Here is a 113119-nt window from a genome sequence, read left to right on the forward strand (position 1 = left end):
GAATGAATCCGTTTGACGCACCCACGAGGCGCATAATGCCAATCTCACGTCGACGCGAGAACGCAGAGAGCCTAATGGTCGTTGAGATGAGCAACACCGCAGCAACAAGCATGAGGCCTGCGATGCCAATGGCCGTGTAGCTCGCAACGCCAAGGAACAAGAAGATCCGGTCGAGCAGGCTGCGCTGGTCAGAAACGCTTTGTACGCCTGGAATATCGGCAAACGCTTCCTGAATGATGTCAGATTTTGACGGGTCGGTGAGGCGAAGCCAATACGTCTGGTTCAGCTGTTCAGGAGACGTGATGTCGACGATGGGATTTCCCTCGAATTGCTTCGTGAACTCCGCATACGCGTCATCATGGTCAACGAAGAAGAACTCTTCAATGTGCGGCGCGAGAATCTCTGACTCGAGCGCGTCCTCAACTGCAGCGATCGTTTCTTCGTTTGCGTCGTTGCCGTCACACGTCGAGCTCTGATCAAACGAGGTACACAGGTAGATGGCAACCTGCGCACGGTCGTACCAGAAGGTCTTCATCTGCTGCACCTGCAACTGCATGAGCACCGCAGCGCCCACGAATGTCAACGATACGAACGTCACCAGGACGACAGAAATCGCAACAGAAAGGTTTCGGCGAAGTCCACTCCAGACTTCACCCATTACGAGTCTGAATCTCATCGAACCGGCCCCACATCCCGCTGATCGTCTTCGTCTCGGAGCCCCAGGTGCTCAGCGAGGTTTCCGGTTTCTGCCATCTGCACGGGGTCAATCGAACTGTCTTCTGGCTCGAGGAACGCCGGGATACGGCGTCTCGGCGCCGGTGGTGCTCCTGGCGCTCCCGCTCGTATCGTGTCATCAAGCGGATCCGAGTCAGGAAGCGTCAGCGGCTGCGCGACAGCGGGAGGGTCCGCAGGGCCAGCTACTGGAGCTGCTGGCGGGGTCGCGGCCGTTGGCGCAGGCACGATTGGCTGCATCGACAGATCAGTGTCTGCGTCAGCGTCGTTGAACGGGACTCCCACCTCTGTTTGACCAGCCTCAGGAGTAAGCGGAGTATCGTTCACGCCGGGCGCAGATGTCGCAAGCGATGCAAGATCTAGATCAGCTTCAGGGCCGAGGGCGGCACGAACGACTTCCTCTGGTGCACGCAGAGCCTGCGCAGTTGCAGTGGAAAGATCCGCGATAGGAATCGAAGCGGTTTCACCGTAGCCGCCGCCTACCTCGTCACGGACGAGGACGCCCTGCGAAAGCTCAATAACGCGCTGACGCATGATGTCAACGAAAGCCGCCTCGTGGGTCGCCATGACGACCGTCGTGCCCGCCGCATTGATGGCTTTCAGAAGCTGCATAATGCCGAGGCTCGTCGCCGGGTCAAGGTTACCCGTAGGCTCATCAGCGAGCAGAATTGCTGGCTTGTTCACAATTGCGCGCGCAATCGCCACACGCTGCTGCTCACCGCCAGACAACTCATGCGGGTAACGCTTTGCCTTGCCAGCAAGCCCAACCATCTCGAGCGTGTCAGGCACAGCTTCTTGGATGAAGCCACGTGACTTACCGATGACCTGCAGCGAGAAGGCGACGTTGTCGTAGACCGTCTTGTTGGCGAGGAGCTGGAAGTCTTGGAAGACCATACCGAGGCCTCGACGGAAGTACGGAACCTTCCGGGAAGAGATACGGCGCAGGTCTTGACCAGCGACATGAATGGAGCCCGAAGTCGGCTGGTCCTCACAGAGGATGAGTCGCAAGCAGGACGATTTTCCAGAGCCCGATGCGCCCACAATGAACACGAATTCGCCGCGCCCGATATTGATACTCAAGTTATCGAGCGCGGGCTTCTGTGTTCCGCGGTACTTTTTGGTGACGTTCTCAAAGAGGATCATGACGTTCCTGACGATACGCGGAGCTGGCTGGAGGTGGGCTGAGGCGCGCTGAAACTCAGTCGTTTTTTGTCAACGAGCGCCAGCGAATGCCAGCGGCGATAAATCCGTCAAGATCACCGTCGAAGACTGCATCCGGCTGGGATGACTCGTGGCCCGTGCGCAAGTCTTTCACGAGCTGCTGGCCGTACAGGAAGTATGAGCGAATCTGATCGCCCCAGCTTGCGGTCACCGAGCCAGCGAGTTCCTTCTTCTTCGCCGCTTCCTGTTCTTTCTGCAAAAGAAGCAAACGAGTCTGCAGCAGACGCATGGCTGCAGCGCGGTTTTGAATCTGCGACTTTTCGTTCTGCATCGAAATAACAATGCCGCTCGGAATGTGGGTGATGCGCACAGCCGAGTCAGTCGTGTTGACGGACTGACCACCTGGTCCAGATGAACGGTACACATCAACGCGAATGTCCGTCTCAGGAATATCGACCTCGGTCGCTTCTTCAAGCAGCGGAATCACTTCCACTCCGGCAAAACTTGTCTGACGCTTGTCAGCAGAGCCGAATGGGCTGATGCGAGCGAGGCGGTGCGTACCCGCCTCGACCGAAAGCTTGCCAAATGCGTAGGGCGCGTCAACTTCGAAGGTCGCCGACTTAATCCCGGCACCCTCAGCGTACGAAGTATCAAGCACCTTCGTCGGGAAGTCGTTGTCCTCTGCCCAACGCAAGTACATGCGCAAGAGGATTTCTGCGAAGTCAGTGGCGTCATCGCCGCCAGCGCCCGAGCGAATGGTCACGACGGCGGATCGCTCATCGTACTCACCCGAAAGCATCGTCTGCACCTCGAGATCCTGCATCGCGGCCTCAAGCGCAGCAAGCTCCTTCATGGCTTCCTGCTCGGAGTCTGCGTCTTCCATCTCGACCGCGAGCTGTGCAAGTACCTCAAGGTCATCGATCCGCGACTCTACGGCGCGGAGCTTCTTCACTCGCGCCTGACGATGCGAAAGACCGCTGGTGACCTTCTGCGCGGCCGCCGGATCGTCCCAGAGGCCTGGCGCAGCAGCCTGCTCCTCGAGGTCAGCGATCTCGCGATCAAGCTTCTCGAGGTCAGTGACCTCAGCGATGTCTGCATAGGTCGAGCGGATCGCGCGGACGCGTGCGTTGAAGTCAATGTCGAGCATGATTGTTCTAGCTTACCTGCAGCTGTGCCCCGCACTCCCCTCGATTTGGCGAGGAGCACGGGGCACAGCTAGCGCGGTCAGTCGACTTAGTCGTCGATGGGAACCTTGTTGAAGCCGGTCACGGGCTGAATCTCGTCGAAGGCCTGAACCTTGCGCTTGAATCCGCGAGTGAGCCACAGCAGGTAGATGAAGCCGATTGCGGCCCAGGCAAGACCACCGATGAGCGCATCAACGTGGAGGTTTGCCCAGAGGATGCCGGTCAGCAGCATACCGATGCCTGGCATGACAACGAACTTGAAGAAGTCGCCGGGGGTCTTGTAACGCTTCTGACGAATCGCGAACCATGCGATGACGGAGATATTCACGAACGAGAAGGCGATCAGTGCGCCGAAGTTAATGAACGCAGCGATCATCTCGAGCGTGAACGCAATCGCGAGCATGCAGACGAGACCGGTCAGGATGATGTTGAAGGTCGGGGTGCTGGTCTTCGGGTTGATGTAGCCAAAGACCTTCTTCGGGAGCACGTTGTTGCGGCCCATGACGAGGAGCATACGTGAGACCGATGCGTGCGAGGCGAGGCCCGACGCGAAGGATGCTGCAAAACCTGCCGCAGTCAGGACTGCCTGCAGCGTACCGCCACCAACTTCCTTACCCATCAGAGGAAGCGTCGAATCTTCGATGTACTGCATGTCGCCACCGGGCGCGAAGAGTTCCCACTCGGGGAACCGCAGCTGCGAGAAGTAGCCAGCGATAAGGAAGATCGCGCCGCCGATGAGTACGGTAAGCAGAATCGCGCGCGGAACAATCTTCGGGCTCTTGGCTTCCTCGACATACATGGTGACAGCGTCAAAACCGATGAAGGAGAAGCAGACGATGGTTGCGCCGGTAAGTACCGCAGCCATCTGTACGTCTGAGTGGAAGAACGGATCCATCGAAGCAACGGTGCCTGCGCCTTCGCCTGCTGCGAGCTGACCCCAGACCATCGCAACGAACACAGCCATGACCACAATCGAGAACACGAGGAGGATCATGTTGAGGTTTGAAGTACCGCGCATCGTGAAGTAGATAACAGCAGTCGTGATGATGCAGTACGCGACCACCCAGATCCAGCCGGGAACACTTGGGAAGACCGCCTCTAGGTAGCTGCGCACGATCAGGCAGTTCACCATCGGAAGAAGCATGTAGTCAATGAGCGCGGTCCAGCCGACCATGAAGCCGACATTCGGGTGGATCGATTCGCGCACGTACGTGTATGCGGATCCGGCACTCGGAATTGCGCGAGACATCTTGCCGTAGCTCGACGCGGTGAAGAGCATCACGACAAGTGCCACGAGGTACGCCATCGGCACCACGTTGTTGGTGTCACGTGCGACCATGCCGAACGTGTCGAAGACCACCGTCGGCGTCATGTAGCCAAGGCCGAGACCCACAATGGCCCAGAGGCCAAGGTTCCGCTTCAGGTTTGCTCGCTGCGTCACTGCAGGAGCCAGTCCTTTCGCCATAGTTCTCTCCTTTAAGAACGTGTGCGACAAACGTCGCTCAATATGGGAACAGAAAAACCTTACCGTCAAAAATGAACAGGGCTAGTCGTATCCGATGGATACGCTAGCCCTGCCGAAGAATATTCAGCGACCCGCCGAATGGATCATGCCATTCTTGCGAGTTTCTTCTTCTTATTAATGCCAACCATCTGCACGATAACGACGAGGAGCAACGCGCCTACGAAGACGATCGATGCCAGCACGTTCGCTTGGGCGGGAACACCCTTGAGCGCAGAGATGTAGATGAACTTCGGGAAGGTCGTAGCGGTACCTGAGTTGAAGTTCGTGATGATGAAGTCATCGAATGACAGTGCGAACGACAACAGTGCTGCACCAATGATGCCTGGCATGAGCATTGGCAAGGTGATCCGCCAGAATACCTGCGTCGGTGAGCCATACAGGTCCCGACCTGCCTCCTCAATAGCCGGATCAAGACTCGCAACTCGAGCTTTGACCGCGACAACGACGTAGGAAATGCAGAACATCGTGTGCGCGAGGATGATCGTGCCGATCCCCTTCTGGACACCAGCGAGCAGGAACTGCGCCGCAAGACCTGCACCGAGCACCACCTCAGGTGTCGCCATGGGGGTGAAGAGCAACAGGCTCACGGTCGATCGTCCCTTGAAGCGATAGCGAACGAGCGCAATCGCAATCATCGTGCCGAGGATCGTCGCAACGACGGTCGCGACGATGCCAATGAGGATGCTGTTTCCGAACGCGGTACACACTTGCGGTGCGCCACACGGGTTCTGCCAGTTCTTGAGTGTGAACCCGCGCCACAAGATGTTATTGCGGCCGGCATCGTTGAACGAGAACACGATGACGTGCACGATCGGTGTGAGCAAGTACACGAGCGTGATGGTTGCAATAACCGGGACAAACGCCTTACCCAGCGTGAAGTTTTTCACAGGAGATCCTCCGCCCCGCTCTTACGCACGTAAGTCGCAACAAAGATGAGAATGATCACCATCAGAATGATCGACAACGTCGCAGCCATCGGATAGTTCTGCGTCTGGAGGAAGTTCGACTCGATGACGTTACCGACCATGGTGGTCGATGTCCCACCCAAGAACTCACGCGATGCGTTCACGTAGTCACCAGACATCGGGATGAAGCTCAATAGCGTGCCAGAGACAATGCCAGGCATCGAGAGCGGCAACGTTACCTTGCGGAACGTCGTCGCAGGTGACGCGTACAAGTCAGAGCCAGCCTCGAGCAGACGCAGATCAAGCGCCTGCAGGGAGGAGAACATCGGCAACACCATGAACGGAATGAAGTTATACACGAGACCGAAGATCACCGAGAAGTGGGTCCCGATGAGTTCACTCGGCAAGATCGACTTCCACGCGAGGGTTCGCAGCAGGAAGCTGATGAAGAATGGCGCCACGACAAGGATCAGAAGAATACCCTGCAGCATCGGCTTCGAGCGCACCTTCACACCAATGAGGTATGCGAGGGGGTAGCTAATGATGAGTCCGATAATCGTCGCCACGATCGCATATACGAACGAGCGAAGCAGCTGCGGCCAGTACTCCTGAAGCGCCGCCCAATAGTTCGAGAACTGCAGCGCGGCAACATACTGTCCGATACCTCCACTGTCAGCGGGGGCTTGGAGTGACGTGATCGCCAGTTGAATAAACGGTGCGACGAAAAAAAGCAGCATATAAGCAATGCCAGGCGCGAGAAGGATCAGCGCGATCCACCCCCGCTTCCTTGGGGCCTGCTCAACTGCCTTCGTGTCGCCCGAGAACGCGGTAAAGGCCATGATGAGTGCTCCTACTCAGCGAGTGCTGCCTGCGTCGCGATTGCTCGCGTCGAGAACTCTGTGGTCAGCGCACCGGTATCGAGCCGATCATCAAGCAGACCAAAGGTGTGCTCGACAAGCCAGCTCAGCCACACAGTGTCGCCAAGTGCCGCCGCGGGTCCGGCTTCAACGTTCTGCGCGAATACTTGCACCGATCCGTACACGCTGGACTCGACTGTGTACTGCGTGCTCACGCCGATAAATGAGACATCAGTGATCACGCCAGGGCCAAGAACGTTGATTGACGCGTCATGACCGGCAGGCTGTTGACGGTGCAGTCGAAGCTTCTCTGGCCGGACGCCAACCGTAATCTCGCCGGCGTCGCGCTCACTTCGGCTACGCGGAACCGAGATGCGACTGCCCCCAAGATCCGTATGGATCACCTGGTCAGTACTTCCCGCGACTTTCACACTGAACAGATTTGACTGGCCAAGGAAGTTGGCAACAAACACCGTCTTCGGGAGCTCGTACAGCTCTTCAGGTGCACCCATCTGTTCGATGCGGCCCTTATTCATGACGGCGACGGTATCGGCCATCGTCATTGCTTCTTCTTGGTCGTGAGTCACGTGCAAGAACGTGAGCCCGACCTCCTGCTGAATCGCTTTGAGTTCTTGCTGCATCTGACGTCGCAACTTGAGATCTAGTGCGCCGAGTGGCTCGTCCAGCAGCAACAGGGCTGGACGGTTCACCACCGCACGCGCCAGTGCAACTCGCTGTTGCTGGCCGCCCGAAAGCTGTGCAGGCTTGCGGTCCTGCACGTGATCAAGTTCGACGAGTCGCAGTGCATCCTGCGCCTTGGCGACCGGATCACCAATCTTGCGTCGACGCAGTCCGAACGCGACGTTCTCAAGGATCGTCATGTGCGGGAACAGCGCGTACGACTGGAACACGGTGTTCACCGGGCGTTTGAACGGCTTCAGATCAGTGACGTCCTTGCCACCAAGCAGAATCCGCCCTTCTGTCGGATCTTCGAGTCCCGCAACCAGTCTGAGCGTTGTCGTCTTGCCACAGCCAGACGGGCCGAGCAGTGCAAAGAACGATCCGGCTGGAATCGTCAAATCAAGGTTTTCAATCGCAGTGAATCCGGGAAAACGCTTCTGGATCCCGACGAGTTCGAGATCCGCGCCCTTGTCAGCGAAGGTAGTGATGTTTGCCATTATGTATGCAGCCCTTACAGCCCCAGAACGTTCTGGAACGCAGTCGAGTACTTCTTGTCTTCTTCAGCTGACAGCGTGCGGAACGAGTGCAGGTGCTTCCAGTCTGTTTCTGTGGGGAAGATCAGTGGGTTCTCGGCGTTCTCAGGGTGCAGCTTGCGCATCGCTTCCTGGGTGCCTTCGACAGGCGGAACGAACGTCACGTAGTTCGCGACGTCGGCCATGATCTCTGGCTGGTAGTAGAAGTTGATGAGCTCTTCGACTCGCGCCTTTGCTTCAGGCCCGGTCCCGTTCGGGACTGTGAACGAGTCCGCGGCAATCATGCCTCCCGACTCGGGAATCTCCATCGTCCACTTTGGACCGTCTGGCTCCTCAGTATTCATCATGATGACGTCACCCGTCCACGCCATTGCAACGAGGGTGTCACCGGTCTGAAGATCCTGCGTATAGGAGTTGCCCTTCACGTTCTTAATCTGGCCGCTCTGCAAACCGTCGTCGAGCCAGGCAAGCGCCTCGTCATACTCTTTGTCGCCCCAGTCACCTGAGGGGTCATATCCGAGACCGGCAAGAATCATGCCCATGGTGTCGCGCATCTCGGTGAGTACGCCAACCTTGCCCTTGAGCTCGGGCCGCATGAAATCGTTGAGTTCTTTCACTCCGTTCGGGACAGCCTCGGTGTTCCACACCCATCCCGAGGCGGGCAGCTGCCACGGGATCGTGAACTGACGTCCAGGATCAACGTCGAGTGCGTCCACCTGTGCTTTCACCATGTTCTTCTCAACATTCGGAAGATTTGCGTAGTCAAACTCTTGCACCTGATCCGCCTGGATCAAGCGGGCATTCATCCAGTCTGTAAACGTGATCGTGTCATATCCCGTGTACTGGTCTTGCTTCAGCTGGTCTTTGATCTTGCCGTAGAACGTGTTGTTGTCATCAATGTCTTCGATGTAGGTCACCTTGATGCCGGTTTCCTTCTCGAAACGATCCAAGGATGCAAAGCCACCGGTTTCATCGTCGAAATCGAGGTAGTAGGTCCAGTTTCCCCAGACGACAGCATTATCTTCACCAGCGCCACCTGCGCACGCTGATAATCCGAGAGTGCCGAGTCCGGCAGCGCCGACCATTGCCCCCTTCAGCAAACGACGACGATCCATTTGTGCGCCACGGATCATGTTCACGATGTTTTGTACCATCGGATCTTCGGGCATACGACTCACCATTTGGGTCTCCTTTGACTCAATATGTTGTGCACGTGTGTTTCAAGCATTCAACAACGCGAGAAACCGCAATTTTCATTGCCTGGTCACGATAGTTGAATATTCCATAGTTCCCCCTCCAGCGCCAGACTGGAGGACAGGTGTTGTCAATTTAGACACTAAACAGTTATCAAACGCTCAATCATGTGATCGACACCTGCAGTTCGCCGCAAGTTCTACGAATTCACTTGCCTCTCGCAGAAAAAGACCGAGGCTAGAAGGAGTGGTTCGACACCACAGATTCAGCCTGCCCTTTGGCCGGGAACTTCGTAAATTGCCTGAAAATATCGGCACATGCTTCGGATTCCTTTGCTTTTTTGCTATCGGACTGACAGAATCAGTCGTGTGGGTACTAAACGAGCCACTCTGGCACTCGATTCGACGTCGAAAGCGATCATTGAGCAACTTCAGCTCGACGGTCGACGTTCGTATGCCGAAATCGGAAAGGCAGTCGGCCTCAGCGAGGCGGCTGTTCGTCAGCGTGTGCAGAAACTCACCGATGCCGGCGTCATGCAGATCGTTGCAGTGACAGACCCCATGCGAATCGGCTTCCACCGACAAGCAATGCTCGGCATTCGGGTCTCAGGCGATACCAGGGTCGTCGCCGATCGACTCGCAGAAGTGCCAGAAGTCAGTTACGTCGTGCTCAGCGCGGGTTCCTTTGATCTTCTTGCCGAGGTAGTCTGCGAAGACGATGATGCGCTTATTGAGTTGCTGAATGACACCATTCGTCAGCTTGAGGGCGTTTCATCGACCGAGACTTTCGTCTATCTCAAACTCAACAAACAGAAATACGACTGGGGAACACGATAACCATGTCTTTCGATCCAACTGCAGCGGTCGACACTGCAGCTCTCCAGGCTTCGGCCCGGAAGCACATGTGGCCGCACTTCACTAACCGTAAGGTGCTCAACGACGGTATCCCCGTCATCACCCGCGCCGAAGGCCACCACATCTACGACGCAGCAGGCAAGGGCTACATCGATGGCCTTGCTGGTCTCTTCGTTGTGAACGCAGGCCACGGCCGCGATCGCATCGTTCAGGCTGCTGCAAAGCAGATGAAGCAGCTCGACTTCATGCCGATCTGGTCGTACGGTCACCCCGCAGCAATTGAGCTGTCGGAGCGTCTCGCATCGTACGCACCCGGCGAAATGAACAAGGTCTTCTTCACCACCGGCGGTGGCGAAGCTGTTGAGTCGGCATTCAAGCTGGCTAAGCACTTCTGGAAGATCAAGGGCCAGCCGATGAAGCACAAGGTCATCTCGCGTTCGGTTGCCTACCACGGCACGCCGCAGGGTGCTCTTGCTATCACCGGTATCCCCGACATGAAGAAGTTCTACGAGCCGCTGACCCCTGGTGGTCACCGCGTTCCGAACACCAACTTCTACCGTGCTGATGAGATGGGCGCTCCGTCCAACGACATCGAAGCATTCGGTCAGTGGGCTGCAAACCGCATCGAAGAGGCAATCCTCTTCGAGGGCCCCGAGACTGTTGCTGCAGTCTTCCTCGAGCCCGTACAGAACTCGGGTGGCTGCTTCCCGCCTCCCCCCGGTTACTTCAAGCGCGTTCGCGAGATCTGCGACCAGTACGATGTTCTCCTCGTTTCGGATGAGGTCATCTGTGCATACGGTCGTATCGGCGACTTCTTCGCTTCGAAGGCACTCGGCTACGAGCCTGACATCATCACCTCGGCAAAGGGCATCACCTCGGGCTACGTGCCCCTCGGTGCAATGATCGTTGCTGACAAGGTGTCGGAGGTCTTCAACAACGAAGACAACACCTTCTACCACGGCTTCACCTTCGCAGGTCACCCTGCAGCAGCTGCAGCAGCACTCGAGAACCTCGACATCTTCGAGGAAGAGGATCTCAACGGCCGCGTGCGCGAGAACAGCCCGCTGTTCCGTGCAGAGCTCGAGAAGCTTCTCGACATCGACATCGTCGGTGACGTTCGCGGTGAGGGCTACTTCTTCGGTATTGAGCTTGTCAAGGACAAGGCAACCAAGGAGACCTTCAACGAGGCAGAGTCGAACCGCCTGCTCCGTGACTACCTGTCGCCCGCTCTCTGGGACGCAGGCCTGTACTGCCGCGCAGACGACCGTGGAGACCCCGTTATCCAGCTCGCTCCGCCGCTGACCATTGGTCCGGCTGAGTTCGCTGAGATCGGCGGCATCCTCCGCAGCGTTCTGAAGGACGCTTCGTCGAAGATCTAATGATCTGAAGCTCGACTGGAGCAATCCAGTTCTGCTCAGCGAGTGCCCTCATCACTTCGGTGGTGGGGGCACTTTGCTATCCCTGCGCGCCTGCACCTACGCGCACGTCTTCATCGGAGCCAGTCTCACTGTCGCGACGACCATGGGTTGCTGGCTGCCCGCTGTTCTGGACGATGTGCATAATGCCAACTCCCGACGACAAGAAGAGCCAGGCTGGGTACTGCAGACGCGACGACAATGCCTAACACTGGCAAATACACGAGGGACTCCGTCCCGCTGCGTGACCCGAGCAACACAACGGCGATCTGCGACTTCCAGGAACCCGCCAAAACAAAGAGCCAAAGCGGGATGATCGCAAATCCGACGCCAAGTCCCCACAATGACTTCCAACGACCTGTAACAGCCGCCCAGACTGAGAAAACAAAGGTTGGAAGAAAGGTAACTCCCCAGAGCCCCGTGACGATCTATCCGCTCCAAGAAGTGCCCACCCCAGCGGTTACTGCATCCCAAAATGCGGTGACCACAATGCTCATCACAACCCCGGCAATACCTACTGCTATGACTCTCCATTCAGAGCGGTGGCCACTCATCTTCTGCATACTGATGATCTTCCTCAGGAGAGTTGTTGGTCCACGCAAGCTCAAAAAGCTTCTCGTGGTCTCCCCACCAGCTTTGAGATGTGTATTCCACTCGAGTGATGTCCCCCTCGCGGGGAGAGACCGTCACGCGTTCACCATCTGCGAGAACAGCAGTAAATCCAGCTGAGCCGACGCTGACTTCCCAGCCCTGCTTTTCCAGACTTTGGTGAAGCATTTTCATTTCGGCCTGAGTAACTTGGCGATTGAGGGCGAACGCTACTTGGAATCGATAGCATTCCGCTCCGTACGAGGAACAACTCGTATCACCATCAAGTGGCTGCATGTCCCATGCTTTCCAGTCAGCACTTGGCTGAATGGCTGCACGCACGACAGCGAGTGCGCTCTGTGCCTCGTCATAACGTGTGCGGAAAATCTCGGCTTGTTCTTCTATAGGCCGGTTCATGGCCACAGCCAAGGTTTCGCCCGTGGAGTCCTTTCGTTGATCCACAACCAGCGGTGTGACGAACACAGCCGTAACGAGCAACATGATCGGCGCCACGAGCGACACCACGATCACCGTCCATTGCCGTCGGGGCGACCCACCCCGCTGAGGTCTGACGAACAATGAAAATATCAAGCTCATGAGCCAGGTGCCCACTCCAACAATGAACGCACACTGACCGAAGAGCAAGTTCAGTCCTGGCGTCAGCTTCCCCGCTGTCAGGGTGTCCAGCAGTGAGGGAGTAGAAATATCACCGCTGCTATCAAGGGTAAGGAGCACGATCACCCAGCACCACCAATGCAGCACCAGCAGCGGGGCAACCACGATCGGCACGACTTGGTGGCCGCGTTTGCGAAGCACCCACCTGGGCAAAACGCCAAGGATTCCAAAGCACGGCACAAGAACTACACCGAGGACGTAGACGATCCCTTGCTCGTAACTGCGCGGATAGCAAAGGACGACCAATAGCGGAAGCAGACAAGCAGCCCACGGCCAAATACGCCAGAGTGAGGCGGCAGGCATCAGGTCGCTGCGTGGTTCATCCATCTGTCAGAGTCTAGCCCTTGGGTCGTAACTCATCTCGTTACCTGCCGCGTGCAAATGCGGTACACGCGCAGATCGCACGGATGCGGCCGCCGGTATGCATTCGAGCAGAAACACAACAACGCCCCGGGCTCGAAAGCCACGGGGCGTTGTTTCAGACAGTCCGGCGATCACCGGAAGTCAGAAGCTACTTATCGGCGAAGGCCGAGGCGCTCGATGAGCGAACGGTAGCGGGTGATGTCGGTCTTCTGGAGGTAACCCAGGAGACGACGGCGCTGACCAACGAGGAGAAGGAGGCCACGGCGCGAGTGGTGATCGTGCTTGTGGTCCTTGAGGTGCTCGGTGAGATCCTTGATGCGCTTGGTGAGAAGTGCAACCTGGACCTCGGGGGAACCCGTGTCGCCCGGAGTGGTTGCGTATTCTTCCATGATCGCCTTCTTGACGTCTGCTGCGAGTGCCATGGAGATCCCCTTTCGATTGCTGCGCGGCGCTAGTAGCGGGATGCCCTAGCTCTCTTAATCCGCGGCCGTTATTACGGCAACCTGACAACCTTACCACTATTCTCCTGCCCGGTCATCTCAGTAGGCTCGGAGCATGATCACTCTCACTTCTGCAGAGCTCAGTTCGCTCGAAGACCTTGCCGCCGGTCTCGCACGTGAGGCCGGCGTAGCCGCCATGCGTATGCGCGCTGAGGGTGTCAGCGTTGCCGCGACCAAGTCGAGCGAGATCGACATTGTGACATTTGCGGATCGCGAGACCGAGCGGTTCATTACAGAGAGAATCCGTGCTGCCCGCCCAGATGACGGAATCCTTGGTGAAGAGGGCGCCGAGGCCTCAGGCACAAGCGGAATCACCTGGGTGATCGACCCCATCGACGGGACGGTGAACTACTTGTATGACCAACCAGCGTATGCAGTGAGTATCGCTGCGACGGTCGTTGACGTGCAGGCTTTTGCCGACGAGCGCCGCGCAGTTGCAGGAGCGGTCTACGCTCCGCGCTTCGATGAGCTCTTTTCAGCGCACGTCGGTGGCGGATCACGCATGAATGGCGCTCCGCTCACAGTAAGTGAAGTATCGTCGCCAGCGCAGGCGCTTGTCGCAACGGGCTTCGGGTACACCGTCGATCGCAAGCGCGAACAGCTGGAGTTGTTGACCCGGTTGCTTCCCAATGTGCGCGATATTCGTCGTCTGGGTGCTGCAGCGTACGACCTCTGCGCACTCGCGGCGGGACGGGTCGACGCGTTTTATGAGCAGGGCTTGCAGCCCTGGGACTACGCTGCCGGAGCACTGATCGCAAGCGAAGCCGGAGCAACGCTGCTTGGCGCTGATACACAGACAGCGCCTGGAGAGCCACTGCTCTTTGCAGGGAACCAGAGACTCATCACCCAAATACGGGACATCGCGCGCGGTCTCTGACAGACTGCTGACGCAGTACAAAGTATCTCCAAAGGAGGAGACATGCGCAATGTGCCAAACGACCCCATCGTCGCGAGCATTGTTCGGGCGATCCAGTCACGACAGATAAGCCGTCGCCAGCTCTTCACCGGTCTCGGTGTTGGCGCAGCAGCATTGGGAGCAACGTCGCTCACTGGCTGCGCAGAGGCAAGCGGCAAAGAAGGGGTCATTCGCTGGGCGAGCTGGACCTATTACCTCGATTTCGACGAAGACACTCAGGACTACCCAACGCTCAACAGATTCATGGAAGAGACCGGCATTTCGGTCGACTATTTCGAGGACGTTGACGACAACAAAACCTTTATCGGCAAGATCAAGGATCAACTCAAGCTGAAGCAAGACACCGGCTACGACCTGTTCACGCTGACCGACTCATCGCTCGTGCGTATCTTCGAGCAAGATCAGCTCATGCCGTTTGATCGTTCACTCATGCCAAACGTGAATGACCAGTTGATCGATATTTTCAAGCACGCAACGTTTGACCCTGACCGTGAGTACGCAATCCCCTATCAGGGCGGAATGACGGGCCTCTGCTATAACACCAAGCTCTACCCAAAGGGAGTCAAGGAAGTCTCTGACCTCTGGGCACCTGATCTCAAGGGCAAAGTGAGCTTGCTTTCTGAGCAGGACGACACCCTCGGCCTCATCATGCTTGAGCAGGGCGTCGACATTGCAGGTGAGTGGGGCGATGAGCAGTTCAACGCAGCGCTCGCAGTCGTCGAAGAGCAGATCAAGCGCCAGCAGGTCTTTAACGTCAAGGGGAACTCATACACCCAGGATCTGCAGAATGGCAGCGTCCTCGCAGGCATGTGCTGGTCCGGCGACATTGCGATGCTCAACGAAGAGGAAGGTGAGGAGGTCTGGAAGTTTGTCGTTCCCGAAGCTGGCTCACCGCTCTTCATCGACTCGTTCTGCATGCCTGAGACTTCGGTCCCTGTTGACGACATCCATAAGCTCGTTGACTACTACTACGAGCCCGAGGTCGCAGCGCAGGTTGCCGAGTATGTGCAATACGTCACACCGGTCAAAGGCGCACGCGATGCGATGGCGAAGCTGAACCCCGAGATGGCGGACAACCCGTTGATCTTCCCTGATGAGGAAATGTCAAAGCGCATCTACGACATGCGATCGCTCTCTTCGCAGGAAGATAACAAGTACGCCCAGGCTTACCAGAAGGTCCTCGGCAACTAGCCGTTCATCCCTCGTTCTGTGGTTGGGAAGTCTCGTTGCTGGACGGTTCCGCACGAGCTTCCCAACCCAGCGCGAGTGTGCCGAGCTGGTCTGCAAGCGCTTTCAAGGCCTGCGGATCCCCCGCACTCCCCACGGCAACCCCCAACAGAAATGTACTCAGTGGCGCCGCTGGCCGCGCTACATTTCGCGCAACGAGTTTTGCCGCGTGCAAGACGATACGTGTGGTCTCTGTGGTGACCTCAACGTCGTCGTCAGTGACTCCAATTTCGGCAGCTGCTGCGGCAAGCCATGCGTCGAGCGCTGCTGGCGGGAGATGCTGATTATCTGACATGGTTCACTCCTCAGAACGGTGTTGCGATGTCGAAGCATGTAATTCACGAGCCGCCGCGAGGTCAGCCGGGGTATCGATGTCAGCGGTCGTTGCGGTGTCTGAGTCGAGCCACTGAATGTCGAGTTCGGCTGTCACCGCACGGATCGGTCGGTCAGCCGTTTCACCGACGAGCCCGGCAAATGCGCCGCGGAGCGCCGCAACTTCGTAGTTACCCGCAAGCCACTGCGCTCGCCCGTTCGGGTCTCTTAGCACGAGCGCCTCCTCCGTTGCCGCACTCACTGCAGTGAGCAGCTCAACAACTGCTGCAGGGCGAACGAGATCACAGGCCAAGACGAGCACGCGATCCGCGGTCACGTGCGGCAACGCCGCTTCAAGCGCGGCGAGCGGCCCAGAGAACGCTGGCTCTTCCCGCACCCCGATACAACCGATGGGCACAGCCGATGCTGGGCCTGCAACGATGATCTCGCTGGTGACTGCGCGCGCCGCAGTGACGGCGGCGTTGACTAGCGTGGATCCGCCAACCACGGCAGTTGCCTTGTCGGTGCCGAGGCGCGACCCGCGCCCACCCGCGAGCACAATCGCGCTGAGCGATGGCGCAACGGAGGCAGCCACCACAGGCTCGGTCGCGTTGACTGCATCCTCGCCCCGCTTCACACCGCACCGCCGGTCAGGATGACCTGCACGGTCTCGCCCGCACGCACGTCGCCGCGCTCGGGCGGGACGAGCGCATACCCCACAGCACCGCCACCGCTCCCGACCGCGTGCGAGACCCGTCGCTCATGCACCGCGGGCGTACAGACCAGGCCGTCATCGTCGCTCGAGACGCTTACGGGGAGCACCTGCAAGCGGCCTGCGGACCCGCGCCAGTCCGTTCCTGCACGCACAGGTATCTGGGTGCGTTCCACGACCGTACGTCCCTGCATTCGCAGCAGCGCTGGTCGAACAAACAGCTCGAACGAGGTCGCCGCACTTCCCGGATTTCCAGGCAACGCGAAGATCCACGCACCGCCGGAGAGCACCCCTGCACACTGCGGCTGCCCCGGCTTCACCGCAACCCGCAGGGCACGCACTCCAGGCTCTGCGGCGAGCGCGATGCGCACAATGTCGTGTGCGCCAGGACCGACACCACCGGTCGTAATGATGGCGTCCACCTGGGTGGCAAGCTCTGCGATCCGCGCCCCGAATGATGACGCGTCATCTGCGCTTACGGCGTGCACAGTTGCCGTGATCCCCGCTTCGGCGAGCAGGCTCGTGATGAGCAATGAATTCGATTCAGAAATCTGGCCGCGTGCGAGCGGTTCGCCCGGGGCAAGCAGTTCAGACCCTGTCGCGATGACTGCCACCCGCGGCGTTCGGTGCACCGCAACTGCGCTCACGCCTGCTGCAGCGAGCGCTGCAATTCGCACGGCGGTGAGCAGGTCCCCAGGGCGGGCAATTTCAACGCCAGCTGTTACATCCTCGCCCTGGCGACGAATGTGCGCACCCGCACGCGCGGGGGCTGCCACGAACACGCGCGTCGCTGCCCATTCCCCTGGACCGGATTCACCCTCGCCAGCTTCGACAGTGACGATCGCATCTGCGTCACTCGGCAGCGGGGCCCCGGTCATGATCCGCACGCACTCCCCCGCTCCAAGCGCAGGATCATGCGCACTCCCGGCTGCGACCTCACCGATCACACGCAGCGCGACAGGCAGATCCGCGCTCGCCGCAGCGAGATCCGCGGATCGCACGGCATACCCGTCCATCGCAGAGTTATCCCACAGCGGAAGGTCGTGCTGGGCGGTCACTGTCTCTGCAAGCGTGTGTCCGTGAGCATCACGAAGTTGCAGCGTCGCAAGTGGCGTTCGTGGCACCTCGGCAAGCAACCAGTTCACGTGCTCAGCCGCCGGTATCAGGGGACTCGTACCCGCCATTGCGTTCCTCCACCCGTTTGAGCGCTTGCAGCTGCTCGCGCGCCGTTGCTGTCCGCGCGCCACGCGGCACTGGACTCATTTCGATGCTATCCAAGAACTGTGTCACGAATCACTGCCCGTCGCCAGATCACCCGGATCACTGTGGGTGAACTCCCCAAGCGCCGCAAGGACTTCCTCACTGTCGAGGAACCGCTTGAAATTCGCGTGGCGAACAAGCCACTCGCCGTCACCATGCGCACACCAGGTCACGACGTTGAGTTGGCTGCCGGATTCCTCGTTTCTGAGGGGGTCATTTGGGCCCCCCATCATTTCTTCACCGCGCAGTTCTGCGGGGGCGCGGATCAGCCACCCACCGATGGCCCCGCACCGAACCGAGTGAACCTCCTCGGCGATGCCGGGCTTGCAAACCCGTTCGCAGCTCCCCCATCATTGGGAGACGCAGCGAACACCTACAACGTGCTCGATGTCACGCTCGGGCCAGGAGTTGCTCCTCCTGCCCCCTCGCTCGAACGAAACTTCACGACCACGAGTTCGTGTGGTCTGTGCGGTAAGGCGACCATCGATGCCGTGCACACGCAGTCCCAGTTTGCTGTGGCGGAGGATCCGCTGACGATCGCTGCCGCAGATCTTGTTGAGTTTCCTAATCGGCTCCGTGCCGAGCAGGCGGTGTTTGACCGCACAGGGGGAATTCACGCTGCGGGCCTCTTCGATAGTCGCACCGGTGAACTGCTGGTGCTGCGCGAAGACGTCGGCCGCCACAATGCCGTCGATAAGGTCATCGGTTGGGCACTCCTCAACAACCAGTTGCCCGCACGTTCCTGCGTACTCATGGTTTCTGGGCGCGCGAGCTTCGAGCTCACCCAGAAGGCAATCATGGCTGGCATTCCGATGCTCGCAGCCGTATCGGCACCGTCATCACTCGCAATGGATCTCGCGCAGGCCGAAGGACTCACGTTGGTTGGCTTCCTTCGAGGTGAATCGATGGTGGTCTATAGCCGCGCGGACCGTATTACGAACGAAGCTCCCCCGGTCACCGAGTAATCGGATCGCGAGGGAGCTTCGCTGCAGGTACTGCGCGTTATGCGTTCGCGCGAGGTGCTCCGATACCTGGGTCGATCTGAACCGGACCGGAAGCAGACGGGCGAATATCGAAGTCGAAGATCCCCGTTGGCAGGTACACCGTCGAACACGAGTTTGGAATATCGACGACGCCCGAAAGGCGGCCCTCAATCGGTGCGGCACCAAGCAGGAGATATGCCTGCTCTGGGCTGTAACCGAACTTCGTGAGGTAGTCGATCGCGTGCAGGCAGGCGCGCTGATACGAGAGGTGCGAGTCGAGGTACCGCTGCTCGCCGTCGAGCGTCACCGAGGTGCCCGAGAAGGCAAGCCACTCGCTGTACTGTGGCTCAACGTTGCCCGGCATGAAGATCGCATTTTCTTTCACGCCATACGTCTCCATGCCGTCGCGAATGATGTCGACCCGGAGATCGATAAAGCCACCCATCTCAATCGCACCACAGAACGTAATCTCACCGTCGCCCTGCGAGAAGTGCAGGTCGCCAACTGAGAAGTTCGCACCGTCGACAAAGACCGGGTAGAACACTCGCGCACCCTTGCTGAGGTTCTTGATGTCTTGGTTACCACCATTCTCACGCGGAGGCGCAGTGCGGGCAGCTTCAGCACCGACTCGCGCCCACTGGTCACGGTCGAGACCGCCAAGAATCGCGTGTTCTGCCTCGGGTGGCAGCGCCAAGGGCGGCACGCGGAGCGGATCAGTTGCGATCAGGTCACCCTCACGTTTGTTCCATTTCTGGAGCAACTGTGCGGAGGGCGCGGTACCCATCAAACCGGGGTGAATGATCCCGGTAAAGGACACCCCAGGAATATGGCGGGAGGTCGCAGTCTGGCCAGCAAAGTCCCACACTGCCTTGTACGCGTCAGGGAACTGGTCGGTCAAGAAGCTACCGCCGTTTCGCTTCGCGAAGATTCCGGTGTAGCCCCAGCCCTGACCAGCGAGTGGGCCTTCCTCCTGTGGGATCGGTCCAACATCAAGAATGTCGACGACGAGCAGGTCGCCCGGCTTTGCGCCCTCAACGCGGAAGGGCCCACTGAGTGTGTGCACGGTGAGCAGCGGAGCATCGAGGATGTCCTGTGCGGAGTCGTCATTCTTGATCGCACCATCGAACCACTCACGGCAGTCGACGCGGAAGCTGTCACCTGGCTTCACCGTCGCAACAGGCGGAATCTCAGGGTGCCAGCGGTTGTGTCCCAGCTTGTCCTGGTCTACAAACTTCTTATTGGAGTCCAGCTGAAATACATGTTCGGGCATTGCGCTAACCTTCTTCCTCATTCCCGTGAGCTTCGTTGCGCACGGAGGTCTCAATGAATGAAACTGTCGCCTGTCTTATGGACGCGGCAGCTTCGCGTGCAGCGGGTTGTAGGTCACCGGCTGCCGTTTGGGTGGACCCTGCGATGCAGACGGGAGACCCGTCACCACCTGGGGCTCGTGCGCGCTCTGCGCGGCACGATCGATGAGCCCGTATGCCGAGCTGCCAGCACCGGAGAGATGCGGTGCCGTGACGAGCCGCGTTGCGGTGCCATCGCATGATCGGCACTGCGTCTCGCGTGGCACATCTGCCATTGCGTAGAGCGCATCAAACTCGCACCCCGCCTGACAACGAAATCTGTAATTCGGCATTCTCACGCCTTTCTGCGTGACGGTTCGTCACGCTGTTGCGGGGCCGGCTACTGTGCCGAGGTTCTCACCTGCCTCGAAACTATCGAGGGTAGCCAGCCAAGTCAATGGTGTGACGAGCGTAGATATACTGCGAATATGACTCAACGACGCTTCATCACTCGCGGGCTACGGCGCTCGCTCACCATTGCGGCCGCGCTCACCATTACGGTTGGTTCGCTCACTGCCTGTGCAAACAACGATCAGGCAACGGATAAGCCTGCTCCCGAAGCTTCTGAGACGCTCTCAGGCGAACTCAACGTCGCCGCAGCTGCATCGTTACAGCCAGCGTTCGAAGAACTCAGCGATCGCTTTACGACAGAACACCCCGACGTGAAGATCACGCTCTCGTTCGATGGCTCGTCGGTGCTCGCAACTCAGATTCTTGAGGGCGCACCCATCGACGTGTTTGCCTCGGCCGACGAAGCGAACATGCTGAAGGTCACTGACAAGAAGCTCACCGCGACAGACCCCATCACCTTTGCAACCAGCAGCCTCGAGATCGCTGTTGCCCCTGGCAACCCGCTCGGGATCACCGACCTTGCCTCGCTCGCACAGCCGACCGCATCGGGCGAGACACCAGTCGTCGTGCTGTGCGCAGCAGAGGTTCCGTGCGGTGCAGCGTCGCACAAACTTCTCGACCGTGATGGCGTTGCTATCACTCCGGCAAGTGAAGAGCAGAGCGTCACAGCCGTACTCACGAAGGTCGCGGCGGGAGAGGCTGACGCCGGACTCATCTATCGTTCAGATGTGCTCCGCTCAGAGGGCGGTGTTGACGGCATCGAAATCGCTGGATCAAACGAAGCAGCAGGAAGCTACCTCATCGCACCGCTCAGCGGATCCGCATCGCCAGAGGCAGCGCTCGCATTTGCCGAGCTCATGAACAGCACCGAAGCGCAGCAGCTCTTCGAAAAGCTCGGGTTCGGCCCAGCAGCGTGACCCACCAGCACAGCCGCGCCCGCAAGGACCTGCCAGCGATTGTCATCGCACCGGCGGCCCTTGCGGGCGCGCTCCTGCTGCTGCCCTTTATTGCGCTCCTCACGCGGATCGACTGGGCGGCACTTCCTGCTGTCCTTGCACAGCCAGAGACGCTCAGTGCACTTCGGATCTCCGTCACCACAGCGCTGACCGCAACGGCGTGCTGTCTTGTGCTCGGCGTTCCCCTCGCAATCGTGCTTGCGCGTACCTCTGGCTTTGTGGCTGCTGCGCTCCGCGCCATCGTCACACTCCCGCTTGTGCTCCCACCCCTCGTCGGCGGCCTGGCCTTGCTCTCGCTGCTTGGGCGCAACGGCATGATCGGAAGTTGGCTCGCTGAGGTCGGGATCCGCATCCCTTTCACCACCACTGCGGTCGTGATTGCGCAGACGTTTGTTGCGCTCCCATTCCTCGTCATCTCGGTCGAGGGTGCGCTGCGCTCACTCGATCCTGCCTACGAGGAAGCAGCGTCAACCCTTGGCGCATCGCCAACGGCGGTGCTGTGGCATGTGACGCTGCCGCTCATTGCTCCGGGGCTCATCGCGGGAACCATTATGTCTTTCACTCGCGCCCTCGGTGAGTTTGGTGCGACTGCCCTCTTTGCTGGCAATGCGGAAGGCACGACGCGTACGATCCCGCTCGCGATCTACACCGCGTTCAACGGCGCTGGCGTCACCCAAGACATTGCGCTCGCGCTCTCTCTCATCCTGGTATCAGTGTCTGTGATTGCGCTTGTCGTGCTGCGCGGGCGCACCGCCCCTGACAGGATGGCAACGTGACCTCCCAACGCCGCATCGCACAGCTCCCCTCGACGGGGCTTGTCGATGCGCGTGGCCGAGGACTCCGAGATCTACGAATATCGGTGACCGACCGCTGCAACTTCCGCTGCGTCTACTGCATGCCGAAAGAAATCTTCGGTCGCGACTACCAGTTCATGGAGCGCTCAGAGCTCCTTACGTTTGAAGAGATCGAGCTTGTCGCTCGCGCCGCCGTCTCGCTCGGCGTTGACAAGTTGCGCATCACCGGAGGTGAGCCTTTGCTGCGCCGCGGCATCGAGGATCTCATTGAACGACTTGCCGCGATCCGCACCCCCGATGGACGCAAGCCAGACCTCGCGCTCACGACAAACGGGGCCGCCCTTCCGGTGAAGGCCGCTGCACTCAAAGCGGCTGGGCTTGACCGGGTAACTATCTCGGTCGACTCGCTTGACGATACGAAGTTTCGCGAGATCAATGACGTTGGCTTCCCCCTGTCACGAGTGTTTGACGGGATCGCCTCCGCTGCCGACGCTGGCCTCGGGCCGATCAAGATCAACGCCGTGATCAAACGTGGCGTCAATGAGTCCGAAGTCGTGCCGCTCGCAGAGCGTTTCAGAGGCACCGGTCACACCCTGCGCTTCATTGAGTACATGGACGTTGGCGCATCAAACGGGTGGCGTCTTGATGATGTGGTCCCGTCTGCCGAGATCATACGCACCATTCACGCGGTCCACCCGCTCGAACGCGCCAGCGCTGCGCGCGCAGGGGAAACCGCCGTGCGTTGGAAGTACCGCGACGGCGCAGGAGAAATCGGCGTGATCTCGAGCGTGACAGGCGCGTTCTGCGGCACCTGCACCCGCGCCCGTATCTCAGCCGACGGTCAGATCTTCACGTGCCTCTTCGCCTATCGCGGATTCGACCTGCGCGCGCTCGTCAGAGATGGCGCGGATCACCAGACCATCGTTGATGCGCTCGCCAAGCTGTGGGCGGTGCGAGATGACCGCTACTCAGAGCAACGCGCTGAGCTCTCTGGAAGCCGCGAGCGCATCGAAATGTCGTACATCGGCGGCTAGAGCCCGACCCACTCTGAGACACCGTCAGCGAAGTGCTGACGCTTCCAGATTGGCACCTCTGCTTTGATGCGCTCGACAAGCTCTTCAATTGCCGCAAATGCTTCGGCTCTGTGCGGCGCTGAAACCGCAGCAACGAGCGCAGCGTCACCAATCTGCAATGCGCCAACGCGATGTGCTGCCGCCATGCGTAGCCCGGTACGTTCCGATGCTTCGGCGACACACTCACGCAAGAACCGGTCAGCATCGGGGTGTGCCTGATAGTCCAGCGCCGCGACCCCTTTTCCGCCGTCGTGGTTGCGCACAATGCCGTGAAACATCACGAGTGCGCCACACTCATCCGCGTCGACCGCGTCACGGATCGCCACCTCGTCAAGCGGCGCATCCGTCACGAGGGCGTACAGGTGTGCCGCTGCAGAAGAAATTGACATGTCAGCCTTTCACGTCGCGGCTGATCCGCGCACAATGAGGTCAGGGAGGACTCGCGCACACGCATCAATGCCGCCGCGAAGGTACATCACATCGGTCCAGCCAGCTGCGGCGAGCGCATGCACTGCCCTGACCGAACGCGGATCGCGCTCGCAATACACGACGACCCGGCTTTCAGAACGGTGCGGCGGGGCAGGGAGATCGCCAGCGTCGATGCGGGCGATGTCGTGATGGATCGCGCCACGGATCCGTCTGCCCGTGAACTCGGCACCACTGCGGACATCAAGCAGCAGTACCCCTGCTTCCCGATGCAAGAACTCAGCCAGGTCAGCAGTCTCGAGAACGCCTACAGCTCCGTCACCGATCTCAGCCGCTGCCGCCGCGTCACCTGACTCAGTGACGCCAATACCTGCAAGTCCGCAAAACAGTTCGTAGTCCACCAGCTCTGTGACAGGCGCAGCCTGTGGATCGCGAGCAAAAGGAATCTCACGCGTGCGGGCACGCAACGCGTCATAGGTCAACACCCGTCCGATGAGCAGATCACCAATACCAGCAATCACCTTCATCGCTTCCGTCGCGAGCAACGAACCAATCGTGCCGCACAGCCCGGGGAGCACACCACCTTCTGCGCAGTTCATCACCAGCTCCGGCCCAGGTGGCGCAGGGAACAGATCGCGATACCCCGGACCATGCTCGTGCCAGGCAACGCTCACCTGGCCCGAATACTGCAGAATCGCGCCCCACACGAGGGGAATACGGGCAAGCTGAGCCGCATCATTCGTGAGGTACCGCGTCGGGAAGTTATCACTCCCATCGATGACCAGATCATACGCAGCAAAGATCTCAGCGGCATTCCCCGAGCTGAGACGCAACCGGTGCTCATCGACCACAACCCCAGGATTCAGCGCGCGCACACTCTCAGCAAGTGACGTCACCTTCGCGCGCCCCACATCCGCAACACCGTGCGCGATCTGCCGGTGCAGATTCGACAGCTCAACGATGTCATCGTCGATGATGCCGATCCGCCCAACGCCAGCACCGGCAAGATACGGTACGACCGCGCTCCCCAGCCCGCCAGCACCCACCACCAGCACGCGAGCTGCCGCAAGCCTTCGTTGCCCGATCTCCCCAAACCCAGGAAGCAGCATCTGTCGATGCGCGCGAGCACTCGCCTCAGACGACAGGGCAGGAATCGGCTCAACGAGCGGCGCGATCCTTGCGGTGTTCATGCTCCCCATCTTAGGTGCGCGGCGAGCGCTCCCACTCATGCAGCAGCGCAGTACGATGGCAGCATGTCGAAGATCACCGTCAGATACTTCGCCGCCGCAGCAGAAGCGGCAGGCCGCGACGAAGAGGTCTGGGAGTACCCAGGTACCCCTCCCAAACTCGATGACCTGCGTGCAGACCTCATCGCCAAGTACGGCGATGCCATTGCCACAGTACTTCGTTCAGGTTCGTTCCTGGTCAACGGGACCGTTCGACGCGACGGAGGTGCGCTCGCCGCAGGAGACGCACCGTCAGATCACACCGTTGATGTGCTTCCCGCGTTTGCTGGCGGGTGATTGAGACGATGACGCATTCCCCACGCACGCTCACCGAGCACGCGGCGATCGTTCGGGAGCTTCTCGCCCCCGTACTCGATCGTTGCGCGCTCGAGAACGCCGATGTGCTCTCACTGTATGACCCCGATCTCCCTGGCCGCGTGATCTCGCGAACGCTGACCAGCACAATCCCGCTGCCACCGTTCGACAATTCTCAGATGGACGGGTATGCCGTCCGCACCTCGGATTTCATCGGTCCAGGCCCCTATGAACTCCGCATCGGTCACACGACGGCCGCTGGCGATCCGCCACAACCACACGAACCCGCAACGGCTGCACCGGTGATGACGGGGGCACCGGTACCCCTCGGGGCCGATGCCATCATTCCGATTGAAGCAGCGGTGCCACCGCAATTCACGGAGCTTCGCCGCGCTGGTGACCTTGCGCCGACAGGGTCAGTTGGCTTCGCTGAGGCGCCACCTGCCGTGCAGTTCGTGCGACGGGCCGGTTCTGACCTCCCGCTTGGCGGTGAGCTTGTTGCTGCTGGCACGCGGCTCACCCCTGCCGTCATCGGCCTACTCGGCAATGCTGGCGTGCAGCACGTCCCAGTGCGACGGCAACCTCGAGTGCTCCTCGTGTCAACCGGTGACGAGGTCGCAGACACGACTGATGCAGCGCTCACTCACGGACGAATCTTTGACGCGAACACTCCGATGCTCAGCGCGCTTCTTCGGGAAGCAGGCGCATCAGTCACTCACATGCGTGTGGCAGATGATGCCACCGCGCTGCAGCAGCTTGTCACGACCTACGCTTCTGACTTCGATCTGCTGCTCACCTCTGGCGGCATCAGCGCGGGCGCATATGAAGTGGTTCGCGAGACCTTCACAGGCCACGGTGTCACGTTCACGGGCGTTGCTATGCAGCCGGGCGGGCCACAGGGTGTAGGCCTGCTGACGTTTGCCACACCGACCGGACAACCGGTGACGATTGCCGCCCTGTGTTTCCCAGGCAACCCCGTGAGTTGTGCGCTCTCTGCTGAATGCTTCTTGCTCCCGCTGCTGCGCGAATATGCCAGACGACCAGGTCGCCGTGATGCCGAAACCCGGCCACTTGCTCATGATGTGGTGTCACCATCACACAAACATCAGCTGCGCAGGGGGCGGATCCTGGCGGACGGCAGCGTGCGGGTCACGCCGCCGAGCTCACATTTGCTTGCAGACCTTGCTTCGGCAGAGGTCATTGCTCACATTCCGGTCGGTGTCACCGATCTTCCCGCCGGATCGCCCGTAGAAGTTTGGAGACTCCATGACTGAACCAGATCAGCAGCATCTCACCCACATCCGAGAAGATGGCAGCGCCCACATGGTCGACGTCACCGAGAAATCGGTAACGAAGCGCACCGCGCAGGCAGAGGCGATCCTTGAGACCCGCGCAGACGTCATCGCACAACTCGTTTCGGGCAATCTCCCGAAGGGCGAAGCACTCGGTACCGCGCGCATCGCCGGCATCATGGCGGCAAAGCGTACCTGGGAGCTCATCCCGCTCTGTCACCCACTTCCCATCACGAAGCTCGCGATTGACTTTGAGCCGGGTGAGACCAGCGTGCGGATCATCGCTTCTGCAACGGTGCGCGGTGTCACAGGCGTCGAGATGGAGGCCCTCACCGCAGCAAGTGTCGCAGCCCTCACCCTCTACGACATGATCAAGGCTGTCGACCACCAGGCAGTGATTACTACGACCCGCGTGCTCGCAAAGTCAGGCGGGAAGAGCGGCGACTGGTCAGTCGAATGAGGGTTGCGCACGTTATTGTCGCGTCAACCAGCGCAGCTGCAGGAACCGCTGAAGACCGCACCGGTCCGGTGATCGTGCAATGGCTTGCCGCACGCGGGTTCGCCGTCGAGGAGCCGATTGTCGTCGCTGATGGTGCACCCACTGGTGAAGCGGTCAAAGCAGCAATTGCGGCCGGTGTGGACCTCGTACTGACAACGGGCGGGACCGGCGTCTCCCCTACCGATCGCACCCCTGAGGAGGTTGCACCACTCCTCGAAGTACAGCTTCCAGGGCTCATCGATGCGCTCCGACTTCGCGGCGCAGCTGCGACGCCGACTGCTTTGCTCACCCGGGGCGTCGCTGGGTTCGCAGGGCGTACGTTCGTCATGACGATGCCAGGCTCACCTGGTGGAGTGCGTGACGGCCTCGACATTCTTGATGAGGTACTCGATCATATGCTTGGCCAGCGCACCGGCACCCCGCGTGGGGACCACGGACCACGCTAGCCAAGTTAGCGCTCTGGTCTGAGGTCGAATTCATCAAGCGCCCGACGCAACGAAACACCTGACCCGAATCCTGCCGAATGAGCGACCAGGCTACGGCTCCAGCTGGGATATTGTTCGAGCCGCGACTTCGCGTACTCTGCTCTCGCACGACGTATCTCCTGCGCGATGCGGCATCCTCGCATCGCATACGCACGATCAAGCGTGCTGCGGGAAACCCCCAGACGCTGTGCAAGCTGACCCGCGTTGAACCCAGGGTTCGTAAATTCGGCTTGAAGCACCCACTGTGCAGATTCAAACAGGCATTCGTTTGCAGGGTCGGTGGCTGATGCGGTTCGCACGATTCCTCGGGCAACCTCTCGTATGAGCGTCCGTAGGGTTGTCGTGTCGTCTCCGATGGTGTTGCCTTCGCTGTCAAGAATGCCCTTCAGGTACCCAAATGACGCACGACCGAGTGGCGCTTTCAACGTTTCTTCGCGCAGTCGTGCGGCCTCAGGCCGAAGCGGCTCAACCTCACCACGGTGAAATGAAAAGAGCATGCCTTCGCAGTACTCCGGCACTTTAAAGGTCAAGCGTTCACGCCCTGGGGGAACCACGTAAAACTGCTCACTGAACGCGGCGAGGGGCTTACCTGCGATAGAGACGTCAAGGTGGCCCTTTGTGCAGAGAATCAACCAGAATCGCTGCCCGCTGCCTTCTGCCCGGCGTTCGCGCATAATTGACACAGGCCCGCACTTAAACTGAGCGATCGAAAATGCGTCGAGCAATAAGGCGTTTACTGCGATTCGCCCCGGGTCGCCATCGCGCGGGAAGAGCTGAAACATACGATGAAAATCGATCGGGGTCTGAGTTGGGGTTCGCGTCCCCCAGTTCAGACGATGCCGACTGTGCTGCCGTGGGGATGCTTCGTCGGTGTCAAGAGCGGTGTTCATCTTACTTGGGGCCTTCCCGTGCCTGTTGGGTGAAATACAGATAGGTGAAAACCTACTTTTCACACGCCTCAATCAGAAGCAGGTCCCAAGAAGTGCAGTAGAGATGACCGTAGTTTCCGTGCATAGGGAAAAACTTCCCGAGTGACTGCGCGTTATTCTGTGCCACACTACGGCGCAGCATCAGTGCTGCCCGACAGACGCAGAACGCCTCGGACTCCATACAGAGTCCGAGGCGTTCTGCGTTCTCCCCGCAGGGAGAGCAATCAACCGCTAGATCCCGATCATTGCTTCGAACGGTGCACGTGCGAAGAAGATGATGAAACCAGCGGCAACAATCCACAGGAGCCAGTGAATCTTCTTTGCGCGACCGCTGAATGCGTTCACGAGAACGTACGAGACGAAGCCTGCACCAATGCCGTTTGCAATCGAGTAGGTCATCGGCATGACTGCGGCAGTCAAGAAGACGGGCAGCAGGATACGGAAGTCAGTGAGGTCAATGTTCTTGACCTGCGCCATCATCATCGCACCGACAATGACGAGTGCAGCGGCTGCAACCTCAGTCGGGACGATTCCGGTCAGCGGGGTGAAGAACATCGCAACGAAGAAGAGCAGACCGGTCACGATGTTCGCAAAACCGGTGCGTGCACCCTCACCAATACCTGCGCCAGACTCAACGAACACCGTGTTCGAAGACGACGACGTCAGGCCGCCGGCAATCGCACCAACACCTTCGACGACCAGTGCCGACTTCAGACGGGGGAAGTTACCCTTTTCGTCAGCGAGATCCGCTTCACGCGAGAGACCAGTCATCGTGCCCATTGCATCAAAGAAGTTGGTGAAGAGGAGCGTGAAGACCAGCATAATGACGGTGATTGTGCCAACCTTGCTGAAGTCGAAGCTAACTGCGCCGACAAGGCTGAGATCGGGAACGCTGAAGGGAGCGGAACCGAGTTCAGGAACCGTCAGTCCCCAACCACCAGCGTTGAACTCACCGTCTGCACCGATCTGCGGGCCGAGATGCGCAACTGCCTCAACGATCACTGCAATAACCGTGCCGGTGACGAGGCCAATAAGCAGGCCGCCCTTCACCTTCGCAGCGACGAGGACGCCAGTGAGAACAAGAGTAATCACGAAGAGCAGCGTCGGAATAGTAGCGATTGATCCCCCCTGGCCGAGACCAACAGGGGGTGAGTTCTGGCCGGTTGCAGTCACAAAGCCTGAGTTAACAAAGCCAATGAATGCGATGAAGAAGCCAATACCAACGGTGATCGCAAGCTTGAGTTCGACAGGAACGGCGTCGAAGATCATGCGGCGCAGGCCAGTCGCAGCAAGCAGCACAATGAGCACACCGTTGATGACAACGATCGCCATTGCCTCAGGCCAGGTGACTTCCTGGACAACCGAGAACGCAAGGAATGCGTTGATACCGAGGCCAGCAGCGAAGCCGAAGGGCAAACGCGAAACGAGGCCAAAGAGAATCGTCATGACGCCAGCGGTGAGAGCGGTAACCGCACTGACCTGGCCGAAGTCGAGCATGTTGCCTGCAACGTCAGGCTTCCCCGAGAGGATGATCGGGTTGAGGATCACGATGTAGGCCATCGTGACGAACGTCACGAGACCGCCGCGCACCTCTGTGCCGATGGTGGATCCACGCTCGGAAATTTTGAAGAAGCGGTCGAGCGCGCCCTTCGGTTCAGTCTGCTGAGCGGAGGCTTGAGCCACTGCGTACTCCTTGAGTTACTTGATCAGAACGCTGTTGAGGTGCAAATTCGGTATATGAATTCGCAACTAATTAACAGACACACGCTATCAGGTAAAACTCAGAATCAACGATCTCTGCTATCGTTCGCCGATTTCAATGCCATAACAAAGCGCCCCATCTACTCCGAACAGAGCAGGTGGGGTGCTTCAGCAAACGACAGAGTGTTTAGCTCACGCCGAGCAGATCAATCACAAAGATCAGGGTCTTGCCAGAGAGCGGGTGGCCACCGCGGGTGCCGTACGCCTGAGCAGGAGGGACGATGAGCTTACGACGGCCACCGACCTTCATGCCCGGAATACCTACCTGCCATCCCTCGATGAGCGCGCGAAGTGGGAAGTTGATCGACTCACCACGACCCCACGAAGAGTCAAACTCTTCACCCGAGTCGTATTCAACGCCCATGTAGTGAACATCGACAGTCGAGCTAGCAAGCGCCTCAGCGCCGTCACCCTCAACGAGATCAACAATCTCGAGCGTTGCGGGAGCCGGACCCTCAGGTGCGTCAATTTCAGGCTTGTTGAGCGAATTCGTCATGTCACTATTCTTACCGGATTCATCACTCAGTGCCATTGATTTCGCTGAGAGGGAAGCACCGCGCTCACGAGTTTGTCTCGATTTGCCGGTCCTTCCAGCATGCAATGCAAACGTCCGATAACCTGGGTTGGTGAGATTCGCGCATATAGCTATGACCCCAGACGCTCCGGCCGTGCTTGTTGTCCAGCACGGCGACCGCTATGTACGTGTCGCTGACCTTGGCTTCGAGACGAACACCTTGCAGGAGTTCATCGAGCTCGGCGCAGACGCACAGGCACGCCTTGCAGAGGCGATTGCGAAGGCTCCAGACGACGCTGGCATTGCTGTAGATGACGCGGTCTACGCGCCAGCAACGGTGAATCCGCCAAGCATCCTTGCGGTTGGTCTCAATTACGACGAGCACGCGAGCGAGCTCAGTCTGGACAATGACTCTGGTCCAGTTCTCTTTTCGCTGTTCCCGAATTCGCTCAACTCGCACAACGCTGAGGTCAAGCTCCCTGCACGCATCAGCCGCGAGGTCGATTACGAGGCAGAGCTCGGCGTCATTATCGGCAAGCCAGCGAAGAACGTCACGCCAGAAGAAGCGCTCGACTATGTCTTCGGCTACACCGCTGTCAATGACATTACGGCTCGCAACATCCAGTTCCAGGAGCCCCAGTGGGCACGTTGCAAGTCATTCGACACGTTTACCCCTGTCGGCCCTGTGGTGGTGACCGCAGATGAGATTCCTGATCCTCAGGCGCTCGCAATTACGACAGACGTCGATGACCTGCGCGTGCAGGACTCAACGACTGGGTTCATGATCCGCACCGTCGCACAGCTGATCTCTTCCCTGTCAGAGGAGCTCACGCTGCTTCCGGGCACGCTCATCTCGACCGGTTCACCCGGCGGTGCAGGTCGCTCGCGCAAACCACCGCTGTACCTCACGCCGGGCTCGACGGTGACGGTCACGATTGAGAAGATTGGCGAGCTTCGCTCGTACTGTGTAGCGGCAGACTAGTCCGCTCGCTCACGGGCTTCCGTTTGACGGTGGTCTGCGTTGACGATGGCTCTCGGCATGTTGCCGGGGGCCATTTTCGTTGCCCTGTGCGCTGACGACGCGGGGCCCGTACAGACGCCCCGGAGAAACAGCGATGGGCCCGGGACATGTGTCCCGGGCCCATCGCATTCAGCGGCGCAGTGCGCACCACTGCTGTTTCAGATGATTAGTCTTCGTCGCTCAGACCGGCAAGCTTCGCGGGCTGCAGTAGATCATCGAGCTGCGCCTGGTCAAGCAGACCAGCTTCAAGCACGAGATCCGACACCTTCGCGTTCGTTGCCAGCGCTTCCTTTGCGAGCTTTGCAGCCGACGCGTAGCCGATGACCGGTGCGAGTGCCGTGATGACGGTGACCGAACGGCCAACGATGTCTTCAAGGCGGTCCTCGTTCGCGGTGATGCCGTCAACACAGTTCACACGGAGGGTCTGGCACGCGCGCTCAAGCCACACGATCGACTGGAAGAGCGAGTGAGCAATGATGGGCTCGAATGCGTTGAGCTGGAGCTGGCCAGCCTCTACCGCCATCGAAACCGTGACGTCGCAGCCAGCAACCGAGTACGCCACCTGGGTGACCGACTCAGGAATAACAGGGTTGACCTTACCTGGCATGATCGATGAGCCTGCCTGGCGTGCGGGGAGGTTGATCTCGCCGAGGCCAGCCTGCGGGCCCGATGACAGCAGTCGAAGGTCGTTCGATATCTTCGAGAGCTTCATAGCGGTGCGCTTGAGCGCACCAGAGAACGTAATGAATACGCCGGTGTCGCTGGTCGACTCAATGAGATCGCCTGCAGTGACCAGGTCGAGTTCGGTGATCTCGCGCAGGTGCTTGATGACCGATTCCTTGTAGCCCTTGGGAGCGTTGATGCCCGTACCGATTGCGGTAGCACCCATGTTGACCTCGCCAAGCAGCGAGACAGCTTCCTTGAGGCGGTCAACATCTTCACGCAGGGTTACGCCGAAAGCGTTGAACTCCTGACCAAGGGTCATCGGAACAGCGTCCTGTAGCTGTGTGCGGCCGACCTTTACGATGTGAGAGAACTCACGGCCCTTGTTCTGGAACGAATCCGCAAGAAGCGTGAGCTCCTCAAGCAGCGACTTCAGCGAGAACGCAAGGGCAACCTTGATTGCCGTTGGGTACGTGTCGTTAGTCGACTGGCTGTGGTTCGTGTGGTCGTTCGGGTTAATGAACGAGTAATCACCCTTGGTGTGACCTGCGAGCTCAAGCGCGCGGTTGGTGATGACCTCGTTCGCGTTCATGTTCGTTGAGGTGCCAGCACCACCCTGGACAACACCCACCACGAACTGATCGTGGAACATACCACTCTTGATCTCTTCACAGGCCTGATCGATGAGCTTCGTGCGCTCATCATCCAGTGCGCCAATCTCGTTGTTCGCACGAGCTGCTGCCTGCTTCACGCAAGCGAATGCACGTACGAAGTCGGGGTAAACCGAGATCGGTCGTCGAGCAATCGGGAAATTCTCGTTTGCACGCGCGGTATGCACACCCCAGTAGGCCTGTGCGGGAATTTCGACGCTGCCGAGAGAATCGGTCTCGGTACGCGTCTCAGATGCGAGGAAATCGCTCACTTGTATCGCTCCGGTGTATTCGAAGAAACAGACGGCGGAGGCCCGCCGAAGTACCACGGTTAACCTTACTCCCGTCGCAGTCAAAAGCAGTCATAAATCTAAGGAATCATCTCCGAATCGCAAGAACCTCATGTTTATTCACGAAAGTCACTGCTTTTTGTCGGGCGCGCCCGGCTCTTCGGGTCGATGTTCGGATCGCTGAGGAAGCGGAATGGGGCCGGTCATTCCGTCTGAAAGTGGTCCATTCTGCGGAACTGAGTCAACCTCCCCAACTGGAATAGGCTGCCGCCTCAAGACGTCAATCGGCGCAGTGAGCGTCTCATCCTGAGTGCCCGTCGGCTCTCCACCCTCGGGACGACCTGCGTGCGATACCACGAGGTGTGGCGCGGATCCGATCCGCACCCGCACCCGCAGGTCTCGCCCGATGAACCACCACAGCACGCCAACTAGGCACGCGAGCAGACCCGCGATTGCCGCGACTCCCAGTGCCCACCGCGGACCGAAGCGGTCAGCCACCGCACCGGCGACCGGTGCGCCAATCGGCGTACCGCCCATGAGCACCGCAAAGTAAAGGGAAAGCACACGTCCCCGTACTGCGGGGTCGCTCGTCGTTTGCACGAAACCGTTCGCGGTCGACAGTAGCGTCGCGGTGCAATAGCCAAGCAACACTAACGAGATCGCGAATGTCCAGAACGAGGGCATCAGTGCTGAGATCAGTGCAGCAGCTCCCAGACCGCCAGCAGCAAGCACCACGACGCGCATGCGCGCGGCAGGGCGTCGTGCGACGAGGAGTGCACCAGACAACGATCCGATCGCGAGTATCGAGGACAGCACCCCATACTCCCCCGCGCCACGGCCAAATTCAACGGCCATGGTCGACGAGTACACCGGGAAGTTCATCGCGAACGCGCCAACGAGGAACACAATGATGAAGATGACAAGCAAATCCTTGCGCATCCACACGTATTTAAACCCAGCAACGAGCTGATTTCCCTGGACCCCACGCGCGCCAACCGCCGCACGCGACTCTGGCTGTATGCGGATCGCGGAAAGCGCGAGGAGCATTGCAACGAACGAGGCCGAGTTGATGATGAACACCCACCCAGATCCGACACCTGCAATGAGCAGACCTGCGACCGCTGGGCCAACCAAGCGCGCTGAGTTGAAGGATGCAGAGTTCAGCGCCACCGCGTTCGAGAGCTCAGACTGGTCAACGAGGTCCGAGACGAAAGCTTGACGCGACGGCGTATCAAACGCGTTCACAATGCCGAGTCCGAGCGCGAAAAGGTAGAGGTGCCAGAGCTCAGCGGTCCCGAGCACGAGCAGTAGTCCTAGTGCGCACGCAAGTGTCATCAGGAGCGACTGCGTGATGAAGAGTACCTTGCGGCGGTCAAAGCGATCCGCGACCGCCCCACTCAAAGGAACAAGTAACAGCTGCGGGCCGAATTGTAAGGCCATCGTGATGCCAACTGCAGTGGCGTCGTTGTCGGTGAGCTCGGTCAGCACCACCCAGTTTTGCGCGGTTGCCTGCATCCAGGCCCCGATGTTTGAGACAAGCGCTCCGAAGAACCAGATCCGATAGTTCCGAATTGACAGGGATCTGAACATCGTTGACACGTTTCGGGGCTCCTTTGGTTGCCCCTACCCTACGCCCGTACGATGCTCCACGGCCAGGCCTCAGCAAATGTTAGAACTTGTCACCCATGTCGAGCAGGCGACGAATACGATCGGGGATCGGCGGGTGGGTCGCGAAAAGACGCTGCGTGAGGCCGGGCTTCAGCGGATCCGCGATCCATAGATGCGCCATGCTCGAGTTCTGCTTCTGCATCGGCTGCCCGTATGTCGAAAGCTTGTGCAGCGCGCTCGCCAGCGCCTCTGGATGCCGTGTGGTGAGGGCCCCAGTCGCATCAGCAAGGTATTCACGCTGACGCGAAACAGCGAGCTGCACGATGCTTGCAACCAGTGGCGCAACGAGCATCGCAAGAATACCGAAGATCATGACCACCGGATTGTTGTTGTTATTGTTGCGGCTGAAGAACACCATGCGAACGAGCATGTCGCTGATCATGCCGACGGCGACCACAAGCCCGTACACGATCATCGACACTCGAATGTCATAGTTGCGCACGTGACCGAGCTCATGAGCCATGACGCCCTCAAGCTCAGAATCCGTCATCATATCGAGCAGACCGGTCGTTGCCGCCACCATCGCGTGGGCAGGGTCGCGACCCGTTGCAAACGCATTCGGCGCAGGGTCATTCACGATGTACACCTCAGGCATCGGGGTTCCCGTTGTGATCGCAAGGTTTTCAACGATGCGATACAGGCGGGGATTGTCAGCCTGCGTGATCCGCTGCGCACCACTCATCATGATGGCCTGCTTGCCAGCGGCAAAGTACTGAATGAGCGCGAAACCGCACGCAAACACCATCACCCAGATAACGATGGTCCAGGAGTTGTAGATGTAGGAGGCAAGCCAGCCCAGGCCGCCAATGACTGCCAGGAACAACAGAATGATGAGCACACTGTTGATCTTGTTCTTTCGGATTGCGCTGTACACGCGAGAGCTCTCTTAAACCTTCAGCGTGCGGAGACTAGAACTGGATGCGTGGTGGCTCCGAGATCGCAGCGACGTCTTCAACCTCAAAGAAGTCGCGCTGCTTGAAGCCCATGCCACCAGCAAAGATATTGTTCGGGAACACCTGAATCTTGGTGTTGTACTCACGAACGCCGCCGTTGTAGAAGCGGCGCGATGCCTGAATCTTGTTCTCGGTGTCGACGAGCTCCGACTGGAGCTGCAGGAAGTTCTGGCTCGCCTGAAGCTGCGGGTACGCCTCAGCAACGGCGAAGATGCTCTTCAGGGCGTTCTGCATGTGACCCTCTGCCACTGAGGCTTCAGCAGGCCCCTGAGCAGAGATCGTCTCGGCACGCGCCTTCGTGACTGCCGAGAAGACGCCTTCTTCGTGAGCCGCATAGCCCTTCACGCTCTCAACAAGCGAAGGAATCAGGTCTGCACGACGCTTGAGCTGCACCGTGATGTCGCTCCACGCCTCATCGACGCGAACCTTGAGCGTGACGAGCGAGTTGTAGGTCGCCCACACGTAGATACCAAGAATCAGCACCAAGCCAAGTGCAATCAGGAGTGCAATCAATCCGCCGTTCATGCGGCAAGTCTATCCGCCGTGCCCATGAATCCGCTGTGTCATTCTGGCGAAAGCTGGGTACTCGCAACATTCTTTTCGTTAGAGCTCGCGCAAATCCCGCTCAAGCTCAGCCTGAAACGCCGCACGAACCCGTGCTCGCTCTCTGAGAGATGCGCGGATCCGTAAGAACAGACCGAGGCCAGCCGCAACGAGCAGAGCGACAATCAACACCAACTTTGCAAACGCCACGCTGCCACAGTACACCTCGGCTCTAAAGGCACTATGCTTTGGTGGTCGCGGGCTTTCCTCGCGTTCCCCCTATAGCCCAATTGGCAGAGGCAGCTGACTTAAAATCAGCCAAGTCTGGGTTCGAGTCCCAGTGGGGGGACTTTTCATGTGATGGCCCCAGATCGACTGTTCTGCTGTTCGGCTGAAGCCAGGTTTCATCCCTTCTCGTGCGGGGTTACTTTTTGCACACGCTCCCTCATCGCAGAACACCGTGTGCTCGAGTACTTTTCGCTGGTGTTTCTACCCCACACTCGATACTGTTTTCTCAGCTAGCACATCGATGTCGCCTAGCAAATCGTCAGTAGGCAACGGGTTGCCACAAACGTTGGGAAAGCTATGCCAAAGAAGTACGCCAAGATGCTCGCCACAGGCTCTCTCCTCGCATTGAGCGGGGCCGCATTCATTGCCCCTGCCGCCCAGGCAGTAGAGTCGGCAGATGCGCCTGTTGGTTGCTCGTATTGGCATAAGGGAACCAACTACTACGTTTCTGTACAACCCACCACGGACCGCACGTACGCAGTGACCGTTGTGGACCTGAAGTCATTTGCCTCTGAATCCACGAAGGAAGACGCCTTCCTGCAGATGCCGCTGGATCTACGCATGAGCGAGAATGTTGTGACGGTAAATCCAGCAGTACACATCTCTGGTGTTTCCATCTCACAGTCAATCTCCACAGCAGAGTCATCGGACCCATCCGGCATCGCAATTAGCGACTACATTCGCCAAGCGCCTGCACCTTGGGAGAGTGTGTCCGTGACGGGAAATGTGATCTCTTGGCGCCAGGACATGGACGCACGCTCCGATGAAAATGGGGTGCAGGTGCTCCCCAGCGACTATTTCTTCCCAGGCATGTCGATTGACGATTCAGCCGGAGTTCTCGAGTTCACGCTGACTGTCCCGGAGAGCGTCTCAGGCCAAGTGCAACTCTTCGAAGGCGTAGGTTCGAACTACATGAGTTCGGCAATCATCGTTGATACGGGCGTGTGGGAAGCAGATGTGGCGATGCGCGATGACATCCCGGGCTGCTCCGTGAACATTAAGGCGCCCGTCGACCCCGAGCCAGAACCCAAGCCGGAGCCAGAACCAGAGCCTAAGCCAGAGCCCAAGCCGGAACCCAAGCCAAAGCCAGAACCCAAGCCGGAGCCAGAACCAGAGCCTAAGCCAGAGCCCAAGCCGGAACCCAAGCCAAAGCCAGAACCCGTCGCACCCCAGCCAGGCACCACCAAGCCGGCAACAAAGCCCGCCGCTCTTGCGAATACTGGAGCACATGACGCGACGCTTCTCATGCTGCTTGGTACGGCCACTGCAGCCGCCGGAGTCGGACTCGTTGTCCGCGGTCGCCGCGTACGCCGATAACGGAGCGACCCTAGAACGTGTCGCGTTGAATATCTGGTGTCGGCATTCTTCACCTTGAAATAGCAGAAGCCCCTCCCATATCTGGGAGGGGCTTCTGCTATTTCAGCCTGCGTCCGGCAGGCTAGTTGCTCAGGCGATCACGAAGACCGGTGAGCTGGTCGTTCAGCGCTGCTGGGACACGATCACCGAACTGACCGAAGAATTCTTCGGTGAGGTCAGCCTCTGCGAGCCACGACTTGGGATCAATCGCGAAGAGCTCTTCGAGATCAGCTGCGGGCACCTCGATGCCAGAGAGGTTCAACTCGCCTTCAGCGGGAACAGTGCCAATCGCGGTCTTGCGGCCGGTGTGCTCACCCTCGACACGACGGATGATCCAGTCAATGACGCGTGAGTTGTCACCGAAGCCAGGCCACAGGAATCGTCCGTCGTCGCCCTTGCGGAACCAGTTCACCTGGAAGATCTTGGGAGCATTCTCACCAAGAATCTCGCCCATCTCGAGCCAGTGACCCCAGTAGTCGGCCATGTTGTAGCCACAGAAAGGAAGCATCGCGAAGGGGTCGCGGCGGAGTTCACCAACGGTGCCCTCCTGTGCCGCGGTCTTCTCAGACGAGATGGTTGCGCCGACGAATACGCCATGCTCCCACGAAAGTGACTGAGCTACGAGCGGGACGTTGGTCGCACGGCGGCCACCGAAGAGGATTGCGTCGAGCGGAACGCCGTCCTGCTCGTACCAGTCCTGAGCAAGCGTCGGCGTCTGCTGGATGGGCACGGTGAAACGTGAGTTCGGGTGCGCAGCGACACGACCCGACTCGGGAGTCCAGTCGTTGCCGAGCCAGTCGATAAGGTGCGAGGGAACCTCGTCAGTCTTACCCTCCCACCAGACATCGCCGTCATCGGTCAGCGCAACGTTCGTGTAGATGGTGTGGCCCCAGAGGGTCTCCATCGCAACAGGGTTCGTCGACTCACCGGTACCGGGAGCAACACCGAAGAATCCAGCTTCAGGGTTGATCGCGTACAAACGACCGTCTTTGCCGGGGCGAAGCCACGCAATGTCATCACCAATGGTCTCGACCTTCCAGCCGGGAATGGTGGGCTGCAGCATTGCAAGGTTGGTCTTGCCACATGCCGAGGGGAACGCGGCAGACAGGTGGTATGCCTTGTTGGTCTCAGTGTTCGTGAGCTTCAGGAGCAACATGTGCTCTGCAAGCCAGCCCTCGTTCTTGCCCATGACCGAAGCAATACGGAGCGCGAAGCACTTCTTCGAAAGCAAGGCGTTTCCGCCGTAGCCGGATCCGTATGACCACACCTCAAGGGTTTCGGGGAAGTGGGTGATGTACTTCGTGTCATTGCTTGGCCACGCGATGTCTTCTTCACCCTCTGCGAGAGGTGCGCCAACCGAGTGAACGGTGCGTACCCACTCAGAACCAGGGGTGATGCCGTCGAGCGCTGCCTGGCCCATACGGGTCATGATCCGCATGTTGAGAACTGCGTACGGTGAATCGGTGATCTCGATACCGAGCTGCGTAATCGCGCCGCCAACGGGACCCATCGAGAAGGGTACGACGTACATGGTACGTCCACGCATCGAGCCAGCAAAGAGCGGCATAAGCTCAGCCTTCATGGCCTCCGGTGCTGCCCAGTTGTTTGTGGGACCAGCGTCTGCCTCGTTCTCGGAGCAGATGAACGTGCGATCCTCGACACGAGCAACGTCGTTCGGGTTCGAGCGTGCGAGGAAGCTTCCGGGACGGATGTCCTTATTCAGCGCAATGAGGCTGCCAGCCTCAACCATCTCCGAAGTGATGCGGTTCCATTCGTCCTGCGAACCATCGCACCACAGCACAGCGTCAGGCTGCGTCAGCTCAGCGACTTCAGTCACCCAACTCAGCACCTCTTCATTGCCGGTCTTTGCTTCAGCGCGCACAAGCGCTGCGTAGTTCAGGCTTGTTGCCGTCTGGTCATTACCCATGAGTATGTGTCTCCTTGGAGTGAAACCGCACCCTTTTCAGGTGTGTACAACCATCTTCCCCCACAAATTCACCTACTATTTTCCAAATGAGCTGTAAAAATTCAGCTTTTTTGACATAGAGTCAAATGCATGGTCCCTCAGGATACTCCCACTATTTCTGGTGCAGACATGGATCGCATGATCCTTGGCAAACGACTTCGGCACTACCGTACGCATGCTGGGCTCACCCTCGAACAATTGGGCGAGCGCGTTGGTGTTGTCGCGAGCCAAATTTCACACATCGAAAACGGCCGCCGTGAGCCCAAGCTTGTATTGATTCAGGCTCTTGCACGGGAACTCGAGATTGAACCAGGCGACCTCCTCTCCCCCGAAGCGCCCGACGAACGTAGCCGACTTGAAATCGAGCTCGAGCGCGCGCAATCTACTCCGTCATACCAACGGCTTGGCTTGCCCCACATTCGTGCTCCGCGCAGTTTGAGTGATGACACGCTCGCAACCCTCGTTGGCATGCACCAAGAACTTGCACGGCGTAGCCGCGCTGCGGCTTCCACCTCAGAAGAAGCACGGCGTGCAAACACTGTGATCCGCACCCAGATGCAAGAACGCAACAATTACCTGCCCGACATCGAACTGCTGGCCTCAGACCTCATGCGTCGAATCGGGCACGGCAACGGCGCAGTCACCCACCGTGAAGTCGCGATGCTTGGTGAACTGCTCGGGTTCACCCTGATCTTTGTTGATGATCTGCCAGAGAACACTCGCAGCATGACCGACCTCGAGAACGGTCGTATTTACTTGCCGCCGGCCTCAATTCCTGGGGGCCACGGCCTGCGTTCGCTCGCACTGCAGGCGATGGGCCATCGTGTGCTCGGCCACGACAAGCCAGCGAGCTACGCAGAATTCTTGCAACAGCGGCTGCAAATCAACTACTTCGCCTCCGCCTGCCTTATCCCGGAGGCACGCGCAGTGGAATTCTTGCAGAACGCTAAGCGCAATCGGAACCTCGCGATTGAGGACTTCCGCGATGCGTTTGGCGTGACCCACGAGGCTGCAGCGCACCGGTTCACCAACCTCGCGACCAGGCACCTCGACCTTCGGGTACATCACTACCGAACTGACGCCGTGGGTTCGCTGCTGCGCGGGTATGCGAATGACGGTCTCCCCTTCCCCACTGACGAAGACGGTTCGATTGAGGGCGAGCTGCTCTGCGCAAAGTGGGGTGGCCGAACCGCTTTTCACCGCACTGACCGCACGAGTGAGTTCTACCAATACACCGACACCCCGAACGGAACCTACTGGACCAGTGTGCAGACCGGGCAGGCAGACGCTGGAAACTTCGCGATTGCGTGTGGAGTTTCCTTCGATGACTCCCGCTGGTTCCGGGGCCGCGATACGAGCATGCGCGAAGTGTCCACATGCCCTGATCCGGCATGCTGCCGCACGGCGCCTCGCGATCTGCGCTCGCGCTGGGAAGGTAAGGCCTGGCCCAGCGCCCGCATGCACGCACACGTGCTATCCCCGCTTCCCACCGGCACCTTCCCCGGCGTCGATGACACTGCGATGTTTGAGTTCCTCTCGCGGCACTCTCCTTCGCAGCCATAGTTCACACAGTGGGCGCGGATCAGCAGCGCACAGCATTACCCCAAGCTGAGGGCGAAAATTCAGCTCAGACAAAGCCCCACTTCGCTACGCTAGTGAAGTAGTACAAGCCCTGGAAAGGACTCGACCACCACAATGAGCAATCCCGCCTTCTCGAAGAACCCGGCGCTGAACGGCAAGCAGAACCTCACCGCTGATGAGCTGCGCCGTATTTACGATCAGCCTGCAGCCGAGGTGAACCGTCCTGGCGTCGACGCACCTGCTGGTGCAGCGCCTGGCGCCGGTGTGCCCGCTGGCACTCCGACGATGCCAGCATCGTCCTCCCCTATGACCTATGAGAACACCATCTCGAAGACGGTGTTCCTCTTCATCCTCACCGTCGCCTGTGCCGCGGTTGGCTGGATGGCAACGCCTTCCATGCCGTTCATCCCGTTTGTCGGCGCGATCGTGGGCCTCGTGCTTGGTCTCGTGAACTCGTTCAAGAAGCAGCCAAGTGTTCCCCTCATCATCGGGTACGCCGCGTTCCAGGGTCTTTTCCTTGGCGGCATCTCAATGATCTTTGAGGCACAGTGGGCCGGCATCGTTTCGCAGGCCGTCATTGGCACCTTCGCGGTCTTCGGCGTCACCCTCCTGCTCTTCCGCAGCGGCAAGGTTCGCACGAGTCCCCGCATGACCAAGATCGTGCTGATCGCTATGGTCGGCTACGGTGTCTTCTCGCTCATCAACTTCATCCTGATGATGACCGGCATCAACGACAACCCATGGGGTCTGCGCGGTGCAACCATCTTTGGTTTCCCCCTCGGTGTGGTCATCGGTCTGCTCGCAGTCGCCCTCGCCGCTTACTCGCTTGTCATGGACTTCGAGATGATTCAGAACGGCGTGCAGAACCGCGTCCCCGAGAAGTGGGGCTGGAGCGCAGCGTTCGGCATCATGGTGACCCTTATCTGGCTGTACGTTGAGATCCTCCGCATCATCGCGATCTTGCGAGGCAACGACTAATTGTCGCCCGCGTCGCAAGACGCTGACGCTCTCAAGAGCGCGGATCAGGGGTGGAGCACTTTCGAGTGCTCCACCCCTTTTCTCATGCCCGCGGCCTGGTCGTCCGTCGTATCCGGCGCAACTCCGTGAGAACGCGCCTTCCCTGCGAGATCACCCCTTTCTGCCGCATGAAGGCGCCCTTCTCGGCAACAACCCCAGATCTCGCGCCAGTGGCCCGTGGGCGACCGCCGTCAGCTCGCCTCAAGGAAACGCTCAGGGGAAAAGAAATGAGGGGCCGCACCTCAAAGGTGCGGCCCCTCATTCGTTCAGCTCAGCTGAGACCAGGGTGTGGGCTTACTCCCACTCGATGGTCCCAGGGGGCTTTGAGGTCACGTCGAGCACAACTCGGTTGACCTCAGGCACCTGGTTGGTGATCTTGTTCGAAATGCGCGCGAGCACGTCATACGGGACACGAGTCCAGTCTGCAGTCATCGCGTCCTCTGAGGAGACGGGACGCAGCACAATCGGGTGACCGTACGTACGGTGATCGCCCTGGACGCCAACTGAACGGACGTCTGCGAGCAGCACGACCGGGCACTGCCAAATCGTCTGATCGAGGCCTGCTGCGGTCAGCTCTTCACGGGCGATCGCGTCGGCCTCGCGCAGAACCTCGAGTCGGTCACGGGTGACCTCGCCGACGATGCGGATACCGAGACCCGGACCAGGGAACGGCTGACGACCAACGATTTCCTCGGGAATGCCGAGTTCGCGACCGATCTCACGAACCTCATCCTTGAACAGCGCACGAAGCGGCTCGATGAGCTCAAAGTCGAGGTCCTCAGGAAGACCACCAACGTTGTGGTGAGACTTGATGTTTGCGGTACCTGACCCGCCGCCCGACTCAACAACGTCGGGGTAGAGCGTGCCCTGAACCAGGAACTTCACCTTCTCGCCCGAAGCCTTCGCTTCTGCAACAAGGTCAAGCTGCACCTTCTCGAACGCGCGAATGAACTCACGTCCGATAATCTTGCGCTTGGTCTCGGGGTCAGTAACGCCCTCAAGGTGGCCGAGGAAGGTGTCTGCAGCGTCAACGGTGATGAGCTTCACACCGGTCGATGCGACGTAGTCGCGCTCAACCTGCTCACGCTCGCCCTTGCGGAGGAGGCCGTGATCGACGAACACAGCGGTGAGCTGATCACCGATCGCCTTGTGTACGAGCGCGGTCGAAACTGCCGAGTCAACGCCGCCCGAGAGTGCCGAGATGACGCGTGCGTCACCAACCTGTGCGCGGATCGACTCGATCTGCTCAGCGATGACATTGCCTGCGGTCCAATCAGCAGGAATTCCCGCGATCTCGTGCAAGAACTTCTCGATCATTGCCTGACCGTGTTCCGAATGCTTTACCTCGGGGTGCCACTGCACGCCGTACATACGCTTTTCAGGCGAGCCGAAAGCCGCAACCGGGGTAAGCGCAGTGCTTGCTAGTACTTCAAAGCCCTCGGGAGCCTGCGAAACGGAATCACCGTGGCTCATCCACACGTTCTGGCTTTCAGGCAGACCGCCAAGCAGTGCGCCGCCGCCAGCAACGAGGTCGGCTTCAATTCGGCCGTACTCGCGGTCACCGGTCTCGCTCACCACGCCACCGAGCGTGTGCGCCATAACCTGGAAGCCGTAGCACATACCGAACATCGGGATACCGAGGTCGAAGATTGCGGGATCAAACTGCGGAGCACCATCTTCGTATACCGAAGAAGGACCGCCCGACATCATGATCGCGAGGGGCTGCTTCTCAGCAACTTCTGCCGCCGTGATCGAGTGCGGGACGAGCTCGGAGTAAACCCCTGCTTCGCGCACGCGGCGGGCGATCAGCTGCGCGTACTGCGCGCCGAAGTCAACCACGAGCACCGGGCGGTGCGCGGTGCCTGTCTGTTCTGCCATGCTGGCCTTTCGATTAGTGAGAGAAAAGTCTAGCTCGCACAGTGTGCGTGCGGGAGGGGACATAAGCCCCGCGGGACTACGCGCCAGAGCTGCTTGTTGCAGTACTCGTGACGTCTGTCACTTCAGCCTCTTTTGCTTCGAGGAAGCCAGTCACCTGGCGAACCACGCGTGCTTCGAGGAAGAAGGACATGAAGGGAATCACACCGCCGAGCGCAATCAACAGGAACTTGCTGAAGCCCCAGCGCATCGGGCTCCAAAGCATGAAGTCCGAAATGAGGTAGATCACGTAGAACCAACCGTGAGCGATAAGAATCGCCTTGAAGAGATCAAACCCTGGCTGTACAAAGTCAGCTTCAACGCCCTCAGGTGCAATTTCACGGAACACCGCGAATCCATCTGGCGTGAAGAGGTACAGCTGTACTCCGACCGCGTACTTCATCACCATCACTGCGCACAGCAGGAGGAGCATGAGGCCCGTGATCACCGACGTCACCTTATAGATTGACAGCGCACGCTTGATACGCGGGTAATCTTCGGGCTTCGGCTGCAGTTGCATGATGTCCATTCTATTCTGCGTCGACGCGCGCTTGTTCTGCGAGCGCCTTGAGTTCGTGTTCTTTCTCCCACGCGTCGCGGGTGAGACGGAACCAGAAGAACACTGCGAAGCCGGCAAACACCACCCATTCAACCGCGTAGAAGAGGTTCAACCAGTTCACCTGCTCGGGTTCAGATGGCGGGACTGAGTCAATCGCGTCCAATCCTGCAGCATCGAGCAGTGTGCTCATTTCAGCTTGCGGATGCAACACCATGTATCCGGCATACACTGGCTCGTTCAGCTCACCCCAGGTGTTAATGAGCTGAGCAGGCACCATAGCAGTCATGAGGTGCGGATCCTGATCCGCACCTGGGCGTGCAGGCGCCTCAGCAGGCATCATTCTTCCCTCGAGCGGGAAGACCTGTGTCGGATCGACGGTAGCCTCAAGCAGTGCAATGGCCTGCGAAGCGTCAGAGGCAGTAGGCGCCCAACCGATGGCAGCTGAGAGATTACTAGCTGGATCTTCAGTCGCAAATCGGCCGACGACCCAAACCCCCTCGACACCATCGTTCTGACGCTTTTCGACGATGTTGAAGTCACCGGGAACAAGAGTGCCGTCGATCTCGACCACGGAACCTGCGGCGAGCTCGTTCAGCCCGCCACCAGGCTTTGCAAGCTCGGTCAGGGACTTCACCGTCTCAGTGTCTGCGAGTGCAGAAACGTCCGAACGGATCGCAGTACCGAGCTGCCACCGACCGAGCCACGCGAATGCTGCGGCAACGGCCAACGCGAGCAGGAGCGCCAAAATCCACTGCGGACGGCGCATCACCTGCCCAAGCGTTGGTTCGCCGAGGTATTCGGGTGTTTTGCGAGCCACTGTTTAGCGTTCTGCGTAGACGATGCCGACTCGCTGGAACTCCTTGACATCGGAGTAACCCGTGGTCGCCATCGAGCGGCGCAAAGCACCAATAAGGTTTGAGTAGCCGTCTGCACGATGTGCTGGGCCGTTGATGATCTCGGCAAGCGGAGCGATCTGTTCGAACGACATCCGCGTGCCACGGGGAAGATCCTCGTGGTGAGCTTCCTGGCCCCAGTGACGACCACGACCTGGCGCATCAGTAGCGCGCGCAAGGGCGCCACCAAGCATGACTGCATCTGCACCACATGCGATCGCCTTGACCAGGTCGCCCGAGGTACCAAGACCGCCATCAGCGATCACGTGAACGTAACGGCCGCCCGATTCATCAAGGTAGTCGGTACGTGCACCAGCAACATCAGCAATTGCGCTCGCCATTGGCGCACGCACACCAAGAGTTGCACGCGTCGTTGACGAAGCGCCGCCGCCAAAGCCAACAAGCACACCAGCTGCGCCAGTACGCATCAGGTGGAGCGCAGACTGGTACGTTGCAACGCCACCAACGATGACGGGAACGTCAAGCTGGTAAATGAATTCCTTGAGGTTCAAGGGTTCACGTCCCGCGACGGACACATGCTCAGCGGAAACCGTGTTGCCACGGATCACAAACATGTCGACACCCGACTTCACGACGGTGTCAGCGAACTCGGCGGTGCGGTGCGGTGAAAGGGCGCCTGCCACAGTGACACCCGCTTCGCGGATCTCAGCGAGGCGGTCACGAATCAGCTCAGACTTGATAGGAGCAGAGTACAGTTCGCGCATGCGGTGCACTGCCTCAACCTCATCATCAATTCGAGCAATCTCGTCGAGCAAAGGCTCGGGATTCTCATGACGTGTCCAGAGACCTTCAAGATTCAGGACGCCAAGGCCACCAAGGCGACCAAGCTCAATCGCCGTTGCTGGCGACATCACCGAGTCCATTGGTGCACCAAGTACCGGAATCTCGAACTGGAATGCGTCAATCGACCAAGCGGTCGACACGAGCTCTGGGTCGCGCGTACGACGAGTCGGCACCACACCGATTTCGTCGAAGGTGTACACGCGACGGGCCCGCTTGCCCCGGCCGATCTCGATCTCGTTACTCACGATCACTCTTTCTTTCCGCGCCGCAGCGCCGGTGAAGTGTTATTACTTCTTGTAGTTCGGTGCTTCGACAACCATCTGGATGTCGTGCGGGTGCGATTCCTTCAGACCCGCTGCAGTGATACGAACGAACTGACCGCGCTCCTTGAGCTCGGAGATCGTGCGTGCACCGACGTAGAACATCGACTGACGGAGACCGCCGGTCATCTGGTGTGCAACGGCACCTACCGGGCCGCGGTAGGGAACCTGGCCTTCAATGCCCTCAGGGATGAGCTTCTCATCGCTCGGGACGTCTGCCTGGAAGTAGCGGTCCTTCGAGTACGAGGTTCGCTCACCGCGAGTCTGGAGCGCACCGAGTGAGCCCATTCCACGGTAGCCCTTGTACTGCTTGCCGCCGATGAAGACAAGGTCGCCAGGGCTCTCGTCGGTTCCTGCGAGCAGCGAACCCATCATGACAGCTGAGGCGCCAGCAACGAGAGCCTTCGCAATGTCACCTGAATACTGCAGGCCGCCATCAGCAATCACGGGGACACCCATGGGAGTCGCAGCCTTCGCTGCCTCGTACACTGCAGTCACCTGAGGCACACCGACACCAGCGATCACACGAGTGGTGCAGATCGATCCGGGACCGACACCCACCTTGATTGCGTCTGCGCCTGCCTCAGCAAGTGCCTTCGCACCTGCGTAGGTTGCGACGTTGCCGCCGATAACGTCGACGCCGGCAAACGCTGGGTCTGCCTTGATCTTCGAAATGATGTCGAGCACGCCCTTGCTGTCACCGTTTGCGGTGTCAACAACGATAACGTCGACACCTGCATCAACGAGCTGGCCAGCACGCTGCCACGCATCGCCGAAGAAGCCAACAGCTGCGCCGACGCGAAGTCGACCTGAGTCGTCCTTCGTAGCGAGTGGGTACTGCTCTTCCTTGTCGAAATCCTTCACAGTAATCAAACCGGTGAGCTTCCCGTTCGCGTCAACGAGTGGAAGCTTCTCGATCTTGTGCTGTCGGAAGATGTCAGCGGCTGCCTCACGCGAGATACCCGCGGGTGCAGTGATGAGAGGCATGCGAGTCATCGCGTCACCGACGCGAACCTGTGCACGATCCTTGACATCGATGAAGCGCATATCGCGGTTCGTGATGATGCCGAGCAGAATACCTGCTGCGTCAACAACGGGGAGACCCGAAACACGGTATTCACCGCAGATTGCATCTACCTCTGCAACAGTGGCGTCGACAGACGTCGTCACTGGGTTAGTGATCATGCCAGCTTCACTGCGCTTCACACGGTCGACCATTTCTGCCTGATCCTGAATCGACAGGTTACGGTGCAGAATGCCGAGACCACCATTGCGCGCCATGGCGACGGCCATGCGCGTCTCGGTGACGGTGTCCATTGCCGCAGAGATGAGCGGAATGTTCAGGCGAATGCGTCGGGTGAGCTGGGTACTAGTGTCAGCCTCACTCGGAATCACGTCGGTGTGCGCAGGCAGGAGCAGCACATCGTCGTAGGTGAGACCGGTGAACGCGAAGGGGTCACGCTGTTCCATAGAACCTCTCTCAATTGTGGCCAAGACTCGGGCCGATTTAGGAGGCTAATATGCACTCCTCACCTGTATCAGTCTAAACGAACCTGACCGGTGTTCGTCTGGACGTACGCTCTGGGGGTATTCCGCGCTTTCCGAATCATGTCGGTGACCAGGAGAACGAGTGCAATCCAGACGGCAATAAATCCAACCCACCGGCCCCAGGAAACAGCTTCACCGAGCACCAAATAGCCATAGAGGAAGCCAATGATTGGCGTAATGAACTGCAGGAAGCCGACGTACGTGAGAGAGAGTCTGCGCGCTGACTCTCCAAATAGGATGAGTGGCGCGGCAGTAATCAGACCGCTCACGAGCACGAGCGCAAAGATGCCTGCGCCGTGCGAGAACGCGCTCAAGCCAACCGTTGAGGCAAGGACAATTCCCTGTACGACACCAATCGGTGTCGAGATGAAGGACTCGACGGCGAGTCCGGTAATTCCATCTACGGACTCGATCCGCTGGTGTACGACACCGTACAGGCCAAACGACAGCGCAAGTCCGATCGAGATCCACGGGAACTTGCCGTACGCAATCGCCGAGGCGATGACGCCTGAGAGCGCGATGGCCACGGCTGCCCATTGCAGTTTGTTGAGCTTCTCGCCAAAGAACACCACTCCGAACAACACCGTGAAGATCGGGTTGATGAAGTATCCAAGCGAGGTCTCAAGCACGTGCCCGGTGACAACACCGATCACAAAAATTTGCCAGTTTGCGTAGAGCAAAATGGCTGACAGCGAAAACATGCCGAGAAGCTTCGGTGTTTTGAAGATTCGCGCCACCGATTGCCACTTTCTGGCGATCGAAACCAACACAGCGCACACCAGGAGCGTAGACAATACGCGCCACGACACGATCTCGAGTGGCGAAACCACGGAGACGAGCGTGAAGTACAGGGGGAAGGCACCCCAGATCAGGTATGCGCCGATTCCATATGCTATTCCTCGACGCGTCTCATTCACCGCACCAGTCTACAGAGGTGTGGGGTGTGCAGGTGTGGCGGAAAACACGCAAAAGGCGGGGCAGTCCGACCTCGGACCGACCCGCCTTTTGGCGCTGTTGTACTTAGCGCTCGATGATCGCGAGGATGTCGCGTGAGTTGAGCACGAGGTAGCTTTCGAGACCAACCTTGATCTCGGTGCCACCGAACTTCGCGTAGATGACCTTGTCGCCTACTGCAACGTCCATGGGGATGCGGGTGCCAGCGTCAGAAATACGACCGGGGCCTACAGCCACGACCTCGCCCTCAAGGGGCTTTTCCTTTGCGCTGTCAGGGATAACGAGACCCGACGCAGTGGTCTGCTCGGCCTCGACCTGCTTGATGACGATACGATCCTCGAGCGGCTTGATAGCAACCGACACGGTTGACCTCTTTCTCCAATGGAAGCGTGGTTAGTACGCTGCGTGCCCCGGGAGGAGCCCGCCTGGGTACGAGTCTACGGGCCAAATTGGCACTCTCGCAAGACGAGTGCCAATGATTCAGAGCGCGGATCGCGGACAGCGAACGAGAGCCCCTCGGTAGAATCGAACTCCGACTTTCCCACCTGCGCACACCTCACCGAAAGTGACCCAATGTCTCACACAAGTTCGCCCGCGCCCGGCTGGAGTGAATTGGCAGATTCCGCGGGCTTGGATCTCCTCGCGAGAATCGCCGTTGAGGTTGACGCAGGCCGCACAATCGAGTCGATCGGCCAGACGTTACGCAAGGATGGCTACGAGCCCGGCATTATTGCCGCCGCACTCACCCAGACTGACCTGCGCTCGAAAGCACAGCAGAAGTTCGGAGCGCACGCGAGCGAACTCTTGTTTACCAGGGCCGGTCTTGAGCAGGCGAGTCGGGCACGTGTCAGCGAGCTTCATGCTGCGCGGTTTCACGCCGCAGGCTGTACGACTGTCGCGGATCTCGGTTGCGGACTCGGTGCCGAATCTCTCGCGTTCCTTCAAGCCGGGCTCGATGTACGGGCAGTCGAAATTGATCCGTTAACGGCTGCGTACGCTCGCCACAACTTGGCCACGGTCGCCGCGCGACCTGAATACGGCTCAGCAACCGTCACACTTGCAGACGCTGAGAGCGTCGATCTCGCAGGAAACGACGGTATCTTCCTCGACCCAGCACGCCGCACAGCTGGACATCGAGACACTAGGCGCGTGTCCCCTGACGATTATTCTCCCTCGCTAGATTTCGCTTTTCACGCCGCGCGCTCCGCGCGTGCGGGAGGAGTAAAGCTTGGTCCAGGCCTCCCCCGCGAGCTTCTCCCGGAAGACGCCGAGTCACAGTGGGTCTCGGTGGATGGTGCGCTCGTCGAGACGAGCATTTGGTTTGGCCAAGCAGCACGACACGGGATTCACCGAGCTGCGACGCTCCTGCAGGGCAACGAGACACATGAACTCACCGGCTCAGCAGATGCAGATGATGCCGCGGTACGTGAGCTCGGCAATTACGTGTACGAGCCAGACGGTGCCGTGATCCGCGCTCGACTCATTGGCACCCTCGCCGCGCAACTCAATGCGGGCATGGTACGTGAGGGCATTGCGTACCTGACCGGTGACGAGTTCGTACCGACCCCGTTCGCGCAGGCGTTCCGTATCGTTGATGAGCTCCCCGCAGGCGAAAAGCAACTTCGCAAGGAACTGTCCGCACGTGACATCGGAACGCTTGAGATCAAGAAGCGTGGCATCGACGTGGATCCAGCTTCGTTGCGTAAACGATTGAAGCTGCGCGGATCCCAGTCTGCAACCATCATCCTCACTCGGGTCGCAGATCGCCACGTCGCGCTCCTTGCGGAACGCGTGCGCTGACCAACGCTCCTAAGAAGCCGTTTGCGCCCCGTCTTCCGACTTCAGCGGTGGCGATTTGAGAAGTGCAACGACCGCTGCACGCACACGGGCCTCGATAGCCTCAGGATCACGCCGCACCGAGGCGAGAATTGGGAGACCAATCAACAGGTCGAGCAACAGGTTCGCGTCGGTGTTCTCAGGGAGATCGCATCGGGTCATCGCGCAACCAACGATTTCCAGCCCTTCAGCGCGTCGACCTGCGCCCACACGTTCGATGTACATCTCGAGCACCTCAGGACTCACAATGAGGGCCCAAACCGATAGGCGCCCTGAGTCTCCGAGTTCTTTGGGAGGCGCGTTTCGCATGGTGTACGTCACGAGATCCTCGATGATGTCGCCGGTAGCTACCATCGGTTCAAGATCCATGTGGAACGAGAGCACGTCAAAGGCGAGATCGATCTTGCTATCCCAGCGACGGTAGATCGCACTTCGACTCGTCTGCGCAGCATCCGCAACACGATCGAAGCTGAGCGCCTCGAAGCCGTCTTCAAGCATCACGTCACGCGCAGCGAGCAATGCACGCTCCGTGAGTTCCTGGTCCCTGGGTCGCCCTCGAGTCATGCCACCCATGTTAGCCACTCCGAAGTGCACAAATTTTGCACCTAATCACTGTTAGGAATACAATTTGCGCCCAAATTTTCGTTTGAATAGGATTCAATTTTTCCTGGGAAAATGCGTGGAATTGCACAAGTTTGGCGATATTTCGCGGATCTTCTCCCTCTTGCGCGAACTAAAACCTACAGGTTCCGAATGTTTTAACCTGCTACAAACGTTGAGACATCGATTGCAACAATTTCGGCGCTCTCAGCGCGTCGCGCTGCCAAGTAGCGAATTACGAAACGCGGATCTCCGTAACTGGGAGCGTTGAATCTGCACTAAATTTCAACTCTGATGGCGCATGTCCTGCCATCACCAGCTGTGCGCCGAGCGACGCAATCATCGCCCCGTTATCAGTACACAGGGACAGCGGAGGCACTCGCAGTTCGACTCCTGCAGCTGCGCAACGCTCTGCGGCAAGTTCGCGAACGCGCGCGTTTGCTACGACGCCTCCACCGAGCAGCAAGCGCGGAACTCCGTACTCAGCGCACGCGTCGAGCGCTTTCATCAACAACACATCAGCGACCGCTTCTCGGAAACTCGCTGCAACATCAGCCACTGGCACCGGAATACCGGCATCAACTTGCTGCTCTACCCAGCGGGCAACCGAGGTCTTCAGCCCTGAGAACGAGAAGTCGAAGCGATGTCGCTCAAGGTCCTTCTTCTTCGTCAGGCCACGCGGGAAGCGAATTGCGCGTGGATCCCCCTCAGCCGCGACCCTGTCAATCTGTGGGCCGCCGGGATACGGCAGGCCAAGGACTCGCGCGACCTTGTCAAAAGCCTCACCAGCGGCGTCATCAATCGTCTCGCCGAGAAGTTCAACATCCCCCACGAGATCTCGCACGAGCAAGAGCGACGTGTGCCCACCAGACACGAGCAGCGCGATTGTTGGGAGTTCAAGCTCGCCAATCTTGCCCGCCATGCCAGTGACGCCCCGGAGCCCATCACCCTGGAGCAAATCTGCACCAACATGACCGACCAGGTGGTTCACGCCGTACAGCGGCTTTCCCGTTGCAACCGACAGCGCCTTTGCCGCTGAGATACCTACCATGAGGGCACCTGCGAGACCTGGTCCAGCAGTCACAGCAATCGCATCAACATCGGCCAGCGTGATCCCGGCCTCCGTGAGTGCCTGCTCGATCGTAGGAGTCATCGACTCGAGGTGCGCTCGAGCAGCGACCTCAGGAACCACACCGCCAAAGCGCGCGTGCTCGTCCATAGATGACGCAATCGCGTTCGCAAGGAGTGTGCGACCTCGGACGATTCCCACACCGGTTTCGTCGCAGCTCGTCTCAATACCGAGGACGATCGGGTCTGCGGAGTTTTGGGTGCTCATTTTCCTGTCATTTCCAGACGCATCATGATGGCGTCTACGTTGCCCGGCTGGTAGTACGCGGGACGAACCCCGATCCGTTCAAAACCGAGGGACTCATATAGCTTGTGTGCGACCTGGTTGTCACCACGTACTTCCAAGAAGATCCGTTGCACATGACGCCTTTCAGCTTCTGCAAGCAGTTCAGCCATGATCCGCCGGCCCTGCCCAGTGCCACGAACTGATGCATCAATAGCAATGGTCTGGATGTCGCCATCTGGTTCGACAGCCAGCAAGCCACCATACCCGTGCACCGTTTGCGTATCGTCAACGAGCACGAGGTAGTACCGGTACTCTGACGCTAGCTCGTCCCGCATCGCGGCTTCGCTCCAGGTCTCCCCCGCGAACGTCGCATTTTCGATCCGCATAATGCCGGGAAGATCAGTGAGCCGCGCAACGCGCAACGTCAGGTCAGTCTGTGGAGCGGACATTGTCACGCAACGACCCGTTTCGGCGCCGATGGCTCCTTCACATCAGGGGCACGCAAGTACATGGCGCGCTCACTCTCAAACGCGCCGTCTACAGCCAGCTTTCGGGCAGCCAACTGAATGAGGGCGCGCGCTGGCACCACCGTAGGGACGACATCGTTCGGCTGCGACACAAGATCTGCACGCGCGATAAGGTGCGGATCCGCGCTGCGAACGGGCACGCCAGACCAATCAAGTCCGCTGTATTCGGTGATGAACAGCTCACGCCGCTTGGCGTCCTGTACGACACGGACACCAGACTGAGCGCCAGCTTCATCAAGCGTTGCGAGCGCGACTCCGTCGTGACTGCACAGCGGCAACAGCGGCACGCCGCGTCCGACTGCGAATGCCTGCGCGGCAGCCATCCCGACTCTCAAGCCGGTAAAAGGACCGGGACCCACTCCCATCACGACCGCGGTCACCTGCGATGGTGAGACGTTTGCTTGGTCGAAGACCGCAGCAATCAGCTCACCAATCCGCTCAATGTGCCCACGCGGATCTTCGCTCACGAGCTCAAAGATACGGCCGCCGGGCGTGCTCAACGCCACGCTCGTACCAAGCGCAGTGTCGATCGCGAGCATCACATCAGACCGCGGCTCAGAAAGGATCACTTCGTGTCGTTCCACGTCGCTGAGTTCCAACGCGCTCATGCAAATGCTCCCTCTGCCCAACGTGGACCAAATCCAGTGATCGTAATGGTTCGCGGTTCGACGAGATCATCATCGTCATCGCCTGTTGTGCCAGGCGCACTGCCATCTGCAGCACCACCAATTGGACGTTCAATAACAACTTCAAGCCACGACTCGCGCTCGCCTGCGAGCGCCGCGCCCCACTCAGCGACAACAACCGACCGATCAAAATCGAGATCGAGGTCTTCGATCTCGGCAGCGTCACCGAGACGGTACGCATCGACGTGCACGAGCGGCGCCCCACCAACCAGCGATGGGTGAGTACGCGCAATGACAAAAGTTGGGCTCTGCACTGGCCCGCGTACGCCGAGGCCCTCGCCAATTCCGCGAGTCAGTGTGGTTTTCCCTGCGCCGAGTGGCCCAGTCAGCAGGACCAGGTCGCCGGCGCCAAGCACACGGCCAAGTCGAATCCCTAGGTCGTGCATAGCCTCGGGTTCCGGGATCTCGATCCGCTCCGTGAACTGCTTACTCACGCATCACTCCCTGCACTGTCAGCATCGATGGCCACGCGCACAACACGTGGACCAATACCCGCGATAATCTCGTAATTAATCGTGCGCATGAGGCCAGACCAGATTTCGACTGGAGGATGACCCCGCTCAGGATCTCCGAACAGCACAACGGTATCGCCAAGCGACAAGCGCCCCGCGAGGGGTCCCACATCAACAATGAACTGATCCATGCCAATACGGCCAACGATTGGCCGGGGTTCACCAGCAACCGTCACCCAGGCACCAGCTCCGTTCAACGCGCGCGGCATCCCGTCTGCGTATCCCATTGGCACAAGTGCGAGCGTCGTCGCGGTCTCGCACACATGGTTGTACCCGTACGAGACACCAGTGCCTGCGGGCACGCCGCGAAGGGCAATGATCTCAGAACGCAGCGTCATCGCTGGAACAAGTCCGAGCTGCGCAGAAGTCTTGTCGGCGTAGGGGCTCAAGCCATAGGCCGCAACCCCAATACGCACAGTGTTGTATCGCAGGTGTGGTGAACCGATTGCAGCTGCGCTTGCTGCGAGGTGCTGCATCTCGGGTTCGACGCCGTACTCTGCGAGCAGTGCAATCGCACGGTCGAAGCAAGCCGCCTGCAGACGATCGTTGTCGTCTCCAGCGTTTGCGAGATGACTAAAGATCCCGCGGGAATGCACGAGGCCCTCAGCCTCAAGTTCGGCAATACGAGCGAACATGGCAGGCCAATCCGGTTCTTGCACGCCGTTGCGACTCAACCCTGTATCAACCTTGATATGCACACTCGCGCGTTTGCCGGTTTCGCGTGCAGCATCCGCAATGGCATCGAGTTGGCACTGGCTACTCACACCGAGCTCGATCTCTTCTGCAACCGCTGCAACAAAGTCTGTTCGCGGTCCGTGTAGCCAGCACAACAATGGGTGAGTGAAGCCCTGGTCCCGAAGCGCAAGCGCCTCTTCGAGATCAGCAACACCAACCATCACGGCGCCGCCGGCCATCGCGGCTTCGGCCGCGATCAACGCCCCATGCCCATACCCGCCAGCTTTTGCGACCACGATAACGTTGCCACCGGTGAGAGCCCGTAAATGCGCGACATTTTGGCGGATCGCATACGTCGAAATCTCGGCAACCCGCATCGAGCCTGTTCTCATTCGTCGTCTCCGTCTGATTCAGCCGCGGCAAACCGCGTGCCACCCTCAATCACCACAAACGCAGTCGCGACACCGCCGTCATGCGTTATGGAGAGGTGCACCGTTGAGGCCCCACGCCCAGCCAACACGCGATCTAGCGCCGGCGTTCGGGTAAATGTTGGTGCTTCCTTGGGCGTGCGCGGCACTTCCAAGTCTTGCCAAGAAAGGTCGTGCGATCCGCCGAGTGCTTTGATCAGCGCCTCCTTCGCCGCGAACCGCGCTGCACGAGATGCGAGGGCCAACCCTGCCTCGCGTGCAGTGAAGAGGCGAGTGTTCAACTGTGGTGTCCGCTCAAGCTGTCGCTCGAAGCGGCTGATATCGACGGTATCGACACCAATCCCCTGAATCACTCGCCCCTCCTTCGCTTGGTTACTCGACAGTAACCGACTTTGCGAGGTTACGTGGCTGATCCACGTCAAGCCCCTTCGCAGTGGACAGTTCAAGCGCGAACCACTGCAGCGGCACAACCTGCAAGATCGGATCGAACAGGGCATCGGACAGTGGGATGCGAATCACATCGTCCGCGAATGGCAGCACCGCTGTATCCCCGGTCTCCACGATCGCGATGACGCGAGCACCACGTGCCCGAATCTCCTGAATGTTCGAAACAACCTTGGCATGCATAAGGGGCGAGGTACGCGGGCTCGGGACGAGCACGAAGACCGGCTGACCGTGATCGATCAGTGCAATTGGGCCATGCTTCAACTCGCCAGCTGCGAAGCCCTCGGCATGGATGTACGCAATCTCTTTGAGCTTGAGCGCGCCCTCGAGTGCCGCCGGGTAACCGACGTGACGCCCAAGGAAGAGCACCGAGCGCGTATCTGCCATCCAGTGGGCAAGCTGCGCAATCTGCTCATGCGTTGCAACTGCCTCACGCATCTTTTCAGGCAGTGCCTCAAACTGAGCAATTGCTTCAGCTTCAGCTTCAGCACTCAGCACTCCGCGGACGCGGCCAAACTGCAAACCAATGAGGTAGAGCGCAGTGATCTGCGCGACAAAAGCCTTGGTTGACGCGACCGCAACTTCTGGGCCTGCGTGCGTGTAGACCGCAGCATCAGATTCACGCGGAATCGTTGCGCTCTGGGTGTTGCAGACGGAAATCGTCTTCGCGCCACGCTCAATGGCATACTTCACAGCCATCAGCGTGTCCATCGTCTCGCCGGACTGGCTGACAGAGATCACCATCGTGTTCGGGGTAAGAATCGGATCGCGGTAGCGGAACTCATGGCTCAGCTGCACCTCAACCGGAATACGCGCCCACTGCTCAATGGCGTAAGCACCGATCATTCCAGCGTATGAGGCGGTACCACACGCGATGATGACAATACGATCGATCCCTCGAATCACTTCTTCGCCAAGCGAGGTGATCTCGGGAATCTCGACGTGACCAGTCTCGATGCGGCCACGCAACGTGTTGGCAATCGCCTCGGGCTGCTCGTGAATCTCCTTCGCCATGAACGACGACCAGCCGCCCTTGTCAGCAGCGTCAGCGTCCCACTCAACCTCAAACTCTGAGAATTCAACAGGCTGGCCAGCAAAGTCGGTAATGCGAACAGCTTCAGCGGTGATGATTGCAATGTTGTCTTCGTCTACAGCAACCGCGCGACGGGTAAACGACACAAACGCGGCGACGTCTGAACCAAGGAAGTTCTCACCCTCGCCAAGACCGACAACCAACGGTGAATGGTGGCGTGCAGCCACCACCTTTCCTGGCTCGTTTTGGTGCAGTGCAAGCAGGGTAAACGTTCCGTGCAGACGCTGCACGACCACACGGAATGCGGCTTCGAGATCGCCCTGACGCTGGTACTCAAGTCCAAGCAGGGCCGCAACGACCTCGGAGTCGGTCTCGCTGAGAAGCTCACAGCCAGCCTCAATAACCTCGGCGCGAAGCTCAGCAAAGTTCTCAACGATGCCATTGTGAATAAGCGCAAGTCGGCCATTGTCACCCAGATGCGGGTGCGCGTTCACATCGGTCGGTCCACCGTGGGTTGCCCACCTGGTGTGACCGATGCCTGCCGTACCCGCTGCGAGAGGATCATGTTCGAGCACGTCGATGAGTCGGGCAAGCTTGCCCGACTTCTTCCGCACTGCCACACCATCGTCCGCATCAATTACTGCAATACCAGCCGAGTCGTAGCCTCGGTACTCAAGTCGACGAAGGCCCGTGATAAGTGCGTCGACCGTATCATTCGGTCCGACGTATCCAACGATTCCACACATACGGTTATTTTAATGGCACGATGGTGAACAATGAATGAGCATCCACATCCGATCACCAAGCCCATCGACGTGAGCTTGCACACACAGGCGCTGATCCGCCCGGATCTCACCTCCCCATTTACTGAAATTGGGCGCGCAGAATGGGCACGACTCGCCGGTGAAACCGAGTATCCGCTGACCCAAGAAGAGGTCGATTCGTTTCGCGGACTCGGTGAGCCGCTTGACCTTGCAGAAGTTGCCGATGTCTACAATCCGCTTTCACGGCTCATCAACTTGCACGCAATCGCCGCTCGCGAACGTCACAAGTTGACACGTCAAGCGTTCTTGCACCGTGACGACGAGAAGCCCTCACCATTCGTGATCGGCATCGCTGGTTCTGTTGCGGTCGGCAAGTCAACGGTCGCGCGGTTACTTCGGGAGCTCTTGGCGCGCTGGCCAGAGACGCCAAATGTTGACCTCATTACGACTGATGGCTTCTTGCACACGAACGCCGAGCTCGAGCGCCGAGGAATCGCGGATCGAAAGGGTTTTCCCGAGTCATATGACCGTCGCGCGCTGCTGAAGTTCGTGACGCAAGTCAAGGCTGGGATGCCAGAGGTCAAGGCTCCGCACTACAGCCACCTCATTTACGACATTGTTCCCGACGAATACACCGTGGTGCGCCAGCCAGATATTCTCATCGTTGAGGGCCTCAACGTCCTCCAACCGGCCACGATGCGCCACCCGCTTGCCGTGAGTGATCTGTTCGATTTCTCAATCTACGTCGATGCGCGTACGTCAGATATTCAAACCTGGTTCCGCGATCGCTTCTTGAAGCTTCGCGAAAAGGCATTCTCTGATCCGCGATCGCACTTCCGTCCGTTCGCGAAGGTTGACGATGCGACTGCGCACGCTCTCGCGGATTCGTTCTGGAAAGACATCAATGAGCCAAACCTCATTGAAAACATCAGGCCAACCCGCGCACGTGCAACGCTGGTGCTACGCAAAGAGCCTGACCACCGGGTGCAAAAGGTGTTGTTGCGGAAGTTGTAGCTGCGATCGCCGGCCGCCCCGGTGAAACGACGCCTTTCTCTCGAGAAAGGCGGTTCCATGCGCAAGAAAGGGGCCGTTTCGAGAGAAACAGCCCCTTTCGAGGTCCTGGCAGAACTCTCATCCGAATGATGAGAGCTCGCCGTCGAGAAATACACCCCAGGATGTGGATCGTGCGTTGCGCTAGATCGCGAGACGCTCCTTCACGACGGTTGCAAGATCATCAGCGAGCTGATGCGCCTGCTCCTCAGTCGTTGCCTCGACCATCACGCGAACCACAGGCTCGGTACCCGATGGACGCAACAGCACGCGCCCCTCGCCTGCGAGCAGCAGCTCAGCAGCGCGAACAGCCTGCTGCACGACCTCGTCGCCACCAACCTTGGTGCGATCAACGCCACGGACGTTGACAAGCACCTGTGGGTAGACCGTCATGCAGGTCGCAAGCTCAGCAAGTGACTTGCCAGTACGGGCAATCTCTGCGGCAATATGCATGCCAGTGAGAATGCCGTCACCGGTCGTTGCAAACTCGCTCATGATGACATGGCCAGACTGCTCACCACCAAGGCTGTAACCGTGCTCGTTGATCGCTTCAAGCACGTAGCGATCACCAACGCCGGTCTCAACCACATCGATGCCGTTGTCAGCCATCGCGAGCTTCAGACCAAGGTTCGACATGACGGTTGCGACGAGCGTGTGCTTCTTGAGCTTGCCTCGCGCTTCCATGGAGAGCGCGATAATTGCCATGATCTTGTCACCGTCGATGATGTTTCCATCAGCGTCAACAGCGAGACAACGGTCCGCGTCACCATCGTGAGCAATACCAAGATCTGCGCCAATTTCGAGCACCTTCGTCTGAAGCGGACCAAGGTGTGTCGAGCCAACACCATCATTGATGTTGTAGCCGTCAGGATCGTTACCGATCACAGTGACATTTGCACCGGCAGCAGCGAACACATCGGGTGAAATGCCCGATGCAGCACCATGTGCGCAGTCAAGCACGACGTTGAGGCCCTTGAGGCTCACACCGTCGAGCGTGCCGAGGAGGTGCACGAGGTAGCGATCCTCAGCATCTGCAAAGCGGCGGATCCGCCCGACCTCTCGACCGGTAGCTGCGGGAGCGGGCTGCGCGAGCGCCGCCTCAATCGCATCTTCGATCGAGTCGTCGAGCTTCTTGCCACCCTCGGCGAAGAACTTAATCCCGTTGTCTGGCGCAGGGTTGTGCGACGCAGAGACCATGACGCCAAAATCAGCGTCCGTATCGGCCACGAGATAGGCGGCGGCTGGGGTGGGGATCACTCCCGCGTCCAGCACGTCGACGCCTGCCGCCGCGAGGCCTGCCGAGACAGCGGCCGAGATAAACTCGCCGGAGACTCGGGGGTCGCGCGCAACGACGGCGATAGCACGACGGCTCTCGGCCCGGGCTTGACGCCCAAGGACGAGAGCCGCCGCGTGCGCGAGGCGCAGGGCAAGGTCGGCAGTGACATCCACGCCGGCCAAGCCCCGCACCCCATCAGTGCCAAATAGGCGTCCCATGAAGGGGAATACTCCTGCTTAACGCTTCGAGTACTGAGGCGCCTTACGGGCCTTCTTGAGACCAGCCTTCTTGCGCTCCTTGATACGAGCGTCGCGGCTGAGGAAGCCCGCCTTCTTCAGGGTCGGGCGGTTGTGCTCCGCGTCGATCTCGTTGAGCGCGCGAGCGATAGCGAGGCGGAGTGCGCCTGCCTGACCCGAGGGGCCGCCACCGACGATGCGTGCGACGATGTCGTACGCGCCACCGAGCTCAAGCACGGTGAAGGGGTCGGTGATGAGCTGCTGGTGCAGCTTGTTCGGGAAGTACTCTGCAAGCTCGCGACCGTTCACGGTCATCTTGCCCGAGCCGGGGATGAGGCGAACGCGAGCAATTGCCTGCTTGCGACGGCCTACAGCTGCACCGGGAACGGTGAGTGCGGGGCGCGGGGTCGAGGCTGCGGCCGAATCGGCCGGGGTCTCGGTGGTGTAGCTTTCGACGGCCACGGTCTGCTCTTCAGTCACTGTGAAGTCTCTCTCTTAAGTCTCTGTAGGAGGCGCGATTACTGCGCGACCTGGCCGAAGTTGTAAGGGGTGGGCTGCTGAGCTGCGTGCGGGTGCTCTGCGCCGACGTATACCTTCAGCTTGCGGAACTGGTCACGACCGAGCGAGTTCTTGGGAAGCATGCCGCGGATCGCCTTCTCAACAGCGCGATCAGGGTTCTTGCCGAGGAGCTCGGTGTAGCTGACCGAGGTGAGGCCGCCCGGGTAACCCGAGTGGCGGTGCGCCTTCTTCTGCTCAGCCTTGTTGCCGGTAAGAACAACCTTTGCTGCGTTGATGATGATGACGTGGTCACCCATGTCCATGTGAGGAGCGAAGGTGGTCTTGTGCTTGCCGCGGAGGAGTGCGGCTGCATGCGATGCGAGGCGGCCAAGAACGACGTCGGTTGCGTCGATGACGATCCAGTCGTGCTTCTTGTCAGCTGCCTTCGGCGAGTAAGTGCGAGTCACTGTCGTGCTGCTTTCTGTCGAAATGGAGATGTTCGTGGATCCCACTCCTCTGCTCAGTCCCACGGGATTTCTCTCGGGGTGCTGGGCCGGTGGAGGGCTCACATTCGGGCACGCACTGGATATACCGGTGCGCACCAAGGGTCTACTTTAGCACACTAGTCATCGAGCGAATCACGTCGCGCACGGGTCTGCGCCGCACGCGCTTCGAGTTCGTCATCTGCGGGGTAAACGATCTCCTCCAGCGAAAGGCCCTTTGCTGGCATCACTGTGAAACGACTCGTACGTTCGCGAGCATCACGCAGATCTCTGAGCTCCGCGCCGCTTATCCGCTTCGACCCAACGGCAACGATCGATCCTACGAGTGCACGAACCATCGAGTGGCAGAATGCATCAGCCTCGATCCGCGCAGCAAATGCGCCGTCGGAGGTTTCACGCCACTCGAACGTCAGTAATTCCCGCACTGCGGTTGCGCCCTCGCGTGCCTTACAGAAGGTGGTGAAGTCTTGGAGTCCGAGAAGATCTGCAGAGGCTTGCTGCATGACCTCGAGATCAAGGTCACGTGTGAAGTCTGCGGTGAATCGCGCGGTGAGCGGATCACGTCGAGCCTGCCCGGGGCGAACCCGATACTCGTATCGCCGCCGCAATGCGCCAAACCGTGCGTCGAACGCGGCGGGAACCTCACGCACTGAGTGAATCACGACGTCTGGCGCGGATCGCGACACTACCCGATTGAGGCGTCGCGCCATGGCATCTGATTTGTTCCATGTCGCCAATTGCTCACCTGATACGTCAATATGCGCAACCTGACCACGAGAGTGCACCCCCGCGTCAGTGCGTCCACCGACAGTAAGTCGCACCTCGCCTGGCTCAGTTTGGAGGATCAGCGCGAGCCCCGCCTCAATCTCCCCTTCAACAGTCCGTAGCCCTGGTTGCTTTGCCCAGCCTGAGAAGTCCGTGCCGTCATAGGCAAGGTCCAAACGAAGCCGATGAGAGTCTGCGGGGAGGTCAGTCATTCCTCGATAGTGCCAGATCTCCAGCAAAACAGCGCCCCCACGCACGGATCGCGTAAGATGTCTTGAGTCTTTACAGGCGCATAACGTATGAGTATTTTCCGAGTATCCACGCCCCATCCCCGCCACATTGGCGGCCTGGATGGGCTCCGTGCTATTGCAGTGCTGCTGGTGTTGATCTACCACTTGGCGCCTCAGTCCCTCACTGGCGGGTTTCTGGGTGTTGATGTTTTCTTTGTCATCAGTGGGTTCTTGATCACCACGCTGTTGCTTCGTGAAGTACGGAAGACTGGGCGAATTCGGCTGATTCCCTTCTGGCAACGTCGCGCTCGACGCCTGCTGCCACCGCTCGCCCTTGTCGTCCTGGTGTCGACAACACTCGCCTATCTCGTAGATCGCGATTTGCTCGTTGGAATCGGCAAGCAGCTTCTCGGCACCATTTTCTTTGTCAGTAACTGGGTATTCATCTCAAGCGGCACTGACTATTTCGCGCAAGACACCCCTGAGCTCTTCCGAAACACTTGGTCGCTCGCCATTGAAGAGCAGTTCTATCTCGTACTCCCCCTGTTTGCGCTCTTGCTTGTTACTTTGCGTTCGCGCTCGACGCGAGGGCTGCCCCTCCTCATCTTGGGTGTCATCTCGGCCGGCTTCATGGCTGGCATGGCTGCCGACGGGATCGACCCGACTCGCATTTACTTTGGTTCAGATACGCACAGCTTCGGCTTGCTCTGGGGCGCGGCACTTGCAGTCTTCGCAGAGCCGAAGGAGCGCACATCCGAGCCCATCGGACGTGGCGCACAAGTACTCACCACAGGCGTTGCGCTCATCGCTGGCGTAGCGTTCCTGTGGCTGGCATTCACTGTCAAGGAAGCGTCGTTGGAGAGCTTCACCGGCGGCTTCCAGCTCGCCACGCTCTTGGCGCTTGCGATCATTTGGGCCATCACACGGCCAGGCGCCGCGATCGGTAGGTGGCTTGACTGCCGTCCGCTCCGCTGGATCGGCGAGCGCTCGTATGGCATCTACCTCTGGCATTGGCCGCTTCTGCTCATCGTCACCGCCGCGCTGAAGAGCGTTACAGGCGGATCCGCCCCCACCGCACTCGTGATTATCATCACAGCGACCGCGACATTCGGCCTTGCGGCCCTCTCGTACACCTACGTTGAACAGCCTGTGCGTCGCGCCGGCATTCGAGGAGCACTTCGTATTATGCGCTTGCGCACTTCACGTACGACTCGGCAGTCTATTATTGGAATTGGCGTACTAGCGGTCGTTCTCGTGACGGTTCCTGTAACTGCGGTTGCCGTCGCCGTAGCGCCAGAGCGAACCTCGTCCGCTGATGTGATCGCCCGCGGCGAGGCTGAACTCAAAGAGCAGCAGGCAGCTGTCGAAGCGCGTGCTGCGTCGGAAGCGCTCGAAGCGAACGCAAAGAAAGATTCAGACACCGAGAACTCTCACACTGTGGCTCCCAGTCTTGGTGCAACGGGTGAGAAGCCAGCAGCTCGGGGTGAGAAGTCTCAGCCGCGCCCGGCTGCAGTACCGGTCGAGGTGACCGGCGCAGATATCACGGCCGTCGGTGATTCTGTGATGCTCGCGAGCTACCCTGAGTTGAGCGCACGCTTCACTGGAATAGACGTAGACGCGGCGGTCTCGCGAGGAATGAACGTCGGTGCAGACATCATCGAGGAGCGTGCCGCAAATGGCACCCTGCGACCTGTCGTGCTCGTTGGCCTCGGCACCAACGGGCCAGTCAACCAGGAAGACATGCAACGCATTCTCGATGTCGCCGGTCCGCAGCGGTATGTCGTCTTTGTTGACGCCTATGCTGACCGTGAATGGATCCCACAGGTAAATACTGACCTAGAATCATTCGCTGCCGCACATCGAGGTGTAGTGACTGCGCCATGGGCCAAGCTGGTCGACGGCGTGCCTGATGCGCTTGCCGGTGACGACATTCATCCGAATCCGAGTGGTGGCGAGATCTACGCTGATGCGGCAGCTGACGCATTTGGCCGTCTCCTCTCGCCAGGAGAATCCCGCGGCTGGGATTTGCCGCGTCGCTAGAGCCGTCGACAACGTGGTTGGATATTCACATGTCTGAATCACTTCCCACCGATGCGCTCGCATTTGCGCACCAACTCTTCGACGCTGCGCGTGCGGGCGATACGGCGACGTTACTGTCTGCGATCGATCAGGGAGTTCCCGCAGATCTCACAGATGCCAGCGGAAATACGCTGCTGATGCTCGCAGCATACAACGGTCATGCACGTCTCACGGAGGCTCTGGCACAGCGTGGGGCAGACGTGAACCGAATGAATGACCGTGGCCAAAGCCCACTCGCTGGGGCCGTGTTTAAGCGCAGTTCCGAGGTCATTGCGGTACTCATCTCGCAGGGCGCGGATCCCGATGCCGGAACACCGTCAGCACGTGCAACGGCAGAGATGTTTGGCGTCGAGCTCCCTGGTTGATTCTGCGCTGTGTAGACGCTGCGTACACACAGCGTCTACACACACAAAGGCCGCAATCCTTACAGGAAGGATTGCGGCCTTTGTGCTGGTGAGGAAAGCTTACTCAGCCTTCTCCTCTGCAGTCTCAGCTGCAGGTGCCTCTTCGACAACCTCTGCCTCTACGGCAGCAGGAGCCTCTTCGACAACCTCAGCTGCAGGAGCAGCCTTCTTTGCCTTGGGCTTCGGGTTGACGGGCTCGAGGACGAGCTCGATCACTGCGAGGGGCGCGTTATCGCCCTTGCGGAAACCGGTCTTGATGATGCGGGTGTAGCCACCCTGACGCTCTGCAACGAGGGGTGCGATCTCGGTGAAGAGTTCGTGCACAACCGAGTTGTCGAGAATCTGACGCATGACGCGACGGCGAGCGTGCAGGTCGCCGCGCTTTGCGAACGTCACGAGACGCTCTGCGACGGGCTGCAGGCGCTTTGCCTTGGTCTCGGTCGTCTGGATGCGCTTGTGCTCGAAAAGCTGCGCAGCCATCTGGTTGAGCATCAGACGCTCGTGAGCGGGTCCGCCTCCGAGGCGGGGGCCCTTGTTGGGCTTAGGCATGTGTGTACTCCAAGTAAATTTCGATCAGCGCGAGACGCTTAATCGTTAGTTAACGTCGTCTTCGTAGCTGTAGAACTGTGCGCCGTCAAAACCGGGCACTGCGTCCTTCAACGAGAGGCCCATCTCGGTGAGCTTGTCGCGCACCTCGAATACGGACTTCTGACCGAAGTTACGAATGTTCATCAGCTGGGCTTCCGAGAGCGCTACAAGCTCGCTCACGGTGTTAATGCCCTCACGCTTCAGGCAGTTGTAGCTGCGTACCGAAAGGTCGAGATCCTCAATGGGGATCGACAGTTCGCTTTCTGCAACAACCTCGACCGGTGCGGGACCGATCTCGACGCCCTCAGCCTGCACGTTCAGCTCGCGAGCAAGACCGAACAGCTCGACCAGAGTCGAGCCAGCCGATGCAATTGCATCACGGGGGCTGATAGCGGGCTTCGACTCAACGTCAACAACGAGACGATCGAAGTCGGTGCGCTCACCTGCACGGGTTGCTTCAACCCGGTAGGTAACCTTGAGCACCGGCGAGTAGATCGAGTCAACCGGAATACGGCCAACCTCTGCATCGTCGTTACGGTTCTGAGCCGCCGAAACGTAGCCGCGGCCACGTTCGATGGTGAGCTCGAGCTCGAACTGTGCATCGTCGTTCAGCGTGGCGATGACGAGTTCCGGGTTGTGAACCTCAACACCAGCAGGTGCCGAGATGTCAGCAGCGGTAACCTCGCCGGCACCAGTCTTGCGAAGGTACGCGGTGATCGGCTCATCGTGCTCGCTCGAAACAACGAGCGCCTTCACGTTGAGGATGATCTCGGTGACGTCCTCAGTCACGCCCGGAATGGTCGTGAACTCGTGGGCAACGCCCTCGAAGCGAACGCTCGTCACAGCTGCGCCGGGGATCGACGACAGCAGGGTGCGGCGGAGCGAGTTGCCGAGAGTGTAACCGAAGCCTGGCTCCAGCGGTTCGATGGTGAACCGCGAACGGAACTCAGAAATTGATTCTTCAGTCAGAGTGGGTCGCTGTGCAATGAGCACTGTGTGATCCTTTCGCCGGAGTCCGCTATATGACTCACGCGGTAAAGAGAGAGGGAAAATGTGTAAGTAATGCTGTGGTCGACCGAGGCCGATTCACATCCGCTGCGAACAGCGGATCGCGCTACTTATACGCGGCGACGCTTCGGGGGACGGCAGCCGTTGTGAGCCTGAGGGGTCACATCGTTGATCGAGCCGACCTCGAGGCCAGCTGCCTGCAGCGAACGAATCGCGGTCTCGCGTCCCGAGCCGGGGCCCTTAACGAAGATGTCAACCTTCTTCATGCCGTGCTCCTGCGCCTTACGCGCAGCAGACTCAGCAGCGAGCTGAGCAGCGAACGGGGTCGACTTACGCGAGCCCTTGAAGCCCACGCCACCCGACGAAGCCCAGCTGATCACAGCACCGGTGGAGTCAGTGATCGAGACGATGGTGTTGTTGAACGTCGACTTGATGTGGGCCTGGCCCTGTACAACGTTCTTCTTATCCTTGCGGCGCGGCTTGCGCGCTGCGGCCTTAGGTGCAGCCATTGAGAATTCTCCTGAAAACTATCTGTGATGGTCCGGTGAACCGGCTATTACTTCTTCTTGCCGGCGACGGTACGCTTCGGACCCTTGCGGGTACGTGCGTTCGTCTTGGTGCGCTGACCATGCACAGGCAGGCCCTTGCGGTGACGAAGACCCTGGTAGCTGCCAGTCTCAACCTTGCGGCGGATGTCAGCTGCGACCTCGCGGCGAAGATCGCCCTCAACCTTGAAGTTGCCCTCAATGTGGTCGCGCAGAAGCACGAGCTGGTCGTCGCTGAGATCGCGAACGCGAATGTTGCCGTCGATACCGGTCTCAGCAAGCGTCTTAAGCGCGCTGGTGCGGCCGACGCCGTAGATGTAAGTGAGTGCAATCTCAACGCGCTTCTCGCGCGGGATGTCTACTCCTGCAATACGTGCCATGTGTTGGCTCTCCTTGGCGGTAGTGGAGGTATGGTGCGCATTGGGGGTTCGGGCCTCCAACCCGAGGTGTCCCCCAGTTCAGTACGTAGGTACGAAACTGGGATCTTCAACGCGCGGTTGCAATATTGAATTATGAATGGTCTACGAAAGCAATGACGAAATCGTCACCCCGACGCAAACTGCGAGGGAATTAACCCTGGCGCTGCTTGTGACGGGGGTTGCTCTTGCAGATCACCATGACACGGCCGTGGCGGCGGATCACCTTGCAGTGCTCGCAAATCGGCTTGACGCTGGGCTTAACCTTCATGATTTCCTTAAGGGTTCGCTGTCTTCGTACCTACGAGGATTCGTAGGCCGTTACTTCCGAGAGACCTACTTGTAGCGGTAGACAATACGACCACGGGTCAGGTCATACGGCGTCAGCTCTACGATCACGCGATCCTCAGGGAGGATTCGGATGTAGTGCTGGCGCATCTTGCCGGAGATATGGGCGAGGACCTTGTGGCCATTTGTGAGCTCAACCCGGAACATTGCGTTCGGGAGTGCCTCAACAACCTGGCCCTCGATCTCGATGACGCCGTCTTTTTTCGCCATAGCCTCACTATCGCTTAGTAGATGTACTCGTCTGCGAATGCTTCAGCCCACTTTCGCGATCACGAAAACAGGCGCAAAGCACCAAGGAACAAGACTACTCGGGCGTGCCGTGTTTGTAAACCCGAGCACCATCTACATCGGCGCGTCGCGCTTGATCGGATGTTCATGCGGGTTATGACATGCAAAATGTCCGCTTCCTCATGTGAGGAAGCGGACATTTTCACCGTGTTTTAATCAACAGCGAAGCGCTAGGCGATCGGAACCGGGGTGATTCCAAATGGTGCGAGGCCTGCTGCACCTCCGTCTTCAGCAGTCAGGACCCAGATGCCACCCTCATGGCGGGCAACGCTGTGTTCCCACTGAGCACTGAGGGAGCCGTCCTTGATCGTGACAGTCCAGTCATCATCTTGGATCACGGTGTCAATGGTGCCAGCTGAAATGATGGGTTCGATTGCGACGCAGAGGCCTGCCTTGACTGCGGGCCCCCTGCCTGGGCTTGGAACGTTAAACACAGGAGGATCTTCGTGCATGCTGCGACCGATCCCGTGACCGATGTACTCCTCGAGCACGCCATACTTGCTGTTGGCGTGGACGTAGGCAGACACCGCGTCGCCGACCTCATTGAGGTGGCTCGCACGAGCAAATCGTGCGATGCCTTCCCACATTGCACTGTGAGTGACCGCTGAAAGACGCTGCGCATGCTTGGTGCGTGCTTCATCCTGAGGGTCGGGGATGACAACGGTAATGGCAGCATCACCGTTCCAGCCATTCACCTCTGCGCCAACATCGAGAGAAACGATGTCTCCGGGCTGTAGCGGGCGGTCATTAGGGATCGCGTGCACAACATCGGCATTCACATTTGCGCAGATCGTGTGCCGATATCCGGGTACCAGCTGGAAGTTTGGCACTCCCCCGGCGTCGCGAATCACCTTCTCCGCGATCGCATCCAGTTCGAGCGTGGTCACGCCCTCACGTGCCGCAGCGGAGAGCGCATCGAGCGCCAGACGTGTCACGCGCCCAGCCTCCACCATGAGGCGAAGCTGAGCAGGCGACTTATAGATCGACCGACGAATGATGCCTCGACGTGCCATGGACTATCGCCCTAGCTGAGCTGCGAGACCAGCCGAAATGCGCTCTGCAACTTCGTCAGGAGTACCCATTCCGTCTACCGAAACGAGAATGCCACGCTTCGAGAACAGATCAACGAGTGGCGCGGTCTGCTCCGCGTAAACGTCCTGTCGGTGACGAATGACATCTTCTGTGTCATCAGCACGTCCTTCGATCTCGGCGCGCTTGAGCAACCGAGCAACGACAGCGTCAACGTCTGCTTCGAGCAGCACAACAGCATCCAAAGAATCACCCTCAAGCATGCCGTCGAGTGCTGCCACCTGGTCCAGGGTGCGTGGGTAACCATCGAGCAGGAAACCCGCGGCTGCGTCGTCCTGGTTCAGACGATCCTCAACAATTTCGTTCGTCAGAGAATCAGGAACGAGTTCACCCGACTCGATGATCGCCTGAACGCGCTTGCCAAGCTCGGTAGCGCCCTTGATGTTCGCACGGAAAATATCGCCGGTCGAAATCGCAGGAACCTGGTAAGTCTCAGCAATCTTTCCTGCCTGAGTGCCCTTGCCTGCACCAGGAGGGCCAATGATGAGAAGTCGAGTCGAGGTCATTTACTTAAGAAGCCCTTCATAGTGACGCTGCTGAAGCTGCGCGTCGATCTGCTTGACGGTTTCGAGACCAACACCAACGATGATGAGGATCGAGGCGCCGCCGAACGGGAAGTTTTGGTTTGCGCCGAAGAACGACAGAGCGATCAACGGGATAATTGCGATGATGCCGATGTAGATCGAACCAGCAGTCGTGATTCGGGTCAGTACGTAGTTGAGGTACTCAGCCGTTGGACGTCCCGCACGAATGCCAGGGATAAATCCGCTGTACTTCTTCATGTTGTCCGCAACCTCTTCAGGGTTGAAGGTGATCTGGACGTAGAAGAAGGTGAAGCCAATGATGAGCAGGAAGAACACCACCATGTACAGCGGCTGGTCACCTGACACGAGGTTTGTCTGGATCCATACAACCCATGCCTTGGGATCCTCGCCGGGCGCAGGCTGGTTGAACTGCGAGATCAGCATCGGGAGGTAGAGAATGGCCGATGCGAAGATCACAGGGATAACACCCGCCATGTTGACCTTGATCGGAATGTAGGTGCTGCTGCCACCATACGTGCGACGACCAACGACGCGCTTTGCATACTGCACAGGAATTCGTCGCTGTGACTGCTCAACGAACACAACCGCGGCGACGATAACGAGGCCGATTGCGATGACGAAGAAGAAGATCTCCCAGCCGCGCTGCTCCTTGATGACCCACAGCGCATTCGGGAACGTTGCCGCGATCGAGGTGAAGATGAGGAGCGACATGCCGTTGCCGATGCCACGCTCGGTGATGAGTTCGCCGAACCACATGATGAGGCCAGTTCCCGCAGTCATCGTGAGAATCATGATGAGCGTTGCCCACCACTCATTCGAAACCAGGTTTTCGCAAGCCTGGTTCGCGTTGCCGAGCAGCTGACCCGACTTCGCTACGGTGATCAAGGTCGTCGACTGCAGCACCGCGAGGCCAATCGTCAGGTAACGCGTGTATTGCGTCATCTTGGCCTGACCGGCCTGGCCTTCCTTGTGAAGAGCCTCGAAGTGAGGGATCACCACGCGAAGAAGCTGAACGATGATCGATGCGGTGATGTAAGGCATGATGCCAAGCGCAAAGATCGATAGCTGCAGCAAAGCGCCACCACTAAACAGGTTGATCATGTCGTACAACCCGTTGGCGTTCTCCCCTGCCGCGAGGCAGGCCTGGACGTTGGCGAAGTCAACGAAGGGTGCGGGGATGAACGAACCCAAACGGAAAAGCGTGACAATGCCGAGCGTGAAGAGAATCTTCCGCCTTAGATCGGGGGTTCGAAAAATTCGTCCGATCGCACTGAACAAGATTTGCCTCCTGGCCTGTCGGTACTGGCTCACGCCAACACGACGATCACCGACTAAACAGCCTACACTGCAGCCGGGTCATTTCGCTTACTGATTCGGTTGAATACCAACCAAATAACAAAGAAAAAGCGGGGGAACTCCTCGCACGAATCATCGCGCAAGGGATTCCCCCGCTCAGAACTTCCTACTAATAGAAAGTTACTTTACCTCGCCGCCTGCGGCAACGATCTTCTCAAGTGCCGAAGCCGAGACCTTGTTAACGTCTACAACGAGCTTGACCGAGAGGTCGCCATCGCCGAGAACCTTAACAGGCTGGTTCTTGCGAACCGCGCCCTTTGCAACGAGATCTGCAACCGTGACGTCGCCACCCTTGGGGTAGAGCTCTGCGAGCTTTGCAACGTTCACAACCTGGTACTCGGTGCGGAACGGGTTCTTGAAGCCACGGAGCTTCGGGGTGCGCATATGCAGCGGCATCTGGCCACCCTCGAAGCCGGCCTTGACCTGGTAACGAGCCTTGGTGCCCTTGGTACCGCGTCCTGCGGTCTTACCCTTCGAAGCTTCACCACGACCAACACGGGTCTTGGCCTTCTTCGAACCAGCTGCGGGACGAAGGTGGTGTGCCTTCAGAACCTCGCCGCGCTCAATGTTCTCGCTCATGCGTCGATCTCCTCAACCTGTACCAGGTGAGCAACTGCACGAACATAACCGCGGTTAGCTACGGTGTCCTCGCGAACGACCGACTGGCCGATCTTCTTGAGGCCGAGGCTGCGGAGCGTGTCGCGCTGGTTCTGCTTCTCACTGATAACGGACTTCGTCTGCGTAATCTTCAGGCTCTTAGCCATTACGCACCTGCCTTTGCCTTAGCTGCAGCGTCGGCCAGAGCCTTCGCCTCGGCACGCACAAGGCGAGCCGGTGCGACACGGTCGAAGTCGAGGCCACGACGTGCTGCGACGGAGCGGGGCTCCTCGAGCATCTTCAGAGCCTCAACGGTCGCATGCACGATGTTCAGGGTGTTCGACGAACCGAGCGACTTGCTCAGAACGTCGTGGATGCCAGCGCACTCGAGTACGGCGCGGACAGGGCCACCGGCGATAACACCGGTACCAGCAGCTGCGGGACGGAGCAGTACTACGCCTGCTGCTGCCTCACCCTGCACGGGGTGCGGGATGGTGCTGCCAACGCGGGGGACGCGGAAGAAGTTCTTCTTTGCCTCTTCGACACCCTTCGAGATTGCGAGGGGCACCTCCTTGGCCTTACCGTAACCGACACCAACGGTGCCGTTACCGTCGCCGACGACGACGAGAGCGGTGAAGCTGAAGCGACGACCACCCTTGACGACCTTCGAAACACGGTTGATGGTGACGACGCGCTCGAGGAACTGGCTCTCGGTGCGCTCGCGACCGCCGCGCTCACCACGGGTGCCGCGATCGCGGCTACCGCGACGCTGCTCACGAGGCTCGTTGCGGTGATCCTCAGTCTTGGTTTCCACGACCGGGGTCTCAGCAGCCACTTCCTGCTCCTTCGTTTCGTTGCTCACAGGGTCAGCCCCCCTTCGCGAGCGCCTTCGGCGATCGCAGCGACACGGCCAGCGTACTTGCTGCCACCGCGGTCGAAGACCACTGCGTCAACGCCTGCTGCCTTTACACGCTCAGCGAGGATTTCGCCTACCTTGCGTGCCTTAGCGGTCTTGTCGCCCTCGAAAGCGCGAATGTCCGCTTCCATGGTCGAAGCCGATGCGATGGTGAAGCCCTTCGAATCGTCAATGACCTGGACGAAGACGTGACGCGACGAGCGCGTAACGTTCATGCGGGGGCGCACCTCGGTGCCAACAACCTTCTTACGAAGGCGGCTGTGGCGGCGGAGGCGGGCAGCGGTACGGCCCTTAGCGCGAGTGATGTTAGCGGCCATGGTTACTTACCAGCCTTTCCAGCCTTGCGACGAACGTTCTCGCCCGCGTAGCGGATGCCCTTGCCCTTGTAGGGTTCTGGCTTCTTCAGCTTGCGGATGTTAGCTGCAGCCTCGCCGACTGCCTGCTTGGAGATACCGCTCACCGAAATCTTCGTGGTGCCCTCAACTGCAAGCGTGATGCCTGCGGGAGCAGCGAAGACTACGGGGTGCGAGAAGCCAAGAGCGAGCTCAAGATCGCTGCCCTTCAGCGCGACGCGGTAACCGGTACCAACAACCTCAAGCTGCTTGGTGTAACCAGCGGTGACACCAACGATGTTGTTGTTGATAAGGGTACGGGTGAGGCCGTGCAGTGCACGCGACTCGCGCTCGTCGTTGGGGCGGGTAACCAGAATCTGGCCGTCCTCAACTGCAACGCGAATGGGCTCTGCAACGGTGAGCGAAAGCTCGCCCTTTGCGCCCTTGACCGTGACCTGCTGGCCATCGATCTTGACATCTACACCACCGGGAACGGTGATGGGAAGCTTACCGATACGTGACATTCTGGCTTACCACACGTAGGCCAGCACTTCGCCGCCTACGCCCTTCTGCTCGGCCTCGCGGTCCGTGAGGAGCCCCGAAGAGGTGGACAGGATCGCAATACCGAGGCCGCCAAGAACGCTCGGAACCTCGGCTGCGCCTGCGTATACACGCAGACCGGGCTTCGAGACACGCTTGATGCCTTCGATCGAACGCTCGCGGTTGGGGCCGTACTTCAGCTGCATGGTGAGGGTGGTACCGACGCGTGCGGCCTCAACCTTCCAGTCAGCGATGTAGCCTTCGCGCTTGAGGATCTCTGCGATCCGCTCCTTGAGCTTTGAGCCGGGGAGCGAAACGTCATCGTGATGTGCGCTATTTGCATTGCGCAACCGGGTCAGCATATCTGCGACCGGATCAGTCATCGTCATAATTGACTCTGCTTTCTCGCCTGGTATCGGGGGCCGTTACACGACCACCGACCTGGGTGACGCGGGAAAGGTGCCCGGGATACATCCCGGGCACCAAGCCCACTTGGACTATTCAGTTATTAGGCCTTGAACGGGAAACCGAGCGCCTTAAGCAGCGCGCGACCCTCGTCGTCGGTCTTTGCCGAGGTGACGACAGTGATGTCGAAACCGCGTACACGATCAATCTTATCCTGATCGATCTCGTGGAACACACTCTGCTCGGTCAAACCGAAGGTGTAGTTGCCAGCGCCATCGAACTGCTTCGCCGAAAGACCGCGGAAATCGCGGATACGCGGCAGAGCGAGGTTGATAAGACGATCGAGGAATTCCCATGCACGATCTCCACGGAGGGTGACGTGTGCACCAATAGCCTGGCCTTCGCGCAGCTTGAACTGTGCGATCGACTTGCGGGCCAAGGTGACCTTGGGCTTCTGACCGGTGATCTTCTGGAGATCCGCAATAGCGCCCTCAATCACCTTGCTGTCGCGAGCTGCCTCGCCGACACCGGTGTTAACGACAACCTTCACGAGGCCAGGCACCTGCATGACGTTCTCGAACTTGAACTCCTCCTGGAGTGCAGGAACGATCTCGCTGCGGTACTTCTGCTTCAGACGGGGCTGAACCTTAGTCTCAGTCATTAGAGGGCCTTCCCTGACTTCTTCGCAAAGCGAACACGGACGGTCTTCTTCACACCGTTCTTCTCGACCTCTTCAACGCGGAAACCAACGCGAGTCGGCTTCTTGGTCTCGGGGTCGACAACTGCGACGTTCGAAACGTGGATCGGAGCCTCGACGGTCTCGATGCCGCCTTCCTTCGTTCCACGCTCTGACTGGCCAACACGAGTGTGCTTGGTGACGAAGTTAACGCCCTCAACCACAACGCGGTCGGTCTCGGTCAGAACCTCAATGACGCGACCCTGCTTGCCACGGTAGCCACCGCGCTCCTGGGTCGGGCCCGAGATGACCTCTACGAGGTCACCCTTCTTGATCTTGTTAGCCATATGGACTAGATCACCTCCGGTGCGAGCGAGACGATCTTCATGAACTTCTTATCGCGAAGTTCACGGCCGACCGGCCCGAAGATACGGGTGCCGCGGGGCTCCCCGTCAGCCTTCAGAATGACGGCAGCGTTCTCGTCAAAGCTAATGTACGAACCGTCAACACGACGGGTCGACTTACGCGTACGAACGACAACAGCCTTTACGACGTCGCCCTTCTTGACGTTGCCACCGGGGATTGCGTCCTTGACGGTCGCGACGATCGTGTCGCCGAGGCCGGCGTAACGACGACCCGATCCACCGAGTACGCGAATCGTGAGCAACTCCTTGGCACCGCTGTTGTCGGCAACCTTGAGTCGCGATTCCTGCTGAATCACTTGTTACTCCTTCAATCAGTAAGCCGCGAGGCTTACTTCGCCTTCTCGAGAATCTCTACGAGGCGCCAACGCTTCGAAGCGCTGAGCGGACGAGTCTCGTGGATGACCACGAGATCGCCGATGCCTGCAGTGTTCATCTCGTCGTGAGCCTTGACCTTCGACGAGCGGCGCAGGACCTTGCCGTAGAGGGGGTGCTTCACACGGTCTTCAACCTCAACGACGATGGTCTTATCCATCTTGTCGCTGACGACGTAACCACGGCGGGACTTGCGGTAGCCGCGCTGTTCCTGTTCGACCTCAGCCATTGTTAGGCCTCCTTCGTGTCAGCGGCGGCATCCGCCTGCTCGGTCTTCTTAGTGCTCTTCTTCGCCTTAGCCTTCGCAGGAGCAGCAACGGGGGTGACCCGAATGCCGAGCTCGCGCTCACGCAGAACGGTGTAGATGCGAGCAATGTCGCGCTTCACCTGACGAACACGGCCGTGGCTCTCAAGCTGGCCGGTGGCCGACTGGAAGCGAAGGTTGAAAAGCTCAGCCTTAGCCTTCTTGAGCTCTTCTGCCAGGCGCTCGTTCTCGAACGTATCCAGTTCGGTGACAGCCAGTTCCTTGGTACCGATCGCCATTACGCGTCGCCCTCCTCACGCTTGATAATGCGGGCCTTGAGCGGAAGCTTGTGAATCGCGCGGGTCAGTGCCTCGCGTGCAAGCTGCTCATCGACACCTGCGACCTCGAAGAGGACGCGGCCCGGCTTGACATTGGCAATCCACCACTCCGGTGAACCCTTACCGGAACCCATGCGGGTCTCGGCAGGCTTCTTGGTGAGGGGACGGTCAGGGTAGATGTTGATCCACACCTTGCCACCACGCTTGATGTGACGGGTCATCGCGATACGAGCGGACTCGATCTGACGGTTCGTCACGTAAGCGGGGGTAAGAGCCTGGATACCAAACTCACCGAAGGTGACCTTGGTGCCGCCCTTTGCCTGGCCGCTACGGCCGGGGTGATGCTGCTTACGGTGCTTTACTCGACGGGGAATCAGCATTGTTACTTCTCCGCTCCTGCTGCAGCGGGTGCAGCCTCAGCCTGCTGAGCGTTACGAGGCGCACGACGGCGATCGCCGCGGTCACGCGACGGCTTCTGTGCTGCCTGCTCGCGAGCAAGTTCCTTGTTGGTGAGGTCACCCTTGTAGATCCAGACCTTCACGCCAATGCGGCCGAAGGTGGTCTTCGCTTCGTAGAAACCGTAATCGATGTTCGCACGAAGGGTGTGCAACGGCACACGACCCTCGCGGTAGAACTCCGAACGGCTCATCTCAGCGCCGCCAAGACGGCCGGAGACCTGGATACGAACGCCCTTGGCACCAGCGCGCTGAGCGCCCTGGAGACCCTTGCGCATTGCACGACGGAAAGCAACGCGAGCAGCAAGCTGCTCTGCAATGCCCTGTGCAACGAGCTGAGCGTCAGCCTCGGGGTTCTTCACCTCAAGGATGTTCAGCTGGATCTGCTTGCCGGTGAGCTTCTCGAGACCAGCGCGGATGCGCTCTGCCTCTGCGCCGCGACGACCGATGACAATACCGGGGCGTGCAGTGTGGATGTCCACGCGTACACGGTCACGGGTGCGCTCGATCTCGATGCGCGAAACACCTGCACGGTCAAGCGTGTCAGTCAGGTAGCTGCGGATCTTGATGTCCTCGGCAAGGTAGTCAGCGTAACGCTGACCCTTCTTGGTCGAGTCCGAGAACCAACGCGATACGTGATCAGTGGTTACCCCGAGGCGGAAGCCATAGGGATGAATCTTCTGGCCCATTTACTTGGCTCCCTTCGATGCGGCGAGCTCATCAGCCGTCTGAAGAATGACGGTGATGTGGCTGGTCCGCTTGTTGATACGGAATGCGCGGCCCTGTGCACGGGGGCGGAAACGCTTGAGCGTTGCACCCTCATCCACGAAAGCGCGTGCCACAACGAGCTCGTCTTCGTTGAAGCGCAGGTTCTCCTTCTCCGCCTTGACACGCGCGTTAGCGACTGCCGAGGCGACGAGCTTGAAAATGGGCTCCGACGCTGCCTGGGGTGCGAACTTGAGGATCGCGAGTGCTTCCTCAACGTTCTTGCCACGGATCAGGTCAACAACGCGACGGGCCTTCTGGGGGGTGATGCGGATATGACGCACACGTGCGATCGATTCCACCATTTCTCTTCCTCCTTCACGTCACCGCTTAGCGGCGACGGCCCTTCTTGTCGTCCTTCACGTGGCCACGGAAGGTGCGAGTCGGGGCGAACTCGCCCAGCTTGTGACCAACCATGGTTTCCGTTACGAACACGGGAATGTGCTTACGACCGTCGTGCACTGCGATGGTGTGACCCAGCATTGCGGGGATGATCATCGAGCGGCGCGACCAAGTCTTGATCACGTTCTTGGTGCCAGCTTCGTTCTGTACAACCACCTTGTTCAGCAGGTGGTTATCGACGAAGGGGCCCTTCTTGAGACTACGAGGCATCTTCTACTCTCTCCTACCTGCCGACTAGCGCTTCTTGCCAACGGTACGGCGACGCACGATGAGCTTGTCGCTTTCCTTGTTCGGATGACGCGTACGGCCTTCCTTCTGGCCCCACGGGGTGACCGGGTGACGACCGCCCGAGGTGCGGCCTTCGCCACCACCGTGCGGGTGATCTACCGGGTTCATCACGACACCGCGAACGGTCGGGCGAACGCCCTTCCAACGCATACGGCCGGCCTTGCCCCAGTTGATGTTCGACTGCTCGGCGTTACCCACCTCGCCGATCGTTGCGCGGCAGCGCAGATCGACGTTGCGGATCTCACCCGAGGGGAGACGAAGCTGAGCGTAGGGGCCGTCCTTAGCGACGAGACGCACCGACATACCTGCCGAGCGTGCAAGCTTCGCGCCGCCGCCGGGGCGGAGCTCGATAGCGTGAATCACGGTACCGGTGGGGATGTTCTTCAAGGGCAGGTTGTTACCTGGCTTGATATCTGCACCCGCGCCGGACTCAACGATGTCGCCCTGCTTGAGCTTGTTCGGAGCGATGATGTAACGCTTCGTGCCGTCCACGTAATGCAGCAGCGCGATACGCGCGGTGCGGTTGGGATCGTACTCGATGTGCGCAACCTTGGCGTTCACGCCGTCCTTGTCATGGCGACGGAAGTCGATGACACGGTACTGGCGCTTGTGGCCACCGCCGATGTGGCGGGTGGTGATACGACCCTGGTTGTTGCGGCCGCCGGTCTTGGGGAGCGGGCGAAGCAGCGACTTCTCAGGGGTGGAGCGGGTGATCTCAGCGAAATCAGCAACGCTCGAGCCACGACGACCTGGGGTCGTCGGCTTGTACTTGCGAATAGCCATATTGTTTCCTCTTCGCCCTTCTACAGACCGGCCGTGAAGATGTCGATCGAGCCCGACTGAAGGGTGACGATGGCGCGCTTGGTGTCCTTGCGCTTGCCAATGCCGAACTTGGTGCGGCGGGTCTTGCCCTTGCGGTTGAGGGTGTTGATCTTGTTGACCTTCACGCCAAAGACCTGCTCGATAGCGAGCTTGATCTCAGTCTTCGTCGCGGTCGGCTGTACCTCAAAGGTGTACTGGCCGTTCGCGTCGATGAGGCTGTAGCTCTTCTCCGAGACGATGGGACGGATGATGACGTCGTGTGAAGACTTGTTCAGGCTCACTTCGTTTCCTCCTTGGCGGTGCGACCTGCGACGAATGCGTCGAAAGCTGCCTTGGTGAAGACGAGGTCATCGCTGACGACCACGTCGTAGGCGTTGAGCTGATCCTGGAACAGGACGTGTACGTTCTGCAGGTTGCGAACGCTCAGCGCGGTCAGCTCGTCTTCACGAGTGATCACGACGAGAACGCGGGTACCCGGAGCGACAGCAGCGAGGAACTCGCGTGCGCTCTTGGTGCTCGGCTTGCCCTCGATGCCGAAGCTGTCAACAACGTGCAGACGGTTGCCGCGAACGCGGTCCGAGAGCAGGCCGATGAGTGCAGCTGCGATCATCTTCTTGGGGGTGCGCTGTGCGTAGTCACGGGGAACCGGACCGTGCACAATGCCGCCGCCGCGGTGCTGAGGCATACGAACCGAACCCTGACGAGCGCGGCCGGTACCCTTCTGCTTGAACGGCTTAACGCCCGAACCGGAGCGTTCGCCACGGTTCTTGACCTTGTGGGTGCCCTGACGCGCAGCTGCGAGCTGAGCGGTGACAACCTGGTGGATCAACGGGACGTTGGTCTCAGCGCCGAAGATAGCCTCGGGAAGCTCAACCGAGCCTGCCTTCTTGCCCTTCGCGTCGAGAATCTCGAGCTTGGTAGCGGTAGCCATGAACTACGCCCCCTTCACTGCGTTGCGGACGAATACGAGACGACCGCTTGCACCGGGAACAGCACCCTTAACGAGGATGAGACCCTTTTCAGCGTCGATCGCCTGAACCGTAAGGTTCTGGACGGTTACACGATCGCCACCCATACGGCCGGCCATCTTCTGACCCTTGAACACGCGACCAGGGGTCGCAGCGCCGCCGACAGAACCGGGCTTACGGTGGTTACGGTGCTGACCGTGCGATGCGCCAACGCCAGAGAAGTTGTGGCGCTTCATGGTGCCCGCGAAGCCCTTACCCTTCGAGGTACCTACAACGTCGATCTTCTGACCGGCGGTGAAGGTTGCGTCGAGGGTGAGCTCCTGGCCGAGAGCGTACTCAGCTGCGTCCGCAGTGCGGACCTCAGTGAGGTGACGGCGAGGCGTGACGCCTGCCTTCTCGAAGTGACCAGCCGAAGGCTTGTTTACCTTGCGGGGGTCGATCTGGCCAGCGGCGATCTGGATCGCGCTGTAGCCGTCGAGCTCAGGGGTGCGGATCTGGGTAACAACGTTAGGTGCTACCTCAATTACGGTCACAGGAACAACGTTGCCGTCCTCGTCCCAGACCTGAGTCATACCGAGCTTGGTGCCCAGGAGACCCTTCACGTTACGTACTGCAGTCATGAATCGATCCCCCCTTAGAGCTTGATCTCGATGTTGACATCGGCCGGAAGGTCGAGACGCATGAGCGAATCAACGGCCTTGGGCGTGGGATCGACGATGTCGATCAGGCGCTTGTGCGTGCGCTTCTCGAAGTGCTCGCGGCTGTCCTTGTACTTGTGGGGCGAACGGATCACAGCGATCACGTTCTTCTCCGTTGGGAGCGGCACTGGGCCGATAACGGTTGCGCCTGCACGGGTGACCGTATCAACGATCTTCCGAGCGGAGCTGTCGATGACCTCGTGGTCATACGACTTCAGTCGAATGCGGATCTTTTGTCCCGCCATGTGACTCTCTACTTTCTACTTGCGTCGTACTCAGGGCAAGCCCTAAGCATTGGACGTCTTGCGTACCAGCGCCCTGGCAATACGGCGTCTTTCGACGCTGTGCGTGCTGGGTCTCTGTTCACCTGTCAAAACCACACTCAACGTGTGGCCCTGCAACCCTCACGTCAACAAAGTGACATTGAGACCTGCAAGTCTTGTTCGCTCCCCACGGCGCCTCACCCCAAAACGAGGTTGCAACACACAGCCAGGCAGTGATTCTCGGACAAACCGAGAAGTACTGAACCTGTCTATTCTCGCATGCGGGAATGCATCATTGCAACCCGGGCGTGTCGCGTGTCGTCACTTTCCAGCCGTTACTCAGGATCGGCATCATCATGCGCTTCTTACGCGGTGGGGAGAAGCTTCGGGAGCGCGATATACACGGCAAGCAACGCGAGGCCAGAGATGAGCAGAACCAGCGTGCCAATTACCCCGGTGAAGCACGAGAGCAAGCCAAGCGCAGCAGCAAGCAAGGAGAAGCCAGCCGTGATCCCAGACGCCTGCGCGTGACTGTAGCCGAGCTGCTGGATCCGCTGGTAGACATGCTCCTTGTGCGGCTCGTCCCACTTCTTACCGGCGCGTACCCGCTGCACGAGCGTAAAGCCAACATCGCCAAAGCAAATGATCATCGGCCCGATCGTCGCAAGCAAAGGTACGCCAGCAAGCAAAGCAGCGAAACTGGTGATCGCCGTTGCCCCACCAAGCAGGTAGCTGCCAACATCACCAAGGAACGCACCAGTCTTGCTGAAGTTCCACGGCAGGAACCCGGCATACCCAGCAGCGAGCACGCCACCACTCACCACAAGCCACCATTCACCGACAATCAGACCGGCGATAGCAAATGCGACGCCAGCGATGACTCCATGGAAGCCGCTGATGCCATTGAGCCCATCGACAAAGTTCGCAACGTTGATGTAGCTCGAAACAAACAACACTGCGTAAATCACCAAGATCACCAATGTGATCATTGACACGTCAGTCACCGGCATTCCGGCCACCCACGCGAACTGCACTCCTCCGGCTCGCTCTGCGGCGAAGATCAGTGCGATTGCGGATCCCGCGCCGATGACGAGCAGGACCGCGCTTCGCACCGGTACGCTCAAGCCCTGCAGATCTTCGCGAAGGCCGAGTAGGCCGCTCAACACCGCACCAACGCCAATAATGAGGAGCGAGATCCACCCTGGTTGATCCACACCCTGCGTGCTCAAACCAACCATGTACCCGACAGCCATCGCGATAAGTACCGCCAGGCCAAGGCCACGGAGGACTGGGCGGACATGCGATGAGCGCTCATTCGGAACGTCCATGATGCCAAGCTTCATGAGCATCGGCTTCACTGCAAATGGCAGCAATAGCGACAGCGCGAGCGTCGTAACGGTGGCAACTACGGCGGTTACAGCAAAGGTCATTGGATTCGTTCTTCTGCGGCTTCGGTGAGCGACATTCGCGCAACCCAGCCCTCATGATCAAGGTTTACAGGGTCGAGCACACCAACGTGTGCGTGTGAGATCTTTGGGTGGAATGGGCGCGAATCTCCCTCGCCGTCGGCAACGAGAATCTCATGCATCTTCTCGCCGTGACGCAAACCGGTAAAGACGATCTCAATCTGCTTACCGGACTGCGCAATCATCCGCTTGGCGACGTCCAAGATACTCACCGGCTCCCCCATGTCGAGGATGAGCACCTCCCCCGGGCGCCCAATGCCTCCAGCCTGCAAAACAAGCTGCGATGCTTCTGGGATCGTCATAAAGAATCGGGTGACATCGGGATGTGTGACTGTCAGCGGGCCACCCGCGTCAATGAGCTTTCTGAACGTAGGAAGCATCGAGCCACGACTACCAAGCACATTGCCAAAGCGGACAGACAGATAGCGTTTGCCAGTTTCCCGCGCCATCCACCCGGTGAGCTTTTCTGCCACGCGCTTCGAATGCCCGAGCACGCTTGTCGGGTTCGCTGCCTTGTCAGTGGAGATGTTGACGAATGTACCCACGTCAGCCGCTTGGGCAGCCCGCAACACATTCAGCGTGCCAAGCACATTCGTTTTCCATGCCTCGTCTGGATACTGCTCAAGCATCGGAAGGTGTTTCAGAGCTGCAGCATGGAACACAACGTCAGGCTTACGCTCGAGCATAATTGCAGTGAGCGCAGCTTCGTCTCGGATGTCAGCAAGTACGACATCATTCGTATCAAGGAGTCCATGACCACTAATCGAGAGTTGTGCCTCCTGCAAAGAAGTCTCATCTCGGTCAAGCATGATGAGCTCGCCAGGTGCAAACGCAACAAGCTGGCGACAGATTTCAGAACCGATGGATCCGCCAGCACCGGTCACGAGCACGCGCTTACCCTGGATGTATTTCGCGATGGGATCAGTATTCAGGCGTACTGGATGACGCCCGATGAGGTCCTCAATTGAGAGCTCACGGACGTTTGAGATTGAAGCAGCATTATTGAGAATCTGGTCGAGTGGCGGGAGAACCAAGACGTTCAGGCCACACCTATCAGCGGCCTCGTCAACACGGCGCAACATCGCAGCATCGGCGTCGCCAATACACACCATCAGTGTTGTCGCCCCGGTTTGTCTGACGGCATCGCTCAACTCTGCAAGCGTGCCCATGACGCCAACACCGCGCACCACCTGGTGCCGCTTTGTCGGGTCGTCGTCGACAAACCCGACCGGAAGGTACGACGCCTTGGCATCAGTCAGCAATCGCTTTGCCGTCTGCACGCCAAGGTATCCGGCGCCATAGAGCAGCACCCGTTCAGCCCGTGCACCAGGCTTCAAGCTACGCTCAGCGTGCAATCGCACGAAGTATCGACTCACGCCCATAATGCTGAACGTGATTGGGGCGGCAATGACGACCGTACTACGCGGGATGCCGTTGCCGTAGCCAACCCAGTAGCCGAACGACCAGGTGACAATCATTACCGTAGAAACACAGAACACGAGGGCGCGAACCTCGTCAAAGCTGCCGATCTCGTACCTGTTGCGATACAGCCAGAACACCCAGCCACCCAACAACTGCAAGCACACCGCTACGGCGATGAGTGCTGAAGTCCAGCCCCAATGAATGCGTTCGAGCTCGAAATCGAATCGAAGTATCAAGGCAGCGATGATGCCTACTGCCCACGCAAGCGCGTCGCACAGGTAGAGAACTCCATAGGTCTGAAGAAAGTGAGTCAGCCGACTGGTTGGTGTTTCGCGCACACGCACCCCTTTTCGCTAAGACAAATAGGCTGCCGCCTACCAACCAACTCTACCGCTCAGACAAAGCAAAACCCCCGAGAGGCGAACCTCTCGGGGGTTTTGTCAATCAGTCAGAGTGAAATTACTCGACGATCTTGGTCACCGTGCCGGCGCCGACGGTGCGGCCACCCTCACGGATTGCGAAGCCGAGGCCCTCTTCCATAGCGATGGGCTGGATGAGCTCAACAACCATGTCAGTGGTATCGCCGGGCATAACCATCGGCTTGTCCTCGGGAAGGGTGATGACACCGGTCACGTCAGTCGTACGGAAGTAGAACTGGGGACGGTAGTTCGTCTCGAACGGGTTGTGACGGCCGCCCTCATCCTTCTTGAGGATGTAAGCGGTGCCCTCGAACTTGGTGTGCGGGGTGATCGAGCCGGGAGCTACGACAACCTGGCCACGCTCAACCTCTTCACGCTTGGTGCCGCGGAGAAGGAGGCCACAGTTCTCGCCTGCCCATGCCTCGTCGAGCTGCTTGTGGAACATCTCGATACCGGTAACGGTGGTCTTCTGCGTGGGACGCAGGCCAACGATCTCGACCTCAGAGTTGATCTTCAAGGTGCCACGCTCTGCACGGCCGGTAACGACGGTGCCACGACCGGTGATCGTGAAGACGTCCTCGACGGGCATAAGGAACGGCTTGTCCTTGTCACGTACGGGATCGGGGATGTTCTCGTCGACAGCTTCCATGAGCTCAACGATCGAGTTAGCCCACTTCTCGTCACCCTGGAGTGCCTGGTAGCCCGAAACGCGTACAACGGGGACGTCGTCTCCGGGGTAGCCCTGCTTCGAGAGCTCCTCACGGACCTCCATCTCAACGAGCTCAAGCATCTCTTCGTCCTCAACCTGGTCGCACTTGTTGAGCGCAACGAGGAGGTAAGGAACGCCGACCTGCTTTGCAAGGAGGATGTGCTCCTTGGTCTGAGCCATCATGCCGTCAGTAGCAGCAACCACGAGGATCGCGCCGTCCATCTGAGCAGCACCGGTGATCATGTTCTTGATGTAGTCGGCGTGACCGGGTGCATCAACGTGAGCGTAGTGACGCTTCGGGGTCTCGTACTCAACGTGCGAGATGTTGATGGTGATGCCGCGCTGGCGCTCCTCGGGAGCCGAGTCGATCGTTGCGAAGTCGCGCTGAACGTTGGTATCCGAAGGGAACTTGTCAGCAAGAGTCTTCGAGATCGCAGCGGTAAGAGTGGTCTTACCGTGGTCAACGTGACCGATGGTTCCGATGTTAACGTGCGGCTTGTTCCGCTCGAACTTGGCCTTCGCCACTATGGTCCTCCTCAGGACTAAGTACACAGAGCTCCTCCGACGGTTTCGGAGGCTCCGAGTACAGGTTTATGTGTTTATGTTACAAGCTCTGGGCGCTCAGCGCGACCTGAGCTGAAGATCAGGGGCGAGTTTCGCACTCACCCCTGATCACAGACGGGAGTTACTCGCCCTTAGCCTTCTGAACGATCTCGTCGGCTACTGCCTTCGGCACCTCAGCGTAGGAGTCGAAGGTCATCGAGAACACGGCACGACCACTGGTCTTCGACCGGAGGTCACCGATGTACCCGAACATCTCTGAAAGCGGAACAAGCGCGCGGACAACCTTGACGCCACTCGCATCTTCCATCGACTGGATCTGGCCACGACGTGAGTTGAGGTCGCCGATAACATCGCCCATGTACTCCTCAGGAGTACGAACCTCAACAGCCATCATCGGCTCGAGCAGCACGGGCTGAGCCATGCGAGCTGCTTCCTTGAACGCGATCGAGCCGGCGATCTTGAACGCCATCTCCGACGAGTCAACATCGTGGTAAGCGCCGTCGAGCAGCGTCGCCTTGACGTTCACAACAGGGAAGCCAGCGAGGATGCCGTACTGCATTGCATCCTGGATACCAGCGTTGACCGAAGGGATGTACTCGCGAGGAATACGACCGCCGGTGACCTTGTCTTCAAATTCGTAGATCTTGTCGCTGTTTTCCTCTGCGTCGAGAGGAGCAATTGCGATCTGGACCTTTGCGAACTGGCCCGAGCCACCGGTCTGCTTCTTGTGGGTGTAGTCGTACTTGTCGACTGCCTTGCGGATCGTCTCACGGTACGCAACCTGAGGCTTACCAACGTTTGCCTCAACCTTGAACTCGCGCTTCATACGATCCACGAGGATGTCAAGGTGAAGCTCGCCCATACCAGCAATAACTGTCTGGCCGGTCTCAGCGTTGAGGCTCACGCGGAACGTGGGATCCTCTTCAGCAAGCTTCTGGATAGCAGTGCCGAGCTTCTCCTGGTCACCCTTGGTCTTAGGCTCAATAGCAACCTCGATGACGGGCTCAGGGAAGGTCATCGACTCAAGAACAACCTGGTTCGCGGGATCCGAAAGGGTATCGCCGGTCGTGGTGTCCTTGAGGCCGATTACCGCGTAGATGTTACCTGCGGTGAGGTTATCTACAGGGTTCTCCTTGTTGGCGTGCATCTGGAAGATCTTGCCGATGCGCTCCTTCTTGCCCTTGGTCGAGTTAATGACCTGAGCACCGGAGTCAAGCTGACCCGAGTACACGCGAACGTAGGTCAGACGACCGAAGAACGGGTGGACAGCAACCTTGAACGCGAGAGCCGAGAACGGCTCATCTGCCTGAGGCTTACGGGGGATAACGATCGACTCATCGCGGGGATCGTGAGCCTCGATAGCGCCGATGTCGAGCGGGTTGGGGAGGAAGTCCACAACTGCGTCGAGCACGGGCTGGATGCCACGGTTCTTGAAGGCCGAGCCACAGTAAACGGGGTAAATCTCGTTGTTCACAACGAGCTTACGGATGCCGCCCTTGATCTCTTCCATGGTGAGTTCTTCGCCACCGAAGAACTTCTCGAGGAGTGCATCGTCGGTCTCTGCTGCGGTCTCAACGATCTTCAGGCGGTACTCTTCAGCCTTTGCCTGAAGGTCAGCAGGAATCTCGCGAGTCTCGTAGTTAGCACCGAGGGTAACGTCGCCCTTAGCGTCGCCTTCCCAAACGAATGCCTTCATGGTGAGCAGGTCGACAACGCCGATGAAGTCACTCTCAGCACCGATGGGGAGCTGCATAACGAGCGGCTTTGCGCCGAGGCGGCTGACGATGGTGTCTACGGTGAAGTAGAAGTCGGCGCCCATCTTGTCCATCTTGTTGACGAAGCAAATGCGGGGAACGCCGTACTTGTCAGCCTGACGCCACACGGTCTCCGACTGGGGCTCAACGCCCTCCTTGCCGTCGAACACTGCGACGGCACCATCGAGAACGCGGAGCGAACGCTCCACCTCGACGGTGAAGTCAACGTGACCCGGGGTGTCGATGATGTTGATCTGGTTCTTGTTCCAGAAGCAGGTAACAGCGGCAGACGTAATCGTAATGCCGCGCTCCTTCTCCTGCTCCATCCAGTCAGTAGTCGCGCCACCGTCGTGGGTCTCGCCCAGCTTGTGGTTCACACCCGTGTAGAACAGGATGCGCTCGGTCGTGGTGGTCTTGCCGGCATCGATGTGAGCCATGATGCCGATGTTGCGGACCTTGTTCAGGTCCGTGAGCACGTCTTGTGCCACAGGTGTCTCCTCCGGGTGGGGATGAACGTTCGAAAGTGCGGGAGCGATACGCCCCGCAGGTGGCGGATCGAACCGGTGAGGGCCCGATCCGCCATCTGGGTGCTACCTGCTGATTACCAGCGGTAGTGAGCGAACGCGCGGTTCGACTCAGCCATCTTGTGAGTGTCCTCACGACGCTTTACAGCGGCGCCGAGGCCATTCGATGCGTCGAGGATCTCGTTGGTGAGACGCTCGGTCATCGTGTTCTCACGACGAGCCTTTGCGTAGCTGGTGAGCCAACGCAGTGCGAGGGTGTTCGCGCGGTGCGGCTTAACCTCAACGGGCACCTGGTAGGTCGAGCCACCAACACGACGTGAACGTACCTCAAGGGTGGGGCGCACGTTGTCGAGCGCCTTCTTGAGTACAGTCACGGCATCCTGGCCGCTCTTCTCTGCGACGGTCTCGAGTGCACCGTAAACGATGCGCTCTGCGAGACCCTTCTTGCCGTCAACAAGAATCTTGTTGACGAGCTGGCTTACGATCGGTGCGCCGTATACTGGATCGGCAACGACGGGACGCTTGGGAGCAGGACCTTTACGAGGCATTACTTCACCTTCTTTGCACCGTAGCGGCTACGAGCCTGCTGGCGATCCTTGACCGCCTGCGTGTCGAGCGCGCCGCGCACGATCTTGTAACGAACACCGGGGAGGTCCTTCACACGACCACCGCGAACGAGCACCATCGAGTGCTCCTGGAGGTTGTGGCCCTCACCGGGGATGTACGCAGTTACCTCGGTACCGTTCGAGAGCTTCACACGAGCGACCTTACGCATCGCCGAGTTCGGCTTCTTAGGGGTGGTGGTGTACACACGGGTGCACACGCCGCGCTGCTGAGGGTTCGCCTTCAGAGCGGGCGCCTTGGTCTTCGAGACCTTCGGCGTCCGGCCCTTGCGAACCAGCTGCTGAATAGTAGGCACTGATTCTCCTAGTTAGTCCTGCACGGTGACAGGAATGCTTCACATGGTTGAGCATGCGTGCTTGTTTGCACAAGCACAGAGCTGCTGCCCTCCTGAGTTACCGAAGCAACGCAAGAAAGCTGAGTGCAGCTATGCCGTGGGGGTTTCATCTCGGATGAGATGAGGGACCCACAGTGCGAACCCTCGGTACCCACATGCAAGCATGCGAATATCGGTGGTACACACCTCATTCCACTTTACGGGCGATTGGTTTGAATCGCAAGATTCCACCGCACTATTCCGGCGGTTCTAGGTGCTTTGCCAGCTGTTCAAGCAGCGCTTCAACCTGTGGCTCAACAAAGCGCGCGATCGCGGCGCTTACTTCAGATCGATAGGCAACCAATGCTGCACACACAGCACGGCCGGTATCTCCTGCAACGCGATCCGCGACCGCGAGATCCTTGTGCAACTGTTCACGCTCTTCCCTGGTCAAAGGTGGCCGTGGCAGATGGGCGCTCCCCCGCGCTTGCTCAGCTAACTCCCCCATGGTGAACAGGAACGGCTGTGCCGCGTCGCCTGGCTCAGGATCAGGGTCGAGCCCCTCGAACTCAGGCGCGAGTCCCGCGCGCGGATCATAGCCGCCAGCCGCCCAAGCCTCTGCTCCCTGCAGCTCGGCATATAGCGCAGGGAGTGCAGCCTCCGTGAACTCATCGACTCGCCGATCAATGATCTTTTGCATTCGTGAGACAAGCGCATGTGTGACCTGATGTGGCGTTGCCTCAGGAATGCCTGCTGCGTGGATCAGCGGCGAACCAGTACACCGTCGACAGATGCGAGCTCGTCCCCGATGCACCGGGGGTTCCCAGCGGGGAATCCAGCGCATCCAGGCAGCGATGGCATCAGCGACATCTTGCTCGACGGTGCGGGAACTCATTGACTCGAGTCGCCCTTTTCCCATGGCCACTGAGGAGTGGGCATCTCGGTGTAGACGCGCCGCACGAGGAGCGCCCAGTACATCAGCCCCACCAAACCCCATATGGGAACGAGTAGCCATGCGAAGAGACTTGTCCATGTCTCATCGATCACCATGCCAAAGAGCGTTCCACCCAGGCACCAGATGAGATACGCCAACAGCGCACCAACCAGTATGGATGACCATGACGGCGAGGTTTTCCCGCGGAGGAGCGCAAGCGACTGCTGCCATAACAAGGCCGCTAGGACACCGAGCGCAACAATAATCAACACGGGCGCCGCCCAACGTGGCACGCTTTCGGTGTGTACTGGGGGCACCGACCCGAGCAAACTGGTGAATCCCCAGACAGCGACGAGAAGTGCAACCGCTACAACCAGAGACGCGGCAATGAGCCCTCGGACGTATCCGCGGGTCACGCCGCGCTTCTGTTGTGCAGTCATTGCTACTTGTTATTCAGCTCTGCAAGTGCGTTCTCGTACTCGTCAAGCAACTCGGCGTTGCGGTTACGGACCCGTCGACCACGGAAGCCGATCCACGCCCCGAACCACACGGTCACCTCACGAGCCACGATACCTGCGGCAATTGCGGGCATCGTAAAGCCGTACTCCTCGATAATGACGAATGGATCAGTACCGATCCCGATGCCCAACCCAAACCGCGCATACAGCGCAGCGCCGGCCGTTGCAGCGAGCCATGTTGCTACACCGACGAAGAAACCAAAGACGATGTAGGCCCACCAGCCAGCTCGGCCAAGGATCAAGACGAGCAGTGAGAGCGCAACAAAGAATCCGAAGACAGCTGCTTCAAATCCCCAGTTCTGCAGGAGCGGGAGCAACCCCTCAGCCACGTAGGAAGATGGTGGGAAGTTTGGTGCCTGCCAAGCGGCATAGACGCCAGCAAGCACGACCGCGAAGCCGACCATCGCAACCAGCGCAATGAGCACGCCGACTCCGCGGTTGCCACGGAGATCTGGCGGCATCGGGCTTTGCATGTACAGGGCCGCCATTGGGTGCTCTGCACTGATGCGGATCTCACCATCGCGTTCGGAATCATCGGCAACGACGACCTCAGATACGGTCTCGGCAGCGGCGGTTGGCATTTCTTCAAGCTCAATCGCGGACGCTTCGGGAGCAAGTACGGCGGTTGGCGGCACTTCAGCCTGGGGCAGGTCAAGTTCGGTTGCCACCTCAGCGAGTGCTTCACGGCGACGCAACTCAATGTCGTCTGCCGAGAGTGGCGCCTGAGGAGATGCTGGCCCACCCTCAGTTGACGCGTCAAGCTGCGGTACTGACTCGTCAATCACCGGGTCCGCCGCGCTCTCCGCCGCGACAGCCTTCGCACGTTCTACTGCTTCAAGGACCTGATTCTCTTCGACGACGTCCTCAGCAACGGGCGCGCCGGGGTTCGGCTTCTCGTTCTCGGTCATCGGTGCTCCTCACTGATGGGGATCGTGACTCGCACACATGCGGGCACGGTGATATGGCAAATACCGTACTCTGACCGACCGACAATATGCGATCAGCGCGCCGAAGCATCTGCAAAAAACGAAAAAGGCCCCGTCCCACTGCATACACAGCGGGACGGGGCCGTTCTCTAGAACTTTTTAGCTGAAGTTACCGGGGTTGAACTCGTCAGAGGTGAAGCTGTCGAAGTCAACGAATGAGAAGTCATTCTCATCGAAGGTGCCTTCACCAGCGAAAACGCGGTTCGGGTAACGCTCTGCCTTTGCCTCTTCAGTGGGCTCGACGTCGACATCGCGGTAGGTGCTCAGACCGGTACCAGCCGGGATGAGCTTACCGATGATGACGTTCTCCTTCAGGCCGACGAGCGGATCCTTCGATCCCTCCATCGCTGCCTGGGTGAGGACGCGAGTCGTCTCCTGGAACGAAGCGGCCGACAGCCACGACTCAGTCGCGAGCGAAGCCTTGGTGATACCCATGACCTCAGGACGTGCGGTAGCTGCACGCTTGCCCTCGATGAGAGCCTCGCGGTTGATGCGCTGGTAGCTTGCACGGTCAACGAGCGCGCCGGGAAGGAGCTCGGTGTCGCCGTGGTCGACAACAGTCACCTTGCGGAGCATCTGTCGAACGATGACCTCGATGTGCTTATCGTGGATCGGCACACCCTGTGAACGGTACACGCCCTGAACGCCCTCAACGAGGTACTTCTGGACTGCACGCTCGCCTGGAATGTGCTTGCCCTTCTGGGTCGAACCGACCTGAAGGATGTCCTTCGGATCAAGCGTTCCAGCGAGGAACGGCTGACCGAGTTCAACGTGATCACCGTCTGCAACGAGCAGGGTTGCACGCTTCAGAACCGGGTATGCCTTGACCTCGGTGCCGTCATCAGGGGTGAGGAGTACGCGACGCGACTTCTCGGTGTCCTCAATAACGATACGACCCGCAGCTTCTGCGATCGGCGATGCACCCTTGGGGGTACGTGCCTCAAAGAGCTCCTGGACACGTGGCAGACCCTGGGTAATATCTGCTGCCGATGCCGATCCACCAGTGTGGAACGTACGCATGGTCAGCTGAGTACCGGGCTCACCAATCGACTGTGCAGCAATAATGCCCACTGCCTCGCCGATGTCAACGCGCTGGCCGGTCGCAAGTGAGCGACCGTAGCAGGTTGCACACACGCCAACAGCCGACTCACAGGTCAGGACCGAACGGACCTTGATCTCAGTGACACCAGCTGCAACCAGCTGCTCAATTGCCACGTCGCCTACGTCCGAGCCGCCCGAAAGGACAACTGCGCCGTCAGCGGTGGTCGCGTCGGTAGCAAGGGTACGTGCGTACACCGAGTTCTCAACGTTCTCATCACGGACGAGGACACCGTTCGCATCAGCCTCAGCGATCGCGAGATCGAGACCCTTCTTCGTGCCGCAGTCTTCCTCGCGGATGATGACATCCTGCGAAACGTCGACAAGACGACGGGTCAGGTAACCCGAGTCAGCGGTACGGAGTGCGGTATCAGCAAGACCCTTACGAGCACCGTGGGTCGCGATGAAGTACTCCGCAACCGACAGGCCCTCACGATACGAGTTGATAATCGGGCGAGGGATAATCTCACCCTTCGGGTTCGACACCAGGCCTCGCATGCCCGCAATGTTACGGATCTGCAGCCAGTTACCACGTGCACCAGACGAGACCATACGGAAGACCGTGTTGTCCTCGGGGAATGCGTCGCGCATCGCCTGAGCAACCTCATCGGTCGCCTCGGTCCAGATGTCGGTGAGCGCCTTGTGACGGTCAGCGTTGCTGATCATACCGAGGTCGTAGTCGCGCTGAACCTTCGCGGCACGCTTCTCGTGTACCTCGATGATCTCAGCCTTGTTCGACGGCGTAATGACGTCAGACAGTGCAACAGTGACACCCGAACGCGATGCCCAGTGGAAACCGGCGTCCTTGATGCGGTCAAGCGTCGCAGCTACCTCAGTCTTGGGGTAGCGCTCAGCGAGATCGTTCACGAGACCCGAGAGTGCGCCCTTATCAGCAACGCGCTCGAAGTACGGGTAGTTCGTGGGGAGCGCCTCGTTGAAGATCGCACGACCAAGCGTGGTCTCTACCAGCGTCGGCTTCTCCATCGTCGCGCCCGATGCATCGGTGTACCCGATGAGGCGGAGCTTGATGGGAGCGCCGAGGTCGAGGGTGCCCTCGTCCATTGCGAGGATCGCCTCGGAAACCGTGCCAAACGCACGACCAGCGCCAACAGCGTTGGCCTTGAGCGTGGTGAGGTGGTGCAGACCGATGATCATATCCTGCGAAGGCAGAGCAACCGGACGGCCATCCGAAGGCTTCAGAATGTTGTTCGACGCAAGCATGAGGACACGAGCCTCTGCCTGTGCCTCCACCGAAAGCGGCAGGTGAACAGCCATCTGGTCACCGTCGAAGTCAGCGTTGAACGCTGCACAGACGAGCGGGTGAAGCTGGATTGCCTTGCCCTCGACGAGCTGCGGCTCGAACGCCTGGATACCCAGGCGGTGCAGGGTAGGTGCGCGGTTCAGCAGAACCGGACGCTCGCGGATGATCTCTTCGAGAACATCCCAAACCTCCGAGCGCGCACGCTCGACCATACGCTTTGCAGCCTTCACGTTCTGTGCGTGCGACAGATCCATGAGGCGCTTGATGACGAACGGCTTGAAGAGCTCAAGTGCCATCTGCTTGGGCAGACCACACTGGTGCAGCTTCAGCTGCGGGCCAACGACAATAACCGAACGGCCCGAGTAGTCAACGCGCTTGCCGAGCAGGTTCTGACGGAAACGACCCTGCTTACCCTTGAGCATGTCAGAAAGCGACTTGAGCGCACGGTTACCGGTGCCGGTAACTGGGCGGCCACGACGACCGTTATCGAACAGTGCATCAACGGCTTCCTGAAGCATGCGCTTCTCGTTGTTCACGATGATCTCGGGAGCACCGAGATCAAGGAGACGACGGAGACGGTTGTTGCGGTTGATCACACGGCGGTACAGATCGTTGAGATCCGAGGTCGCGAAGCGACCACCGTCAAGCTGCACCATCGGGCGAAGCTCGGGCGGGATCACGGGAACAACGTCAAGCACCATTGCAGCGGGGCTTGCACCGGTCTGCAGGAATGAGTTGACAACCTTCAGACGCTTAATAGCGCGGATCTTCTTCTGACCCTTGCCCTCTGCGATCTGGAGGTGGAGCAGCTCACTCTCGGCCGCAAGGTCGAATGCCTCAAGACGCTTCTTGATGGCTTCTGCACCCATGAATGCGTCGAAGTAGTCGCCGTAGCGGTCCATGAGCTCGATGAAGACAGCGTCTTCAGCACGGAGATCGCCAACCTTCAGGTTGCGGAACTCTTCCCAGACGCGCTCGAGACGAGCGATGTCTTCGTCGAAGCCCTTACGGATAAGGGTCATGTCCTTCTCAGCAGACTGCTCAGCGCGGCGGCGCTGATCAGCCTTCGCACCCTCAGCCTCGAGTGCTGCAAGGTCGGTCTCCGACTGCTGCATGCGCTTCGAGATCGCGATGTCGCGCTGATCTGCGAGGGTACGCAGTTCGTCGCGAAGTTCTGCCTCAAGCTCTGCGAGATCTTCGTGGCGGCCCTCTTCATCGATGTCGATGACCATGTACGCAGCGAAGTAGATGACCTTCTCGAGGTCCTTCGGTGCCATGTCGAGGAGGTAACCGAGACGGCTCGGAACACCCTTGAAGTACCAGATGTGGGTCACTGGAGCAGCAAGCTCGATGTGGCCCATGCGTTCACGACGAACGCTCGACTTCGTAACCTCTACGCCACAACGCTCACAAACGATGCCCTTGTAACGGACGCGCTTGTACTTGCCACATGCACACTCCCAGTCACGCGAGGGACCAAAGATCTGCTCGCCGAACAGACCGTCCTTCTCAGGCTTCAGGGTGCGGTAGTTGATGGTCTCAGGCTTCTTTACCTCGCCGTGGGACCAGCTGCGGATATCGTCGGCGGTTGCCAGACGAATCTGCAGTTCATTGAAACTCGTACCTTCGAGCAAAATTGTTCTCCTTGGTAGCTTTTGTCTGGCCCGGCTTAGATCTCGTCGACAGACGAGGTCTCGAAGCGGGTTGAAAGGTTGATGCCGAGCTCTTCCGCTGCGCGGTGAGCTTCATCGTCGTTGTCGCGGAGGCTGACGGCCTGGCCGTCTGCACCGAGCACCTCGACGTTCAAGCAGAGCGACTGCATCTCCTTCATGAGAACGCGGAACGACTCGGGCACGCCCGGCTCCGGAATGTTCTCACCACGGACGATAGCTTCGTACACCTTGACGCGGCCGAGAATGTCATCCGACTTCACGGTCAGGAGCTCCTGGAGTGCGTATGCGGCACCGTATGCCTCGAGTGCCCACACCTCCATCTCACCGAATCGCTGGCCACCGAACTGCGCCTTACCACCGAGCGGCTGCTGGGTGATCATCGAGTACGGACCAGTCGAACGAGCGTGGATCTTGTCGTCGACGAGGTGGTGCAGCTTCAGGATGTACATGTAGCCGACCGAGATCGGGTACGGGTACGGCTCACCGGAGCGGCCATCGAACAGGCGTGTCTTACCCGACGAATCGATGAGGCGAACGCCATCACGGGTGGGAAGAGTCGAGTCAAGCAGACCAGCGATCTCAGCCTCAGACGCACCATCGAATACGGGAGTAGCAACCTTGGTGTTCGGTGCAGCTTCGCGTGCTTCTTCAGAGAGCTTTGCAGCCCACTCAGGCATGCCGTCGATCTTCCAACCCTGCTTCGCGATCCAGCCGAGGTGGACCTCGAGGACCTGACCGAAGTTCATTCGGCCTGGAATACCAAGCGGGTTCAGAATGACGTCGACCGGGGTGCCGTCTTCAAGGAAGGGCATGTCTTCGACCGGGAGGATCTTCGAGATGACGCCCTTGTTGCCGTGACGGCCTGCAAGCTTGTCGCCCTCGGTGATCTTACGCTTCTGAGCAATGTAGACAACTACACGCTGGTTGACGCCCGAGCCAAGCTCGTCGTCGTTGTCTGCGTCGAAGACCTTTACAGCGGTGACAGTACCTGCAACACCGTGCGGAACCTTCAGCGAGGTGTCGCGAACTTCGCGGCTCTTCTCGTTGAAGATCGCGCGAAGCAGGCGCTCCTCTGCGCTGAGCTCGGTCTCGCCCTTCGGGGTGACCTTACCAACGAGGATGTCGCCAGGGTTGACCTCAGCACCAATACGGATGATGCCGCGCTCGTCGAGATCCTTGAGCGACTCCATACTTGCGTTGGGGAGATCACGGGTGATCTCTTCCTTACCAAGCTTCGTGTCGCGAGCATCGATGTCGTACTCTTCGATGTGGATCGACGAAAGGGTGTCGTCCTTCACCAGGTTCTGGCTCAGGATGATCGCATCCTCGAAGTTGTGGCCTTCCCACGGCATGAATGCCACGAGGAGGTTCTTTCCGAGTGCGAGTTCGCCGTTCTCGGTAGCGGGGCCATCAGCGATGACCGAGCCGACCTCAACGCGCTCGCCAGCCTTGACGATGACGCGGTGGTTGTAGTTCGTGCCCTGGTTCGAACGGTCGAACTTACGCATACGGTAAGTCTTCGATCCGCCCTCATCGTTGATCACGGTGACGGCATCTGCCGAAACGTCCTCAACAACGCCAGCCTGGAGTGCGGTGATGACGTCACCAGCATCGATGGCTGCGTAGCCTTCCATACCGGTACCAACGATCGGCGACTCGCTGCGGAGCAGCGGCACAGCCTGACGCTGCATGTTCGCGCCCATGAGTGCGCGGTTCGCGTCATCGTGCTCGAGGAACGGAATCAGCGATGTAGCGACCGAAACCATCTGGCGCGGGGAGACGTCCATGTAGTGCACGCGCTCAGCGTCAACGAGCATCACCTCGGAGCCGCGGGGACGAGCAAGCACCTGCTCCTCAGCGAAGCGGCCGTCCTCGGTGAGGGGTGCGCCTGCCTGAGCGATGAGGAACTCGTCCTCTTCGTGAGCGGTGAGGTAATCGACCTTGTCGGTGACCTTGCCGTCGACGATGCGTCGGTACGGGGTCTCGATGAAGCCGAAAGCGTTGATGCGCGCGAAGGTTGCGAGTGCACCAATCAGACCAATGTTCGGACCCTCAGGAGTCTCAATCGGGCACATACGGCCGTAGTGCGACGGGTGAACGTCTCGAACCTCAACACCTGCGCGGTCACGCGACAGACCACCTGGGCCAAGTGCCGACAGACGGCGCTTGTTGGTGAGGCCTGCGAGGGGGTTGTTCTGATCCATGAACTGCGACAGCTGCGAGGTTCCGAAGAACTCCTTGATCGCTGCGAGAACTGGACGAGTGTTGATCAGCGTGTTCGGCGTGATCGCCTCGATGTCCTGCGTAGTCATACGCTCACGGACAACGCGCTCCATACGGCTCAGACCGGTGCGAACCTGGTTCTGGATGAGCTCGCCAACGGCGCGGACGCGACGGTTACCGAAGTGATCGATGTCGTCGGTGTCCAGACGGTTGTCGAAGACCTCGCCGTCACGAACGCCAGGAAGCGTTTCGGTGCCAGCGTGCAGACCAACAAGGTACTTGATGGTGCTGACGATGTCTTCGAGCGAAAGCACCGAGTCGGTGATAGGCGCATCGATGCCGAGCTTACGGTTGATCTTGTAACGACCAACCTTGGCAAGGTCATAACGCTTCGCGTTGAAGTAGCTGTTATCGAGAAGCGCACGAGCTGCCTCGATAGCAACCTGCTCGCCCGGACGCTGCTTGCGGTAGATGTCCTTCAGGGCATCTTCCTGCGTCACAATGTCCTTGTTGTCCTTCGCAAGCGTCTCAATGATCGAGTCGTAACCTGCAAACTCTTCAAGGATCTCTTCGGCAGACATGCCGAGAGCCTTGAGGAAGACGGTGACCGACTGCTTACGCTTACGGTCGATACGCACGCCTACCTGGTCGCGCTTATCGATCTCGAACTCGAGCCATGCACCACGGCTCGGGATCATACGTGCAGAGAAGACATCCTTGTCACTGTTCTTTTCGGGCGTACGCTCAAAGTAGACACCTGGGCTACGAACGAGCTGCGAAACGATAACGCGCTCGGTGCCGTTGATAATGAAGGTGCCCTTGTCGGTCATGATGGGGAAATCGCCCATGTAGACCGTCTGGCTCTTCAGAACCTGAGTTTCGGTGTTGTAGAAAGCAGCCTCAACGTAGAGAGGTGCGGAGTAGGTCTTGCCTCGCTCCTTGCACTCTTCAATCGTGAACTTCTTCTCATCGAGAATGGGATTCTCGAACGAGAGCTGCATAGTGCCTGCGTTGTCCTCGATAGGCGAGATCTCTTCAAAGATCTCTTCGAGGCCACTGCGGAGCGCGACATCGTCGCGCCCTTCGGCCTGAGCTTCAACGAGGCGTGCCTTCCACGCTTCGTTGCCGACGAGCCAATCAAAGCTCTCAAGCTGCAGTGCCAGCAGGTTAGGCACCGACAGTGTGTCGGAAATCTTGGCGAAGGACAGACGCTTATGGTTGCGTCCATTCTTCGGATTGGTGGATGACGATGCGTTGCGCGCAGCAGCCAAGGAAGTACCTCCGTGAGCCCCGTCGGGCCGGTTGACCTGGTCTTGCGAGAAATGCAACGGAATCACTCGTTCGGGGCTATTTGCGCGTGATGCGCCAACTCCCGGAACCTCCCACTATATGAAGGCACACTGGTGTCCGTAGTGCAAACAACGACTTTATCACCAGAAATTTCACTTGTCTAGCGAATGTGTGTATATTGCCCTGATCACTTCCCGGCACATTCCGAGTGTTTTCAAGTTCAGCCGGGTATTGTTCCAGAATGTCTATCGGCCAAGAACCGCGCCCAGCCGCCACTCCCCTGCACGAAGCGTCTCGCGATCCGCGACCCGTCTCCCGCGCAGTATTGCCGGTGGCGATCGGGGCCGTCGTGGCGGTGTGTGCGTTCGGACTGTATCTCCTGGCGGGTGGCAAAAGCCCAACGCCTATTGATTCCTGGTGGTTGTCAGTCACGACGATCCAGCCGCACGGATTTGCGTTCGATCTATCGCTATTCCTGGCACAGGTTGGCGGATCAGTCGGAATGGCCATCGTCGGCGCAATCCTCGTTTTGCTGCTGTGGCTGCTGCGTCAGCGGCGATCCGCATACATGTTGGCGACCGCGTTGCTCATTGGGGTCGCGCTATCAGAGGTGTTGAAGCGGCTATTCATGCGCGAGCGCCCGGGAGATCAGCTCTTCACGACACACGGGTATTCGTACCCCTCGGGTCATTCCATGGGCGCCGCGACGCTCGCCATCTCGCTCGCCATCATTGTGACGTGCTTCATCGGTGCGAGCCGAAAGATCTTGGCCGTCGTCTGGGTCGTTGCGGGCGCCTGGGTGTTCACGATGATGTGGAGCCGGGCCGCCCTGCATGCGCACTGGCTCACCGACACGATCGCCGGACTTCTCATCGGGCTCGCGGCGGCCCTCATCGCGGCCTGGCTCTGGACCGATTCTGGGGTTCTTGGACGTCGCTCTATGGTTAAAGGATGAAGCTTCCGGCCCCTGTCACGCTGAGTTCAGGTCTCACTGCCGCAATAGAAGAGGACGAATGGGTCCCCGGTGCAGTGCAGCTTGTCGTTGACGGCACTCCGCAATCGCATGTCAATCTGCGAAACCCCGCAGATCTCTTCTATGAATACATTCGGCGGATCGGACATGTCATCGATCTGTTCAAGCCCGCCGGTGCGGCAATTTCGGCCTTGCATCTCGGCGGCGGCGCCTTCACGCTCCCGCGGTATGTCGAAGCCACCCGTCCGGGGAGTCGACAGCAAATCATCGAGCTGGAGGGCGCACTTGTCGAACTTGTCCGTGAGGCTGCCCCGCTCCCGCAGCGAGCGAGCATTCGGGTACGCCGAGGTGACGCCCGCGCGATGCTCGCAAAACTTCCAGCAGGCATGCTCGCGGCAATGGATCTCATCGTTGTTGACGTCTTCGCCGGCGCACAAACCCCGGCGCACATCTCAAGTGTCGAGTTCTACGATGCACTCAAGCCATTTCTCGCTCCGGGTGGCGTCGTTGTTGTGAATGCTGCAGACGGTGCGGGACTCCCGTTCGTGCGCGGTCAAGCAGCGACACTTGCGAACAGATTTTCAACCGTTGCCGCCATCGCAGAGCCGCAGGTACTCAAGGGACGCAGGTTTGGCAACGTGGTGTTCGTTGCCTCCGACGCTGAACCCGATCTCGAGTGGCTTCCCCGTCTCCTCGCTGGCGGCCCCTTCCCCGCAAGCATGCTTGTCGGGCGAGAGTTCGCGGATCTCGCGCGGAAGGCCACACCGGTGACCGATGCGACGGCTTTCGATTCGCCCGCTCCACCGGAGGGAATTTTCGGCTGATGGCAGACCTTGCCTCGGTCCGATCGCTTGCGGCCGAACTCATCAGCGTGCACCTCGGTGGCGAACGATTGAACGCCGATGAACGACGACTCGTCCCCTGGTCGTTTGACTTTGACCGGGCGAAGCGACGAGCAGGATTGTGTAATTTCACCGAGCGCCGGATCACGGTCTCGCGTTACCTCGCCGAAAAGTATCCGCTGGATGAGGTCCACCAAATCTTGCTGCACGAGATCGCGCACGCGCTCGTTGGACCTAATGCTGGCCATGGCCCGAAGTGGCGGGACACCGCACGCGCGATTGGCTACGTCGGTGGTCGCACCCACGACGGGGAGATCGCGCACGAGCAAGCTCCCTGGATGGGGATGTGCCCTGCGGGGCACGAGTTCTTCCGCTTTCGAAAGCCGACCCGGCCATCATCGTGCACCAAGTGTGCACGTGGCTATTCACCAGAACACGGAATCACCTGGCGGAAACGGGTGCAGTAGTTTGCTCACCCATGTGGTGAGTCATTCACACGAGCTGCCTGCGGCTGTAGTCCTGTTACCAGCCGACCGTGGCAAGTGCCTGCCTGACCAGGTTTCCGCGACCGCCAGGAAGATCCGCGAACGTTGCATCCGACAACGCTTCGGCCGGAGACAGCCAGGCAATCTCGAGTGCATCTTGTCGCGGCTCACAGGAGCCCGTCACCGGCACCACGTACACAAGCGAAACCGCGTGTTGGCGCTCGTCAACATAGCGAGAGATACCGGGCATCGGGAAGTACTCGGCAATCTGCGCTGGAACCAAGGCGAGTGGGATCTGCGGAAATGCCATCGGTCCCAAATCATTCTCAAGGTGACGGAACAGCGCCTCACGAATCGTCTCGCCGTACCGAACCCGGCCAGACACAAGCGCATGACCGAGGCGGCCTTCAGGGGTGCTTCGCAGCAGCAGTCCCACCTCGGTGACGTTGCCGTACCCATCGAGCCGCACCGGCAACGCCTCAACGTAGAGCATCGGCATGCGACCTCGCACGAAGGCAAGCTCGGCCTCGTTAAGCCAACCGGGATTCTCCATGCTCCGCGGGGCACGCTCTGGCTCAGTGGGCTCTTCAGGAAGGTCTGCGGTGTCAATCGCCATGGCCCCATTCTGTCAAAGTCCGCTGATAACCACAGCTATCATTTACGGGTGAGCGCAAACGAGACCCAGGACTTCGAACAGATCATTCGCGTCAGCGCAGTTGTCATACGTGACGAGACAGGACGGGTGCTCCACGTTCGCAAGCGCGGAACCGACATGTTCATGTTACCTGGCGGAAAACCGGAGGTCGGTGAGGCAGCTCTCGATACCGCCGTCCGAGAAATCTCTGAGGAACTCGAACTCACACTCGATGCAACAGAGCTACGCCCGCTCGGCGTATTTCGATCCGCCGCCGCAAACGAAGCTGGGTTCATCGTCGAAGCAGCCGTGTTCGTAGCGCCGACGGTTCCGGGTGCTGAGTCGGCGGTGCCGCAAGCTGAAATCGAGGCAATCGAGTGGATTCTGCCGGCGACCACTCGCTCAGACGTCGCGCCGCTCAATCATGACCATGTCTTCCCTGCACTCCTCGCTCAGGATCACACCGAGTGACGCGCCCTGCCGCGCGCCCTGGCGTGGTCTTTAGTATTGGCCGTGCGGTCTTGCGGCCGGTGCTCACGCTGGCCTTTCGTCCCCGAATCTGTGGTCGGGAGAATGTGCCCGCTGCCGGTCCCGTGCTGCTGGTGAGCAACCATCTCTCTGCCTACGACACCATACTCATCCCATCGTTTTCTCCACGCAAGGTGCAGTTTCTTGCAAAGGCGTCGCTCTTTTCGAGTCGCCTAGGCCGCTGGTTCTTCACCAGCATCGGCGCGATTCCCGTGCATCGAGAGGCGTCCTCGGCCGCTCAGTCCGCGCTTGACAGCGGTCGTGATGTGCTTGCAAACGGAAGCGTCTTCGCCGTATTTCCTGAAGGAAGTCGATCCCGCGACGGGCGGCTCTACCGGGGAAAGTCGGGTGCTGCTTGGCTCGCGCTCGAAACAGGAGCGGTTGTGGTGCCGGTCGGTCTCATCGGTACAAACCGAAAGCTCCTGGGAATGCGTTGGCCACGCGGCCGGGCCGAGATCAGGTACGGAACGCCGCTCGACTTCACTGCGCTCGCCTCGCTACCGGGCGGGAAAGCCCGCCGCGAAGCAACCGTAATGATCATGAGCGCGATACAAACGCTGACCGGCCAGGATCTCGCTGATGAGTATGCGCGCGGATCCATCGGCGCATAACGCTCACGCGTAAGTCCGCCGGTTGAGGCGCGGGGCACCGCGCTGGTTACTCCTGGCGCAAACCCCGCGAAACAACCCCGTTCATACGAAATGGCCTCTTTCATGCGCATGAAAGAGGCCATTTCGTATGAAACCCTCGGTTTCGAGGTGATTCAATGTGTTTCGAGGTGTTTCGAGGTGTTTCGAGGTGATTCGAGGGTCTCGAGGTGTTTCGAGATGCGGGCGAAGAGCCTAGAGCTTAGAGAATTTCAGCGCGCAGCTGCTCAGCAGACTTCGGCGAGAGCAGACCCGGAGCGATGTCAAACGGAGTCTTCGCGCCAGTATCACCCTGCGCCGCGAGACGAGCTGCAGCGCGTGCGTATGCGACAAGCACACTCGAGGTGAATTCAGGATTCGAGTCGAGTGCAAGCTTGTACTCGATTGTGTGGTTGACACCGGGTGAAGACTCACCACTGCGGATCACGAAGCCACCGTGCGGCATGCCCTGATGATCGCGTGCAAGCTCTTCAGCAGAGATGAAGTTCACCGTGGTGTCGTACGGCTCGAAGTAATCGGGCATCGTCACGATCTCGTTCCGAACTGCCTCTGCGTCAGCGCCCTCTGCAAGCACAACAAAGCACTCACGAGTGTGCTGCTCACGAGTAGTGAGTTCAGGCTGCTCCCCCGAGCGGACGCGCTCAATCGCTGACTCTGCGGGCAAGGTGTACTGCACCGCACCAACGACGCCCTCGATACGGCGAAGCGCATCAGAGTGGCCCTGGCTCAAGCCTCGACCCCAGAAGGTGTATGTCGAGCCCTGCGGCAGGATTGCCTCGCCGTACAAACGGTTGATCGAGAACAGGCCCGGATCCCAACCGGTCGAGATAATCGCTACCGTGCCTGCTGCGGTTGCAGCAGCGTCTACAGCTGCGAAGTGCTCAGGAACCTTGGGGTGGGTGTCAAAGCTGTCAACAATGGTGAATCGTGCAGCGAGCTCAGGGCTCTGCACGGGCAGGTCGCTGCGCGAGCCGCCGCAAAGGATAAGGACATCAATCTCATCAGCGTGTGCGTCGAGATCAGCAAGAGCATATGCGGGCGCTCCCGCAGTTTTCACTGCTAATGGATCGCGGCGTGAAAACACGCCGACAAGCTGCAGGTCGGGGCTCAGTGCGATCGCCTTTTCGACGCCGCGTCCGAGGTTGCCGTAGCCAACAATTCCGATACCGATAGGAGTGGTCATGCGAATCATCATATGATGATTTATCGGTGCGACACGCGGGTTTTACGTCATATGACGCTCACCGTTCATCAAATCTGTTAGCCGAGGCCAAGCACGGAAATCGCGACGGTGAAGTAAATCATGAGACCGCTCGCATCACAGAATGTCGAGATAAACGGCGTCGAGAAGACCGCGGGATCGACCTTGCATGCACGGGCCACGAGCGGAATGACGCCACCAACGGTCGCCGCGATTGGCAGGTTGATGATAATCGTCAAACCAATAACAATGCCGATGGGTACTTCGTAGACGAGGCTTGCAATACCGAACGCGAGTACCGCAAGAATTGCGCCAAGCATGAGCCCTGTTCGCACTTCCTTGAACGCTACTCGCGCAGCATCACGCAACCGCACCTCGCCCATTGCGAGTGCGCGGGTGACGGTTGTCGCGGCCTGCGACCCGGTGTTGCCACCGATGCCGGTCAGGAGCGGAATAAAGAGCGCCAATGCGACCTGCTGCTCAAGCGTTGCTTCATAGAGTTCAAGCACGTTGACCGTGAGCACTGCAGAAACGGCAAGCACCAGAAGCCACACGATACGCGAGCGCGCGATCTTCCGTACTGGCGTCAGGAGGTAAGGGCGGCGAAGCGGCTCACTGGCACCGGCGCGCGCCTGATCCTCTGCAACCGCTTCCTTATCGATCTTGGCGGCATCGCTAATCGGCAGGAGGCCTACGAGGCGGTGCTCTTTGTCGACGACGGGAGCAAGCAGGCTGCCAGAGTCAAGGAGCTGACGCGAGGCATGCTCGATGTCTTCGTTTGTGGTGGCCACGATCGGGTCATCATGCATGATGTCGGTGACGACCGTACCTGGTGCAGAGCGCCAGACGTCAGCGGGGTCGAGCGTACCGAGCAGGATGCGATCACGCGTGATGACGGGAATTGCTGCAAAGTCAGCAATGTGCACGTCTTCGGTGTTGATGCGGGTGGCCAGCGTCGCCACCGTATCGTCGGCGTACGCGCGAACACGCGTTGGCGACATGTGCCGCCCGACCGATCCTGTTGGGTACCCGAGCAGCGCCATCACCGGCCCGCGCTCGGTCACATCGATTGACGCAACCAATCGCTTTGCGACCCGAGCGGGAAGTTCGTCAAGCAGTCGAGCCTGCTCGTCAGGATCAATCGTGGCGAACACTTCAGTGATCGCCCCATGCCCGAGTTCGTCTACAAGGTCAGCCTGCGTTGAGGTGTCGAGGCTGTCAAACACGGGAGCGGCTTGGCTCTTATGCAGCAGTCGGAAGACTACGGCAGCTTCGTGCGTTGGCAACGCATCGATGATCTCTACGAGCTCAGCGGCCTCAAGCGTGTGCAACGTTGACGCGAGACCTTGGAGATCACCTGTCTGCAGCGGTTCACGGATCTGGGTCTGAAAGTCGACCATTTCGGCACCTTCTGGATTCGCGCACCAAGATTCGGTGCGGACGGATATTGAGAGCGCACGCCTCAAGTCACCTAATTCCAGGGCTGCAGCGCGCTATACCGTCCTGGAGGTGCGGTGAGATCGACTGAGCGGATCGCCCATCATGCACCTCCTGCCGTGTTTCACAGCGAGTCAGCGAATCTGACTCCAAGAAATACCTATGTTACCCGATTTGTAGCGTGGTAAGACAGGTCGGATCTTCTGGTCCCGTCGTAACCACCTGCGTGCCGGTCTTTCCACCAGCTGTGACGGTGACCTCATATTCGTTTCCACTCTTCAACCAGACGCCGGTGAAACCGTTGTCCGCGATGGTCCGCGCTTCGTCAACGACCGCTTCTCCGGTCGCCGTATTGACGATCCGCAGCTCAATGTCAGCCCCACCCATTTCTCCGAGGCAGGTCGTGAGACTGTGGAACGTGCACGGATGTGTTTGCTCAACATACGGCGCAATCGAAAGGTAGAACTCACCTTCGGGGATTGCTAGGTTCTCTGCCGTAGATTCACCGGGCTGCAGCTGCAGCTCCATTGGCGTCACCGAGGCGATGAGGTTGGTCGGACGCTCTGCCACGGGAAGTGCGTCCAGCGCGTTGATGATCTCACGCGGGTTCGTTGTTGAGATACCAAGCTCCGACAGTACATCGGCGGCCTCTGCAGCTTCCGAAGACTCGGCTGCAGCGCCCTGCGGCGCAGAAGCATCATTGCCGGTCGAGCAGCCAGTCACCGCAAGCACGGCCGCGAGGGCAAGAGCAGAAACAACGCCAAAACGCACAGTCATGAGGTCATCTTCCCAAGCCTCACCACAACGTTCGCTGTGAGTCTCCCAGCCCGCCGGTGCTCACGATTGTGGCGACGGCTGCGGTTCCGCGATCTGCCCGCTTGCTCGCTTGCCGAACGGGTCAAAACACCAGCTCACTGCGAGCGCAGTGCCCGCGGCAATGAAGCACGCGGCGATGCGCTCACCGGCAAGCACGTAGGCCGGGAGATCAATGCTCGATGTCAGCAGAATCGCTGGCGTGAGAAACGCAACAAACAGTGCGTAGTTACCCATGTTGATGTACGCGAGGCAGAGGATTCCGCACACCGCGGCGGCGGTGATTTGAGCTGGCTCTGGCGCGAACATCATGATCGTCGCGAAGATCGCGCCCACGATCGTGCCAATCATGCGTTGCCGCACGCGTGAGACTCGGTTGTCGAATCCGACAGAAAGAATCATGCAGAAGGTCAGCAGCGTCCACTCAGCAAGTGTTTTTCCGACGACCTCACCGAGTACCAGGATGAGCACGGCGCCAGACGCAAACATGAGCCCGTACCGCAGACGCTGTCGAGTACTGGTGGGCTGTTCAAGCTTGCCTCCCTTTTGGGGGTTCAACCAGCCAACAAGCAACATCACCGCTGCACCCGCGACCGAGCCGAGCGCCACGTGCCAGAGTTCCATTGATCCGCTCGCCCCGAATCCAGAAAACACGACAAAGTTCACTGGAGACCGACTCAGCGACGCGATTTCACCGATGCGGAACATGCCTTGGACGAGGCACACCACCACGACACCGGCAAGAACTGGCCAGAATCCCAAGCCACCCACCAGGAAACCAGCGAGCGCGACCACAATGGCCCAGCAGGCTGAGAGCACGCGAGTTCGCAAGACGAACGTGCGCACTGGCGAGAGCAGGAGCAGCATTGCGAGATAACCCGCGCGAGCAGTGTTCGGCCCGACGACCACGTGCAAGAGTCCGAGCACACCGATCGCCGCAACTGCGAGCATGACGGCTCCGAGAACGGCGGCCCTGGTCAGGCGGAACGAGAACCCCTCGGATCGACGCGCGGTGCCCTCACTCATCGCCCCATGCTATCGATTGAAGTGGAAACACAAAGGGCGGATCAGTGAATTCCCTGTTCGCAAAGTTGCACATACTGGAGAATTCGCTGATCCGCCCGAGCAGCAGATACGTACCGGCTAGCCGAGTGCGCGCGTGAGCAATACTTCAGCAGAGACGCGCGGACCGGTGAAGAACGGCGTCTCTTCGCGCACATGACGTCGCGCATCGGTCGCGCGAAGATCACGCATGAGATCTACGATACGAAGCAGGTCGCTTGCCTCGAACGCAAGCAACCACTCGTAGTCACCAAGCGCGAATGACGCAACCGTGTTCGCAAGCACGTCGGTGTAGTCACGCGCCGCCGCACCGTGCTCGCGGAGCATCTGACTGCGTTCCTCGTCTGACAGCAAGTACCACTCATAGCTACGCACGAACGGGTACACGCACACGTAGTCGCCCGGGGTCTCACCGGCGAGGAACGCAGGAATATGCGTGCGGTTAAATTCAGCGGATCGATGCACACCAATGTTTGACCACACCGGCGACAGACGTCCCTCAGAACCCTCGATGATGGCGCGGTAACCAGCCTGGAGAGCTTCGGTCGTTGGCGCGTGGAACCAGACCATGATGTCGGCGTCGGCGCGGAACCCAGAAATGTCGTACCAGCCGCGCACCTCGAGGCCGTCTGCTGCCGCGATCCGCGCCTCAATATCTGCGATTGAAGCAGCAGAGTCGTCAACCGGCGCAACCAGTCGGTCCTCTGCGAAGACTGCGAACATGGTGTAGTTCACAGCGCTGTTGACACTTTCGGCGATAGCTGAGTGATCAATCATGACGGATCTCCTTAATCCTCGGGTCCTGCAAGTACCGGTTTGCCGGTGACTTCGTTGTGGCACATGCGGCAGCTACCAGGAGGTGCCACATCAGGCAGCGCCGCAAGTTCGCCAAGCGTGCGCGCGGTGACGTCTTCGCCACGCTCGCGCGCTGCGCGCTCAAGCACGAGATCAACGAGACCAGCGACGAACGGGGCGCGCACGCCTGCGGTGTCTGCACGCACCGCATGAATGCCAAGTTCCTCTGCAGTTTCAAGCGCTTCGGTATCAAGGTCGTATACGACCTCCATGTGATCCGAGATGAAACCGATCGGCGCAAGAATCACCTTTGTCACACCTGCGGCGGCAAGTGCCTCGAGGTGGTCGTTCACATCAGGTTCGAGCCACGGGGTGCGCGGATCACCAGAGCGCGAGCAGTACGCAAGCGACGAGTCGAAGGTGGGTGCTGTCGGGCCAGCAAGGAGCGCATCAATCGTTGAGCGCACGTCTTCGTGCTGCTCACGGTAGCCGGGTCCGGTGACTGCAGATGCGTCCTGCATCGTGTCTGGAATCGAGTGGGTGACGTACACAATATGCGCACCGCCAAGCTCACCGGGGAGCTTCGCTGCGGCCTCGCGAATCGCATCTGCGTTTGCAGTCACGAACCCGGGGTCGTTAAAGAACGGGCGCACAATGTCGATCTCGGGTGCAATGTCGCCGAGCGCTGCAACATCAGCAGCGAGGTGCTCGCGGTACTGGCGACTACCGGAGTACGACGCGTATGCACTCGTCACGATCGTCAACACGCGCTTGGCGCCGAAAGCCGCAGCGTCGCGGAGCGTATCTACCGAGTACGGATGCCAATTGCGATTGCCCCACACCACTGGCAGGTCAATCCCGCGTTCAGCGAGCTCGGCCTGCAACGCTGCAACGAGTTCGAGGTTCTGCTCGTTAATGGGGCTCTTGCCACCAAAGTGGCCGTAGTGCTCTCCGACTTCAGCGAGACGTTCGTCGGGGATTCCCTTTCCCACGGTCACGTTTCGCAAGAAGGGAAGAACATCTTCCGGCGCATTCGGTCCACCAAATGAACACAAAAGCACAGCATCGTACGGATAGGCAGGTTTGAGATGAGATTTGTCAGTCACACTCCGACGCTATTCGCCCGAACCTGAACGTCTGATGTGAAACATCGGACGTGATACATCTGACCTGGAACTATAGTGATTGCCGATCGGGCTTCTCACCGGTCTGCCAACTTTCGTCAGGAGCTCAACCGTGACCCGCATGCGACATCCCGTGCTGTGGACGACCGCTATTGGCGTGATCGTACTCCTTGCAGCTGCGATTGTCTCGCTCATGCTCGGAACGGTGAGGCTTTCACCCTCCGAAACGTTTGCAGCGTTGTTTGCCGGTGCCCCCGGCAGCGCCGGTGCGCCAAGCGCTCCGGCAGCAGATCGTTCGGCGGTCCAAGCCCATGCCGTGGTGTGGTCGATCCGTCTCCCCCGCATCATGGTTGCCATGCTCGTCGGCGCAGCTCTCGCCGTTGTCGGCACCGTTATGCAGGCGATTCTTCGCAATCCCCTCGCCGAGCCAGGCATCACCGGCGTCTCTGCGGGCGCCGCAGTCGGCGCCGTTGCTGGCATCACCTTTGGCTTCTCAGGAAACAGCCAGTGGGGCGTCCCGCTCGCTGCCTTCGCCGGAGCGGCCATCGTCGCACTCATTCTGCTTGGCGTGCTTCGCGCCCGCCGCGACCTGCGCCCAGGCACCATCATCCTCGTCGGCGTCTCACTGAGTGCGCTCGCTGGCGCCATCATCAACGTCCTCATCGCGAACGCCCACGACGATGCGCTCGTTCGAAGTGCGATGTTCTGGCTGTCCGGTGACCTCGAGTTGCGTCGCTGGGATCACGTCTGGCTTGCGATCGTGCCGATTACGCTGGGCGTTGGCTATCTCCTCACCCGACTACGTGCGCTTGACGCCCTCGCGCTCGGCGAAGAAATTGCTGCGACGTCTGGCATCAATGTGAACCGCGAACGGACGGTCCTGCTGCTCGTGGCCGCCCTCGTGACTGGTGCCGCAGTTGCCGTGAGCGGCATCATCAGCTTTGTTGGCCTCATCGTGCCTCATTTCCTGCGCCTCATCGTCGGCGCAGCTCACGCCAGGCTCCTTCCGCTCACCGCGCTCGGTGGTGCGCTCTTCCTCGTCATCGCCGACACGATCGCGCGCACCGCATTTGGCGCAGTCGTCGTGCAGACGGGCGTTGTCGCGGCGCTCGCAGGCGCACCGGTGTTCCTGTTCCTGCTGCTGCGACGGAGCCGCGCATGATGCCCGAACCACTCCTACTGACTGACTTCGGTGCGATGCGCGGCGGCCGAGCGCTGGCCGATCCGCTCACGGTACGCATTGAGCCCGGGGCTGTGCTCGGCATCGTGGGGCCGAACGGCGTCGGTAAATCTTCACTCCTTGGCGCTATCGCCCACACCGGCATCAGCAGCTACGGCGAGATCAGCTTCGGGGACCACAATCTGACACGCATGTCGGCTCGCCAACGCGCCAAACACATTGCCCTCATGGCGCAGGACCACGGCGCACCGGGTGAGCTTCGAGTGCGTGAGCTTGTCGGAGTCGGCGCGTGGGCATCCGAACGGAAATACCCCAGCATGGCGGTTGACCGCGCGCTCGATCAGGCGGGTATTGCGCACCTCGCGGACCGATCCTACGCAGGGCTTTCTGGCGGCCAGCGCCAGCTCGTCCAATTCGCACGAGTCCTCGCGCAGCAGACCCCCGTTGTCGTACTCGATGAGCCCACGAGCGCACTCGATCTCTTCCACCAGGGTGCCGTTGAGCGCATCATGCGCGATCTTGGCGAAGAGGGGCGGATCGTGATCGCCGCGATCCACGACCTCAGCCTCGCACTGAACGCATGCACCGACGTGCTCCTGCTCCACCCCGGCGGCGTTGCCCACCACGGCCCACCGCAAGAAGTGTTGCACCCAGAACGCGTCTTTGATGCCTACGGCGTACACACGTCAATTCACACGACGGAGCAGGGCAGACACATGCTCGCGACCGCGGATCCACGCACAGACTTCACCAGCATTCGAAAGGACACGTAATGCACCTCACCCGACCACTCTCAGCCACGGCCCTCGCCGCCGCTTGTCTTGTCGCGCTGACAGGCTGCGGAACCGCTGCCGACACCGACAACACGGCTGAGGCACCGGCAGCTGAAGCGGCCGCGTTCCCGCGCACGATCGACATTCCTGCTGGCGCCAAGGGCGGCGAAGCAACACAGATGACGATTGAGGCGGAGCCTCAGGCAATTGCGGCCCTCGATTACGAGAGCGCAGAGGCAATCGCAGAGCTTGGCCTCGCTGACCACCTCGTACTCATTCCTGAGGCAGTACTGAACCCAGCGCTTGGCGGCCACGTCGATGAGCTCAGCAAGGTTCCGGGGACTTTCCCCGTCGCAATGAACCTCGATCCTGAGACGGTCATCGCAGCGGCACCCGATCTGGTCATTTCAAGCCCCCGTCACGGCATGGATGACACCATCGGCGAGACGCTTGAGCAGGCTGGCATTCAGTCGATGCAGCTCCCCTCATCATGGACGAGCGTTGCAACCCTCACGCAGAACATCGATCTCATAGGCCAGGCCACTGGCGCCGATGCGGCTGCTGACAAGCTCACTGCCGAGATTGAGCAGGGACTTGTTGCTTCCGGATCCGCAGATGACCAGAGCGAGGCGACGGATGCGCCAAACGTGCTTGTGCTCAACAACCAGGCCGGTCGACCGTTCATTACGGCTGGCGAAGCCTTCCCACTTGAGCTGTTGACCCTTGCTGGCGGCCACAGCGCTGGTGCGGATCTCGGCATGCGCGCGACCGGCCCAATTACCGCTGAGCAGATCATTGAGGCAGATCCCGCCGGCATCGTCCTGATCGACATGAACGGATCGGGAGACCGCCTGTTCAAGGATCTACTTGACAACCCCGGCATCGCTGCTCTCCCCGCTGTTGCGAACGACAAGATCCTCCGCGTGACCGGTCAAGAGGTCCAGGCGCTCGGCCTGAACTCGACCGTTGACGGTCTTGCAAAGCTCTCAACTTGGGTAGCCACGCTGGGCTAACGGGCAACTTCGGGGCGCGATCGGTACACTCAACCCATGGCCTCCCCTCAGCTCGGATCACACAAAGTGCGAGACACACTAGCTTTCCTCCGCGCGCGCATCAGCAGCGGCGAGTGGCCAATCGGCGAACTCATTCCTAAAGAACCAGAACTCATGGAGCTCATTGGTGTCGGTCGCTCGACCGTCCGTGAGGCCGTGCGCTCTCTTGCAACGCTCGGAATGCTGCAGGCAGTTCCTGGCGTTGGCACGTTCGTGCGAGCACGAACGCCAGTCAGCTCGATCCTCACGGAGTTCCTGCAGGAGCAGGATCTCGAAGAGGTGCTTATCTATCGTCGTTCGCTTGAGATCGAGGCGGCGCAGACCGCCGCAATCAAGCGCACTGACGAGCAGCTTGAGGCTCTGCGCCAAAGCTATAAGCAGAACCACACTCACATTCTCAATGGCGAGTACGGCGCTGCAGAGCTGGGCGATACGCACGAACGCTGCAACGACATCACCCGTCCCGACTCATTCCACCGCTTGATCGTCGAAGCGAGCGGCAGCAAGCTGCTGCTTGACCTCTACACGGGCGTCATGGCAGTACTCGGACGCGCAGTTGACAGCGGGGTCGCCTTCCTCGGAATCACCCCGGAGACCATGGACCTAGATCACGGCGCACTCCTACGTGCGATTGAGGATCGCGACGTCCGCGACGCCGCACACACCATGGCGCT

General features: G+C 59.4%; 122 protein-coding genes and 1 tRNA gene (2 of these 123 cut by a window edge). 30 read left to right on the forward strand and 93 right to left on the reverse strand.

From position 1 onward, the window contains the following. The 8 genes from ftsX to FW756_RS09000 form a co-directional block, all read right to left on the reverse strand. On the reverse strand, nt 1–676 hold the 5' portion of the coding sequence (ftsX, locus tag FW756_RS08965) for a permease-like cell division protein FtsX (protein ID WP_446429817.1). It extends 239 nt beyond the left edge of the window; only the first 676 of its 915 coding nucleotides appear in the window; its start codon is at nt 674–676; the stop codon falls past the left edge of the window. After that, nucleotides 673–1875: a cell division ATP-binding protein FtsE gene (gene ftsE / locus FW756_RS08970; protein WP_446429818.1), complete on the reverse strand. Its 1203-nt coding sequence runs from the start codon at nt 1873–1875 to the stop codon at nt 673–675. The genes ftsX and ftsE overlap by 4 nt, the downstream gene beginning before the upstream one ends. 55 nt (nt 1876–1930) lie before the next feature. After that, nucleotides 1931–3040 (reverse strand): peptide chain release factor 2, encoded by a 1110-nt coding sequence (prfB, locus tag FW756_RS08975; RefSeq protein WP_446429819.1) that lies wholly within the window; start codon nt 3038–3040, stop codon nt 1931–1933. 86 nt (nt 3041–3126) lie between these two features. After that, the gene (locus tag FW756_RS08980; RefSeq protein WP_446429820.1) at nt 3127–4542 is read right to left on the reverse strand and encodes an APC family permease; all 1416 of its coding nucleotides are present in this window, start codon (nt 4540–4542) and stop codon (nt 3127–3129) included. Between the two features lie 143 nt (nt 4543–4685). Beyond that, the gene (locus tag FW756_RS08985; protein ID WP_446429821.1) at nt 4686–5489 is read right to left on the reverse strand and encodes an ABC transporter permease; all 804 of its coding nucleotides are present in this window, start codon (nt 5487–5489) and stop codon (nt 4686–4688) included. Continuing rightward, nucleotides 5486–6346: an ABC transporter permease gene (locus FW756_RS08990; RefSeq protein ID WP_446429822.1), complete on the reverse strand. Its 861-nt coding sequence runs from the start codon at nt 6344–6346 to the stop codon at nt 5486–5488. Before FW756_RS08990 ends, FW756_RS08985 begins: the two co-directional genes overlap by 4 nt. A gap of 11 nt (nt 6347–6357) precedes the next feature. Further along, on the reverse strand, nt 6358–7542 hold the full coding sequence (locus tag FW756_RS08995) for an ABC transporter ATP-binding protein (protein ID WP_446429823.1): 1185 nt from the start codon (nt 7540–7542) through the stop codon (nt 6358–6360). A gap of 14 nt (nt 7543–7556) precedes the next feature. Then, the gene (locus tag FW756_RS09000) at nt 7557–8759 is read right to left on the reverse strand and encodes an ABC transporter substrate-binding protein (RefSeq protein WP_446429824.1); all 1203 of its coding nucleotides are present in this window, start codon (nt 8757–8759) and stop codon (nt 7557–7559) included. Nucleotides 8760–9140: 381 nt separating this feature from the next. On the opposite strand from FW756_RS09000, the gene FW756_RS09005 reads away from it, so the two are divergent. After that, entirely contained in the window at nt 9141–9608 is a 468-nt protein-coding gene (locus FW756_RS09005; RefSeq protein WP_188023772.1) for an Lrp/AsnC family transcriptional regulator, read from the forward strand. A 2-nt stretch (nt 9609–9610) separates the two neighbouring features. Next, a complete protein-coding gene (locus FW756_RS09010) occupies nt 9611–11005 on the forward strand; it encodes an aspartate aminotransferase family protein (protein WP_446429825.1) in 1395 nt (464 codons plus the stop codon). A gap of 76 nt (nt 11006–11081) precedes the next feature. Here FW756_RS09010 and FW756_RS09015 read toward each other — a convergent pair whose 3' ends face one another. From FW756_RS09015 to rpsO, 3 genes are all read right to left on the reverse strand, one after another. Beyond that, the gene (locus FW756_RS09015; RefSeq protein ID WP_446429826.1) at nt 11082–11243 is read right to left on the reverse strand and encodes a hypothetical protein; all 162 of its coding nucleotides are present in this window, start codon (nt 11241–11243) and stop codon (nt 11082–11084) included. 332 nt (nt 11244–11575) lie between these two features. Continuing rightward, on the reverse strand, nt 11576–12631 hold the full coding sequence (locus FW756_RS09020) for a hypothetical protein (protein ID WP_446429827.1): 1056 nt from the start codon (nt 12629–12631) through the stop codon (nt 11576–11578). Nucleotides 12632–12819: 188 nt separating this feature from the next. Next, nucleotides 12820–13089 (reverse strand): 30S ribosomal protein S15, encoded by a 270-nt coding sequence (rpsO, locus tag FW756_RS09025; RefSeq protein ID WP_188023774.1) that lies wholly within the window; start codon nt 13087–13089, stop codon nt 12820–12822. A 133-nt stretch (nt 13090–13222) separates the two neighbouring features. Here rpsO and FW756_RS09030 point away from each other — a divergent pair, with 133 nt between their 5' ends. Together FW756_RS09030 and FW756_RS09035 are read left to right on the forward strand one after the other, a co-directional pair. Next, the gene (locus FW756_RS09030; RefSeq protein ID WP_446429828.1) at nt 13223–14044 is read left to right on the forward strand and encodes an inositol monophosphatase family protein; all 822 of its coding nucleotides are present in this window, start codon (nt 13223–13225) and stop codon (nt 14042–14044) included. Nucleotides 14045–14086: 42 nt separating this feature from the next. Beyond that, the gene (locus FW756_RS09035) at nt 14087–15274 is read left to right on the forward strand and encodes an ABC transporter substrate-binding protein (protein WP_446429829.1); all 1188 of its coding nucleotides are present in this window, start codon (nt 14087–14089) and stop codon (nt 15272–15274) included. A gap of 4 nt (nt 15275–15278) precedes the next feature. Here the strand turns inward: FW756_RS09035 and FW756_RS09040 are convergent, their stop codons facing one another. The 3 genes from FW756_RS09040 to FW756_RS09050 are packed head-to-tail and all read right to left on the reverse strand — an operon-like array spanning nt 15279 to nt 17518. Next, entirely contained in the window at nt 15279–15605 is a 327-nt protein-coding gene (locus tag FW756_RS09040) for a DUF6457 domain-containing protein (protein ID WP_446429830.1), read from the reverse strand. A gap of 3 nt (nt 15606–15608) precedes the next feature. Next, complete coding sequence (gene mobA / locus FW756_RS09045) at nt 15609–16259, reverse strand: molybdenum cofactor guanylyltransferase (protein WP_446429831.1); 651 nt, start codon at nt 16257–16259, stop codon at nt 15609–15611. Continuing rightward, complete coding sequence (locus tag FW756_RS09050) at nt 16256–17518, reverse strand: molybdopterin molybdotransferase MoeA (protein WP_446429832.1); 1263 nt, start codon at nt 17516–17518, stop codon at nt 16256–16258. Before FW756_RS09050 ends, mobA begins: the two co-directional genes overlap by 4 nt. A 99-nt stretch (nt 17519–17617) precedes the next feature. On the opposite strand from FW756_RS09050, the gene fdhD reads away from it, so the two are divergent. Further along, nucleotides 17618–18559, forward strand: a complete 942-nt coding sequence (fdhD, locus tag FW756_RS09055) for a formate dehydrogenase accessory sulfurtransferase FdhD (protein WP_446429833.1) — start codon at nt 17618–17620, stop codon at nt 18557–18559. A gap of 37 nt (nt 18560–18596) precedes the next feature. On the opposite strand, the gene fmdA is transcribed toward fdhD, so the two are convergent. Both fmdA and FW756_RS09065 read right to left on the reverse strand, forming a co-directional pair. After that, on the reverse strand, nt 18597–19847 hold the full coding sequence (gene fmdA / locus FW756_RS09060; protein WP_446429834.1) for a formamidase: 1251 nt from the start codon (nt 19845–19847) through the stop codon (nt 18597–18599). Nucleotides 19848–19922: 75 nt separating this feature from the next. Next, a complete protein-coding gene (locus tag FW756_RS09065; protein WP_446429835.1) occupies nt 19923–20216 on the reverse strand; it encodes an FmdB family zinc ribbon protein in 294 nt (97 codons plus the stop codon). A gap of 135 nt (nt 20217–20351) precedes the next feature. On the opposite strand from FW756_RS09065, the gene modA reads away from it, so the two are divergent. Genes modA through moaA form a run of 3 tightly spaced genes read left to right on the forward strand, consistent with a single transcriptional unit; the run spans nt 20352 to nt 23058 of the window. Continuing rightward, on the forward strand, nt 20352–21191 hold the full coding sequence (gene modA, locus FW756_RS09070) for a molybdate ABC transporter substrate-binding protein (protein WP_446429836.1): 840 nt from the start codon (nt 20352–20354) through the stop codon (nt 21189–21191). Beyond that, entirely contained in the window at nt 21188–22006 is an 819-nt protein-coding gene (locus tag FW756_RS09075) for an ABC transporter permease (protein WP_446429837.1), read from the forward strand. The genes modA and FW756_RS09075 overlap by 4 nt, the downstream gene beginning before the upstream one ends. Further along, nucleotides 22003–23058: a GTP 3',8-cyclase MoaA gene (moaA, locus tag FW756_RS09080; protein ID WP_446429838.1), complete on the forward strand. Its 1056-nt coding sequence runs from the start codon at nt 22003–22005 to the stop codon at nt 23056–23058. The genes FW756_RS09075 and moaA overlap by 4 nt, the downstream gene beginning before the upstream one ends. Here moaA and FW756_RS09085 read toward each other — a convergent pair. Further along, a complete protein-coding gene (locus FW756_RS09085; RefSeq protein ID WP_446429839.1) occupies nt 23055–23486 on the reverse strand; it encodes a molybdenum cofactor biosynthesis protein MoaE in 432 nt (143 codons plus the stop codon). The genes moaA and FW756_RS09085 overlap by 4 nt on opposite strands. A 9-nt stretch (nt 23487–23495) precedes the next feature. Then, complete coding sequence (locus FW756_RS09090; protein WP_446429840.1) at nt 23496–24713, reverse strand: ThiF family adenylyltransferase; 1218 nt, start codon at nt 24711–24713, stop codon at nt 23496–23498. Nucleotides 24714–24776: 63 nt separating this feature from the next. Here FW756_RS09090 and FW756_RS09095 point away from each other — a divergent pair, with 63 nt between their 5' ends. Genes FW756_RS09095 through FW756_RS09110 form a run of 4 tightly spaced genes read left to right on the forward strand, consistent with a single transcriptional unit; the run spans nt 24777 to nt 27301 of the window. Beyond that, nucleotides 24777–25046 (forward strand): MoaD/ThiS family protein, encoded by a 270-nt coding sequence (locus FW756_RS09095; protein ID WP_446429841.1) that lies wholly within the window; start codon nt 24777–24779, stop codon nt 25044–25046. Between the two features lie 8 nt (nt 25047–25054). Next, complete coding sequence (locus FW756_RS09100) at nt 25055–26338, forward strand: molybdopterin molybdotransferase MoeA (RefSeq protein WP_446429842.1); 1284 nt, start codon at nt 25055–25057, stop codon at nt 26336–26338. Continuing rightward, nucleotides 26331–26816, forward strand: coding sequence for a cyclic pyranopterin monophosphate synthase MoaC (gene moaC, locus FW756_RS09105; RefSeq protein ID WP_446429843.1), 486 nt, complete (start codon nt 26331–26333; stop codon nt 26814–26816). Before FW756_RS09100 ends, moaC begins: the two co-directional genes overlap by 8 nt. After that, nucleotides 26813–27301, forward strand: a complete 489-nt coding sequence (locus FW756_RS09110; protein ID WP_446429844.1) for a MogA/MoaB family molybdenum cofactor biosynthesis protein — start codon at nt 26813–26815, stop codon at nt 27299–27301. Before moaC ends, FW756_RS09110 begins: the two co-directional genes overlap by 4 nt. A 5-nt stretch (nt 27302–27306) precedes the next feature. On the opposite strand, the gene FW756_RS09115 is transcribed toward FW756_RS09110, so the two are convergent. The 3 genes from FW756_RS09115 to FW756_RS09125 all read right to left on the reverse strand — a co-directional run bounded on the left by FW756_RS09115 (nt 27307) and on the right by FW756_RS09125 (nt 30526). After that, nucleotides 27307–28023, reverse strand: coding sequence for a hypothetical protein (locus FW756_RS09115; RefSeq protein WP_446429845.1), 717 nt, complete (start codon nt 28021–28023; stop codon nt 27307–27309). Nucleotides 28024–28500: 477 nt separating this feature from the next. Then, complete coding sequence (locus FW756_RS09120; protein ID WP_446429846.1) at nt 28501–29952, reverse strand: NCS2 family permease; 1452 nt, start codon at nt 29950–29952, stop codon at nt 28501–28503. Nucleotides 29953–30157: 205 nt separating this feature from the next. Further along, entirely contained in the window at nt 30158–30526 is a 369-nt protein-coding gene (locus FW756_RS09125; protein WP_446429847.1) for an FKBP-type peptidyl-prolyl cis-trans isomerase, read from the reverse strand. 130 nt (nt 30527–30656) lie between these two features. Here FW756_RS09125 and FW756_RS09130 point away from each other — a divergent pair, with 130 nt between their 5' ends. Beyond that, complete coding sequence (locus FW756_RS09130; RefSeq protein ID WP_446429848.1) at nt 30657–31526, forward strand: fumarylacetoacetate hydrolase family protein; 870 nt, start codon at nt 30657–30659, stop codon at nt 31524–31526. 205 nt (nt 31527–31731) lie between these two features. On the opposite strand, the gene FW756_RS09135 is transcribed toward FW756_RS09130, so the two are convergent. The 5 genes from FW756_RS09135 to FW756_RS09155 all read right to left on the reverse strand — a co-directional run bounded on the left by FW756_RS09135 (nt 31732) and on the right by FW756_RS09155 (nt 36542). Beyond that, the gene (locus tag FW756_RS09135; RefSeq protein ID WP_446429849.1) at nt 31732–33150 is read right to left on the reverse strand and encodes an aspartate ammonia-lyase; all 1419 of its coding nucleotides are present in this window, start codon (nt 33148–33150) and stop codon (nt 31732–31734) included. Nucleotides 33151–33297: 147 nt separating this feature from the next. Then, a complete protein-coding gene (locus FW756_RS09140; protein ID WP_446430036.1) occupies nt 33298–34758 on the reverse strand; it encodes an MFS transporter in 1461 nt (486 codons plus the stop codon). Nucleotides 34759–34837: 79 nt separating this feature from the next. Next, complete coding sequence (locus tag FW756_RS09145) at nt 34838–35710, reverse strand: M48 family metalloprotease (protein ID WP_446429850.1); 873 nt, start codon at nt 35708–35710, stop codon at nt 34838–34840. A gap of 34 nt (nt 35711–35744) precedes the next feature. Continuing rightward, complete coding sequence (locus tag FW756_RS09150; protein ID WP_446429851.1) at nt 35745–36314, reverse strand: LemA family protein; 570 nt, start codon at nt 36312–36314, stop codon at nt 35745–35747. A gap of 78 nt (nt 36315–36392) precedes the next feature. Further along, a complete protein-coding gene (locus FW756_RS09155; RefSeq protein WP_446429852.1) occupies nt 36393–36542 on the reverse strand; it encodes a hypothetical protein in 150 nt (49 codons plus the stop codon). A 65-nt stretch (nt 36543–36607) separates the two neighbouring features. On the opposite strand from FW756_RS09155, the gene FW756_RS09160 reads away from it, so the two are divergent. Beyond that, nucleotides 36608–36681: transfer RNA gene (locus FW756_RS09160), tRNA-Leu, on the forward strand. Between the two features lie 236 nt (nt 36682–36917). Then, nucleotides 36918–37937: an LPXTG cell wall anchor domain-containing protein gene (locus FW756_RS09165; RefSeq protein ID WP_446429853.1), complete on the forward strand. Its 1020-nt coding sequence runs from the start codon at nt 36918–36920 to the stop codon at nt 37935–37937. A 121-nt stretch (nt 37938–38058) separates the two neighbouring features. Here the strand turns inward: FW756_RS09165 and FW756_RS09170 are convergent, their stop codons facing one another. Then, nucleotides 38059–39903 carry a phosphoenolpyruvate carboxykinase (GTP) gene (locus tag FW756_RS09170; RefSeq protein WP_446429854.1) on the reverse strand — a complete coding sequence of 615 codons (1845 nt, stop codon included), beginning with the start codon at nt 39901–39903 and terminating at the stop codon, nt 38059–38061. Between the two features lie 129 nt (nt 39904–40032). Between FW756_RS09170 and FW756_RS09175 the strand changes: the two genes are divergently transcribed. Both FW756_RS09175 and FW756_RS09180 read left to right on the forward strand, forming a co-directional pair. Further along, nucleotides 40033–41505: a helix-turn-helix domain-containing protein gene (locus FW756_RS09175; protein ID WP_446429855.1), complete on the forward strand. Its 1473-nt coding sequence runs from the start codon at nt 40033–40035 to the stop codon at nt 41503–41505. 132 nt (nt 41506–41637) lie between these two features. After that, complete coding sequence (locus FW756_RS09180) at nt 41638–42501, forward strand: Bax inhibitor-1/YccA family protein (protein ID WP_446429856.1); 864 nt, start codon at nt 41638–41640, stop codon at nt 42499–42501. Nucleotides 42502–42834: 333 nt separating this feature from the next. Here FW756_RS09180 and guaA read toward each other — a convergent pair whose 3' ends face one another. The 7 genes from guaA to groES form a co-directional block, all read right to left on the reverse strand. Beyond that, entirely contained in the window at nt 42835–44418 is a 1584-nt protein-coding gene (gene guaA, locus FW756_RS09185; protein ID WP_446429857.1) for a glutamine-hydrolyzing GMP synthase, read from the reverse strand. 76 nt (nt 44419–44494) lie between these two features. Further along, entirely contained in the window at nt 44495–44974 is a 480-nt protein-coding gene (locus FW756_RS09190; protein ID WP_446429858.1) for a DUF3817 domain-containing protein, read from the reverse strand. 10 nt (nt 44975–44984) lie between these two features. Then, a complete protein-coding gene (locus tag FW756_RS09195; protein WP_446429859.1) occupies nt 44985–45830 on the reverse strand; it encodes an SURF1 family cytochrome oxidase biogenesis protein in 846 nt (281 codons plus the stop codon). A 3-nt stretch (nt 45831–45833) separates the two neighbouring features. Continuing rightward, the gene (locus tag FW756_RS09200; protein WP_446429860.1) at nt 45834–46955 is read right to left on the reverse strand and encodes a GuaB3 family IMP dehydrogenase-related protein; all 1122 of its coding nucleotides are present in this window, start codon (nt 46953–46955) and stop codon (nt 45834–45836) included. A 42-nt stretch (nt 46956–46997) separates the two neighbouring features. Further along, a complete protein-coding gene (gene guaB / locus FW756_RS09205) occupies nt 46998–48500 on the reverse strand; it encodes an IMP dehydrogenase (protein ID WP_446429861.1) in 1503 nt (500 codons plus the stop codon). A 68-nt stretch (nt 48501–48568) separates the two neighbouring features. Then, the gene (rarD, locus tag FW756_RS09210) at nt 48569–49495 is read right to left on the reverse strand and encodes an EamA family transporter RarD (RefSeq protein ID WP_446429862.1); all 927 of its coding nucleotides are present in this window, start codon (nt 49493–49495) and stop codon (nt 48569–48571) included. Between the two features lie 103 nt (nt 49496–49598). Beyond that, nucleotides 49599–49895, reverse strand: coding sequence for a co-chaperone GroES (groES, locus tag FW756_RS09215; RefSeq protein ID WP_446429863.1), 297 nt, complete (start codon nt 49893–49895; stop codon nt 49599–49601). Between the two features lie 210 nt (nt 49896–50105). On the opposite strand from groES, the gene FW756_RS09220 reads away from it, so the two are divergent. Then, the gene (locus FW756_RS09220; RefSeq protein WP_446429864.1) at nt 50106–51332 is read left to right on the forward strand and encodes a THUMP-like domain-containing protein; all 1227 of its coding nucleotides are present in this window, start codon (nt 50106–50108) and stop codon (nt 51330–51332) included. 9 nt (nt 51333–51341) lie between these two features. Here FW756_RS09220 and FW756_RS09225 read toward each other — a convergent pair whose 3' ends face one another. The 8 genes from FW756_RS09225 to glmS all read right to left on the reverse strand — a co-directional run bounded on the left by FW756_RS09225 (nt 51342) and on the right by glmS (nt 58373). Then, nucleotides 51342–51932: a TetR/AcrR family transcriptional regulator gene (locus FW756_RS09225; protein WP_446429865.1), complete on the reverse strand. Its 591-nt coding sequence runs from the start codon at nt 51930–51932 to the stop codon at nt 51342–51344. A 271-nt stretch (nt 51933–52203) separates the two neighbouring features. Continuing rightward, complete coding sequence (gene tsaD, locus FW756_RS09230) at nt 52204–53304, reverse strand: tRNA (adenosine(37)-N6)-threonylcarbamoyltransferase complex transferase subunit TsaD (RefSeq protein ID WP_446429866.1); 1101 nt, start codon at nt 53302–53304, stop codon at nt 52204–52206. Further along, nucleotides 53301–53771, reverse strand: coding sequence for a ribosomal protein S18-alanine N-acetyltransferase (gene rimI, locus FW756_RS09235; RefSeq protein WP_446430037.1), 471 nt, complete (start codon nt 53769–53771; stop codon nt 53301–53303). The genes tsaD and rimI overlap by 4 nt, the downstream gene beginning before the upstream one ends. Before the next feature lie 2 nt (nt 53772–53773). Continuing rightward, nucleotides 53774–54457 (reverse strand): tRNA (adenosine(37)-N6)-threonylcarbamoyltransferase complex dimerization subunit type 1 TsaB, encoded by a 684-nt coding sequence (gene tsaB, locus FW756_RS09240; protein ID WP_446429867.1) that lies wholly within the window; start codon nt 54455–54457, stop codon nt 53774–53776. Beyond that, nucleotides 54454–54969 carry a tRNA (adenosine(37)-N6)-threonylcarbamoyltransferase complex ATPase subunit type 1 TsaE gene (gene tsaE, locus FW756_RS09245; protein ID WP_446429868.1) on the reverse strand — a complete coding sequence of 172 codons (516 nt, stop codon included), beginning with the start codon at nt 54967–54969 and terminating at the stop codon, nt 54454–54456. The genes tsaB and tsaE overlap by 4 nt, the downstream gene beginning before the upstream one ends. Then, nucleotides 54966–56114 carry an alanine racemase gene (gene alr / locus FW756_RS09250; protein WP_446429869.1) on the reverse strand — a complete coding sequence of 383 codons (1149 nt, stop codon included), beginning with the start codon at nt 56112–56114 and terminating at the stop codon, nt 54966–54968. Before alr ends, tsaE begins: the two co-directional genes overlap by 4 nt. Further along, the gene (locus FW756_RS09255) at nt 56111–56503 is read right to left on the reverse strand and encodes a holo-ACP synthase (protein WP_446429870.1); all 393 of its coding nucleotides are present in this window, start codon (nt 56501–56503) and stop codon (nt 56111–56113) included. The genes alr and FW756_RS09255 overlap by 4 nt, the downstream gene beginning before the upstream one ends. A gap of 19 nt (nt 56504–56522) precedes the next feature. After that, nucleotides 56523–58373, reverse strand: coding sequence for a glutamine--fructose-6-phosphate transaminase (isomerizing) (gene glmS, locus FW756_RS09260; protein WP_446429871.1), 1851 nt, complete (start codon nt 58371–58373; stop codon nt 56523–56525). A 30-nt stretch (nt 58374–58403) separates the two neighbouring features. Between glmS and coaA the strand changes: the two genes are divergently transcribed. Further along, a complete protein-coding gene (coaA, locus tag FW756_RS09265) occupies nt 58404–59405 on the forward strand; it encodes a type I pantothenate kinase (RefSeq protein ID WP_446429872.1) in 1002 nt (333 codons plus the stop codon). A gap of 180 nt (nt 59406–59585) precedes the next feature. Here the strand turns inward: coaA and glmM are convergent, their stop codons facing one another. The 4 genes from glmM to truA all read right to left on the reverse strand — a co-directional run bounded on the left by glmM (nt 59586) and on the right by truA (nt 62931). Next, nucleotides 59586–60935: a phosphoglucosamine mutase gene (glmM, locus tag FW756_RS09270; protein ID WP_446429873.1), complete on the reverse strand. Its 1350-nt coding sequence runs from the start codon at nt 60933–60935 to the stop codon at nt 59586–59588. A gap of 18 nt (nt 60936–60953) precedes the next feature. Next, on the reverse strand, nt 60954–61433 hold the full coding sequence (gene rpsI, locus FW756_RS09275; protein WP_446429874.1) for a 30S ribosomal protein S9: 480 nt from the start codon (nt 61431–61433) through the stop codon (nt 60954–60956). 38 nt (nt 61434–61471) lie between these two features. Beyond that, nucleotides 61472–61918 (reverse strand): 50S ribosomal protein L13, encoded by a 447-nt coding sequence (gene rplM, locus FW756_RS09280; RefSeq protein ID WP_446429875.1) that lies wholly within the window; start codon nt 61916–61918, stop codon nt 61472–61474. Nucleotides 61919–62073: 155 nt separating this feature from the next. Next, on the reverse strand, nt 62074–62931 hold the full coding sequence (gene truA / locus FW756_RS09285) for a tRNA pseudouridine(38-40) synthase TruA (RefSeq protein ID WP_446429876.1): 858 nt from the start codon (nt 62929–62931) through the stop codon (nt 62074–62076). Nucleotides 62932–63018: 87 nt separating this feature from the next. On the opposite strand from truA, the gene FW756_RS09290 reads away from it, so the two are divergent. After that, nucleotides 63019–64989, forward strand: a complete 1971-nt coding sequence (locus tag FW756_RS09290) for an acyltransferase family protein (RefSeq protein ID WP_446429877.1) — start codon at nt 63019–63021, stop codon at nt 64987–64989. Between the two features lie 29 nt (nt 64990–65018). Then, complete coding sequence (locus FW756_RS09295) at nt 65019–65393, forward strand: ankyrin repeat domain-containing protein (protein ID WP_446429878.1); 375 nt, start codon at nt 65019–65021, stop codon at nt 65391–65393. 99 nt (nt 65394–65492) lie between these two features. Here the strand turns inward: FW756_RS09295 and rplQ are convergent, their stop codons facing one another. The 40 genes from rplQ to rpoB all read right to left on the reverse strand — a co-directional run bounded on the left by rplQ (nt 65493) and on the right by rpoB (nt 98880). After that, complete coding sequence (rplQ, locus tag FW756_RS09300) at nt 65493–65981, reverse strand: 50S ribosomal protein L17 (RefSeq protein ID WP_446429879.1); 489 nt, start codon at nt 65979–65981, stop codon at nt 65493–65495. Between the two features lie 45 nt (nt 65982–66026). After that, nucleotides 66027–67013: a DNA-directed RNA polymerase subunit alpha gene (locus FW756_RS09305; RefSeq protein WP_188023824.1), complete on the reverse strand. Its 987-nt coding sequence runs from the start codon at nt 67011–67013 to the stop codon at nt 66027–66029. Between the two features lie 125 nt (nt 67014–67138). Then, the gene (gene rpsK / locus FW756_RS09310) at nt 67139–67537 is read right to left on the reverse strand and encodes a 30S ribosomal protein S11 (protein ID WP_446429880.1); all 399 of its coding nucleotides are present in this window, start codon (nt 67535–67537) and stop codon (nt 67139–67141) included. Nucleotides 67538–67584: 47 nt separating this feature from the next. After that, the gene (gene rpsM, locus FW756_RS09315; RefSeq protein ID WP_446429881.1) at nt 67585–67953 is read right to left on the reverse strand and encodes a 30S ribosomal protein S13; all 369 of its coding nucleotides are present in this window, start codon (nt 67951–67953) and stop codon (nt 67585–67587) included. A 190-nt stretch (nt 67954–68143) separates the two neighbouring features. Continuing rightward, the gene (gene rpmJ, locus FW756_RS09320) at nt 68144–68260 is read right to left on the reverse strand and encodes a 50S ribosomal protein L36 (protein WP_188023827.1); all 117 of its coding nucleotides are present in this window, start codon (nt 68258–68260) and stop codon (nt 68144–68146) included. A gap of 65 nt (nt 68261–68325) precedes the next feature. After that, nucleotides 68326–68547, reverse strand: coding sequence for a translation initiation factor IF-1 (gene infA, locus FW756_RS09325; protein ID WP_017885304.1), 222 nt, complete (start codon nt 68545–68547; stop codon nt 68326–68328). Between the two features lie 248 nt (nt 68548–68795). Further along, nucleotides 68796–69638: a type I methionyl aminopeptidase gene (gene map / locus FW756_RS09330; RefSeq protein WP_446429882.1), complete on the reverse strand. Its 843-nt coding sequence runs from the start codon at nt 69636–69638 to the stop codon at nt 68796–68798. Between the two features lie 3 nt (nt 69639–69641). Next, nucleotides 69642–70220 carry an adenylate kinase gene (locus FW756_RS09335; RefSeq protein WP_446429883.1) on the reverse strand — a complete coding sequence of 193 codons (579 nt, stop codon included), beginning with the start codon at nt 70218–70220 and terminating at the stop codon, nt 69642–69644. Continuing rightward, the gene (gene secY, locus FW756_RS09340; protein ID WP_446429884.1) at nt 70221–71537 is read right to left on the reverse strand and encodes a preprotein translocase subunit SecY; all 1317 of its coding nucleotides are present in this window, start codon (nt 71535–71537) and stop codon (nt 70221–70223) included. 198 nt (nt 71538–71735) lie between these two features. Then, a complete protein-coding gene (rplO, locus tag FW756_RS09345; RefSeq protein ID WP_446429885.1) occupies nt 71736–72194 on the reverse strand; it encodes a 50S ribosomal protein L15 in 459 nt (152 codons plus the stop codon). Beyond that, nucleotides 72191–72379, reverse strand: a complete 189-nt coding sequence (gene rpmD, locus FW756_RS09350; RefSeq protein WP_188034238.1) for a 50S ribosomal protein L30 — start codon at nt 72377–72379, stop codon at nt 72191–72193. Before rpmD ends, rplO begins: the two co-directional genes overlap by 4 nt. Further along, nucleotides 72379–73074, reverse strand: coding sequence for a 30S ribosomal protein S5 (gene rpsE / locus FW756_RS09355; RefSeq protein WP_188023833.1), 696 nt, complete (start codon nt 73072–73074; stop codon nt 72379–72381). The genes rpmD and rpsE overlap by 1 nt, the downstream gene beginning before the upstream one ends. After that, nucleotides 73071–73445, reverse strand: coding sequence for a 50S ribosomal protein L18 (rplR, locus tag FW756_RS09360; RefSeq protein ID WP_188023834.1), 375 nt, complete (start codon nt 73443–73445; stop codon nt 73071–73073). Before rplR ends, rpsE begins: the two co-directional genes overlap by 4 nt. A gap of 2 nt (nt 73446–73447) precedes the next feature. After that, nucleotides 73448–73984, reverse strand: coding sequence for a 50S ribosomal protein L6 (gene rplF / locus FW756_RS09365; protein ID WP_446429886.1), 537 nt, complete (start codon nt 73982–73984; stop codon nt 73448–73450). Nucleotides 73985–73990: 6 nt separating this feature from the next. Then, the gene (gene rpsH / locus FW756_RS09370) at nt 73991–74389 is read right to left on the reverse strand and encodes a 30S ribosomal protein S8 (RefSeq protein WP_188023836.1); all 399 of its coding nucleotides are present in this window, start codon (nt 74387–74389) and stop codon (nt 73991–73993) included. Nucleotides 74390–74508: 119 nt separating this feature from the next. Continuing rightward, nucleotides 74509–75066 (reverse strand): 50S ribosomal protein L5, encoded by a 558-nt coding sequence (gene rplE / locus FW756_RS09375; RefSeq protein WP_446429887.1) that lies wholly within the window; start codon nt 75064–75066, stop codon nt 74509–74511. Then, nucleotides 75066–75428 carry a 50S ribosomal protein L24 gene (gene rplX, locus FW756_RS09380; protein ID WP_446429888.1) on the reverse strand — a complete coding sequence of 121 codons (363 nt, stop codon included), beginning with the start codon at nt 75426–75428 and terminating at the stop codon, nt 75066–75068. The genes rplE and rplX overlap by 1 nt, the downstream gene beginning before the upstream one ends. A 5-nt stretch (nt 75429–75433) precedes the next feature. Further along, nucleotides 75434–75802 (reverse strand): 50S ribosomal protein L14, encoded by a 369-nt coding sequence (rplN, locus tag FW756_RS09385; protein ID WP_188023839.1) that lies wholly within the window; start codon nt 75800–75802, stop codon nt 75434–75436. 32 nt (nt 75803–75834) lie between these two features. Continuing rightward, complete coding sequence (rpsQ, locus tag FW756_RS09390) at nt 75835–76107, reverse strand: 30S ribosomal protein S17 (protein ID WP_446429889.1); 273 nt, start codon at nt 76105–76107, stop codon at nt 75835–75837. Between the two features lie 2 nt (nt 76108–76109). Continuing rightward, complete coding sequence (gene rpmC / locus FW756_RS09395) at nt 76110–76421, reverse strand: 50S ribosomal protein L29 (RefSeq protein ID WP_188034240.1); 312 nt, start codon at nt 76419–76421, stop codon at nt 76110–76112. Next, on the reverse strand, nt 76421–76840 hold the full coding sequence (gene rplP / locus FW756_RS09400) for a 50S ribosomal protein L16 (protein WP_188023842.1): 420 nt from the start codon (nt 76838–76840) through the stop codon (nt 76421–76423). Before rplP ends, rpmC begins: the two co-directional genes overlap by 1 nt. 2 nt (nt 76841–76842) lie before the next feature. Next, nucleotides 76843–77604 (reverse strand): 30S ribosomal protein S3, encoded by a 762-nt coding sequence (gene rpsC, locus FW756_RS09405; RefSeq protein WP_188023843.1) that lies wholly within the window; start codon nt 77602–77604, stop codon nt 76843–76845. Continuing rightward, the gene (rplV, locus tag FW756_RS09410; RefSeq protein WP_446429890.1) at nt 77605–77985 is read right to left on the reverse strand and encodes a 50S ribosomal protein L22; all 381 of its coding nucleotides are present in this window, start codon (nt 77983–77985) and stop codon (nt 77605–77607) included. 25 nt (nt 77986–78010) lie between these two features. After that, a complete protein-coding gene (rpsS, locus tag FW756_RS09415) occupies nt 78011–78292 on the reverse strand; it encodes a 30S ribosomal protein S19 (RefSeq protein ID WP_025133706.1) in 282 nt (93 codons plus the stop codon). Between the two features lie 24 nt (nt 78293–78316). Continuing rightward, nucleotides 78317–79153, reverse strand: coding sequence for a 50S ribosomal protein L2 (gene rplB / locus FW756_RS09420; protein ID WP_446429891.1), 837 nt, complete (start codon nt 79151–79153; stop codon nt 78317–78319). Between the two features lie 20 nt (nt 79154–79173). After that, a complete protein-coding gene (gene rplW, locus FW756_RS09425) occupies nt 79174–79473 on the reverse strand; it encodes a 50S ribosomal protein L23 (RefSeq protein ID WP_188023846.1) in 300 nt (99 codons plus the stop codon). Next, nucleotides 79470–80123: a 50S ribosomal protein L4 gene (gene rplD / locus FW756_RS09430; RefSeq protein WP_446429892.1), complete on the reverse strand. Its 654-nt coding sequence runs from the start codon at nt 80121–80123 to the stop codon at nt 79470–79472. Before rplD ends, rplW begins: the two co-directional genes overlap by 4 nt. Before the next feature lie 3 nt (nt 80124–80126). After that, complete coding sequence (gene rplC, locus FW756_RS09435) at nt 80127–80780, reverse strand: 50S ribosomal protein L3 (RefSeq protein WP_446429893.1); 654 nt, start codon at nt 80778–80780, stop codon at nt 80127–80129. 14 nt (nt 80781–80794) lie between these two features. After that, the gene (gene rpsJ, locus FW756_RS09440) at nt 80795–81103 is read right to left on the reverse strand and encodes a 30S ribosomal protein S10 (protein WP_010156393.1); all 309 of its coding nucleotides are present in this window, start codon (nt 81101–81103) and stop codon (nt 80795–80797) included. Between the two features lie 383 nt (nt 81104–81486). Next, nucleotides 81487–82551, reverse strand: a complete 1065-nt coding sequence (locus FW756_RS09445) for a UDP-phosphate alpha-N-acetyl-D-fucosaminephosphotransferase (protein ID WP_446429894.1) — start codon at nt 82549–82551, stop codon at nt 81487–81489. Further along, complete coding sequence (locus FW756_RS09450) at nt 82548–84347, reverse strand: polysaccharide biosynthesis protein (RefSeq protein WP_446429895.1); 1800 nt, start codon at nt 84345–84347, stop codon at nt 82548–82550. The genes FW756_RS09445 and FW756_RS09450 overlap by 4 nt, the downstream gene beginning before the upstream one ends. Nucleotides 84348–84468: 121 nt before the next feature. Further along, nucleotides 84469–85662: an elongation factor Tu gene (tuf, locus tag FW756_RS09455; RefSeq protein ID WP_446429896.1), complete on the reverse strand. Its 1194-nt coding sequence runs from the start codon at nt 85660–85662 to the stop codon at nt 84469–84471. A gap of 160 nt (nt 85663–85822) precedes the next feature. Further along, a complete protein-coding gene (fusA, locus tag FW756_RS09460) occupies nt 85823–87943 on the reverse strand; it encodes an elongation factor G (RefSeq protein WP_446429897.1) in 2121 nt (706 codons plus the stop codon). 113 nt (nt 87944–88056) lie between these two features. Continuing rightward, the gene (gene rpsG / locus FW756_RS09465) at nt 88057–88527 is read right to left on the reverse strand and encodes a 30S ribosomal protein S7 (protein WP_188023852.1); all 471 of its coding nucleotides are present in this window, start codon (nt 88525–88527) and stop codon (nt 88057–88059) included. Then, nucleotides 88527–88898, reverse strand: a complete 372-nt coding sequence (rpsL, locus tag FW756_RS09470; RefSeq protein ID WP_046456180.1) for a 30S ribosomal protein S12 — start codon at nt 88896–88898, stop codon at nt 88527–88529. The genes rpsG and rpsL overlap by 1 nt, the downstream gene beginning before the upstream one ends. 274 nt (nt 88899–89172) lie before the next feature. After that, nucleotides 89173–89811, reverse strand: a complete 639-nt coding sequence (locus FW756_RS09475) for a spermidine/putrescine ABC transporter substrate-binding protein (RefSeq protein ID WP_446429898.1) — start codon at nt 89809–89811, stop codon at nt 89173–89175. Continuing rightward, nucleotides 89808–90290: a hypothetical protein gene (locus FW756_RS09480; RefSeq protein WP_446429899.1), complete on the reverse strand. Its 483-nt coding sequence runs from the start codon at nt 90288–90290 to the stop codon at nt 89808–89810. The genes FW756_RS09475 and FW756_RS09480 overlap by 4 nt, the downstream gene beginning before the upstream one ends. Before the next feature lie 2 nt (nt 90291–90292). After that, on the reverse strand, nt 90293–91276 hold the full coding sequence (locus tag FW756_RS09485) for a hypothetical protein (RefSeq protein WP_446429900.1): 984 nt from the start codon (nt 91274–91276) through the stop codon (nt 90293–90295). Nucleotides 91277–91453: 177 nt separating this feature from the next. After that, on the reverse strand, nt 91454–95347 hold the full coding sequence (locus FW756_RS09490) for a DNA-directed RNA polymerase subunit beta' (protein WP_446429901.1): 3894 nt from the start codon (nt 95345–95347) through the stop codon (nt 91454–91456). Nucleotides 95348–95382: 35 nt separating this feature from the next. Further along, the gene (gene rpoB, locus FW756_RS09495; RefSeq protein ID WP_446429902.1) at nt 95383–98880 is read right to left on the reverse strand and encodes a DNA-directed RNA polymerase subunit beta; all 3498 of its coding nucleotides are present in this window, start codon (nt 98878–98880) and stop codon (nt 95383–95385) included. A gap of 260 nt (nt 98881–99140) precedes the next feature. Here rpoB and FW756_RS09500 point away from each other — a divergent pair, with 260 nt between their 5' ends. Genes FW756_RS09500 through FW756_RS09510 form a run of 3 tightly spaced genes read left to right on the forward strand, consistent with a single transcriptional unit; the run spans nt 99141 to nt 101181 of the window. Further along, nucleotides 99141–99854: a phosphatase PAP2 family protein gene (locus FW756_RS09500; RefSeq protein WP_446429903.1), complete on the forward strand. Its 714-nt coding sequence runs from the start codon at nt 99141–99143 to the stop codon at nt 99852–99854. Next, nucleotides 99851–100696, forward strand: coding sequence for a spermidine synthase (locus tag FW756_RS09505; protein ID WP_446429904.1), 846 nt, complete (start codon nt 99851–99853; stop codon nt 100694–100696). The genes FW756_RS09500 and FW756_RS09505 overlap by 4 nt, the downstream gene beginning before the upstream one ends. After that, nucleotides 100696–101181 (forward strand): SprT-like domain-containing protein, encoded by a 486-nt coding sequence (locus FW756_RS09510; RefSeq protein ID WP_446429905.1) that lies wholly within the window; start codon nt 100696–100698, stop codon nt 101179–101181. Before FW756_RS09505 ends, FW756_RS09510 begins: the two co-directional genes overlap by 1 nt. Before the next feature lie 55 nt (nt 101182–101236). Here FW756_RS09510 and FW756_RS09515 read toward each other — a convergent pair whose 3' ends face one another. Continuing rightward, complete coding sequence (locus FW756_RS09515; protein ID WP_446429906.1) at nt 101237–101815, reverse strand: DUF4916 domain-containing protein; 579 nt, start codon at nt 101813–101815, stop codon at nt 101237–101239. 48 nt (nt 101816–101863) lie between these two features. On the opposite strand from FW756_RS09515, the gene FW756_RS09520 reads away from it, so the two are divergent. Beyond that, on the forward strand, nt 101864–102304 hold the full coding sequence (locus tag FW756_RS09520) for an NUDIX hydrolase (protein ID WP_446429907.1): 441 nt from the start codon (nt 101864–101866) through the stop codon (nt 102302–102304). Further along, nucleotides 102301–102972, forward strand: coding sequence for a lysophospholipid acyltransferase family protein (locus FW756_RS09525; RefSeq protein ID WP_446429908.1), 672 nt, complete (start codon nt 102301–102303; stop codon nt 102970–102972). Before FW756_RS09520 ends, FW756_RS09525 begins: the two co-directional genes overlap by 4 nt. A gap of 238 nt (nt 102973–103210) precedes the next feature. On the opposite strand, the gene FW756_RS09530 is transcribed toward FW756_RS09525, so the two are convergent. The 6 genes from FW756_RS09530 to FW756_RS09555 form a co-directional block, all read right to left on the reverse strand. Beyond that, entirely contained in the window at nt 103211–104191 is a 981-nt protein-coding gene (locus FW756_RS09530; RefSeq protein WP_446429909.1) for a diaminopimelate dehydrogenase, read from the reverse strand. A gap of 77 nt (nt 104192–104268) precedes the next feature. Next, nucleotides 104269–105609 carry a magnesium transporter gene (gene mgtE, locus FW756_RS09535; protein WP_446429910.1) on the reverse strand — a complete coding sequence of 447 codons (1341 nt, stop codon included), beginning with the start codon at nt 105607–105609 and terminating at the stop codon, nt 104269–104271. 202 nt (nt 105610–105811) lie between these two features. After that, a complete protein-coding gene (locus tag FW756_RS09540) occupies nt 105812–106423 on the reverse strand; it encodes a CueP family metal-binding protein (protein WP_446429911.1) in 612 nt (203 codons plus the stop codon). 60 nt (nt 106424–106483) lie between these two features. Then, nucleotides 106484–107485, reverse strand: a complete 1002-nt coding sequence (locus FW756_RS09545; RefSeq protein WP_446429912.1) for an FUSC family protein — start codon at nt 107483–107485, stop codon at nt 106484–106486. A 117-nt stretch (nt 107486–107602) separates the two neighbouring features. Further along, complete coding sequence (hemQ, locus tag FW756_RS09550) at nt 107603–108298, reverse strand: hydrogen peroxide-dependent heme synthase (RefSeq protein ID WP_446429913.1); 696 nt, start codon at nt 108296–108298, stop codon at nt 107603–107605. A gap of 11 nt (nt 108299–108309) precedes the next feature. Next, nucleotides 108310–109422 (reverse strand): ferrochelatase, encoded by a 1113-nt coding sequence (locus FW756_RS09555; protein WP_446429914.1) that lies wholly within the window; start codon nt 109420–109422, stop codon nt 108310–108312. A 139-nt stretch (nt 109423–109561) separates the two neighbouring features. Between FW756_RS09555 and FW756_RS09560 the strand changes: the two genes are divergently transcribed. The 4 genes in view from FW756_RS09560 to FW756_RS09575 are tightly spaced (at most 36 nt apart) and all read left to right on the forward strand, a layout consistent with a single transcriptional unit that may run on beyond the window. Then, the gene (locus tag FW756_RS09560; protein ID WP_446430038.1) at nt 109562–110602 is read left to right on the forward strand and encodes a FecCD family ABC transporter permease; all 1041 of its coding nucleotides are present in this window, start codon (nt 109562–109564) and stop codon (nt 110600–110602) included. Further along, nucleotides 110599–111393, forward strand: a complete 795-nt coding sequence (locus tag FW756_RS09565) for an ABC transporter ATP-binding protein (protein ID WP_446429915.1) — start codon at nt 110599–110601, stop codon at nt 111391–111393. The genes FW756_RS09560 and FW756_RS09565 overlap by 4 nt, the downstream gene beginning before the upstream one ends. Continuing rightward, nucleotides 111393–112406 carry an ABC transporter substrate-binding protein gene (locus FW756_RS09570; protein WP_446429916.1) on the forward strand — a complete coding sequence of 338 codons (1014 nt, stop codon included), beginning with the start codon at nt 111393–111395 and terminating at the stop codon, nt 112404–112406. Before FW756_RS09565 ends, FW756_RS09570 begins: the two co-directional genes overlap by 1 nt. A gap of 36 nt (nt 112407–112442) precedes the next feature. Beyond that, on the forward strand, nt 112443–113119 hold the 5' portion of the coding sequence (locus FW756_RS09575) for a FadR/GntR family transcriptional regulator (RefSeq protein WP_446429917.1). The gene runs 112 nt beyond the window's last position; the window shows 677 of its 789 coding nt (coding positions 1–677); it begins with the start codon at nt 112443–112445; its stop codon lies off the right edge, out of view.

This window comes from Leucobacter sp. 1207-22 (assembly GCF_052850455.1).

What these genes read in the sequence shown, in the direction of transcription:
- FW756_RS09335 (WP_446429883.1), bottom strand. Translation starts at nt 70,220, where the DNA reads ATGACCTCGACTCGACTTCTCATCATTGGCCCTCCTGGTGCAGGCAAG.
- rpsG (WP_188023852.1), bottom strand. Translation starts at nt 88,527, where the DNA reads ATGCCTCGTAAAGGTCCTGCTCCCAAGCGTCCCGTCGTTGCCGATCCA.
- rplB (WP_446429891.1), bottom strand. Translation starts at nt 79,153, where the DNA reads ATGGCTATTCGCAAGTACAAGCCGACGACCCCAGGTCGTCGTGGCTCG.
- tsaD (WP_446429866.1), bottom strand. Translation starts at nt 53,304, where the DNA reads ATGAGCACCCAAAACTCCGCAGACCCGATCGTCCTCGGTATTGAGACG.
- ftsE (WP_446429818.1), bottom strand. Translation starts at nt 1,875, where the DNA reads ATGATCCTCTTTGAGAACGTCACCAAAAAGTACCGCGGAACACAGAAG.
- guaB (WP_446429861.1), bottom strand. Translation starts at nt 48,500, where the DNA reads ATGGAACAGCGTGACCCCTTCGCGTTCACCGGTCTCACCTACGACGAT.
- rpmJ (WP_188023827.1), bottom strand. Translation starts at nt 68,260, where the DNA reads ATGAAGGTTAAGCCCAGCGTCAAGCCGATTTGCGAGCACTGCAAGGTG.
- FW756_RS09560 (WP_446430038.1), top strand. Translation starts at nt 109,562, where the DNA reads ATGCGACATCCCGTGCTGTGGACGACCGCTATTGGCGTGATCGTACTC.
- FW756_RS08990 (WP_446429822.1), bottom strand. Translation starts at nt 6,346, where the DNA reads ATGGCCTTTACCGCGTTCTCGGGCGACACGAAGGCAGTTGAGCAGGCC.
- FW756_RS09295 (WP_446429878.1), top strand. Translation starts at nt 65,019, where the DNA reads ATGTCTGAATCACTTCCCACCGATGCGCTCGCATTTGCGCACCAACTC.
- glmS (WP_446429871.1), bottom strand. Translation starts at nt 58,373, where the DNA reads ATGTGTGGAATCGTTGGATACGTCGGACCGAATGATACGGTCGACGCA.
- FW756_RS08995 (WP_446429823.1), bottom strand. Translation starts at nt 7,542, where the DNA reads ATGGCAAACATCACTACCTTCGCTGACAAGGGCGCGGATCTCGAACTC.
- truA (WP_446429876.1), bottom strand. Translation starts at nt 62,931, where the DNA reads ATGACTGACCTCCCCGCAGACTCTCATCGGCTTCGTTTGGACCTTGCC.
- tsaB (WP_446429867.1), bottom strand. Translation starts at nt 54,457, where the DNA reads ATGAGCGCGTTGGAACTCAGCGACGTGGAACGACACGAAGTGATCCTT.
- rplX (WP_446429888.1), bottom strand. Translation starts at nt 75,428, where the DNA reads ATGGCTAACAAGATCAAGAAGGGTGACCTCGTAGAGGTCATCTCGGGC.
- mgtE (WP_446429910.1), bottom strand. Translation starts at nt 105,609, where the DNA reads ATGGTCGACTTTCAGACCCAGATCCGTGAACCGCTGCAGACAGGTGAT.
- FW756_RS09445 (WP_446429894.1), bottom strand. Translation starts at nt 82,551, where the DNA reads ATGACCTTTGCTGTAACCGCCGTAGTTGCCACCGTTACGACGCTCGCG.
- FW756_RS09175 (WP_446429855.1), top strand. Translation starts at nt 40,033, where the DNA reads ATGGTCCCTCAGGATACTCCCACTATTTCTGGTGCAGACATGGATCGC.
- FW756_RS09480 (WP_446429899.1), bottom strand. Translation starts at nt 90,290, where the DNA reads ATGACTGCACAACAGAAGCGCGGCGTGACCCGCGGATACGTCCGAGGG.
- rpmC (WP_188034240.1), bottom strand. Translation starts at nt 76,421, where the DNA reads ATGGCGATCGGTACCAAGGAACTGGCTGTCACCGAACTGGATACGTTC.
- FW756_RS09050 (WP_446429832.1), bottom strand. Translation starts at nt 17,518, where the DNA reads ATGGCGGGTACGAGTCCCCTGATACCGGCGGCTGAGCACGTGAACTGG.
- FW756_RS09090 (WP_446429840.1), bottom strand. Translation starts at nt 24,713, where the DNA reads ATGAACACCGCAAGGATCGCGCCGCTCGTTGAGCCGATTCCTGCCCTG.
- FW756_RS09505 (WP_446429904.1), top strand. Translation starts at nt 99,851, where the DNA reads ATGAAGCTTCCGGCCCCTGTCACGCTGAGTTCAGGTCTCACTGCCGCA.
- rplE (WP_446429887.1), bottom strand. Translation starts at nt 75,066, where the DNA reads ATGACTGAGACTAAGGTTCAGCCCCGTCTGAAGCAGAAGTACCGCAGC.
- rimI (WP_446430037.1), bottom strand. Translation starts at nt 53,771, where the DNA reads ATGTCCGCTCCACAGACTGACCTGACGTTGCGCGTTGCGCGGCTCACT.
- FW756_RS09540 (WP_446429911.1), bottom strand. Translation starts at nt 106,423, where the DNA reads ATGACTGTGCGTTTTGGCGTTGTTTCTGCTCTTGCCCTCGCGGCCGTG.
- FW756_RS09180 (WP_446429856.1), top strand. Translation starts at nt 41,638, where the DNA reads ATGAGCAATCCCGCCTTCTCGAAGAACCCGGCGCTGAACGGCAAGCAG.
- FW756_RS09530 (WP_446429909.1), bottom strand. Translation starts at nt 104,191, where the DNA reads ATGACCACTCCTATCGGTATCGGAATTGTTGGCTACGGCAACCTCGGA.
- FW756_RS09035 (WP_446429829.1), top strand. Translation starts at nt 14,087, where the DNA reads ATGCGCAATGTGCCAAACGACCCCATCGTCGCGAGCATTGTTCGGGCG.
- rplD (WP_446429892.1), bottom strand. Translation starts at nt 80,123, where the DNA reads ATGGCTACCGCTACCAAGCTCGAGATTCTCGACGCGAAGGGCAAGAAG.
- FW756_RS09095 (WP_446429841.1), top strand. Translation starts at nt 24,777, where the DNA reads ATGTCGAAGATCACCGTCAGATACTTCGCCGCCGCAGCAGAAGCGGCA.
- rpsC (WP_188023843.1), bottom strand. Translation starts at nt 77,604, where the DNA reads ATGGGCCAGAAGATTCATCCCTATGGCTTCCGCCTCGGGGTAACCACT.
- FW756_RS09220 (WP_446429864.1), top strand. Translation starts at nt 50,106, where the DNA reads ATGTCTCACACAAGTTCGCCCGCGCCCGGCTGGAGTGAATTGGCAGAT.
- FW756_RS09000 (WP_446429824.1), bottom strand. Translation starts at nt 8,759, where the DNA reads ATGGTGAGTCGTATGCCCGAAGATCCGATGGTACAAAACATCGTGAAC.
- FW756_RS09545 (WP_446429912.1), bottom strand. Translation starts at nt 107,485, where the DNA reads ATGAGTGAGGGCACCGCGCGTCGATCCGAGGGGTTCTCGTTCCGCCTG.
- FW756_RS09475 (WP_446429898.1), bottom strand. Translation starts at nt 89,811, where the DNA reads ATGAGTTCCCGCACCGTCGAGCAAGATGTCGCTGATGCCATCGCTGCC.
- rplR (WP_188023834.1), bottom strand. Translation starts at nt 73,445, where the DNA reads ATGGCCGCTAACATCACTCGCGCTAAGGGCCGTACCGCTGCCCGCCTC.
- FW756_RS09020 (WP_446429827.1), bottom strand. Translation starts at nt 12,631, where the DNA reads ATGGATGAACCACGCAGCGACCTGATGCCTGCCGCCTCACTCTGGCGT.
- FW756_RS09110 (WP_446429844.1), top strand. Translation starts at nt 26,813, where the DNA reads ATGAGGGTTGCGCACGTTATTGTCGCGTCAACCAGCGCAGCTGCAGGA.
- FW756_RS09565 (WP_446429915.1), top strand. Translation starts at nt 110,599, where the DNA reads ATGATGCCCGAACCACTCCTACTGACTGACTTCGGTGCGATGCGCGGC.
- hemQ (WP_446429913.1), bottom strand. Translation starts at nt 108,298, where the DNA reads ATGATTGATCACTCAGCTATCGCCGAAAGTGTCAACAGCGCTGTGAAC.
- infA (WP_017885304.1), bottom strand. Translation starts at nt 68,547, where the DNA reads ATGGCGAAAAAAGACGGCGTCATCGAGATCGAGGGCCAGGTTGTTGAG.
- rplQ (WP_446429879.1), bottom strand. Translation starts at nt 65,981, where the DNA reads ATGCCTAAGCCCAACAAGGGCCCCCGCCTCGGAGGCGGACCCGCTCAC.
- rplP (WP_188023842.1), bottom strand. Translation starts at nt 76,840, where the DNA reads ATGCTGATTCCCCGTCGAGTAAAGCACCGTAAGCAGCATCACCCCGGC.
- FW756_RS09500 (WP_446429903.1), top strand. Translation starts at nt 99,141, where the DNA reads ATGTCTATCGGCCAAGAACCGCGCCCAGCCGCCACTCCCCTGCACGAA.
- rpsM (WP_446429881.1), bottom strand. Translation starts at nt 67,953, where the DNA reads ATGGCACGTATTGCAGGAGTAGACATCCCGCGCGAGAAGCGCGTTGAG.
- FW756_RS09125 (WP_446429847.1), bottom strand. Translation starts at nt 30,526, where the DNA reads ATGACGAATTCGCTCAACAAGCCTGAAATTGACGCACCTGAGGGTCCG.
- glmM (WP_446429873.1), bottom strand. Translation starts at nt 60,935, where the DNA reads ATGGGACGCCTATTTGGCACTGATGGGGTGCGGGGCTTGGCCGGCGTG.
- rpsO (WP_188023774.1), bottom strand. Translation starts at nt 13,089, where the DNA reads ATGGCACTCGCAGCAGACGTCAAGAAGGCGATCATGGAAGAATACGCA.
- FW756_RS09030 (WP_446429828.1), top strand. Translation starts at nt 13,223, where the DNA reads ATGATCACTCTCACTTCTGCAGAGCTCAGTTCGCTCGAAGACCTTGCC.
- FW756_RS08980 (WP_446429820.1), bottom strand. Translation starts at nt 4,542, where the DNA reads ATGGCGAAAGGACTGGCTCCTGCAGTGACGCAGCGAGCAAACCTGAAG.
- rpmD (WP_188034238.1), bottom strand. Translation starts at nt 72,379, where the DNA reads ATGGCTAAGAGCCTGAAGATTACGCAGACGAAGTCCGTTATCAGTGAG.
- fmdA (WP_446429834.1), bottom strand. Translation starts at nt 19,847, where the DNA reads ATGCCCGAACATGTATTTCAGCTGGACTCCAATAAGAAGTTTGTAGAC.
- rplV (WP_446429890.1), bottom strand. Translation starts at nt 77,985, where the DNA reads ATGGTGGAATCGATCGCACGTGTGCGTCATATCCGCATCACCCCCCAG.
- rpsQ (WP_446429889.1), bottom strand. Translation starts at nt 76,107, where the DNA reads ATGGCTGAGGTCGAACAGGAACAGCGCGGCTACCGCAAGTCCCGCCGT.
- FW756_RS09100 (WP_446429842.1), top strand. Translation starts at nt 25,055, where the DNA reads ATGACGCATTCCCCACGCACGCTCACCGAGCACGCGGCGATCGTTCGG.
- FW756_RS09485 (WP_446429900.1), bottom strand. Translation starts at nt 91,276, where the DNA reads ATGACCGAGAACGAGAAGCCGAACCCCGGCGCGCCCGTTGCTGAGGAC.
- FW756_RS09040 (WP_446429830.1), bottom strand. Translation starts at nt 15,605, where the DNA reads ATGTCAGATAATCAGCATCTCCCGCCAGCAGCGCTCGACGCATGGCTT.
- rpsK (WP_446429880.1), bottom strand. Translation starts at nt 67,537, where the DNA reads ATGGCTGCACCTAAGGCCGCAGCGCGCAAGCCGCGCCGCAAGGATAAG.
- FW756_RS09140 (WP_446430036.1), bottom strand. Translation starts at nt 34,758, where the DNA reads ATGTTCAGATCCCTGTCAATTCGGAACTATCGGATCTGGTTCTTCGGA.
- FW756_RS09170 (WP_446429854.1), bottom strand. Translation starts at nt 39,903, where the DNA reads ATGGGTAATGACCAGACGGCAACAAGCCTGAACTACGCAGCGCTTGTG.
- alr (WP_446429869.1), bottom strand. Translation starts at nt 56,114, where the DNA reads ATGAGAACAGGCTCGATGCGGGTTGCCGAGATTTCGACGTATGCGATC.
- rplO (WP_446429885.1), bottom strand. Translation starts at nt 72,194, where the DNA reads ATGAGCGAGAACATTGAGCGCGGCGAGGTTCTGAAGGCACACCACCTT.
- FW756_RS09570 (WP_446429916.1), top strand. Translation starts at nt 111,393, where the DNA reads ATGCACCTCACCCGACCACTCTCAGCCACGGCCCTCGCCGCCGCTTGT.
- FW756_RS09290 (WP_446429877.1), top strand. Translation starts at nt 63,019, where the DNA reads ATGAGTATTTTCCGAGTATCCACGCCCCATCCCCGCCACATTGGCGGC.
- rpsS (WP_025133706.1), bottom strand. Translation starts at nt 78,292, where the DNA reads ATGCCTCGTAGTCTCAAGAAGGGCCCCTTCGTCGATAACCACCTGCTG.
- FW756_RS09085 (WP_446429839.1), bottom strand. Translation starts at nt 23,486, where the DNA reads ATGTCAATTTCTTCTGCAGCGGCACACCTGTACGCCCTCGTGACGGAT.
- guaA (WP_446429857.1), bottom strand. Translation starts at nt 44,418, where the DNA reads ATGGCAGAACAGACAGGCACCGCGCACCGCCCGGTGCTCGTGGTTGAC.
- FW756_RS09065 (WP_446429835.1), bottom strand. Translation starts at nt 20,216, where the DNA reads ATGCCGAATTACAGATTTCGTTGTCAGGCGGGGTGCGAGTTTGATGCG.
- modA (WP_446429836.1), top strand. Translation starts at nt 20,352, where the DNA reads ATGACTCAACGACGCTTCATCACTCGCGGGCTACGGCGCTCGCTCACC.
- moaC (WP_446429843.1), top strand. Translation starts at nt 26,331, where the DNA reads ATGACTGAACCAGATCAGCAGCATCTCACCCACATCCGAGAAGATGGC.
- FW756_RS09225 (WP_446429865.1), bottom strand. Translation starts at nt 51,932, where the DNA reads ATGACTCGAGGGCGACCCAGGGACCAGGAACTCACGGAGCGTGCATTG.
- FW756_RS09190 (WP_446429858.1), bottom strand. Translation starts at nt 44,974, where the DNA reads ATGCAACTGCAGCCGAAGCCCGAAGATTACCCGCGTATCAAGCGTGCG.
- rplC (WP_446429893.1), bottom strand. Translation starts at nt 80,780, where the DNA reads ATGACTGCAGTACGTAACGTGAAGGGTCTCCTGGGCACCAAGCTCGGT.
- coaA (WP_446429872.1), top strand. Translation starts at nt 58,404, where the DNA reads ATGAATGAGCATCCACATCCGATCACCAAGCCCATCGACGTGAGCTTG.
- FW756_RS09010 (WP_446429825.1), top strand. Translation starts at nt 9,611, where the DNA reads ATGTCTTTCGATCCAACTGCAGCGGTCGACACTGCAGCTCTCCAGGCT.
- FW756_RS09510 (WP_446429905.1), top strand. Translation starts at nt 100,696, where the DNA reads ATGGCAGACCTTGCCTCGGTCCGATCGCTTGCGGCCGAACTCATCAGC.
- map (WP_446429882.1), bottom strand. Translation starts at nt 69,638, where the DNA reads ATGGCACGTCGAGGCATCATTCGTCGGTCGATCTATAAGTCGCCTGCT.
- prfB (WP_446429819.1), bottom strand. Translation starts at nt 3,040, where the DNA reads ATGCTCGACATTGACTTCAACGCACGCGTCCGCGCGATCCGCTCGACC.
- FW756_RS09515 (WP_446429906.1), bottom strand. Translation starts at nt 101,815, where the DNA reads ATGGCGATTGACACCGCAGACCTTCCTGAAGAGCCCACTGAGCCAGAG.
- rpsH (WP_188023836.1), bottom strand. Translation starts at nt 74,389, where the DNA reads ATGACGATGACTGATCCGGTCGCAGATATGCTGACCCGGTTGCGCAAT.
- rpsJ (WP_010156393.1), bottom strand. Translation starts at nt 81,103, where the DNA reads ATGGCGGGACAAAAGATCCGCATTCGACTGAAGTCGTATGACCACGAG.
- rplF (WP_446429886.1), bottom strand. Translation starts at nt 73,984, where the DNA reads ATGTCACGTATCGGTAAGCTTCCCATCACCGTTCCCGGTGGTGTAGAT.
- FW756_RS09165 (WP_446429853.1), top strand. Translation starts at nt 36,918, where the DNA reads ATGCCAAAGAAGTACGCCAAGATGCTCGCCACAGGCTCTCTCCTCGCA.
- FW756_RS09150 (WP_446429851.1), bottom strand. Translation starts at nt 36,314, where the DNA reads ATGAACGGCGGATTGATTGCACTCCTGATTGCACTTGGCTTGGTGCTG.